Origin of the sequence: Klebsiella sp. S69 (assembly GCF_016516145.1) — a bacterium.
In the GTDB taxonomy this organism is placed as follows: domain Bacteria; phylum Pseudomonadota; class Gammaproteobacteria; order Enterobacterales; family Enterobacteriaceae; genus Klebsiella; species Klebsiella oxytoca.
Genome location: NZ_JACVUU010000005.1, coordinates 57,672 through 173,014, shown reverse-complemented (window position 1 = coordinate 173,014; position 115,343 = coordinate 57,672). Strand labels below are relative to the sequence as shown.

At 56.1% G+C, this 115,343-nt stretch carries 101 protein-coding genes and 1 pseudogene (2 of these 102 cut by a window edge); 51 read left to right on the top strand and 51 right to left on the bottom strand.

Annotation, left to right across the window (positions count from 1 at the left end):
• Positions 1-331: the start of a dGTPase gene (gene dgt / locus IAE27_RS07170; protein ID WP_070555878.1), read on the bottom strand. The gene continues 1,184 nt to the left of window position 1, outside the view; the window shows 331 of its 1,515 coding nt (coding positions 1-331); its start codon is at positions 329-331; its stop codon lies off the left edge, out of view.
• A gap of 84 nt (positions 332-415) precedes the next feature.
• On the opposite strand from dgt, the gene mtnN reads away from it, so the two are divergent.
• From mtnN to IAE27_RS07155, 3 genes are all read left to right on the top strand, one after another.
• Positions 416-1,114 carry a 5'-methylthioadenosine/S-adenosylhomocysteine nucleosidase gene (gene mtnN, locus IAE27_RS07165; RefSeq protein ID WP_004107960.1) on the top strand — a complete coding sequence of 233 codons (699 nt, stop codon included), beginning with the start codon at positions 416-418 and terminating at the stop codon, positions 1,112-1,114.
• Positions 1,107-1,907: a vitamin B12 ABC transporter substrate-binding protein BtuF gene (gene btuF, locus IAE27_RS07160; RefSeq protein ID WP_017144950.1), complete on the top strand. Its 801-nt coding sequence runs from the start codon at positions 1,107-1,109 to the stop codon at positions 1,905-1,907. Before mtnN ends, btuF begins: the two co-directional genes overlap by 8 nt.
• Before the next feature lie 180 nt (positions 1,908-2,087).
• A complete protein-coding gene (locus tag IAE27_RS07155) occupies positions 2,088-2,711 on the top strand; it encodes a TRIC cation channel family protein (protein ID WP_004107962.1) in 624 nt (207 codons plus the stop codon).
• 87 nt (positions 2,712-2,798) lie between these two features.
• Here the strand turns inward: IAE27_RS07155 and erpA are convergent, their stop codons facing one another.
• Entirely contained in the window at positions 2,799-3,143 is a 345-nt protein-coding gene (gene erpA / locus IAE27_RS07150) for an iron-sulfur cluster insertion protein ErpA (RefSeq protein WP_004098733.1), read from the bottom strand.
• Positions 3,144-3,224: 81 nt separating this feature from the next.
• A complete protein-coding gene (clcA, locus tag IAE27_RS07145; RefSeq protein ID WP_115240162.1) occupies positions 3,225-4,643 on the bottom strand; it encodes a H(+)/Cl(-) exchange transporter ClcA in 1,419 nt (472 codons plus the stop codon).
• A gap of 180 nt (positions 4,644-4,823) precedes the next feature.
• Between clcA and hemL the strand changes: the two genes are divergently transcribed.
• Together hemL and IAE27_RS07135 are read left to right on the top strand one after the other, a co-directional pair.
• Positions 4,824-6,104: a glutamate-1-semialdehyde 2,1-aminomutase gene (gene hemL / locus IAE27_RS07140; protein WP_004110705.1), complete on the top strand. Its 1,281-nt coding sequence runs from the start codon at positions 4,824-4,826 to the stop codon at positions 6,102-6,104.
• Positions 6,105-6,381: 277 nt separating this feature from the next.
• Positions 6,382-6,529 (top strand): annotated as a pseudogene (locus IAE27_RS07135) (Rpn family recombination-promoting nuclease/putative transposase); the annotation flags it as partial.
• 112 nt (positions 6,530-6,641) lie between these two features.
• Here IAE27_RS07135 and fhuB read toward each other — a convergent pair.
• The 5 genes from fhuB to mrcB all read right to left on the bottom strand — a co-directional run bounded on the left by fhuB (position 6,642) and on the right by mrcB (position 15,385).
• Positions 6,642-8,624 carry a Fe(3+)-hydroxamate ABC transporter permease FhuB gene (gene fhuB, locus IAE27_RS07130; protein WP_004107968.1) on the bottom strand — a complete coding sequence of 661 codons (1,983 nt, stop codon included), beginning with the start codon at positions 8,622-8,624 and terminating at the stop codon, positions 6,642-6,644.
• The gene (gene fhuD, locus IAE27_RS07125) at positions 8,621-9,511 is read right to left on the bottom strand and encodes a Fe(3+)-hydroxamate ABC transporter substrate-binding protein FhuD (protein ID WP_016808882.1); all 891 of its coding nucleotides are present in this window, start codon (positions 9,509-9,511) and stop codon (positions 8,621-8,623) included. Before fhuD ends, fhuB begins: the two co-directional genes overlap by 4 nt.
• Positions 9,511-10,308, bottom strand: a complete 798-nt coding sequence (gene fhuC / locus IAE27_RS07120) for a Fe3+-hydroxamate ABC transporter ATP-binding protein FhuC (RefSeq protein ID WP_004107972.1) — start codon at positions 10,306-10,308, stop codon at positions 9,511-9,513. The genes fhuD and fhuC overlap by 1 nt, the downstream gene beginning before the upstream one ends.
• Before the next feature lie 45 nt (positions 10,309-10,353).
• Entirely contained in the window at positions 10,354-12,558 is a 2,205-nt protein-coding gene (fhuA, locus tag IAE27_RS07115) for a ferrichrome porin FhuA (protein WP_049591267.1), read from the bottom strand.
• A 274-nt stretch (positions 12,559-12,832) separates the two neighbouring features.
• Positions 12,833-15,385, bottom strand: a complete 2,553-nt coding sequence (gene mrcB / locus IAE27_RS07110; RefSeq protein WP_004107974.1) for a bifunctional glycosyl transferase/transpeptidase — start codon at positions 15,383-15,385, stop codon at positions 12,833-12,835.
• A gap of 572 nt (positions 15,386-15,957) precedes the next feature.
• Between mrcB and pulS the strand changes: the two genes are divergently transcribed.
• The gene (gene pulS / locus IAE27_RS07105) at positions 15,958-16,335 is read left to right on the top strand and encodes a GspS family T2SS pilot lipoprotein variant PulS (RefSeq protein ID WP_070555877.1); all 378 of its coding nucleotides are present in this window, start codon (positions 15,958-15,960) and stop codon (positions 16,333-16,335) included.
• 29 nt (positions 16,336-16,364) lie between these two features.
• On the opposite strand, the gene gspB is transcribed toward pulS, so the two are convergent.
• A complete protein-coding gene (gene gspB, locus IAE27_RS07100) occupies positions 16,365-16,889 on the bottom strand; it encodes a type II secretion system assembly factor GspB (protein WP_070555875.1) in 525 nt (174 codons plus the stop codon).
• Between the two features lie 71 nt (positions 16,890-16,960).
• Entirely contained in the window at positions 16,961-20,233 is a 3,273-nt protein-coding gene (gene pulA / locus IAE27_RS07095; protein ID WP_200092178.1) for a pullulanase-type alpha-1,6-glucosidase, read from the bottom strand.
• Positions 20,234-20,585: 352 nt separating this feature from the next.
• Here pulA and gspC point away from each other — a divergent pair, with 352 nt between their 5' ends.
• The 13 genes from gspC to IAE27_RS07030 are packed head-to-tail and all read left to right on the top strand — an operon-like array spanning position 20,586 to position 32,204.
• Positions 20,586-21,425 (top strand): type II secretion system protein GspC, encoded by an 840-nt coding sequence (gspC, locus tag IAE27_RS07090; RefSeq protein WP_154022189.1) that lies wholly within the window; start codon positions 20,586-20,588, stop codon positions 21,423-21,425.
• The gene (gene pulD, locus IAE27_RS07085) at positions 21,426-23,408 is read left to right on the top strand and encodes a GspD family T2SS secretin variant PulD (protein WP_004107980.1); all 1,983 of its coding nucleotides are present in this window, start codon (positions 21,426-21,428) and stop codon (positions 23,406-23,408) included.
• A complete protein-coding gene (gspE, locus tag IAE27_RS07080; RefSeq protein ID WP_154022190.1) occupies positions 23,405-24,898 on the top strand; it encodes a type II secretion system ATPase GspE in 1,494 nt (497 codons plus the stop codon). The genes pulD and gspE (IAE27_RS07080) overlap by 4 nt, the downstream gene beginning before the upstream one ends.
• A 1-nt stretch (position 24,899) precedes the next feature.
• Positions 24,900-26,102: a type II secretion system inner membrane protein GspF gene (gene gspF / locus IAE27_RS07075; RefSeq protein ID WP_108704192.1), complete on the top strand. Its 1,203-nt coding sequence runs from the start codon at positions 24,900-24,902 to the stop codon at positions 26,100-26,102.
• Between the two features lie 20 nt (positions 26,103-26,122).
• On the top strand, positions 26,123-26,545 hold the full coding sequence (gene gspG, locus IAE27_RS07070; RefSeq protein WP_004098709.1) for a type II secretion system major pseudopilin GspG: 423 nt from the start codon (positions 26,123-26,125) through the stop codon (positions 26,543-26,545).
• Positions 26,545-27,057 (top strand): type II secretion system minor pseudopilin GspH, encoded by a 513-nt coding sequence (gene gspH, locus IAE27_RS07065; RefSeq protein ID WP_154022192.1) that lies wholly within the window; start codon positions 26,545-26,547, stop codon positions 27,055-27,057. The genes gspG and gspH overlap by 1 nt, the downstream gene beginning before the upstream one ends.
• Complete coding sequence (gene gspI, locus IAE27_RS07060; RefSeq protein ID WP_004110668.1) at positions 27,054-27,419, top strand: type II secretion system minor pseudopilin GspI; 366 nt, start codon at positions 27,054-27,056, stop codon at positions 27,417-27,419. Before gspH ends, gspI begins: the two co-directional genes overlap by 4 nt.
• Entirely contained in the window at positions 27,416-28,012 is a 597-nt protein-coding gene (gspJ, locus tag IAE27_RS07055) for a type II secretion system minor pseudopilin GspJ (RefSeq protein WP_070555865.1), read from the top strand. Before gspI ends, gspJ begins: the two co-directional genes overlap by 4 nt.
• Positions 28,009-28,989 (top strand): type II secretion system minor pseudopilin GspK, encoded by a 981-nt coding sequence (gspK, locus tag IAE27_RS07050; protein ID WP_004107989.1) that lies wholly within the window; start codon positions 28,009-28,011, stop codon positions 28,987-28,989. The genes gspJ and gspK overlap by 4 nt, the downstream gene beginning before the upstream one ends.
• Complete coding sequence (gene gspL, locus IAE27_RS07045; RefSeq protein ID WP_115239989.1) at positions 28,982-30,178, top strand: type II secretion system protein GspL; 1,197 nt, start codon at positions 28,982-28,984, stop codon at positions 30,176-30,178. The genes gspK and gspL overlap by 8 nt, the downstream gene beginning before the upstream one ends.
• Entirely contained in the window at positions 30,171-30,656 is a 486-nt protein-coding gene (gspM, locus tag IAE27_RS07040) for a type II secretion system protein GspM (RefSeq protein ID WP_004107993.1), read from the top strand. The genes gspL and gspM overlap by 8 nt, the downstream gene beginning before the upstream one ends.
• Positions 30,646-31,404: a type II secretion system protein N gene (locus IAE27_RS07035; RefSeq protein WP_070555861.1), complete on the top strand. Its 759-nt coding sequence runs from the start codon at positions 30,646-30,648 to the stop codon at positions 31,402-31,404. Before gspM ends, IAE27_RS07035 begins: the two co-directional genes overlap by 11 nt.
• Positions 31,405-31,406: 2 nt before the next feature.
• On the top strand, positions 31,407-32,204 hold the full coding sequence (locus IAE27_RS07030) for a prepilin peptidase (RefSeq protein WP_148407855.1): 798 nt from the start codon (positions 31,407-31,409) through the stop codon (positions 32,202-32,204).
• A gap of 97 nt (positions 32,205-32,301) precedes the next feature.
• Here IAE27_RS07030 and hrpB read toward each other — a convergent pair whose 3' ends face one another.
• Positions 32,302-34,731, bottom strand: a complete 2,430-nt coding sequence (gene hrpB, locus IAE27_RS07025) for an ATP-dependent helicase HrpB (RefSeq protein ID WP_200092176.1) — start codon at positions 34,729-34,731, stop codon at positions 32,302-32,304.
• Positions 34,732-34,803: 72 nt separating this feature from the next.
• On the opposite strand from hrpB, the gene thpR reads away from it, so the two are divergent.
• The 9 genes from thpR to panD all read left to right on the top strand — a co-directional run bounded on the left by thpR (position 34,804) and on the right by panD (position 41,794).
• Positions 34,804-35,340, top strand: a complete 537-nt coding sequence (gene thpR, locus IAE27_RS07020) for an RNA 2',3'-cyclic phosphodiesterase (protein WP_004108002.1) — start codon at positions 34,804-34,806, stop codon at positions 35,338-35,340.
• Positions 35,340-36,056 carry a DNA/RNA nuclease SfsA gene (gene sfsA, locus IAE27_RS07015; RefSeq protein ID WP_004108004.1) on the top strand — a complete coding sequence of 239 codons (717 nt, stop codon included), beginning with the start codon at positions 35,340-35,342 and terminating at the stop codon, positions 36,054-36,056. Before thpR ends, sfsA begins: the two co-directional genes overlap by 1 nt.
• A gap of 164 nt (positions 36,057-36,220) precedes the next feature.
• A complete protein-coding gene (gene dksA, locus IAE27_RS07010) occupies positions 36,221-36,676 on the top strand; it encodes an RNA polymerase-binding protein DksA (protein WP_004098689.1) in 456 nt (151 codons plus the stop codon).
• 60 nt (positions 36,677-36,736) lie between these two features.
• On the top strand, positions 36,737-37,618 hold the full coding sequence (gene gluQRS, locus IAE27_RS07005; RefSeq protein WP_004108006.1) for a tRNA glutamyl-Q(34) synthetase GluQRS: 882 nt from the start codon (positions 36,737-36,739) through the stop codon (positions 37,616-37,618).
• A 51-nt stretch (positions 37,619-37,669) separates the two neighbouring features.
• Positions 37,670-39,067 (top strand): polynucleotide adenylyltransferase PcnB, encoded by a 1,398-nt coding sequence (gene pcnB / locus IAE27_RS07000; RefSeq protein WP_071787138.1) that lies wholly within the window; start codon positions 37,670-37,672, stop codon positions 39,065-39,067.
• Positions 39,064-39,543 carry a 2-amino-4-hydroxy-6-hydroxymethyldihydropteridine diphosphokinase gene (gene folK, locus IAE27_RS06995; protein ID WP_070555858.1) on the top strand — a complete coding sequence of 160 codons (480 nt, stop codon included), beginning with the start codon at positions 39,064-39,066 and terminating at the stop codon, positions 39,541-39,543. The genes pcnB and folK overlap by 4 nt, the downstream gene beginning before the upstream one ends.
• 119 nt (positions 39,544-39,662) lie before the next feature.
• On the top strand, positions 39,663-40,454 hold the full coding sequence (panB, locus tag IAE27_RS06990; protein ID WP_004108012.1) for a 3-methyl-2-oxobutanoate hydroxymethyltransferase: 792 nt from the start codon (positions 39,663-39,665) through the stop codon (positions 40,452-40,454).
• Positions 40,455-40,465: 11 nt separating this feature from the next.
• A complete protein-coding gene (gene panC / locus IAE27_RS06985; RefSeq protein ID WP_070555855.1) occupies positions 40,466-41,320 on the top strand; it encodes a pantoate--beta-alanine ligase in 855 nt (284 codons plus the stop codon).
• A 93-nt stretch (positions 41,321-41,413) separates the two neighbouring features.
• Positions 41,414-41,794, top strand: a complete 381-nt coding sequence (gene panD / locus IAE27_RS06980) for an aspartate 1-decarboxylase (protein ID WP_004108014.1) — start codon at positions 41,414-41,416, stop codon at positions 41,792-41,794.
• Position 41,795: 1 nt separating this feature from the next.
• Here panD and IAE27_RS06975 read toward each other — a convergent pair whose 3' ends face one another.
• From IAE27_RS06975 to IAE27_RS06960, 4 genes are all read right to left on the bottom strand, one after another.
• A complete protein-coding gene (locus IAE27_RS06975) occupies positions 41,796-43,049 on the bottom strand; it encodes a polysaccharide deacetylase family protein (protein WP_004108028.1) in 1,254 nt (417 codons plus the stop codon).
• Positions 43,050-43,106: 57 nt separating this feature from the next.
• On the bottom strand, positions 43,107-43,547 hold the full coding sequence (locus IAE27_RS06970) for a PTS sugar transporter subunit IIA (RefSeq protein ID WP_115239994.1): 441 nt from the start codon (positions 43,545-43,547) through the stop codon (positions 43,107-43,109).
• Positions 43,548-43,667: 120 nt separating this feature from the next.
• Positions 43,668-44,438, bottom strand: coding sequence for an ABC transporter permease (locus tag IAE27_RS06965; RefSeq protein ID WP_004108033.1), 771 nt, complete (start codon positions 44,436-44,438; stop codon positions 43,668-43,670).
• The gene (locus tag IAE27_RS06960) at positions 44,435-45,361 is read right to left on the bottom strand and encodes an ABC transporter ATP-binding protein (RefSeq protein WP_004108035.1); all 927 of its coding nucleotides are present in this window, start codon (positions 45,359-45,361) and stop codon (positions 44,435-44,437) included. Before IAE27_RS06960 ends, IAE27_RS06965 begins: the two co-directional genes overlap by 4 nt.
• A 107-nt stretch (positions 45,362-45,468) precedes the next feature.
• On the opposite strand from IAE27_RS06960, the gene can reads away from it, so the two are divergent.
• Complete coding sequence (gene can, locus IAE27_RS06955; protein ID WP_004108036.1) at positions 45,469-46,131, top strand: carbonate dehydratase; 663 nt, start codon at positions 45,469-45,471, stop codon at positions 46,129-46,131.
• A gap of 53 nt (positions 46,132-46,184) precedes the next feature.
• On the opposite strand, the gene hpt is transcribed toward can, so the two are convergent.
• The gene (gene hpt / locus IAE27_RS06950) at positions 46,185-46,721 is read right to left on the bottom strand and encodes a hypoxanthine phosphoribosyltransferase (protein ID WP_023322073.1); all 537 of its coding nucleotides are present in this window, start codon (positions 46,719-46,721) and stop codon (positions 46,185-46,187) included.
• 203 nt (positions 46,722-46,924) lie between these two features.
• On the opposite strand from hpt, the gene IAE27_RS06945 reads away from it, so the two are divergent.
• Positions 46,925-49,315: a glucose/quinate/shikimate family membrane-bound PQQ-dependent dehydrogenase gene (locus tag IAE27_RS06945; RefSeq protein WP_004108050.1), complete on the top strand. Its 2,391-nt coding sequence runs from the start codon at positions 46,925-46,927 to the stop codon at positions 49,313-49,315.
• 92 nt (positions 49,316-49,407) lie between these two features.
• Here the strand turns inward: IAE27_RS06945 and IAE27_RS06940 are convergent, their stop codons facing one another.
• Positions 49,408-49,932, bottom strand: coding sequence for a hypothetical protein (locus IAE27_RS06940; RefSeq protein ID WP_108704197.1), 525 nt, complete (start codon positions 49,930-49,932; stop codon positions 49,408-49,410).
• A 125-nt stretch (positions 49,933-50,057) separates the two neighbouring features.
• Positions 50,058-51,662, bottom strand: coding sequence for a multicopper oxidase CueO (gene cueO, locus IAE27_RS06935; RefSeq protein WP_154022194.1), 1,605 nt, complete (start codon positions 51,660-51,662; stop codon positions 50,058-50,060).
• 146 nt (positions 51,663-51,808) lie between these two features.
• Between cueO and IAE27_RS06930 the strand changes: the two genes are divergently transcribed.
• The 5 genes from IAE27_RS06930 to speD all read left to right on the top strand — a co-directional run bounded on the left by IAE27_RS06930 (position 51,809) and on the right by speD (position 56,364).
• On the top strand, positions 51,809-52,156 hold the full coding sequence (locus IAE27_RS06930) for a YacC family pilotin-like protein (RefSeq protein WP_004872121.1): 348 nt from the start codon (positions 51,809-51,811) through the stop codon (positions 52,154-52,156).
• Positions 52,157-52,413: 257 nt separating this feature from the next.
• Positions 52,414-52,833: a permease gene (locus IAE27_RS06925; RefSeq protein ID WP_224227579.1), complete on the top strand. Its 420-nt coding sequence runs from the start codon at positions 52,414-52,416 to the stop codon at positions 52,831-52,833.
• Positions 52,830-54,527 carry an FKBP-type peptidyl-prolyl cis-trans isomerase gene (locus IAE27_RS06920; protein ID WP_200092174.1) on the top strand — a complete coding sequence of 566 codons (1,698 nt, stop codon included), beginning with the start codon at positions 52,830-52,832 and terminating at the stop codon, positions 54,525-54,527. Before IAE27_RS06925 ends, IAE27_RS06920 begins: the two co-directional genes overlap by 4 nt.
• 164 nt (positions 54,528-54,691) lie before the next feature.
• Positions 54,692-55,555, top strand: a complete 864-nt coding sequence (speE, locus tag IAE27_RS06915) for a polyamine aminopropyltransferase (RefSeq protein WP_108704200.1) — start codon at positions 54,692-54,694, stop codon at positions 55,553-55,555.
• Between the two features lie 14 nt (positions 55,556-55,569).
• Positions 55,570-56,364, top strand: a complete 795-nt coding sequence (gene speD / locus IAE27_RS06910) for an adenosylmethionine decarboxylase (protein ID WP_004108061.1) — start codon at positions 55,570-55,572, stop codon at positions 56,362-56,364.
• Between the two features lie 31 nt (positions 56,365-56,395).
• Here speD and yacL read toward each other — a convergent pair whose 3' ends face one another.
• Together yacL and acnB are read right to left on the bottom strand one after the other, a co-directional pair.
• Positions 56,396-56,758: a protein YacL gene (gene yacL / locus IAE27_RS06905; RefSeq protein WP_004108063.1), complete on the bottom strand. Its 363-nt coding sequence runs from the start codon at positions 56,756-56,758 to the stop codon at positions 56,396-56,398.
• Positions 56,759-56,933: 175 nt separating this feature from the next.
• Positions 56,934-59,531 carry a bifunctional aconitate hydratase 2/2-methylisocitrate dehydratase gene (gene acnB / locus IAE27_RS06900; RefSeq protein ID WP_004108065.1) on the bottom strand — a complete coding sequence of 866 codons (2,598 nt, stop codon included), beginning with the start codon at positions 59,529-59,531 and terminating at the stop codon, positions 56,934-56,936.
• Between the two features lie 356 nt (positions 59,532-59,887).
• Between acnB and IAE27_RS06895 the strand changes: the two genes are divergently transcribed.
• Positions 59,888-61,492: a DUF3300 domain-containing protein gene (locus tag IAE27_RS06895; protein ID WP_115239997.1), complete on the top strand. Its 1,605-nt coding sequence runs from the start codon at positions 59,888-59,890 to the stop codon at positions 61,490-61,492.
• 10 nt (positions 61,493-61,502) lie between these two features.
• Complete coding sequence (locus IAE27_RS06890; RefSeq protein WP_070555843.1) at positions 61,503-62,303, top strand: DUF2950 family protein; 801 nt, start codon at positions 61,503-61,505, stop codon at positions 62,301-62,303.
• A 48-nt stretch (positions 62,304-62,351) separates the two neighbouring features.
• On the opposite strand, the gene IAE27_RS06885 is transcribed toward IAE27_RS06890, so the two are convergent.
• The 5 genes from IAE27_RS06885 to pdhR all read right to left on the bottom strand — a co-directional run bounded on the left by IAE27_RS06885 (position 62,352) and on the right by pdhR (position 70,022).
• Positions 62,352-62,636: a hypothetical protein gene (locus tag IAE27_RS06885; RefSeq protein ID WP_004108075.1), complete on the bottom strand. Its 285-nt coding sequence runs from the start codon at positions 62,634-62,636 to the stop codon at positions 62,352-62,354.
• Positions 62,637-62,798: 162 nt separating this feature from the next.
• The gene (gene lpdA, locus IAE27_RS06880; RefSeq protein WP_004098637.1) at positions 62,799-64,223 is read right to left on the bottom strand and encodes a dihydrolipoyl dehydrogenase; all 1,425 of its coding nucleotides are present in this window, start codon (positions 64,221-64,223) and stop codon (positions 62,799-62,801) included.
• A gap of 207 nt (positions 64,224-64,430) precedes the next feature.
• A complete protein-coding gene (gene aceF, locus IAE27_RS06875) occupies positions 64,431-66,323 on the bottom strand; it encodes a pyruvate dehydrogenase complex dihydrolipoyllysine-residue acetyltransferase (protein WP_070555839.1) in 1,893 nt (630 codons plus the stop codon).
• A gap of 14 nt (positions 66,324-66,337) precedes the next feature.
• The gene (gene aceE, locus IAE27_RS06870; protein WP_004108078.1) at positions 66,338-69,001 is read right to left on the bottom strand and encodes a pyruvate dehydrogenase (acetyl-transferring), homodimeric type; all 2,664 of its coding nucleotides are present in this window, start codon (positions 68,999-69,001) and stop codon (positions 66,338-66,340) included.
• Between the two features lie 241 nt (positions 69,002-69,242).
• Positions 69,243-70,022, bottom strand: a complete 780-nt coding sequence (pdhR, locus tag IAE27_RS06865) for a pyruvate dehydrogenase complex transcriptional repressor PdhR (protein ID WP_004098632.1) — start codon at positions 70,020-70,022, stop codon at positions 69,243-69,245.
• A 653-nt stretch (positions 70,023-70,675) separates the two neighbouring features.
• Here pdhR and aroP point away from each other — a divergent pair.
• The 3 genes from aroP to IAE27_RS06850 all read left to right on the top strand — a co-directional run bounded on the left by aroP (position 70,676) and on the right by IAE27_RS06850 (position 74,579).
• The gene (gene aroP / locus IAE27_RS06860; protein ID WP_160886621.1) at positions 70,676-72,046 is read left to right on the top strand and encodes an aromatic amino acid transporter AroP; all 1,371 of its coding nucleotides are present in this window, start codon (positions 70,676-70,678) and stop codon (positions 72,044-72,046) included.
• A 176-nt stretch (positions 72,047-72,222) separates the two neighbouring features.
• Positions 72,223-73,629 carry a glycoside-pentoside-hexuronide (GPH):cation symporter gene (locus IAE27_RS06855; protein WP_070555837.1) on the top strand — a complete coding sequence of 469 codons (1,407 nt, stop codon included), beginning with the start codon at positions 72,223-72,225 and terminating at the stop codon, positions 73,627-73,629.
• Positions 73,629-74,579, top strand: coding sequence for a family 43 glycosylhydrolase (locus tag IAE27_RS06850; RefSeq protein WP_070555835.1), 951 nt, complete (start codon positions 73,629-73,631; stop codon positions 74,577-74,579). Before IAE27_RS06855 ends, IAE27_RS06850 begins: the two co-directional genes overlap by 1 nt.
• Before the next feature lie 31 nt (positions 74,580-74,610).
• On the opposite strand, the gene ampE is transcribed toward IAE27_RS06850, so the two are convergent.
• Both ampE and ampD read right to left on the bottom strand, forming a co-directional pair.
• A complete protein-coding gene (gene ampE, locus IAE27_RS06845; protein WP_004108089.1) occupies positions 74,611-75,465 on the bottom strand; it encodes a beta-lactamase regulator AmpE in 855 nt (284 codons plus the stop codon).
• A gap of 9 nt (positions 75,466-75,474) precedes the next feature.
• Complete coding sequence (gene ampD / locus IAE27_RS06840) at positions 75,475-76,026, bottom strand: 1,6-anhydro-N-acetylmuramyl-L-alanine amidase AmpD (RefSeq protein WP_064398294.1); 552 nt, start codon at positions 76,024-76,026, stop codon at positions 75,475-75,477.
• A 202-nt stretch (positions 76,027-76,228) separates the two neighbouring features.
• Here ampD and nadC point away from each other — a divergent pair, with 202 nt between their 5' ends.
• The 4 genes from nadC (at position 76,229) to hofC (ending at position 80,328) form a co-directional block, all read left to right on the top strand.
• Positions 76,229-77,122 carry a carboxylating nicotinate-nucleotide diphosphorylase gene (nadC, locus tag IAE27_RS06835; RefSeq protein ID WP_154022199.1) on the top strand — a complete coding sequence of 298 codons (894 nt, stop codon included), beginning with the start codon at positions 76,229-76,231 and terminating at the stop codon, positions 77,120-77,122.
• A 183-nt stretch (positions 77,123-77,305) separates the two neighbouring features.
• On the top strand, positions 77,306-77,737 hold the full coding sequence (ppdD, locus tag IAE27_RS06830) for a prepilin peptidase-dependent pilin (RefSeq protein WP_004108095.1): 432 nt from the start codon (positions 77,306-77,308) through the stop codon (positions 77,735-77,737).
• Between the two features lie 10 nt (positions 77,738-77,747).
• The gene (gene gspE, locus IAE27_RS06825; protein WP_070555833.1) at positions 77,748-79,133 is read left to right on the top strand and encodes a type II secretion system protein GspE; all 1,386 of its coding nucleotides are present in this window, start codon (positions 77,748-77,750) and stop codon (positions 79,131-79,133) included.
• Complete coding sequence (gene hofC, locus IAE27_RS06820; RefSeq protein ID WP_070555832.1) at positions 79,123-80,328, top strand: protein transport protein HofC; 1,206 nt, start codon at positions 79,123-79,125, stop codon at positions 80,326-80,328. The genes gspE (IAE27_RS06825) and hofC overlap by 11 nt, the downstream gene beginning before the upstream one ends.
• 29 nt (positions 80,329-80,357) lie before the next feature.
• Here the strand turns inward: hofC and IAE27_RS06815 are convergent, their stop codons facing one another.
• A complete protein-coding gene (locus tag IAE27_RS06815) occupies positions 80,358-81,401 on the bottom strand; it encodes a GMP reductase (protein WP_004108101.1) in 1,044 nt (347 codons plus the stop codon).
• Positions 81,402-81,747: 346 nt separating this feature from the next.
• Here IAE27_RS06815 and coaE point away from each other — a divergent pair, with 346 nt between their 5' ends.
• The 3 genes from coaE to yacG are packed head-to-tail and all read left to right on the top strand — an operon-like array spanning position 81,748 to position 83,315.
• The gene (coaE, locus tag IAE27_RS06810; RefSeq protein ID WP_024273729.1) at positions 81,748-82,368 is read left to right on the top strand and encodes a dephospho-CoA kinase; all 621 of its coding nucleotides are present in this window, start codon (positions 81,748-81,750) and stop codon (positions 82,366-82,368) included.
• On the top strand, positions 82,368-83,111 hold the full coding sequence (gene zapD, locus IAE27_RS06805) for a cell division protein ZapD (RefSeq protein WP_070555830.1): 744 nt from the start codon (positions 82,368-82,370) through the stop codon (positions 83,109-83,111). Before coaE ends, zapD begins: the two co-directional genes overlap by 1 nt.
• Before the next feature lie 9 nt (positions 83,112-83,120).
• Entirely contained in the window at positions 83,121-83,315 is a 195-nt protein-coding gene (gene yacG, locus IAE27_RS06800; RefSeq protein WP_004108106.1) for a DNA gyrase inhibitor YacG, read from the top strand.
• A gap of 53 nt (positions 83,316-83,368) precedes the next feature.
• Here yacG and mutT read toward each other — a convergent pair whose 3' ends face one another.
• The 23 genes from mutT to leuO all read right to left on the bottom strand — a co-directional run bounded on the left by mutT (position 83,369) and on the right by leuO (position 110,587).
• A complete protein-coding gene (mutT, locus tag IAE27_RS06795; RefSeq protein WP_004108107.1) occupies positions 83,369-83,761 on the bottom strand; it encodes an 8-oxo-dGTP diphosphatase MutT in 393 nt (130 codons plus the stop codon).
• A 60-nt stretch (positions 83,762-83,821) separates the two neighbouring features.
• On the bottom strand, positions 83,822-86,527 hold the full coding sequence (gene secA / locus IAE27_RS06790; protein WP_004108109.1) for a preprotein translocase subunit SecA: 2,706 nt from the start codon (positions 86,525-86,527) through the stop codon (positions 83,822-83,824).
• A 62-nt stretch (positions 86,528-86,589) separates the two neighbouring features.
• Positions 86,590-87,099: a secA translation cis-regulator SecM gene (gene secM, locus IAE27_RS06785; RefSeq protein ID WP_070555829.1), complete on the bottom strand. Its 510-nt coding sequence runs from the start codon at positions 87,097-87,099 to the stop codon at positions 86,590-86,592.
• Between the two features lie 246 nt (positions 87,100-87,345).
• Positions 87,346-88,263, bottom strand: a complete 918-nt coding sequence (lpxC, locus tag IAE27_RS06780) for a UDP-3-O-acyl-N-acetylglucosamine deacetylase (RefSeq protein WP_004098599.1) — start codon at positions 88,261-88,263, stop codon at positions 87,346-87,348.
• Between the two features lie 100 nt (positions 88,264-88,363).
• Positions 88,364-89,515, bottom strand: coding sequence for a cell division protein FtsZ (gene ftsZ, locus IAE27_RS06775; RefSeq protein ID WP_004108111.1), 1,152 nt, complete (start codon positions 89,513-89,515; stop codon positions 88,364-88,366).
• Positions 89,516-89,577: 62 nt separating this feature from the next.
• Positions 89,578-90,834 carry a cell division protein FtsA gene (gene ftsA / locus IAE27_RS06770; protein ID WP_004098594.1) on the bottom strand — a complete coding sequence of 419 codons (1,257 nt, stop codon included), beginning with the start codon at positions 90,832-90,834 and terminating at the stop codon, positions 89,578-89,580.
• Entirely contained in the window at positions 90,831-91,664 is an 834-nt protein-coding gene (gene ftsQ, locus IAE27_RS06765; protein ID WP_004108112.1) for a cell division protein FtsQ, read from the bottom strand. Before ftsQ ends, ftsA begins: the two co-directional genes overlap by 4 nt.
• 1 nt (position 91,665) lies before the next feature.
• The gene (locus IAE27_RS06760) at positions 91,666-92,586 is read right to left on the bottom strand and encodes a D-alanine--D-alanine ligase (RefSeq protein WP_070555827.1); all 921 of its coding nucleotides are present in this window, start codon (positions 92,584-92,586) and stop codon (positions 91,666-91,668) included.
• Positions 92,579-94,054 carry a UDP-N-acetylmuramate--L-alanine ligase gene (murC, locus tag IAE27_RS06755; protein WP_200092172.1) on the bottom strand — a complete coding sequence of 492 codons (1,476 nt, stop codon included), beginning with the start codon at positions 94,052-94,054 and terminating at the stop codon, positions 92,579-92,581. Before murC ends, IAE27_RS06760 begins: the two co-directional genes overlap by 8 nt.
• A gap of 47 nt (positions 94,055-94,101) precedes the next feature.
• Positions 94,102-95,172 (bottom strand): undecaprenyldiphospho-muramoylpentapeptide beta-N-acetylglucosaminyltransferase, encoded by a 1,071-nt coding sequence (gene murG / locus IAE27_RS06750; RefSeq protein WP_016807523.1) that lies wholly within the window; start codon positions 95,170-95,172, stop codon positions 94,102-94,104.
• Positions 95,169-96,428, bottom strand: a complete 1,260-nt coding sequence (ftsW, locus tag IAE27_RS06745; RefSeq protein ID WP_004098587.1) for a cell division protein FtsW — start codon at positions 96,426-96,428, stop codon at positions 95,169-95,171. Before ftsW ends, murG begins: the two co-directional genes overlap by 4 nt.
• Complete coding sequence (gene murD / locus IAE27_RS06740; RefSeq protein WP_004108118.1) at positions 96,428-97,744, bottom strand: UDP-N-acetylmuramoyl-L-alanine--D-glutamate ligase; 1,317 nt, start codon at positions 97,742-97,744, stop codon at positions 96,428-96,430. Before murD ends, ftsW begins: the two co-directional genes overlap by 1 nt.
• 2 nt (positions 97,745-97,746) lie before the next feature.
• The gene (gene mraY / locus IAE27_RS06735) at positions 97,747-98,829 is read right to left on the bottom strand and encodes a phospho-N-acetylmuramoyl-pentapeptide-transferase (RefSeq protein ID WP_004098585.1); all 1,083 of its coding nucleotides are present in this window, start codon (positions 98,827-98,829) and stop codon (positions 97,747-97,749) included.
• Positions 98,823-100,181 (bottom strand): UDP-N-acetylmuramoyl-tripeptide--D-alanyl-D-alanine ligase, encoded by a 1,359-nt coding sequence (gene murF, locus IAE27_RS06730; RefSeq protein ID WP_016807521.1) that lies wholly within the window; start codon positions 100,179-100,181, stop codon positions 98,823-98,825. Before murF ends, mraY begins: the two co-directional genes overlap by 7 nt.
• On the bottom strand, positions 100,178-101,665 hold the full coding sequence (gene murE, locus IAE27_RS06725) for a UDP-N-acetylmuramoyl-L-alanyl-D-glutamate--2,6-diaminopimelate ligase (RefSeq protein ID WP_200092170.1): 1,488 nt from the start codon (positions 101,663-101,665) through the stop codon (positions 100,178-100,180). Before murE ends, murF begins: the two co-directional genes overlap by 4 nt.
• On the bottom strand, positions 101,652-103,418 hold the full coding sequence (locus IAE27_RS06720) for a peptidoglycan glycosyltransferase FtsI (RefSeq protein ID WP_004098582.1): 1,767 nt from the start codon (positions 103,416-103,418) through the stop codon (positions 101,652-101,654). The genes murE and IAE27_RS06720 overlap by 14 nt, the downstream gene beginning before the upstream one ends.
• Positions 103,419-103,433: 15 nt before the next feature.
• Positions 103,434-103,799, bottom strand: coding sequence for a cell division protein FtsL (ftsL, locus tag IAE27_RS06715; RefSeq protein ID WP_002888550.1), 366 nt, complete (start codon positions 103,797-103,799; stop codon positions 103,434-103,436).
• Complete coding sequence (rsmH, locus tag IAE27_RS06710) at positions 103,796-104,737, bottom strand: 16S rRNA (cytosine(1402)-N(4))-methyltransferase RsmH (protein WP_004108121.1); 942 nt, start codon at positions 104,735-104,737, stop codon at positions 103,796-103,798. The genes ftsL and rsmH overlap by 4 nt, the downstream gene beginning before the upstream one ends.
• Before the next feature lies 1 nt (position 104,738).
• Positions 104,739-105,197 (bottom strand): division/cell wall cluster transcriptional repressor MraZ, encoded by a 459-nt coding sequence (gene mraZ, locus IAE27_RS06705; protein ID WP_004108122.1) that lies wholly within the window; start codon positions 105,195-105,197, stop codon positions 104,739-104,741.
• A 627-nt stretch (positions 105,198-105,824) separates the two neighbouring features.
• Positions 105,825-106,829, bottom strand: a complete 1,005-nt coding sequence (cra, locus tag IAE27_RS06700; RefSeq protein ID WP_004098577.1) for a catabolite repressor/activator — start codon at positions 106,827-106,829, stop codon at positions 105,825-105,827.
• A 179-nt stretch (positions 106,830-107,008) separates the two neighbouring features.
• Positions 107,009-107,500 (bottom strand): acetolactate synthase small subunit, encoded by a 492-nt coding sequence (gene ilvN / locus IAE27_RS06695; protein WP_004098573.1) that lies wholly within the window; start codon positions 107,498-107,500, stop codon positions 107,009-107,011.
• A 2-nt stretch (positions 107,501-107,502) separates the two neighbouring features.
• Positions 107,503-109,227, bottom strand: a complete 1,725-nt coding sequence (ilvI, locus tag IAE27_RS06690) for an acetolactate synthase 3 large subunit (RefSeq protein WP_004108124.1) — start codon at positions 109,225-109,227, stop codon at positions 107,503-107,505.
• A gap of 391 nt (positions 109,228-109,618) precedes the next feature.
• Positions 109,619-110,587: a transcriptional regulator LeuO gene (gene leuO / locus IAE27_RS06685; RefSeq protein WP_097365569.1), complete on the bottom strand. Its 969-nt coding sequence runs from the start codon at positions 110,585-110,587 to the stop codon at positions 109,619-109,621.
• 604 nt (positions 110,588-111,191) lie between these two features.
• On the opposite strand from leuO, the gene leuL reads away from it, so the two are divergent.
• From leuL to leuC, 4 genes are all read left to right on the top strand, one after another.
• A complete protein-coding gene (gene leuL, locus IAE27_RS29970) occupies positions 111,192-111,278 on the top strand; it encodes a leu operon leader peptide (protein WP_009654551.1) in 87 nt (28 codons plus the stop codon).
• 95 nt (positions 111,279-111,373) lie between these two features.
• Positions 111,374-112,945: a 2-isopropylmalate synthase gene (leuA, locus tag IAE27_RS06675; protein WP_070555823.1), complete on the top strand. Its 1,572-nt coding sequence runs from the start codon at positions 111,374-111,376 to the stop codon at positions 112,943-112,945.
• Positions 112,945-114,036 carry a 3-isopropylmalate dehydrogenase gene (gene leuB, locus IAE27_RS06670; protein WP_004108145.1) on the top strand — a complete coding sequence of 364 codons (1,092 nt, stop codon included), beginning with the start codon at positions 112,945-112,947 and terminating at the stop codon, positions 114,034-114,036. The genes leuA and leuB overlap by 1 nt, the downstream gene beginning before the upstream one ends.
• Positions 114,037-114,038: 2 nt before the next feature.
• On the top strand, positions 114,039-115,343 hold the 5' portion of the coding sequence (gene leuC / locus IAE27_RS06665; protein ID WP_004108147.1) for a 3-isopropylmalate dehydratase large subunit. 96 nt of this gene lie beyond the right edge of the window; the window shows 1,305 of its 1,401 coding nt (coding positions 1-1,305); the start codon lies at positions 114,039-114,041; its stop codon lies off the right edge, out of view.

The following is a 115,343-nucleotide window of genomic DNA, read 5'->3' as shown; positions in this document are numbered from 1 at the left end:
CAACAATGCTCTCAAACGGCCCGGTGAGCTCATCCAGCCCGTAGCGTTCGAGCAGCTTCTGCTCTTTCAGCCGGCTCAGCACCTCTTTAGCGATATAGCGGCCCACCTGCTGAACTTCCAGGGAGTGGGTCAACCGCGTACGCACCGCAGCGTTGCGCTCAAGCGGGAAAACCTGAGTTTTTTGCTGCAGCCGGCGGATCGCTGGCGAGTTAATGATGCGCCCGCGATCGCTTTCGAAAATTCGCAGGATTTCTCGCTCCGTCTCAACGCCCTGCGGTGAACGGTAGCGGCGACGCCAGTTAATCTTGTTGCGAAAATCGATCTTAGCCATGATCTCCCCCGAGCGAGCAATAACGTTTCCTTCTAAGCGCATGATAGACTATGCCGCTAAAACCCACACATCGCGAGTAAATCTATGAAAATCGGCATTATTGGCGCAATGGAAGAGGAAGTTACCCTTCTGCGCGACAAAATCGACAACCGCCAGACTATCACTATCGGCGGCAGCGAAATCTACACCGGCCAGCTTCAGGGTATTGACGTCGCTCTGTTGAAATCGGGTATCGGCAAAGTTGCCGCCGCAATGGGCGCGACCCTGTTGATGGAACACTGTAAGCCGGATGTGATTATCAACACCGGTTCTGCGGGCGGTCTGGCATCAACCCTGAAGGTCGGCGACATCGTCGTTTCCGACGAAACGCGCTATCACGATGCGGATGTTACCGCGTTTGGCTATGAGTATGGTCAGCTGCCGGGCTGTCCGGCCGGTTTCAAAGCCGATGAGAAGCTGATTGCCGCCGCAGAGACCTGCATCAAAGCGCTCAACCTTAACGCGGTACGCGGGCTCATCGTCAGCGGCGATGCTTTCATCAATGGTTCCATTGGTCTCGCAAAAATCCGTCACAACTTCCCGCAGGCCGTCGCGGTAGAAATGGAAGCCACGGCCATCGCGCACGTCTGCCACAACTATGGCGTACCTTTTGTAGTCGTTCGCGCCATCTCCGATGTTGCCGATCAGCAGTCGCATCTCAGCTTCGACGAGTTTCTCGCCGTTGCCGCGAAACAATCCACCCTGATGGTGGAAAACCTGGTGCAGCACCTGGCCCGTGGCTAAGTCGTTTATAACGGCGCTTGCCGCCCTGCTGCTGCTCGCCCCGGCGTGGCTTTTCGCCGCGCCGCGGGTGGTGACGCTCTCTCCCGCCAATACAGAACTGGCGTTTGCCGCCGGCATTACGCCAGTTGGCGTCAGCAGTTATTCCGATTATCCCCCTGAAGCCGCAAAGATAGAGCAGGTCTCCAGCTGGCAGGGGATGAATCTGGAACGTATCGTCGCCCTCAAACCCGACCTGGTGCTGGCCTGGCGCGGCGGTAACGCTGAGCGGCAGGTCAATCAGCTAAGCTCGCTCGGGATAAAAGTCATCTGGGTCGAAACGTCGACCATTGAAGACATTATCGCGACGCTTCGCCAGCTGGCGCAGTGGAGCCCGCAGCCGGAAAAGGCGCAGCAGGCGGCGCAGAATATGCAAAGTGAGTACCAGAAGCTGAAAGCCCGCTATGCCAACGTGCCGAAAAAACGCGTTTTTTTACAGTTCGGCGCCAACCCTCTCTTTACGACCAGCAAAGGCTCGATTCAGGATCAGGTTCTGACGCTGTGCGGGGGAGAAAACATTTTTGCCGCCAGCCGGGTTCCCTGGCCGCAGGTTAGCCGTGAACAGGTGCTGGCAAGGCAGCCGCAGGCTATCGTTATCGCCGGCGATGCCAGTAAACTTCCCGCCGTTGAGCGCTATTGGCAGAATCAGCTAAAAATTTCTTTTATTGCGCTACATGGCGACTGGTTTGAACGCGCGAGCCCACGTATTATCCTCGCCGCAAAACAACTCTGTACTGCGCTCGAACAGGTAAAATAATCACCTGATAACCCAGGTGCTCAGAACCTATCCCACCAGGCGCTATTGTTGCAGACAGTCTGGAACACAGCGAGGAACAACCGCAGCGTACACGTAGTACGTGAGGTTCGTCAGCGCTGACCAGGGTCAAACTGGCAAATGAAATAGCCTGATGGGGTAGACTATAAGTGGGAACTGACGATGCTTGTCTATTGGCTGGATATTATTGGCACCGCCGTGTTTGCCATCTCTGGCGTCCTGCTGGCTGGAAAGCTGCGCATGGACCCTTTCGGCGTGCTGGTGTTAGGCGTGGTGACCGCAGTGGGCGGCGGAACCATTCGTGATATGGCCCTTGCTAACGGCCCGGTATTTTGGGTTAAAGATCCTACCGATCTGGTAGTGGCGATGGTCACCAGCATGCTGACTATCCTGCTGGTGCGCCAGCCGCGTCGGTTACCGAAATGGGTGTTGCCGGTACTGGACGCCGTCGGCCTGGCAGTATTTGTCGGGATCGGCGTCAACAAAGCCTTCCTTGCTCATAGCGGACCGCTGGTGGCCATCTGCATGGGCGTCGTCACCGGCGTCGGTGGAGGGATTATTCGCGACGTGCTGGCGCGCGAAATCCCGATGATTCTGCGTACGGAAATCTACGCGACCGCCTGCATCGTTGGCGGTATCGTACACGCAACGGCGCACTACACCTTCCAGGTTCCGTTAGAAAACGCGGCGATGTCAGGGATGGTGGTTACGCTGGTGATTCGGCTGGCGGCAATCCGCTGGCACCTGAAGCTGCCAACGTTTGCACTTGATGAGAATGGACGGTAATAAAAGCAAAACGGTAACCTTAACGTTACCGTTTTTAATGTTTGCTCCCTCTCCCTGTGGAAGAAGGGGCTCACGATCGCACTATCTTTAGACGCTGAATGAGGAGCCGCAGCCGCAGGTGCTTTTCGCATTCGGGTTGGTCACGATAAAACGCGAACCTTCCAGTCCCTCGGTATAATCGACGGCGCCGCCGACCAGATACTGCAGGCTCATTGGGTCAACCACCAGGCCGACGCCCTGCTTCTCGATAGTCATATCGCCTTCGTTAACCTGATCGTCAAAGGTGAAGCCGTACTGGAAACCGCTGCAGCCACCGCCGGTGATGTACACGCGCAGTTTCAGGTTCGGATTGTCTTCATCCGCAATCAGGTCTTTTACTTTAATCGCTGCGGCTTCGGTAAACTCCAGCGGCAACGCTACGTCATCACTCATTTTATGCTCCCATTGATACTTCTGACCGGTTAAAGAATAACCCGACCTTTTGAGCCATTATCTAATACCCGAGTAAATCGTTCAAGTATTCTCCCCGCCGACAGGCTGCGCCCTGGCTTCCTGTTCCGCTTTTTGTTTTGCGAGAGTACGCTGCAGAATAGTCGAGTATAAAGGCTTACCGCCGAGGAATTGTGCCAATAGTGTTGCGCCGAGGCAGGTAATAATCATTGGCAAAATGAGCTGATAATTATCGGTCATCTCCAGCACCAGCACGATACCGGTCAACGGCGCGCGGACCGAGGCGGCAAGCAGCGCCCCCATACCGGCAATGGCAAAGGTTCCCGCATCCAGATGATACGCAGGAAACAGCGGCGTCGCTGCCATACCAAACGCCGTACCCAGCAGCGTCCCCAGCGCCAGCATCGGGGCAAAAATTCCGCCCGGCGCGCCGGAAGAGAAGCAGAGCAGCGTGGTAATCACCCTCGCGATAAAAATAAACAGCAGCAGGCCAACGGAAAAATTGCCCGCCGCGGCGATGGGGATCAGGTTAAAACCGCCGCCGGACGCTGCCGGCTGAATCAGTCCCAGCACGCCGCAGCTACCGCCGATCAGGCCGCCAATCAGCACCCATTTCTTGATGTTGCCGCCGTGAATCCGCTGGAACATATCCTGGGTACGCAGCACCAGCGTATTAAACAACGGACCCACGCAGCCAAAAATCATCCCAAGGATCAAATACAGCCACAGCGTGTTGACCGGCGCATTGCTGAGCTTACCGACCTCGATAACCGCTTTATCGCCATTGAAGATACGGAAAACGATGGTTGCCATAATCACGCCGGTAAACACGGCTTTAATGGAGATCAGGTTGTAGCGAAACTGCGGGCGCATCTCTTCAATAATAAACAGAATCCCGGCCAGCGGCGCGTTAAAAGCGGCGGAGAGCCCCGCGGCGGCGCCGGTCGCCAGAAGCGTATGACGCGCTTCCGGACTGCGCATGCGGAAGACGTCCACCACCATGCGCCCAAGATTTCCCCCAAGCTGCACCATCGGCCCTTCGCGCCCCAGCACCATCCCCGCGCCCAACGTGCCCATGCCGCCGATAAACTTCACCGGCAGCACGCGCCACCAGCGAACGGGACGCAATTCCTCCAGCGCGCCTTCAATTTCCGGGATCCCGGAGCCGCCTGCTTCCGGCGCAAAACGACGGACGAGGAAATAGCCCACCATCGCCAGCAAAGCGGAGAGGATAAAAGCCAGCGGCCAGACCAGAAACCCGTGGTCTGCCACCTCTACCAGCGCGCCAATGCGCACGTTTTGCACCCAGTTGACGCTTTTCTCAAACGCGACGCCAACCAGCCCCGCCAGCGTTCCGACAACGGCCGCCATCAATAACACCGCCAGCGGCGTTTTATCACGCTGAATCAACCGACGCACGGCATCGCTGCGGCGAACGCGTACGAACTGATGTGCTGAAGAAGAGGGATTTTCTGCTTTCATGCCATTATCAATGATTAGTAATACAAATAGAAAGAAGGGCATTCTAGCCAACCGGACAGGCTCCGTCGTCAAAAAAATGCGCTGCGCCCCCATTGTTTCAATTGGGCAAAACTTTCATAACCTTCCTGGAATAACTTAGAATAGTCGACAAAACATTTTTCACGAACCAGGACCCCGGTAATGAGCAAATCTGAAAATCTGTATAATGCTGCGCGTGAACTTATCCCCGGCGGCGTGAACTCTCCGGTACGCGCCTTCACCGGCGTCGGCGGCACACCGCTGTTTATTGAGCGCGCCGACGGCGCATATCTCTACGACGTCGATGGTAAAGCGTATATCGATTATGTCGGCTCCTGGGGCCCAATGGTGCTGGGCCATAACCATCCGGCAATACGTAATGCGGTTATTGAAGCTGCCGAGCGCGGCCTGAGCTTTGGCGCGCCGACGGAGATGGAAGTTAAAATGGCGGCGCTGGTCACCGAACTGGTCCCGACCATGGATATGGTCCGGATGGTGAACTCCGGTACCGAAGCCACTATGAGCGCCATCCGCCTGGCGCGCGGCTTTACCGGTCGCGACAAAATTATCAAGTTCGAAGGCTGCTACCACGGTCACGCCGACTGCCTGCTGGTGAAGGCCGGTTCAGGCGCGCTGACGCTTGGCCAGCCGAACTCGCCGGGCGTGCCGGCGGATTTCGCCAAACACACCCTGACCTGCACCTATAACGATCTGGCCTCGGTCCGCGCTGCGTTCGAACAGTATCCACAGGATATTGCCTGCATCATCGTTGAGCCGGTGGCCGGTAATATGAACTGTATTCCACCGCTGCCGGAGTTTCTGCCGGGCCTGCGCGCGCTGTGCGACGAATTCGGCGCGCTGCTGATTATTGATGAAGTCATGACCGGCTTCCGCGTGGCGCTGGCGGGCGCGCAGGATTACTACGGCGTGGTGCCGGATTTGACCTGCCTTGGCAAAATCATCGGCGGCGGTATGCCGGTTGGCGCATTCGGCGGTCGCCGCGAGGTGATGGATGCCCTTGCTCCGACCGGCCCGGTTTACCAGGCTGGTACCCTCTCCGGCAACCCCATCGCCATGGCGGCAGGTTTCGCCTGCTTAAGCGAAGTGGCGCAGCCCGGCGTACATGAGACGCTAACTGAACTCACCAACCAGCTGGCTCAGGGCCTGCTGGACGCCGCTCGCGATACCGGTATTCCGCTGGTGGTGAATAACGTCGGCGGCATGTTCGGCATTTTCTTTACCGATGCGCCAAGCGTGACCTGCTACCAGGACGTGGTGAAGTGCGATGTAGAACGGTTTAAACGCTTCTTCCACCTGATGCTGGAAGAGGGCGTCTACCTGGCGCCGTCGGCGTTTGAAGCGGGCTTTATGTCTATCGCTCATAGCGAAGAGGATATCGACAATACCGTCGCCGCAGCGCGTAACGCCTTCGCGAAGCTGTAACCCTGATTGCCGGGACTGCCCAGTCCCGGCAATATCTCTGTCATCTCGCCGCAAAGCCTCAATTTGCGTGGGTTCACGCATAACAATCTGCAAGCGCGATCGCTTCGAAAGATTGTCATCATCCCGCCTCGTAGAACCCAAAATCGTCGGCAGACAATGGGCAGGCAAAAGCAGATTCTCAGCGGAAACTCAGCCGCAAGGATTGCTCAGAATGACAACACAATCGTCCCCTACACCACATGACGCCATTTTTAAACAGCTACTGGTCCATACCAATATGCAGCACCGGCGTATTGCGATCCTGGAGCTCCTGCAGAAGCATATTCGCCAGCGGGATCTCATGTTGCTGCTCGAGCATGCTTAACGCGGGATACACTACCGCCGAGCAGCTAAAAGTGTTTTTTAGCTATATGGGGCAGCGCGGTCGTGACGGAAAACGAATTAGAGCAGTTGCAGAATTCCGCAGTTAGTCCTAACTGAATCCGGGCAAAAAAGGGATAACATCGCGATGCCCGCCGGCATCGCGATGATGAAAAGCTACCGACTCTGCTTTCTCAACAGATAGATAAAGTACGGCGCGCCGATAAACGTCGACAGCAATCCCGCCGGGATCTGATACGGAAACATCAGCATCCGGCCGCACCAGTCGGCGAACACCAGCAGCACCCCGCCAATCAGGCCGGAGATCGCCATATGCGGCATCGTACGCCGGAATCCCATCATACGCGCAATATGCGGCGCCATTAACCCCACGAAGCTGAGGGGGCCAATCGTTAGCGTTGCGGCCGCGGTCAAACATGCCGCCAGCAGCAGTAGCCCGATACGTGACGGCGTCAGCGCCATGCCGACCGCCCTCGCCGCCTCGCCGCCCAGCGGCAGAATCGTCAGCCAGCGTCGGCAAAATGGCGTCAGCGTAAGCAGAACAAGCATCACCGCGCCGCTGCGCATCACGAGTTCCGGCGTGGCGCTGTAGGTTGAGCCGGAAATCCACGTCAGGATTTGCGCCATTCGCGGATCGCCGCTGGCCTGCAGCATCATCAGCAGCATGGTAAACGCCGTGCTCAGCGCCATCCCTGCCAGCAGCATGCGATGCGGCGAGAACCCGCCGCGCCCGGCGGCAATCAGGATGATCAGCAGCGTCGCCGCCGCTCCGAGGCTACCGGCGGGCAGCAGCCAGCCAAAGGCATTCCCCGGCACAAAGAACAGCATCACCACCACGCCAAACGCCGCGCCTGAGCTGATGCCGAGCACTTCCGGACTGGCCATCGGATTACCGGTCAAACGCTGGATAATGCAGCCCGCTACCGCCAGCATTACGCCAGCGAACAGCGCCGCCAGAATGCGCGGCCAGCGCCAGGGCATTAGCTCATCCAGTAGCGTACCGCTGGCCCAGTGCCAGCCCTGCGCATCGCGGCCGAAAGCCAGCGCAGCGACGATGGCCAGCAGCAGCAGCGCCAGCCCGCCCAGCGCGAACCACAGCACATGTTGCCGTTCAGCCTGCACCCTGGCGCCACCGTTCATCACCGGCGCGCTAATGCTGCGCAGGCGCGGCAGCAGCCATAGCAGCAGCGGCGCGCCAATCAGGGCGGTTACCGAACCGGTGGAGACTTCCATCCACACCCGGGCCAGCCAGAGGATAACCTGATCGGAGAGCCACAGCAGCAGCGCGCCAATCAGCGCCGCCAGCAGCAAGCGCGATAGCAGACGACGAGCGCCCAGCATCTTCGCCAGCAGCGGCGCGAACAGGCCGATAAAGCCAATAATCCCCACCGCATTCACCAACAGGGCGCTGATGACAATCGCCAGGGTCAACGCCCCCAGCCGTGCCAGCGAGAGCGCCAGTCCGAGGTTGCGCGCCACGCCGTCGTCCAGCCCCATCAGGGTCAGCGGACGCAGCAGCAGCAGCGTTAAAATGGCTCCGCCCAGCAGCTGCGGCCACAGTCGCTGCGCCACGCTCCAGTCGGTCTGGGTCAGGGTTCCGGTGCTCCACAGGAACATACTTTGCAGCTGATCGTGATGGAAGATCGCCATCAGTTGATTAAGCGCGCCGCAGTACAGGCTGACTACCAGCCCAGCCAGAATCAACGTCACCGGCGAGAGGCGTTTGCCCCACGACACACCAAACACCAGCGCGCCGACAATGCACGCCCCGGCAAGCGCGGCGAACTGCGACGCCAGCACGCCAGGGATCGCCCACAGCGTGGTGACCGTCATGCCCAGCTGCGCCCCGGTCGCTACGCCGAGCGTCGTCGGTTCCGCCAACGGGTTACGTAGCACCTGCTGGAACAATACGCCCACCAGCCCCAGCCCGGCGCCGACGAGCAACGATATAACCAGCCGCGGCAGCAGGCTGTAGTGGAACAGCATCTGAGCGATATTATCGATATTAGGCTGCCACAGCGCCTGCCCCCATTCGCTTCGCGGCAGCACCACGTTGAGGTTGAACAGCGTCAGCGCAGCAGCGACGATAAGCAGAGTTAACAGCAGAGATGTCGCCAAAGGCGAAATACGCGATCTCACACCGGGCCCCCCTGAGCGTCGGCCAGCACGCGGGCAAAATGCATCGCCGATAGCGTCGCGCCATAGAACCACACCGCCGGGACGCGCTGAAAACGCCCTGCGCGAACAAACGGCATCGCTTGCCACAGCGGCGTCGCCGTGAGCTGCGCCATCTCCCGCGCATTGCCGTGATCGAAGCAGATAACGTCGGCATCTCTGTAGGCCGCCAGCCGGTCAATACCGACGGTGACGCTGCCCCAGAAGGTGGTCTCGCCCTGCCAGGCATTTTTGATGGCAAAGCGGTCGAGCACTTCCTGGAACAGACAGTTCTGCGCAAAGACCAGCACGTGGCGGGTATCAAGCAGGGTAATCATCAGCAGCGGGCGATCGCCGCGGCGGGCAAAGCGCGGACGCAGGCTCTCCATCAGCGCGTCAAATTCCGCCAGATGGCGCTTCGCTTCCTGCTGCCTGCCGATCAGGTCAGCCATTTCGCTAAGCGACTGCTGAGCCATCATCAGCGGACGCTTGCCGTCGCTGAAGGTGAATCCTCGTCCGGGCGCAATACGCGCCAGCTTTTCCGCCGCCGGGCCGTACCCTGCCGACCAGACCAGAAACGACGGCTTCATCTGCGTCAGCAGCTCCAGATTGGGTTCGGTGCGCAGCCCAACATCAATCACCGAATCAGGCAGCGCCGGTTCATTGACCCACAGCCTGTAGTTAGGGATATCGGCAACGCCGTAGGGCGTGACGCCCAACGCCAGCAGCAGCTCTACCGGCAGCCATTCGAGCGCGACAATACGCTGCGGATCAACTTCCGCCGCCCGCGCGCCGCGCATCTGCCACAGCAGCGGCGACAGCGCCATCGCGGTCAGCAGGCGCCGCCGCGTGATGAGTGTGAGGTTTTCCATCAATAGACAAAACTTACCGGCGCTGCGCCAGCCGGATGCGGCAGGATCCCCATCGGGATACCGTAAATTTGTTCCAGAGTTTCGCTGCGCATCAGCTCCGCGGGCGTTCCCTGAGCGATCATTTCACCGCCGCGCAGCGCAACCAGATAGTCGCAGTAGCGCGCCGCCATATTGATATCATGCAGTACGGCGATCACCGTCAGCCCGCGCTGCTGGCTCAGGCGATGAACCAGCGCCAGCACATCCACCTGGTGGGCGATATCCAGCGCCGAGGTGGGTTCATCGAGCAGCAGGCAGCGGCTATCCTGGGCCACCAGCATGGCAATCCACGCGCGCTGGCGTTCGCCGCCGGAGAGACTGTCCACCAGCCGATGGGCCAGCGGTTTTAGCCCGACCAGCGCAATCGCCTCTTCCACTTTTTCCCGGTCCGCCGCGCCAAAACGCCCCAGAGCCCCGTGCCACGGGTAGCGGCCGATAGCCACCAGTTCGCGCACCGTCATGCCTTCCGCTGGGGGCAACTGCTGCGGCAGATAAGCCACCTTGCGGGCAAAGGCTTTACTGCCCCAGCTATCGAGCGGCTGACCGTCAAGCAAAACCTCCCCGTCCGAAGGCGGCTGATGGCGGCCAAGCATTTTCAGCAGCGTCGATTTGCCGGAGCCGTTATGGCCAATCAGGCCCGTGACTTTTCCCGCCGGGAAGGTTAACGACAGAGGATGCAGCAGCGTTCGGCCGGGCACGCGGAAGGTCACGCGGTCCAGTGAAAACGTCGTATCGGAGTGCGGAATGTTTTCCTGCATAACGGAACCTGGTAAGAGGCGCGGCGAACCGCGCCCGTTAAGTGGTTAGAAACGGAAAGTCGCGGTCGCCACAACCTGACGCTCAGCGCCCCAGTAACATGCGTATTCGCTGTAGCAGCTGGAAACGTATTCACGATCGAACAGGTTATTGACGTTGACTCCGATCGACGAGCCCGGCAAACCAAAGCGCGCGAGATCGTATTTCACGGTGGCATCCATTAACGCGTAGCCCGCGACGTTGAAGGAGTCGTCTTTTTTCCCGGTCGAAGTATCGTTTTTGTAATAACTTACCGTTGAACCGACATAGCGAGCACCGGCGCCCACCGTCAGACCGCTAAGCGCGGTTTCGTGGAAAGTATAATCTGCCCACAGCGAGGCCATATTGCGCGGGACTTCTGCCGGACGCTTGCCGTTAAAGGTGGTGTCGTGCTGGTACTGAGCATCCGTATAGGTGTAAGAAGCCGTCACGTTAATATTGGCGTTAACCGCCGCTTTCGCCTCCAGCTCAATCCCGCGAGAGCGGATTTCGCCCGTCTGGATACTGAATGAGGAGTTGTTCGGATCCGCCGTCAGGTTTTTATCTTTGGTCAGCTGATATACCGCGGCGGTCAGCACCACCGGCATATCCTTCGGTACGTACTTCACGCCGGCTTCATACTGCTCGCCGTGGGAAGCATCGAAAGGTTTGCCATCCCGCGACGATCCGGAAACCGGCTCAAAAGACTGGCTGTAGCTGAAGTATGGCGAGATACCATTATCAAACAGATAGTTAATGCCGCCGCGCCAGGTGAATTGCTGATCGTGATTTTTGGCGAGGGTATTCGCAGGGCGCGTCAGGGTTGAAGCCATCGCATAGTCGTAGCGGCCCCCCAGCGTCATCACCCACTTATCCCACGCCATCTGATCCTGGGCATAGAGACCGGTCTGCTCCATACGGTTCAGCACTGAATAGGGGAAGTTAACGCTCACGTTTGCATTGCCATACTGCGGGTTCTGCATATCAATCGCGGAAGCCGTCCCGTAATCCGCGTTCACATCATTGCGCATGCGCGAATAGTCTACGCCGGTTAACAGGGTGTGCCCTACCGCGCCGGTAGCGAAATCAGACTGCAACTGGGTATCAACGGTAAACGTATTAAGGTTCTCATCGGAGCGAACATACGCACGGTTGATTTTGCCTGTCGGCGTATATCCGTTGCCATAGACTGAACGATACAGAGTATGGACGTTGGCATAACGCAGGTTCTGACGCACGGTGAAAGTGTCATCGAACTGATGCGAGAAGCTGTAGCCAACCATCTGCTGACGGCGAGACATCTTATTGTTCGCTTCGCCTTCGTTAAAGTCCGTCGGCAGCTTATGCGCCTTACCGTTGGCGTCGTAATAGGGCACCACTGTCCCTTCACGCGGCAGCCAGCCGTAATACCCGGCATACGGATCGCTCTGGAAATTACTCAGGAAAGTAAAGTCCGTTTTGTCATCCGGACGCCAGCTAAAGGAAGGAGCGACCGCATAGCGGGTTGATTTCGCCATCTGCTGCTGAGCATCCTGGCTGCGGCCTAAACCGGTCAGACGATATGACCACACGCCGTCTTCATCAATGGCATCGCTGAAATCAAAGCCCGTCTGCCACAGGTTATCGGTACCCATTTTAAACTGGATTTCTTTCAGCGGTTCAGTCGTCGGACGCTTGCTGACCATGCTGACGATGCCGCCAGGGTTGCTGTTGCCGTACAGCACCGACGTTGGCCCGCGCATCACTTCCACGCGTTCGAGGAAATAAGGGTCCATTGAGACTTCAGAATAGTTATTACCCTGCAGCTTCATCCCATCCAGATACTGGTTGGTATTCACCGTTGTTGAGGTGGTGAAACCACGAATCGTCACCACATCATAGGTGGTTGAACTGCCGCGGGTCGAGAATACGCCAGGGGTATAGGCCAGCGCTTCTTTGACCGTCGTCGGCTGCTTCATCTCCATTTCCTGGCGGGTCACCACGGAAATAGACTGCGGCGTTTTTTCGATGGGTGTATCGGTTTTTGTTGCGGTAGCCGAATGTTTCGCCGCGATGGTCGCTGCCGGTCCCCAGGCGCTCTCCTGCGGAGCCGGAGCGGCGGTTACGGTAATGGTTTCTTCTTTCGGTTCAACTGCCGCCTGTGCATAAACAGACATGCCGCTAACCGCCGTGGCTACTACAGCTGCGATTTTACGCAGCGAGTGATTTGGCTGAGCAGTTTTAAGACGCGCCATGGGTATATCTCTGATAGAAGTGAATGATAACGTAAACGAGAATTATTATTATAACGGCTGACATAATAGGCGAAACGAGCGCGGCAAGGCAAGAAATATGCCCCCTGCGGGCTATCAAAGGATGAATAAATAACCAGACGGTAATTGTGGGGTTATAAGGCTGTTAATTAATTTACAGATATAAAAAGGCCCTCTAATACTGAGGTATTAGAGGGCCACTATTCCTGCACCCACTCAACCAACAAGGCGCCGGCTTTCAGGATGCAACGACGAGTTAATTACCGCCGAACATATCTTTAATCCAGCCCGCTACGCCATCGCTCTTCTCCTGCTTCGGCGGTTGCTGCTGATTTTGCTGCTGTTGCGGCTGTTGCCCGGACTGATTGAACGGATTATTCGCCTGCTGCTGCTGGAGCTGCTGCTGTTGAATCAGTTCACCCTGGCGGCAAAGCGCGTCCGGCGAGGTCGTCCATACCGGAAGCGAACGCATGCCGCCGCTGCAGACAAAGTTACCGCTGCTATCGACGCCCATATCCACCACATCTTCCGGCGGAGTCAGGACCAGCGGAGTCGGCGTCTGGTTAGCCAGATAGCGCTGGTAAATCGACATTGCGCCGCTGGCGCCGTACAGCTTAGTCGGCTGGTTATTATCGCGTCCCACCCAGGTAATGGTCACCTGACCGCCGTCAATACCGGCAAACCAGGTATCAACGTTGTTGTTGGTGGTCCCGGTTTTACCCGCCAGATGCAGGCCCGGATACTTCGCGCCCAGCTGACGACCGGTACCGCGCTGCACCACCTGCTGCATAGTCCAGAGCGTCATATAAGCCGCCTGCGCCGGTACCGCCCGTTCCGCCTGCGGATAGCTTTGATAGAGTACGGTACCATCTTCAGCGATCACCGAACGCAGCGCTGACAGCGGCGCGCGGTTGCCACCGCTGGCAATGGTCTGGAACGCCTGCGCCACTTCAATCGGCGTCAGGTTCAGCGCCCCCAGCAGCATAGAAGGAACCGCATTCAGCTGATTCCTGGGCGCGCCCAGCTTAGTCCAGGTATCAACCACCGCCGGCAGGCCCAGCGCCATCCCGAGATTCACCGTCGGCACGTTCATTGAACGCGTCAGCGCGTCAACCAGCATCACCTTCCCGCTCTCGCTGTAGCGACGATCGTCGTTCTGCGGCGACCACGTCTGACCGTTAGACAGACGAATCGAGATAGGCGCATCGGCGATCCAGGTATTGAGACGATACTGATTCGGCTGACTTAGCGCGGTCAGATAGGTCGCCGGTTTTGCCAGCGAGCCAATCGAACGGCGCGCCTGCATTGCGCGGTTATAGCCAGCAAACTGCGGCTCCGCCCCGCCGACCATCGCCCGTACTTCGCCGGTGAAGCGGTCGACAACCACCATCGCGGTTTCCAGATCCGGTAGCTTACGCTGTTTCTTCAGCGCCGGAATACCCTCTATCGCCGCTTTTTCCGCCGCATCCTGCGCCACGGAATCGAAGGTGGTAAAGATCTTCACGCCGGAGAGATCTTTGACTTTATCGCCCAGTTTCGCCTGCAGCTCCTGACGCACCATCTGCATAAACGCCGGCTGCGGAGAGATCACCCCACCGCGCGGCTGTACGCCCAGCGGACGCGCGCTGAGCATGTCATACAGCTCCTGATCGATAACCTGCTGCTGCTGCAGAAGACGCAGCACGAGGTTGCGTCGCTCCAGCGCCAGCTTCGGGTTACGCCACGGGTTGTAAACCGACGCGCCTTTTACCATCCCCACCAGCAGCGCCTGCTGATCGAGGCTGAGCTCTTCCACCGGACGACCAAAGTAATAGAGGCTCGCCAGCGGGAAGCCGCGGATCTCGTTATCGCCGCTCTGACCGAGGTACACCTCGTTCATGTACAGCTCAAGGATACGATCCTTGCTGTAGCGGGCATCGACGATCAGCGCCATATAGGCTTCGTTAATCTTGCGCCAGTACGAACGTTCGCTGGAGAGGAACAGGTTCTTCACCAGCTGCTGGGTCAGCGTACTCGCCCCCTGCACCGTACGACCGGCGGTCAGGTTAGCCAGCACCGCACGGCCAATGGAGTAAAGGCTGATGCCGTCGTGTTCGTAGAAATGGCGGTCTTCCGTCGCCAGCAGAGTATCCACCAGCAGATCCGGGAAGCCGTTGCGCTTCACAAACAGACGCTGTTCGCCGTTAGCCGATTGCAGCATGGTGATCAGGCGCGGATCGAGACGGAAGAAACCGAACTGGCGGTTATTATCCATGTTCTCGATGGTGTCGAGACGATCGCCATTAAAGGTCAGACGCGCGCGCACCTGGCCTTCTTTACTGTCCGGGAAATCGAACGGACGGCGGATCATCTCGATACTGTTGGCCTGTACCGTATATTCCCCCGGACGCGTCATCGCGCTCACCTGGCGATACTGCGTCGCGTTAAGCAGGCGCACCATTTCGTTTTTGCTGATCTGCATATCCGGCTCAAGGTTGACCATCCGGCCATAAACCGCCGCGGGCAGATCCCAGACTTTCCCGTCAATGCGGCTGCGGATTTTCTGGTCAAGGTAGACGCCATAGGCGGCAATCAATACCGCACAGACGACCCCAATTTTAATCAGCAGCCACAGCCAGGTGCGTTTACGACGAGGGGGTTTACCGCCTTTGCCTTTTCCTTTCCTCGGCATCGGTTTTTCATCCTCATAGTCATCATCGTAATCGTCGTCGTAGTCCTCTTCCCGAACCCGACGGCGAGTTACCTTTTGTTTTGCCGGGCGCGAGGGTCTCCCCTTACGTCCGATCGGCTCGCGGTCATCTCCCGCCATGCTTTTTCTCCGCAACTTACAGGCGTAAAGGCCTGATTCTCAATGTTTCCCCGGATGGGGGAAAGAAGAAATCTCTCAAATTGCCGCCCGAAGGTGTTGTTTTTCAGGCAACCATTTATGGACTGCGCGACGCATTATCATGTCGCTCGCATGATTTTCACTTTAATAATTCACCATACAAATCACATTGTTACACGCTTCATCGACAGAATTATTCGGGACACGGAACGGATTGTCCAGGGAATACAGGATAGCACTAAACCGCGACATTCTTAACCAGCATTTTACATCCTCGCCGGGCAACCTCAGGGAAATTGTGATGTTTTTTAACAACATAAAAATGTGCGCCCGTAACGTTCTGCTGGCCGCAGAAACAAACCGAAGCAGTAAGGCCGGAAAATATTATTTCCGCCGGAAAACAGAAACGACCCAGATGAAAGAAAATGAGATTTAAAAGAGCGCAATGATAAAAACGCGAGCCACTTAACATTTATAATTTGGCAGATTTTCTGATGACTGCCGAAAAATATTTGTTAAACTGTCAGCCAATTAATTTTTCTGCTTAATAGATTATGCGCAACTTTATTATATTTCCGCTTATGGCGGTTGCCCTGATCTCAGGCTGTCAGCAAAATCGTCAGACAACCCTGAGTCCTGCGGTTAGCGGTGAGGCTCAGCTTGAGCAGCTTGCCTCCGTCGCCGCCGGGGCGCGCTATCTGAAGAATAAATGCAACCGCAGCGATCTGCCTGCCGATGACGCAATTAACCGTGCGGCAATAAACGCCGGTAAAAAACGCGGATGGGCAAATATTGATGATAATCTGCTGAGCCAGCGCAGCGCGCAGCTATATCAACAGCTCCAGCAGGATAGTACCCCGGAAGCCACAAAATGCAGCCAGTTTAATCGCCAGCTGGCGCCATTTATTGATAGCCTGCGCGGCAATAAATAGCGGTTATTTTAATTCCGCTCGCGCTATTTTTATTCTCCCTGCGGACTCTCCTCAATCGTCCCGCCCGGCCAGTCATCCAGCGCCGCGAGGGTAAACGTTTTACCGTTAAAGCTAAAGACGGTGAGATCCTGCTGGATCTGCTCGATAACCAGATTCGCCAGCGGCGAGTCGCCCTCCTTCCAGGATTGTCCGTTTAATACAATGCTGCGTTTCTCCGCCAGGGTGGCGTAGACGTGCGCGCTGTAGCGCAGAGGCGGCAGATGATCTTCATCGATCGGCGCCTCCGCAAGGGCCTGCGTTTCTGGCCCGGCTTTAACCGGCTTGACGGCAGTTTTGACCGCCGGTTGATTCAGCGGCACTAACGCCGCATGGGCTACCGGCTGCGTTATCGGCTGCGGGACGGGTTTATTCCGCCACTGCTCGCCGCCAAACCAGCCGAGCGCAATCAGCAGCGCGGCATACAGCGGTACGGTCACGCAGGGGATTTGCACCATTTTCCCGCCCCCCGCCGGGGGACTGGACGGCGGGTACGGTTCTTGCTCACGAACAAGCACGGATTTCTCCTTAATCAGGACACGCCATCCCGGCCCGCGGTTTGTACGCCGCGGGCCGGGAGGTTAAGGTCTTACTTGCTGCTGACCGGCAGCCCCGCGCCCTGAGCATCGCCCTGCGGCATTTCCAGCACCGCCACCGACCATGCCGGCAGGGTGACCGCGCCGTCTGCGGCAATCTGCACGCCGTGAGCCAGCGAATTTTCGCCCGCCGCCTGCTGGATCGCGCTCAGCTGCAGCGTCTCACCGGCAAACTCATTCAGCGTACGGCTTTCCGGCGCAGCGTTGATCGCCACCACCAGGCCGTCAAGACGGCTATCCAGACTGGCGCCCGCTTTCACCCCGTCATCCACGGTCATAATCAGCAGACCGGCCTGCTGGTCTGAACCAGTATTACGGAAATCAACGCGCTTCATCACCGCGCTGCCCTCACCTAAGGTGAACAGCGGCGAGGATTTACGCTGCTCGGTCAGCTCCTGGTAGAAGGCGGTCATCTGCTTCAGCTCCGCTTCGCCCGGAGCGGCAACCATATCTTTGACGCGCGAAATCACGTCATAGTTACTGCCGTCATCGCTGATGCGCGGCATACCAACGTTGTAGTTATTGTCCTGCAGGGAATAATCCACACGGTTAAACCAGTCGCCGGAGTCGTAGGAGTCGCGGGTAAAGGATTTCGAGCGCAGCAGTTCAGAACCCTGCTGGTCGAAAGCGATCCCCTGCCCGAGCATCACCGTCGCCAGCGAAACGGCCTGCATGCGAACGCGGGTCGCCAGGTCGGCTTCCTGGGACGCTTTATAGCTGATCATATCCCACAGCGTCTGGTTGTCGTGCTTCGAAACATAGTTGACGACTTCCGTCGGATCTGCGGCATAGCCGCCAGGCGCGCCGTTATAGTCAATTTCGCTGCCTTTCTTCACCGCGCCGTCTTTGTCGATCATCACAAAGTCAGCAAGGTTACCGGCCATCCCCAGACGGGTCAGATCGGCCAGATGACGGACCTGATCATCGTTCAGGCTGGTGAGCTCGTTTGGTAATACGCCAGCGCCGCTGCCAACGCCCTGGTTTTGACGCAGCGCATCGCCGGAATCAAACGGGCCGCCGCCGCGCACGGAGTCGCGCAGACGATCGGAGAACGTCCCGATACCGGTGCCTTTCAGATTGATCTGCGAGGCGATTTCAAAGCGGTCGCTCTGGTTTGAATCCCAGCCTTCACCAAAGAAGTAGATATCCGGATTCAGGGCTTTAATGCGCTCCCACGCCGAGAGAATTTGCGCTTTCGGGTGATAGCCCATCAGATCGAAGCGGAAACCATCGATTTTATAATCCTTGGTCCATACCGCCAGCGAGTCGGCAATCAGCCTGGCGAACATCCGATGCTCCGGCGCAGAGTCGGAACAGCAGGTGGCGGATTCAACGCTGCCGGTGGTTTCATTCAGACGCTGATAGTACCAGGGCACTATCTTATCCAGCACCGACGTGCGGTCGGTCGGACCCGCGGCATTGGTGTGGTTATATACCACGTCCATGATCACGTTCATCCCCAGATCCTGCTTGATCGCCTGAATCATGGTACGGAACTCTTTGATGCGCGTCGTGCCTTCCGGATCGGTCGCGTAGGATCCTTCCGGAACCGTGTAGTGGAACGGATCGTAGCCCCAGTTATAGGAGTCGGTCTGCGCCACCAGCGTATTCAGCGCCTGTACCTGCGGATTATCCTGGCTATCGCTCTGCCTGAGCTGGTTCAGCACCTCCTCCACGGTGGAGCCGCTGTCGCAGTATCCGGCGAACTCGCTGCTTTTCACCGCGCTGTTCACTTCGCACAGGCGGCTGAACGGCTGCTGAATATCGGCGACTTTGTCACTGAACTCGTTCACCGTCGCCAGATCGAAGACCGGCAGCAGCTCGATGTGCGTGACGCCTGAGGCGGAGAGCTTCTTCAGATGCTGTACCATATTGCTGTCGCCGGCGGTCAGCGCGAGATATTTACCGCGCAGTTCGGCCGGAACGGTCTGGTCCCAGGCGGAGAGATCGCGAATATGCGATTCATGGATCGTCATCTTCGCTAAATCCGCTTTTGTCTTCTGGGCATGCGGCATCGTCAGGCTATCCCAGCCGTCAGGCTTCAGGGCGCTGTCGTTGAGATCGACCACCTGGCTGTACTCCGAGTTGGTCGACAGGCTATGCGCATACGGGTCGGTGACTTCATACTGTTCAACCTTGCGCGACTGCGGGTGATAAACCGTCATCGCATAGCGGTAGAACGCGCCTTTCAGATCGCTGCCCCCCTGCCACGACCACGCGCCGGAAGCGCTGTCGCGGGTCATCGGATGGCTGCCAATCACTTTTTTGTCCGCGCTGTAGACCACCACATCCACCTGCTGAGCAGTCGGCGCCCAGACGCGGAAGGTGACGCCGCCGTCGGTCAACTGCGCGCCGTAGCTCAGCGCTTCCGCCGCTTCGGCATAGGTGTCATCCAGGACGCCCGCCGTCTGCACCTGGGTGGCGGAAATCAGGATCCCGTCCTCTGCGGCGGCAATGGCGACCGTTTCGCCCTGCAGCAGCTCGTCAACGTTCGCATTGTCCGGCAGCTTAAAAGCCGTATAGCTGGAAAGATGCGGGAAACGCATGCTGACCTGTTGATTGACCGTAGTCGGCGTTAGTTTCAGGTAACGGTCGGTAAATTTGCCTTCGCCATCCGCCGCCACTTTACTGCTGTGGCTGTAGTAGAGGCGCACAATGGGCTTGTCCTGTCCGCCCGGCCACAGCAGCGTATTTTTATCGACCCAGTGGGCTTCGGCCAGCGCGACGCCAAAAGCGGCGCGGAAAGCGTCAGCGCGGGAGTCATAGACCGCGCTGTTACCGGCGATCACCGATACCGTACGATCGGTGAAGTCGCCAAACGCCACCCGCAGATCGCTATCGATCAGTTTATTGGTGCCGTCGCGAACGATGACGTTGATACAACCGCTCTCTTTGTTGAGCGGAATCACCCAGTACGGGCCATATTTATCGCTGCCGCTCGGGGTGGCGCTGACGTCATTCCAGTCCGCTACCGGCGCGCTGAGCGCATCGCAGTTTTCGTTATTCCACAGATAGAGGTTTTTGCTGCTGTAGTCCGCCGCGCTGTTGCTGGTGATGCCGGCAATATCCACCAGGTGGATGACCGCCTGGTTTTCTGCCGCCGTGGCCGCTTCGCCGGGTACGGCAACGTCAGGTAAACGTACAACCACATCCTGATTACCAGGAGTGTCGGGATTTCCAGAGGAAGAAGAAGAGGATCCGTTATCGCAGCCGCTAAGTAAAACCAGCGATCCCAGAACCAGGGCATTACGGGTATATCTGAGCATTCGATAGTCCCTATATATGCTGATTAAATTATATGAAGTGATATATACGCGAAACTATTCCTGGCGCACTTAAGCACCATAAAAAAATAACGAGCATATCTTTAAAGCGTCGATAATTAGATATTCTTGCTCTCTCCGGTTCAATCATCCGTTCGCTCATTGTGTGGGGGCGTAGGCGGCCGGAGGAGAAAAAATAAAAAGGGAATGACGACCGCAATAGCCAAACTCTTTATCATTCGCAGCGACCTACGCAGATTCCCGCAATTAGCACGCTCACCATAAAAAAATCCCCACCAATATCGGTAGGGCGGTACCTTTTACTGAGGGAAATAGAATGAGCAAAGGAATAAAAATGCCTAATTCCGTGATGAGATTAACAATATCAAATAAAAAAATAATTAATTACGTGCCTCATATTGTGACGTTCATCATATTATTTTTTATCTGCCAGCAGCTCGCCCAATTAACCTGGAAAATAATTCTCCCGGTAAACTTTACGGATAACGCATTAAGCTCTGCCGATACGACGGTGCCCGCCGCGCCCTCCCCGGAAACGGCGCTGCCGCGCTTTACGCTATTTGGCGTGGCGGAGAAAACGCCCTCCTCCGCAAACGGCGACAACCTCGAGCAGGCACCCGTTTCGGCGCTCAAACTGCGCGTAACCGGCCTGCTCGCCAGTACCGTTCCCTCTCGCGCCATTGCTATCATGATGCAGGGGAATCAACAGGTTAGCCTCGGGATTGGCGATAATACGCCGGGCGGAGAGGCGAAAATTGTCGCCATTTTCCCCGACCGCCTGATTGTTAATTACCGCGGCACAAATGAGGCTATCCCGCTGTTTAACGACCCGCCCGCTGCCGGCAAAAATAGCGCCGCGCCGCCAGCCGACCAATTGGCGCAGGAGCTCCGCGCGCAGCCGCAAAATATTCTTCATTACCTCAATATTTCGCCGGTCATGGTCAACGACAAGCTCAGCGGATATCGCCTGAATGCGGGAAAAAAACCGGCGTTATTTCGCCAGGCGGGTCTCAAGGAAAACGATCTGGCGATTGCCCTGAACGGCCTGGATCTCCGCGATAAAGAACAGTCTCGCCAGGCATTAGCTCAGCTACCGGAATTAACCGAAATAACCCTTACCGTTGAACGCGACGGCCAGAAACAAGATATTTCTCTAGATCTGAGGGATGAATAATTGATCATCACCAACGTTACCCGCCCATTTTTCCTGACGCTGCTGATATTCGCCGCGCTGATATTCAAACCGGCCGCGGCGGAAGAGTTTTCCGCCAGCTTTAAGGGCACCGACATTCAGGAATTTATCAATACGGTCAGTAAAAACCTGAATAAAACGGTCATTATCGATCCCAGCGTACGCGGCACCATTACCGTACGTAGCTACGATATGCTCAACGAAGAGCAATATTATCAATTTTTCCTCAGCGTCCTCGATGTCTATGGCTTCGCGGTGATTAATATGAATAACGGCGTCCTGAAAGTCGTTCGTTCGAAGGATGCGAAAACCGCCGCGGTGCCGGTGGCGAGCGATGCCGCACCGGGTACTGGCGATGAGGTCGTCACCCGCGTCGTGCCGCTGACTAACGTCGCCGCCCGCGATCTGGCGCCGCTGCTGCGCCAGCTTAACGATAACGCCGGCGCGGGCAGCGTGGTGCACTATGAACCCTCCAACGTCCTGCTGATGACCGGCCGCGCGGCGGTGATCAAGCGTCTGTTGACCATCGTCGAACGCGTCGATAACGCCGGAGACCGCAGCGTGGTGACAGTTCCCCTCTCATGGGCCTCCGCCGCCGATGTGGTCAAGCTGGTGACTGAACTCAACAAAGATACCAGCAAATCGGCCCTGCCCGGCTCGATGGTCGCCAACGTGGTGGCCGACGAGCGCACCAACGCGGTGCTGGTCAGCGGCGAGCCCAACTCGCGCCAGCGGATCGTCGCCATGATTAAGCAGCTCGACCGCCAGCAGGCGACGCAGGGCAACACCAAAGTGATCTATCTGAAATACGCCAAAGCCGCCGATCTGGTCGAAGTGCTGACCGGCATCAGCAGCACGATGCAGAGCGAAAAGCAGGCCGCGAAGCCGGTGGCGGCGCTGGATAAAAATATTATTATCAAAGCGCACGGACAGACCAACGCCCTGATTGTCACCGCCGCCCCTGACGTGATGAACGATCTTGAACGGGTAATCGATCAGTTGGATATCCGCCGTCCACAGGTGCTGGTGGAGGCGATCATCGCCGAAGTGCAGGACGCTGACGGTCTTAACCTCGGCATCCAGTGGGCCAATAAAAACGCCGGGATGACCCAGTTCACCAACAGCGGTCTGCCAATATCTACGGCCATCGCCGGGGCCAACCAGTACAACAAAGACGGCACCGTCAGCAGCTCCCTGGCCAGCGCCCTTAGCTCCTTCAACGGCATTGCCGCCGGCTTCTACCAGGGCAACTGGGCAATGCTGCTCACCGCACTCTCAAGCAGCACCAAGAACGATATTCTCGCCACGCCGAGCATTGTCACCCTCGACAACATGGAGGCCACCTTTAACGTCGGCCAGGAAGTCCCGGTGCTGACCGGCTCGCAAACCACCTCCGGCGATAACATCTTCAATACCGTCGAGCGTAAAACCGTCGGCATCAAGCTGAAGGTAAAGCCGCAAATTAACGAAGGCGATTCGGTCCTGCTGGAGATCGAACAGGAGGTATCGAGCGTGGCGGATGCCGCCTCCAGCACCAGTTCGGATCTCGGCGCGACCTTCAATACCCGTACGGTGAATAACGCCGTACTGGTCGGCAGCGGCGAAACGGTGGTCGTCGGCGGCCTGCTGGATAAAAGCGTCTCCGACACCGCCGATAAAGTCCCTCTGCTCGGCGATATCCCGGTGATTGGCGCGCTGTTCCGCTCCACCAGCAAAAAGGTCTCCAAGCGCAACCTGATGCTGTTCATTCGTCCAACGGTGATCCGCGACCGAGACGAGTACCGTCAGGCTTCATCCGGGCAGTACACCGCGTTTAACGACGCCCAGAGCAAACAGCGCGGCAAAGAGAACAACGACGCGATGCTGAGTAACGATCTGCTGGAGATCTACCCGCGCCAGGATACCGCCGCGTTCCGCCAGGTCAGCGCCGCCATCGACGCGTTCAATCTGGGAGGCAATCTATGATGCCCGCCGCTGAACGACGTCCGCTGCTCCCCTTCAGCTACGCCCGCGCGCACAACGTGATGCTCCTGAGCAACGGCGCAAGCTGCGAGGTTTTCTGCCTTGCCGCCACCGCGCCGCAGGCGCTGCTGGAAGCTCGCCGGGTGGCCGGGATGCCGTTCAGCCTGGAACGACTGGAAGCAGAGGCGTTCGAAAAGCTGCTGGTGCTGAGCTATCAGCGCGACTCCGCCGAGGCGCGGCGCATGATGGCGGATATCGGCAACGAGCTGGATCTGTACACCCTTGCCGAAGAGCTGCCGGACACCGACGATCTTCTGGATAGCGAAGACGACGCGCCGATTATCCGCCTGATTAACGCCATGCTCACCGAGGCTATCAAAGAGAAAGCGTCGGATATTCATATCGAAACCTATGAACGCCACCTGCAAATTCGCTTTCGCGTCGACGGCGTACTGCGCGAAATCCTGCGCCCCCAGCGCCGCCTCGCCGCGCTGCTGATCTCGCGCATTAAGGTGATGGCGAGCCTTGATATCGCCGAAAAACGCATTCCTCAGGATGGGCGCATGGCGCTGCGTATTGGCGGACGCGCCGTCGATGTCCGCGTCTCCACCCTGCCGTCGAGCTACGGCGAACGCGTGGTGCTGCGTCTGCTCGATAAAAACAGCGTTAATCTCGACCTGCTGACCCTCGGGATGCCGCCCGCGCTGCTCCAGCAGGTAGATGGACTGATCGCCCGCCCGCACGGCATCGTGCTGGTGACCGGGCCGACCGGCTCGGGAAAAAGCACCACCCTCTACGCCGCGCTAAGCCGCCTCGATGCCCGCGAGCGCAACATCATGACCATTGAAGATCCTATCGAATATGAGCTGGAGGGCATCGGTCAGACTCAGGTTAACGCGAAAGTCGATATGACCTTTGCCCGCGGGCTGCGCGCCATTTTGCGCCAGGACCCTGACGTGGTGCTGGTGGGCGAAATCCGCGACGGCGAAACGGCGCAAATCGCCGTTCAGGCCTCGCTAACCGGCCATCTGGTGCTCTCAACGCTGCATACCAATAGCGCGCTGGGCGCCATCTCGCGCCTGCAGGATATGGGCGTCGAGCCTTTTCTGCTCTCCACCTCGCTGCTGGCGGTGATGTCGCAGCGGCTGGTGCGACGGCTCTGCCCGCACTGCCGCCAGCAGGAGCCGGCCAATGCCGATACCGCCCGCCAGATGGAGATCGCCCCCGGCACGGCGCTCTGGCAGCCCCGGGGCTGCGCCGAGTGCGGCTTTACCGGCTATCGCGGACGTACCGGCATTCACGAACTATTGCTGGTGGACGATCGCGTGCGCATGGCTATCCACCGCGGCGAAAACGAGGTGACGCTGATCCAACAGCTGGGAGCGGACTATATCACCCTACGCCACGCCGGGCGGGAAAAGGCGCTGGCGGGGATCACCAGCTGGCAAGAGGTCCTGCGGGTCACCGAACAGCAGATCTCGGAGGCCTCCTGACATGGCGCTTTTTCGCTATCAGGCTGTTGATGAAAAGGGTAAAACCCGGCGCGGCATCCAGCAGGCGGACTCCGCCCGCCACGCGCGCCAGCTGCTGCGGGATAAGAACTGGCTGGCCCTGGATATTGCCCCGGCTGCCGGCGGCGGGCAACCGCGCTTTATCCGCCGGACTAACGCCCGCGATCTTGCCCTCGTCACCCGCCAGCTGGCGACGCTGGTCGCCGCTGCCATCCCGCTGGAAAAAGCGCTCGACGCGGTGGCCCAGCAGTGTGAGAAACCGCAGCTGAAAACCCTGATTGCCGGCGTGCGCGGCAAAGTGCTGGAAGGCCATGCGCTGGCGGAAGCGATGCGCGGCTACCCTGGCTGCTTCGACGCGCTCTACTGCGCGATGGTCGCCGCCGGAGAAGCTTCCGGCCATCTTGATGGCGTACTGAACCGGCTGGCGGACTACACCGAACAGCGCCAGGAGCTGCGCGCCCGGCTGCTGCAGGCGATGATTTACCCCATCGTGCTAACCCTGGTGGCGGTCAGCGTGATCGTCATTCTGCTGTCGACGGTGGTGCCGAAGGTTGTCGAGCAGTTTATCCACCTTAAGCAGGCGCTGCCGTTTTCTACCCGTCTGCTGATGGCGATGAGCGATATGCTGCGCGCCGCCGGTCCGTGGCTGCTGCTCGCCGCCATGCTCATGGCTCTGCTGCTGCGCTACCTGCTGCGGCAGCCGGCAAAGCGGCTGGCCTGGCACAGACTGCTGCTGCGCCTGCCGTTGATTGGCCGGGTCGCGCGCAGCGTTAACAGCGCCCGCTACGCCCGTACTCTGAGCATTCTCAACGCCAGCGCCGTTCCGCTGCTGCTGGCGATGCGCATCAGCGCGGAAGTATTAAGCAACGCCTGGGCTAAGCGCCAGCTCGAAGCCGCCAGCGACGCGGTACGCGAAGGCGTCAGCCTGCATCGCGCGCTCGAAATGACCCAGCTTTTCCCGCCGATGATGCGCTATATGGTCGCCAGCGGCGAACAGAGCGGCGAGCTCAACGACATGCTGGCGCGCGCGGCAGATAACCAGGACCGGGATCTGAGCGCGCAAATTCAGCTGGCCCTCAGCCTGTTTGAACCTCTGCTGGTAGTGGCGATGGCCGGCATGGTGCTGTTTATCGTCCTCGCCATCCTGCAACCGATACTGCAGCTCAATACCCTGATGAGTATGTAATTGTTCTAATGGAGAAAAATATGCAACGACAGCGCGGCTTCACCTTACTGGAAATCATGGTGGTGATTGTTATCCTCGGCGTGCTCGCCAGCCTCGTGGTGCCCAACCTGATGGGCAACAAGGAAAAGGCCGACCGGCAAAAAGTGGTCAGCGATCTTGTGGCGCTCGAGGGGGCGCTGGACATGTACAAACTGGACAACAGCCGCTATCCCACCACCGAGCAGGGGCTGCAGGCGCTGGTCAGCGCGCCATCGGCCGAGCCGCACGCGCGCAACTATCCCGAAGGCGGCTATATTCGCCGTCTGCCGCAGGATCCCTGGGGCAGCGATTACCAGCTGCTGAGCCCCGGCCAGCACGGACAGGTGGATATTTTCAGCCTCGGGCCGGACGGCGTGCCGGAGAGCAATGACGATATCGGCAACTGGACGATTGGGAAAAAATAGTGCGACAGCGCGGCTTTACGTTGCTGGAAATGATGCTCATTTTGCTGCTGATGGGCGTCAGCGCAGGCATGGTGCTGCTGGCTTTTCCCGCCTCGCGCGATGATAGCGCGGCGCAGACCCTGGCGCGCTTTGAGGCGCAGCTGCGCTTTGTCCAGCAGCGAGGTCTACAAACCGGTCAGTTTTTTGGCGTCTCGGTGCATCCCGATAGATGGCAGTTTCTGGTCCTGCAAGCCCGCGAAAGCAATGACTCCCCCTCTGTCGGCAACGACTGGAACGGCTATCGTTGGCTGCCGCTAAGCGCCGGACGCGTCGCCACTTCGGGTAGCGTCATCGGGGACAAGCTACGCCTCGCTTTTCCACAGGGCGAGGCCTGGACGCCGGGCGACAACCCCGATGTGCTGATCTTTCCCGGCGGGGAGATGATCCCCTTTCGGCTGACCGTCGGCGAAGCCACGGGTATCGCGTTTAATGCGCGCGGCGAAAGCCAGCCTCAACCGCAGGAGGCGCCATGAAAAAGCAGGCCGGCATGACGCTAATAGAAGTGATGGTCGCGCTGGTGGTCTTCGCCCTTGCCGGGCTGGCGGTGGTGCAGGCCACGCTCCAGCAAACCCGCCAGCTGGGGCGAATGGAGGAGAAAATTCTGGCCGGCTGGCTGGCGGATAATCAGCTGGTGCAGCTACGGCTGGAAAATCGCTGGCCCGCGCTGAGCTGGTCGGAAACCACGGTGCAGACGGCGGGCGTCAGCTGGCACATTCGCTGGCAGGGCGTGGAAACCGACCTCCCGCAGCTGCGGGCGCTGGACGTCGAGGTCCGCCATGCCAAAAGCGAAAAGATGCCCGTCTCTTCGCTGCGCACCTACGTGACGCCGCCATGATCCAGCGAGCTCGCGGATTTACCCTCGTTGAAATGCTGCTGGCGTTGGCTATCCTCGCCGCGCTAAGCGTCGCTGCGGTCACGGTGCTGCAAAACGTGATGCGCGCCGATACGCTCACCCGCGATAAAGGCGAGCGCATCCAGACGCTGCAGCAAACGTTCAGCCAGATGGCGGCGGACTTTAGCCAAATCATTCCCCGCCGCAGCCGCGACAGCGCGAACCTGTTTTTTGCCGGACGCTTTCAGCTCGGCAGCGACGACTGGGCGATCGCTTTTAGCCGCAACGGTTGGCCCAACCCTCTGGGGCTTCTGCCGCGTTCGGAAATTCAGAACGTCAGCTACCGCCTGCGCGGCAGCCACCTGGAGCGCCTGAGCTACGACCAGCAGGACCCGCTGCCCGGTAGTCTGCCCACGGTGACCGTTATGCAGCGCAACGTGCAGGCGTTTCGCCTGCGCTTTTACGCCAGCGGCCGCTGGCAGGATGAATGGCAGCAGCCGCAGAGGTTGCCCCAGGGGCTGGAGGTCACCCTGACGCTGGAGCCATACGGCGAGATCCGAAGGCTGTTTCTGCTTACGCCGGGAGGCAGCCAATGAATACCCGCCAGCGCGGCGTCGCCCTGCTTATGGTGCTGCTGATCCTCGCTCTGATGATGGTGCTGGCGAGCGCCATGACCGAGCGCAGCGCGCGGATGTATCAGCAAACCGCGACGACCCTCGATAACCTGCAGGCCAAATGGTACGCGCTGGGGGCGGAAACCCTGGCGGCGGCGTTGCTACAACGCGACGCGCTCGACTCGCCGAACCAAACCCATCTGGCGCAGAACTGGGCCCAGCAGGGGCGACGTTTTACGCTCAATGACGGCGAGATCTACGCCACCCTAAGCGACGCGCAGGCCTGCTTCAACCTCAACGCCATTAACCAGCTCAGCGGCGACGAAAGCGTTGAAATCCCTTATCCCGCACAGGTTTTTACCCGACTGCTGGAGAATCTCGGCAGCGAGCCGCTGCGCGCCTTACAGCTGACCGCCGCCCTGCGCGACTGGGTGGACAGCGATCGCCAGCCGCTGCTGAACGGCGCGGAAGATGAAGTCTATATGGCGCAATCCCCCGGCTATCTGAGCGGCAATCAGCCGCTGCAGGATGTCAGCGAACTGCGCCTGCTGGCCGGGATGGACGCGACGCTCTATCAGCGTCTGCTGCCCTACGTCTGCGCGCCTCCGGACGATGCGCTGCAGGTGAACGTCAATACCCTGCAGCCCGCTCAGGCCGCGCTACTGTCGGCGCTCTTCCCGGCTGAACTCACCCTTGCCGAAGCCCGGCAGCTGCTGCAGGCGCGCGCGGCCACCGGCTGGAGCAGCGTCGCCGCTTTCCTGTCGCAGCCGATACTACAAAAAACCGATACCGCCGCCGCGCGTCCGTGGCTGACGGTGCGCAGCGAGCGTTTTATCGCCACCTTCAGCGTAGTGATGGGCAGCGCCCGCTATCAGCAACGTAGCCTCCTGCAAAAGCAGGGGCGAACCTTCGGCGTCGTCCAGCGGCGCTATGGAATCTATTGGGTAGCCGATGAATAACCACCATACCTCTTCCGCCACCGTGCTGATTATTCGCCTCAATCCTGATGCCGCGACGGCGATATGGCGGCTGGCCGCGCCGGGCGACGAGGCGCAGAGCGGAGAATGGCATCCTGACGCTGGCGATCCGACGCTCAGCCTGCTGGCGCAGCGTTATCCGGCCTGGGTGCTGGTGCCCGCCAGCGACTGCGCGTTTCATCGCGTTACTCTGCCCGCCGGCGTGCGCCGAAATGCGCAGCAGGCCCTGGCGTTTTTACTCGAAGAACAGCTGGCAACAGAGGTCGAGGAGAGCCATTTTGCCCTGCTCCACCGGGATAAAAGCGATTGTGCCGTGGCGGTGGTCGGGCGGGAGAAGATGCGCGCCTGGCAGGCCTGGTGCGAACAACTCGGACTCAACGTGCTGGCACTGACGCCGGATGCCCTAACCCTGCCGCACAACCCAACCGGCTGGAGCGCCGTACGCTGCGGCGAGCAGTGGCTGTTTCGCCACGATTCGGAGAGCGGTATGGCGGTGGAAACCTCATGGCTCGGCGAACTGCTGGTTCACTGGCCTGACCTCGCGCCCATCGCCAGCTACTCGCCGCCGCCGGAGATTGCCGCGCCGTGGCAGCCTCTGCCGACGCAGGATTTGCTGGAGCTGGCGGCGAGCAACCCGCAGGCGCGTAAAATCTGCTTATGCCAGGGCAATTTTGCCCCTGAACGCCGCCGGCCGCCGACGCCCCGACGCTGGCGCCCGGCTCTCGCCGCTGCGCTGGCGCTACTGCTGCTGTGGAGCGGGAATCGCCTCCACGACCATCTCGCGCTGGCGCGCCAGGCCGACGCCGCGGTACAGGCCAGCCGTGACTTTTACCGCCAGTGGTTCAAAAGCGAAAAAAACCTCGTCAATCCACGTCTGCAAATGCAGCAGCATCTGCGTCGGCTGGCAAGCGCAAGCGCCCGGCCGGTGATCATCTCGCGGCTCGGCGCTCTGCAGCAAATCATTGCTGAAACGCCGGGCATTCGCCTGCGAACCCTGAGCTATGATGCCGGGCGCAACGCGCTGCAGCTGGAGATATCCGCCGTCTCATCGCAGGCTCTGGAGCAGTTCAGCCAGCGGGCGCGGGCCGGCTTCCGCGTGCAGAGCGGGGAAATGAAACCGCACGCCGACGGTATTGAAGGGCGTCTGACGCTGGAGGATAACGATGCATAACCTGATGACCTTATGGCAACAGCGTACGCGCCGCGAACGGCATCTGCTGCTGGGCATGGGCGTGATGCTGATTATCGGCCTGGTCTATTACGCTTTATGGCAGCCCTGGCAAAGTCGCGAGACGCAGTGGCGGCAAACGCTGACCCGGGAGCAGGCCAGTCTGCAGTGGATGCGCCAGCAGACTCCCCTTCTGCAGCAGCTTCGCCAGCAGAAATCGCCTGCCGCGCCGCAAGAGCCAACAACGGTGATTATGCGCGAAGCCGCCCGCCACGGGATCGCCATCGTTCGCCTGCAGCCGCAGGGAGCTCGCCTGGGCCTTAGCGTGCAGCCCGCCGATTTTCAGGCGCTGATGGCATGGCTCGACGCGCTGGGGCAGGCGGGAATGACCACCGTTACGCTGACGGTGGCCGCCGTGGCGCAGCAGCCTGGCCGGGTCACCGTCACTACGCTGGTGCTGGAGCGCAGCGATGAAAAATAAAATCACTATCGGCCTGCTGCTGGCGGCGGTCTATCTCTTCTGGCTGCTGCTTAGCGCGCCGGCGAGACTGCTGGCCCTGGCGCTGCCGGAAGGCGCGCGGCTCGGCGAAACCACGGGCACCCTGTGGCAAGGAGAAGCCCGTCAGGCCAGCTGGCGCGGTTTTGACATCGCCCATTTACGCTGGGAGTTTGGCTTTTCGTCGTGGCTTCCCGGCTGGCATACCGCGTTTAGCGCCCCCTCCGGCCTGCGCGGCCAGGCCTGGCTGCACGGCCTGAACGAGTTTGTGGTGCGCGAAGGCCGACTCGTGATTCCGGCCCGGACGATCGGCCAGCGGCTGGCGCTCGGGATACCGCTGGAAGCCCGTGGCCAGGTGATGCTGACGCTACCGGAAGCCCGTTTTAACGCTGGCGGCTGCCGACAGATGAGCGCGGGCGCCGTGCAGTGGCAGGATGCGGCGCTCACCTCCCCCGCCGGTTCGCTCGAACTGGCCCAGGTTAGCGGCAAACTAAGCTGCACCCCGGCGGGCACGCTGGCTATCGCCCTGACCCAGGATTCCCATCAGCTTAGCCTCACCGGACAGGGCGTTCTGACGCCCGACGGGCGCTATACGTTTAACGGCATGCTGCAACCCCGTCAGGCGGCTCCGGCGCTGCTGACGCTGCTGGTTGCGCAAACCGGCCGTAAAGATAAGCAGGGGCGCACGCCGTGGCAGTGGCAGGGACAGTGGCTATCCGAGGAGAAAAAATAGCCGTGGAAAACATCGCATTGTTACCCGAGTTCGCCGCGCAATTCCCGTTAATCTGGGGCGGTTTTTTATTCTTGTCCGGACTGGCGTTCGGCAGCTTTTTTAACGTCGTTATCCATCGTTTACCGCTGATGATGGAGTACGCAGAGGGAGTGAATCTCTGCTTCCCCGCATCGTTCTGTCCGCAGTGCCGTCAGCCCATCGCCTGGCGGGACAATATCCCGCTGCTGAGCTTTTTATGGCTCAAGGGGCGTTCGCGCTGCTGCGGGCGACCGATTTCACGTCGCTATCCGCTGATGGAGCTGGCGACCGGCGCGCTGTTTATGCTGGTCGGGTACCTGATCCCTGCGGGCATGCCGCTGCTGGGCGGGTTAATTTTATTGTCGCTGCTGCTGATCCTCGCCGCCATCGACGCGCAAACGCAGCTGCTGCCTGACAGGCTGACTCTGCCGCTGCTGTGGGCCGGGCTGCTGTTCAATCTTACCGATCTCTTCGCGCCGCTGGCGGAGGCGGTCGTTGGCGCGATGGCCGGGTATCTATCGCTGTGGTCAGTGTACTGGGTGTTCCGTCTGCTGACCGGTAAAGAGGCGCTGGGCTACGGTGATTTCAAGCTGCTGGCGGCGCTCGGCGCGTGGCTCGGCTGGCAGGCGCTGCCGCATACGCTGCTGCTGGCTTCCGCCAGCGGCCTGATCTGGACGCTGCTGCAGCGCCTGGTAACCCGTCGTTCGCTCGAACAGCCCCTGGCCTTCGGCCCCTGGCTGGCGCTGGCGGGCGGCGGCATCTTTTTGTGGGGCCAGGTATAAAATATCCCCTGCTCGCGCTGCGCTTAGCAGGGCTACGGGTGCTGTTGGTCCGGTAGCCCGGGTAAGGCGTTTACGCCGCAACCCGGGAACTCTCCGGCTACGAATACTTTTTGGTGCGGCGGGTCGGGGCGGTATTGGCCGGATCGTCGGGCCAGACGTGCTTCGGATAGCGCCCTTTCATCTCTTTTTGTACCTCGCGGTAGCTCCCCTGCCAGAACGCGCCTAAATCACGGGTGATCTGCAGCGGGCGCTGCGCCGGCGAAAGCAGCTCCAGCACCAGCGGCACCCGCCCCTGGGCGATAGTCGGAGTGGTCGCCTCGCCAAACATCTCCTGCATTCGCACCGCCAGCGCCGGCGGGTTTTCATCGTGATAGCGAATCGCAATGCGGCTACCGGTCGGCACCGTATAATGCGTGGGCAGCTCGCTGTCCAGCTTCTGGCGCAGCGGCCACGGCAGCCAGTTTTGCAGCGCCTGACGCACGTCCAGCGCCTTCAGAGCCCGCAGCGAATGGACGCCCGCCATCTGCGGCAGCAGCCACTGTTCAAACGAGGCCAGCAGCGACGCCTCATCAACGGCCGGCCACGCCTCCTCCGGCAGCCACTGCGCCGCGCAGTGCAGCCGCAGACGCAGCTGCTCCGCCTCCGGCGTCCAGTTGAGCACGTTCAGTCCCTTCTCGCGGATCCCATTAAGCATCGCCTGATGCAGCTCCTCTTCCGCCGGCTTCGCCAGCGGCTGGGTCTTGATGACCAGGCGTCCGATACAGGTGCGCCGCCAGGCCTTCAGCGTGCCTGGCGCCTCATCCCACTCGACGGTATCGGAACGCCGGACCAGCGCCGGACACTGCTCAATCAGCGCGTGAATATCGACCGGCAGCGCCAGCAGGATCCGCGCATCTGGCGATGCGCTCCCCTGCAGCAGCAGCGGCGCAATCAGCCATTCGTGGCGGCTCAGGGCATCATCGGCGTCAAGCATCGCCCCCATCCCGTTAGCCAGCTGGTAGCGCCCCTCCTGACCGCGACGATGGGCGATACGGTCGGCAAAAGCGGAGGCCAGCAGCGCCGCGATGCTGTCGGCGTCGGGCTGACCGCCGCGAACCGCCAGCCTTTTCATCAGCTGCTGCGCCCGCTGCTGCCAGTTGCCCTGCTGACGGGCAAACGCCGCGCTGAGATCGCTATTGCCGCCGCGCGGCGGCTCTTCAAGGATCGCCGCCAGCTTAGCCGCCGTGGCGGCGCCATCGGCATCCTCCGCGGCCGTCAGCATTGCCGCCAGACGCGGATCGTTACCTAACGCCGCCATTTTTCGCCCGTGCGCCGACAGCCGGTCACCTTCCAGCGCAGAAAGGTCAGTGAGCAGACGCCGGGCCGCCGCCAGGTTGGTCGCAGGCGGCAGATCCAGCCAGCTGAGCTGGGCCGGGTCCTGACATCCCCACTGCAATAGCTCCAGCAGTAGCGACGACAAATCGCTTTGCAGGATTTCCGGGTCGCCCTGCGCCGCCGCGCGCTCGGCCTGCTCCTTTGCCAGCAGATGCAGGCAGATACCCGGCTCCAGACGCCCGGCTCGACCGGCGCGCTGGGTCATTGAGGCCTGGCTGATGCGCTGCGTCACCAGGCGAGTGAGCCCGGTCCGGGCGTCAAAGCGCGCGACTCGCTCCTGAGCGCTATCCACCACCAGCCGAATCCCCTCGATGGTCAGACTGGTTTCGGCGATGTTGGTTGCCAGCACCACTTTGCGCATCCCTGCTGGCGCAGGCAGTATCGCCTTACGCTGCTCGCTCAACGGCAACGCGCCGTACAGCGGGCACAGCACAACATCGCTCGCCACCCGCTCCGCCAGCCGCTCCTGCACGCGCTGAATTTCTCCTACCCCGGGCAGAAACAGCAGCATTGAGCCGTTCTCGCTACGCAGCAGCTCTGCGGCGGCTATCGCCACCGCCTCGTCAAAACGCTGATGAGTCGGCAACGGCAAAAAACGCCGTTCAACCGGAAACGCGCGCCCTTCGGAAACGATAACCGGCGCCTCCGGCAGCAGCTTCTGCAGGCGTTCATTATCCAGCGTCGCCGACATAATCAGCAGCTTAAGATCGTCGCGCAATCCCTGCTGGACGTCGAGCAGCAGCGCCAGCGCCAGATCCGCCTGCAGGCTGCGTTCGTGGAATTCATCAAGGATCGCCAGCCCCACGCCGCTCAGCTCCGGATCGCGCTGGATCATCCGCGTTAAAATACCTTCGGTCACCACTTCGAGGCGCGTGTTCGGCCCGACGCAGCTCTCCGCGCGCATGCGATAGCCCACCGTCTCGCCGGGCTTTTCTCCCAGCAGTTCCGCCAGCCGCTGCGCCACGTTACGCGCGGCCAGCCGCCGCGGCTCCAGCAGGATTATGCGTCCGTTGATTTTACCTTCGGCGAGAATTTGCAGCGGCAGCCAGGTGGATTTCCCGGCGCCGGTTGGCGCGTTAAGCAAAACCTGCGGCGCATGCTGCAGGGCAGAGAGAAGTTCAGGGAGGACGGCGGCAACCGGCAATGAGGACACGAAGCGCTCCGGGGGTTAACATGTGAGGGCAAGCATTGTAGCATCCCGATAATTCATTACCGAGTCTCTATCATGTCCGAGCCGAAAAGGCTGTTTTTCGCCATTGAACTTCCTGGAGAAGTTCAGCAGCAGATCGTTCACTGGCGCGCCGCCAGCTTTCCCGAGGATGCGGGTCGACCGGTGGCGGCGGCTAACCTCCATCTGACGCTGGCCTTTCTTGGCGAAGTGAGCGCGGACAAGCAGCGGGCGCTGTCTGCAATGGCCGGACGGATCCGCCAGCCGGGCTTTACCCTGACGCTTGACGATGCCGGGCAGTGGCTACGTTCGCGGGTGGTGTGGCTGGGTACTCGTCAGCCGCCGCGCGGGGTTTTGCAATTAGCGAATATGCTGCGCGCCCAGGCCGCCCGCAGCGGCTGCTATCAAAGCCCGCAGCCGTTTCATCCGCACATCACCCTGCTGCGCGACGCGCGCCACGCGGTGCCTATTCCGCCGCCCGGATTTAGCTGGGCGTTTGCGGTCAACGAATTTGTTCTCTACCAATCCAGCTTTAGCCGCGGACGAACGCGCTATCAGGCGCTGGAACGTTACCCTTTCGACAAGGAAAGCTGATGCTGTTCACTCCTCCCCTGCAGTCCGCCATCCTGATTAAACGTTACAAACGGTTTCTCGCCGACGTCATGACCCCGGATGGACGCGAGCTGACCCTGCACTGCCCCAATACCGGCGCCATGACCGGCTGCGCCGCGCCGGGCGACACCGTCTGGTATTCCACCTCAGATAATCCTAAACGCAAATATGCTCACACATGGGAATTAACTGAAACCGTCGAGGGCGCGACAATTTGTGTTAATACTCTACGTGCTAATACGTTGGCGAAAGAGGCGATTCTGGCAGGTAAAATTCCCGAGCTTGTAGGCTACAACACGCTGAAAAGCGAAGTGAAGTATGGTGATGAAAGCAGCCGTATTGATATTCTGTTACAAGCAGATGACCGACAAAACTGCTATATTGAAGTGAAATCGGTTACGTTGGCGGAAAAGGAATACGGTTATTTCCCCGATGCGGTCACCGAGCGCGGCCAGAAGCACCTGCGGGAGCTGATGAGCGTGGCGGCGGCGGGCGATCGGGCGGTGATATTGTTCGCGGTGCTTCATTCCGCGATCGACCGTTTCTCTCCCGCGCATCATATTGATGCCAGATACGCACAGCTATTGATTGAGGCGCAAAACAAGGGGGTGGAAATTCTCGCGTACAAGGCGGAACTTTCTACCGAGATGATGACTCTGAATAAGCCAATTACCGTGGTGTTAACCCCCGGTAAATAAACGGCTAAATAGTATTCGGGTCGCGAGCGCAAATACGCTTTTCCTCACAGGGTTGTCAAGTGTAACGTTTAGATAATTGCTATCCGGAAAAGCATCTGCTATTTATAGCGGCCTGATTTTTCCCCCAACACGGGGATCGATAGTGCGTGTTAAGGAGAAGCAACATGCAAGAAGGGCAAAACCGTAAAACATCGTCCCTGAGTATTCTCTCCATCGCTGGGGTGGAGCCGTACCAAGTGAAGCCGGGCGAAGAGTATATGAACGAAGCCCAGCTGGCGCACTTCAAGCGCATTCTTGAAGCGTGGCGTAATCAACTTAGGGATGAAGTGGATCGCACCGTAACGCATATGCAGGATGAAGCTGCTAACTTCCCGGACCCGGTAGACCGTGCCGCTCAGGAAGAAGAGTTCAGCCTGGAGCTGCGTAACCGCGACCGCGAACGTAAACTGATCAAAAAGATCGAGAAAACGCTGAAAAAAGTCGAAGACGAAGATTTCGGCTTCTGTGAATCTTGTGGCGTCGAGATTGGTATCCGTCGTCTGGAAGCGCGCCCGACCGCCGACCTGTGCATTGATTGCAAAACGCTGGCGGAAATTCGCGAAAAACAGATGGCAGGCTAATCACTTCGCTGATGCATCTCTGGCGGGAGCTTTCTCCCGCCCTGATGCTTTAGTCATATCATGAAAGATTCACACTATATCGGGCGCTTTGCCCCCTCACCTTCCGGTGAACTCCACTTCGGCTCATTAATTGCCGCGCTTGGCAGCTATCTGCAGGCTCGGGCGCAGAACGGTATCTGGCGCGTGCGCATTGAAGATATCGATCCGCCGCGTGAAGTCCCCGGCGCCGCTGAAACTATCCTTCGTCAATTAGACCACTACGGCCTGCACTGGGACGGAGAGGTACTCTGGCAGTCAAAACGTCACGAAGCCTATCGCGAGCGCCTGGCCTGGCTGCGCGAGCAGGGCCTCTGCTACTACTGCACCTGCACCCGCGCGCGTATCCACGGTATGGGCGGCATCTACGACGGTCACTGCCGGGATTTACGCCTCGGCGCGGAAAACGCCGCTCTGCGTCTGCGGCAAACTCGTCCAGTCCTTGAATTTTATGACCAGCTGCGCGGCACCATCGTTGCCGACGAGCCGCTGGCGCGCGAAGATTTTATTATCCATCGCCGCGATGGGCTGTTCGCCTATAATCTGGCGGTGGTGGTGGACGATCATTTTCAGGGCGTCAGCGAAATCGTCCGCGGCGCCGATCTTATCGAACCAACGGTACGGCAGATTTCTCTCTATCAGCATTTTGGCTGGCAGGCGCCGGATTATATCCATTTACCGCTGGCCCTCAACGCGCAGGGCAATAAACTGTCGAAGCAAAACCACGCTCCGGCACTGTCTGAAGGCGACCCGCGGCCAGAAATTGTGCGGGCGCTAACGTTTCTTAATCAGGATGTCATTCAGGAATGGCAGACGCTGAGCATTGAGGATTTACTCAAGTACGCGATAGCGAACTGGCGGCCGGAGCAAATCCAGCATTCTCAAATGCGTTCCGCTGAGCTATGATTAGCCGCTATTTTTTTGTCCTGAAGTCCGTCTGACACTACGAGGTGTACCATTTTTACCCGAGTCGCTAATTTTTGCCGTAAGGTGCTAAGCCGTGAAGAGCGCGAGGCAGAAGCCGCCGTCGAACAACTACATATGACGGTTATCCCGCGTGAGCAGCATGCAATTTCCCGCAAAGATATCAGTGAAAATGCCCTCAAGGTCATGTACAGACTCAACAAGGCGGGCTACGAATCGTGGCTGGTCGGCGGCGGCGTACGCGACCTGCTGCTGGGCAAAAAACCCAAAGATTTTGACGTCACCACCAACGCGACCCCGGAACAGGTGCGTAAGCTGTTCCGCAACTGCCGTCTGGTCGGCCGTCGCTTCCGCCTGGCGCACGTGATGTTCGGGCCGGAAATTATCGAAGTCGCGACCTTCCGCGGCCATCATGAAGGCCACACCACCGATCGCATCACCTCCCAGCGCGGCCAGAACGGCATGCTGCTGCGCGACAACATCTTCGGTTCGATTGAAGAAGACGCCCAGCGTCGTGACTTTACCATCAACAGCCTCTATTACAGCGTGGCGGATTTTACCGTCCGCGACTACGTCGGCGGCATGAAAGATCTGCAGGATGGCGTTATCCGCCTGATCGGCGATCCGGAAACCCGCTATCGTGAAGATCCGGTGCGGATGCTGCGCGCGGTACGTTTTGCGGCGAAGCTCGGCATGAGCATCAGCGAAGAGACCGCCGAGCCGATCCCACGCCTGGCGACGCTGCTGCACGATGTGCCGCCGGCGCGTCTGTTTGAAGAAGTCCTGAAGCTGCTGCAGGCCGGTGACGGATATCAAACCTATATCCTGCTGCGCGAATATAATCTGTTCCAGCCGCTGTTCCCGACCATTACCCGCTACTTCACCGAGCGCGGCGATAGTCCGATGGAGCGTATCATCAGCCAGGTGCTGAAGAATACCGATAACCGTATTCGCAACGACATGCGCGTTAATCCGGCGTTCCTGTTCGCGGTGATGTTCTGGTACCCGCTGCTGGAAACCGCGCAGAAAATCGCTCAGGAGAGCGGGCTGGCCTACTACGATGCCTTCGCGCTGGCGATGAACGACGTGCTGGACGAAGCCTGCCGTACGCTGGCGATCCCGAAACGCATCACCACTCTGGTGCGCGATATCTGGCAGCTTCAGCTGCGGATGTCCCGCCGTCAGGGCAAACGCGCGTGGAAGCTGATGGAGCATCCAAAATTCCGCGCCGCATACGATCTGCTGGAGCTGCGCGCCGGCGCCGAGAACAATGGCGAACTGCAGCGCCTGACCAAATGGTGGGGCGAGTTCCAGGTCGCTGCGCCGCCGGCTCAGAAAAATATGCTGGATGATTTGGGTGACGATCCGGCTCCACGTCGTCGCAACCGCCGTCCGCGTAAACGCGCGCCGCGTCGCGAAGGTAGCGCATGACGCTTGCTTATATCGCTATCGGCAGCAATCTGGCTTCTCCGCTGGAGCAGGTTAACGCTGCCGTCAACGCGCTGGCGGAGATTCCTGACAGCCGGGTGATAAGCGTTTCCTCTTTCTACCGTACACCGCCGCTGGGGCCGCAGGATCAGCCTGACTACCTCAACGCCGCCGTGGCGCTGGAGACCTCTCTCGCCCCAGAGGCGCTGCTCGACCACACTCAGCGCATTGAGCTGCAGCAGGGCCGTACCCGTAAAGCTGAACGCTGGGGCCCCCGCACGCTGGATCTCGATATCATGCTGTTCGGCGATGACGTGTTGAATACTCCGCGCCTGACCGTGCCGCACTACGATATGAAAAACCGCGGTTTTATGCTGTGGCCGCTGTTTGAAATTGCGCCTGAACTACGTTTCCCCGACGGTTTGGCATTGCGCGATGTTCTGGCCACCCTCGGCGCAGAAAAACCCGCTAGCTGGTAATACCCCTTCATTTTTTAGCAATTACGGCGATCGTGGTAATCGGTTGCCTAAAACCATTGCCCCCCTGAATGCGGCTGCTAGAATGCCGGTTAAAATGACTTTCATCATCAGGAAACGTTATGAAACCGACCACTATCGCCCTGCTGCAGAAATGCAAACAGGAGAAGAAACGCTTCGCCACTATCACCGCCTATGACTACAGCTTTGCAAAGCTGTTTGCCGATGAGGGTATCAACGTGATGCTGGTCGGCGATTCGCTGGGCATGACGGTACAGGGCCACGACTCCACCCTGCCGGTGACCGTAGAAGATATCGCCTACCATACCCGCGCGGTGCGCCGGGGCGCGCCAAACTGCCTGCTGCTCGCCGATCTGCCGTTTATGGCTTACGCCACGCCGGAACAAACCTTCGAGAACGCCGCCATCGTGATGCGCGCGGGGGCCAATATGGTCAAAATCGAGGGCGGCGCATGGCTGGCGGATACGGTGAAAATGCTCGCCGAGCGCGCGGTACCCGTATGCGGACACCTCGGGCTGACTCCCCAGTCGGTGAACGTCTTCGGCGGTTATAAAATTCAGGGGCGCGGCGATGCCGGGCAAGTTCTGCTGGATGATGCGCTGGCGTTAGAAGCGGCGGGCGCACAGCTGCTGGTCCTGGAGTGCGTGCCGGTCGAGCTGGCGAAACGCGTCACCGAGGCGCTCACCATCCCGGTAATCGGCATCGGCGCGGGCAACGTCACCGATGGACAGATCCTCGTGATGCATGACGCCTTTGGTATCACCGGTGGTCACATTCCCAAATTTGCCAAAAATTTCCTGAGCACAGCGGGCGACATGCGCGCCGCGGTACGGCAATATGTTGCCGAAGTGGAGTCCGGTGAATATCCGGGCGAAGAACACAGTTTCCATTAAGGAGTATTGTTGTGCTGATTATTGAAACCCTGCCGCTGCTGCGCCAGCATATTCGCCGTTTACGTCAGGAAGGCAAGCGCATTGCGCTGGTTCCCACCATGGGCAACCTGCACGATGGTCATATGAAGCTGGTCGATGCGGCAAAAGCCAGCGCGGATGTGGTGGTAGCCAGTATTTTCGTCAATCCGATGCAGTTTGACCGCCCGGACGATCTGGCGCGCTATCCGCGAACCCTGCAGGACGATTGCGAGAAGCTGAACAAACGCAAAGTCGATTTAATTTTTGCCCCTGCAGCGGCGGAAATTTATCCGCACGGCATCGAAAATCAGACTTACGTCGATGTTCCAGGACTGTCGACGATGCTCGAAGGCGCCAGCCGTCCTGGTCACTTCCGCGGCGTTTCGACCATCGTCAGCAAGCTGTTTAACCTGGTACAGCCGGATGTCGCCTGCTTCGGCGAAAAAGATTTCCAGCAGCTGGCGCTCATCCGCAAGATGGTGGCCGATATGGGCTATGACATCGAGATTATCGGCGTGCCGATTATGCGCGCTAAAGATGGGCTGGCGCTGAGCTCGCGCAACGGTTATCTCAGTGCTGAGCAGCGCAAAATTGCGCCGGGACTGCATAAGGTGATGAATAGCGTGGCGGAGAAACTGGCGGCCGGCGAACGTAATCTTGACGAGGTTATCGCGATTGCCGCTCAGGAGCTGAACGAAAAAGGCTTCCGCGCCGATGATATTCAGATCCGCGATGCCGATACGCTGCTCGACCTGACGGAAACCAGTAAGCGAGCGGTGATCCTGATGGCGGCCTGGCTCGGCGAAGCGCGTTTGATCGACAATCAGATCGTCGCACTCGCTGGCTAGACACGGGTTAAAAATCAGGCAATACTGCCAGGAATTTCCTCAAGGCGGACGTCATGTCCGCTTTGTTATCGTTAAGCTTTAAAGGTAGACGTTATGATTCGTAATATGCTGCAGGGCAAACTCCACCGCGTTAAAGTCACGCAGGCCGACCTGCACTATGAAGGCTCCTGCGCTATTGATCAGGATTTCCTCGATGCGTCCGGCATCCTTGAAAACGAGGCTATTCATATCTGGAACGTGACCAACGGTAATCGTTTCACCACCTATGCCATCGCCGCAGAGCGCGGGTCGCGAATTATCTCCGTTAACGGCGCGGCGGCACACTGCGCCAACGTCGGCGATATTTTGATTATCGCCAGTTTCGTCACCATGCCTGACGAAGAAGCCCGCACCTGGCAGCCGAAAGTCGCCTATTTCGAGGGCGAAAACGAAATGAAGCGCCAGGCAAAAGCCATTCCGGTACAGGTTGCCTGATCTACCCCTGCGGCTGGTTGCTAATCAGCCGCGACATCGTCTCCAGCGAATCCGTTCTGAGAATATATAGCCTTTTTAATAAGAACGGATTGTCGCCCGGCTTTACCTTACCTCTCACGGTAGTCACCGCCAGATGAAAACCGGCGTCGTTCGCCGCCTGAACCGCCTTAGCGTTATAGCCGCCAAACGGATAAGAAAGATAGAGCACGTGGGGATTAAACTGCGCCAGCGCCCGCCGCGAATGTTCAAAATCAAACAGAATATTGTGATAGCTGCGGCTGAGCAGAATCGGATGACGCCGGGCATCAACCCGATGCAGGAAATGGGTATGCGACTGCACGTCGAAGACATCCTGAATCTGTTTTAACTCGGAAATGCTCATAAACTGCAGCGAGTTCGGCGCCCATTTCTGCGGATGGCGCTTGATGCGCGATGAAATAATAAAAGCCGTAGCGTGAAAGCCATATTGCTTAAGAATCGGGTACGCATAGCGGTTGACCGATTTCAGACCATCGTCAAAAGTGATCACCACCGAACGCGCCGGAAGATTCACTTTATTACGCAGATAACCTTCCAGTTGATACATGCTCAGCGTGGCATAGCCCTGGTCGCGTAGCCAGGTCATCTGGTTGCTGAAGGCGCGAACGGAAGTCGTGGTCGAGGTATGACGAAACCGGGTGTTTTCTTCGTCACGCAGAATATGGTGATAAGTGAGTATGGGGATGCCGTTATCTTCCTGCGCATCCAGACTGCTCACCCACGCCAGGCGGTTACCGATGCGTATCTGAAACCAGGTTTGATTCAACCGATCCCGGAGCTTGCTGATAATCGGATAGCGCAAATTATTCGCCAGGGTGCCGAACGGCGCGCTGCCAGCGGAGGGGCCATCATAGACGGGCGTATCTTTCCAGGTAATGAGATTCTGGTTGCTCAGAGGCTTATGCAGGTCGCCGAGGCTATCCTCAACCCGCTGCTTGCCCTGCACTGGGCCAAGGTGGCCTTTATCGATAAAGCCGGTCGCAAAGCCAAAATTAAACTCGTAGTAATCGGCTGCGGTCGGCACTACCGCCAGTATTTGCCCTGCCCGTACGTTGCCGACGCTCACCACCTGGTTGCCAACCTGCGCCCAGATATCCGCATCTTCGGTCGTTTGCATATAGCGCGCGGGGGTGCCCTGCTGGCTTAACAGGCTGGCGGAAGCGCTGCACGCCGTAAGCAGAAGGAGTAAAACAAACATTCGGGCAAGCATGCGCATTGAACCGGTAGACAAAAACTGCCGTCATTGTAACAAAAGCGCGATCAATACCAATGCTTAATTCCCGTACGGCTCATGCAGCAGCCGGAAGGGTGGATTCTTTTGCTGCTGATGCCAGAGACTGCTCACCGCCGGGCCTCCGGCGCTGACAATGGCGTGTCGGAAGGCTTCGCTACTCAGGTTCTGGCGCAGCAAATACATACTTTCCAGTAATGAATAGTCGATCCCGGAAATCACTTCACAATGGGTGTGCTTATGGCTCATCAGCGCCGCCACGCGATAAGGCGCCGCGCCGGATTTATCGGTCAGGAAAATAACGCCTTCGCCGCCGTCCGTCTCATGCAGCGCATCGCACATCATACGGCTCAGCATATTGCTGCTGAGATTGCGCCAGTAGTTGACCGCCCGGCACTGCGTCAACGGCCCAAACTTTTTCTCCAGACGATCCAGCATCTCCTGCGCCAGCTCATCATGACAGGTAATCACCCAACCTAACATCGCCTACCTCCTTAGCAGGCAAACAATTTAGCAAGGCAAGTGATGAATATCGGTGATGGCAATCAAATTGTTGGCTGGCGCTTTGCCTCAGTGAGCAGCAAAGCGCCATCGGTCGTTAAATTAGCTGCGCAGCCCGCGTCCGCGCTGGATCAGATACCAGCACAAGAGATAAAACGCGACGATAAACACGACCAGCACGCCGAAGGTCGTCGCCAGAGGAACATCGTTAATTCCGAGGAAGCCGTAGCGGAAGCCGCTGATCATATAGACGATCGGATTGAGATGCGACAGCCCTTGCCAGAAGGGCGGCAGCAGGGTCAGGGAATAAAAAACCCCGCCAAGGTAGGTCAACGGCGTCAGCACGAAGGTCGGAATAAGGCTGATATCGTCAAAGGTTTTAGCAAACACCGCGTTCAGCAGGCCGGCCAGCGAGAATAGCACGGCGGTCAGTATCAGGGTCAGAGCGACAAATACCCACGAGTGGACCTGGAACGGAACAAAAAATAGCGAAATCGCCGTCACCAGAATCCCGACGCACAGACCGCGGGCAACTCCGCCGCCCACATAGCCGGCGATCACCACGTGCGTGGGGACCGGCGCGACCAGCAGTTCTTCAATATTGCGCTGGAATTTGGCGCTGAAGAAAGAGGACGCCACGTTGGCATAGGCGTTGGTGATCACCGCCATCATGATCAGACCCGGCACGATAAACTGCATATAGGTAAAACCGTGCATCTCACCGATGCGCGAACCGATCAGATTGCCAAAAATGACAAAGTAGAGGGTCATGGTTATCACCGGCGGCACCAGCGTCTGGACCCAGATACGCATAAACCGATGGATCTCTTTGGTCCAGATGCTTTTCAGCGCGACCCAATAAAGCTGCATCATGCTGATTCTCCTTTCCGGTCATGCACCAGCGTGACAAACAGCTCTTCAAGCCGGTTTGCTTTGTTACGCATACTTAATACCTGTATTCCCTGCGCGCTCAGCTGAGTGAACACGCTGTTAATCCCCTGCTCGCGCAGCACTTCTACCTCCAGAGTCGACGTATCGACCAGACGATACTGATAGCCTTCCAGCACCGGCAGCGGGCTTTTGGGAGCCAGGTCGAGAATAAAAGTTTCTGATTTCAGCTTGGCCAGCAGCGCTTTCATCGATGTGTTTTCCACCAGCTCGCCGCGCTGAATAATGCCGATATTGCGGCACAGCATTTCGGCCTCTTCCAGATAGTGGGTGGTCAGGATAATCGTCGTGCCTTTATCGTTGAGATCTTTCAAAAATCCCCACATTGAGCGACGAAGCTCAATATCCACTCCCGCCGTGGGCTCATCGAGGATCAGCAGCTTCGGTTCATGCATCAACGCGCGGGCGATCATCAGACGGCGCTTCATGCCGCCGGAGAGCATCCGCGCGCGCTCGTTGCGCTTTTCCCATAGGTCGAGCTGTTTGAGGTACTTTTCACTGCGGACAATCGCTTCTTTGCGCTCAACGCCGTAGTAGCCCGCCTGGTTGACCACAATCTGCTGCACGGTTTCAAACGGGTTGAAGTTGAACTCCTGCGGCACCAGACCGAGCTGGCGTTTGGCGTTCACCACATCCTTTTGCAGATCGTAGCCAAAAACATTCACCTCGCCGGAGGTTTTATTTACCAGCGAACTGATGATGCCGATAGTGGTCGATTTCCCCGCGCCGTTAGGCCCCAGGAGCGCGTAAAAATCGCCCGCTTCGACCTGCAGATCGATTCCGCGCAGCGCCTGAACTCCACCGGGGTAGGTTTTCTTGAGCTGTTTTAGTTCCAGAGCAATGGTCATTAAAGGTCTCTTCTCGTGTCGCGACACGCGATGGGTTGTTTTAAAAAATGTGAGGTTACCCTATATTAGCGCAACGCACTTACTTGGTTACAGGCCCGTAAACATCCATGAACGATATAGATACACTCATCAGCAACAATGCACTATGGTCAAAAATGCTGGTGGAGGAAGACCCCGGTTTCTTTGAGAAGCTGGCACAGGCGCAGAAACCGCGCTTTCTGTGGATTGGATGTTCCGATAGCCGCGTCCCCGCCGAACGTTTGACCGGCCTGGAACCCGGCGAGCTGTTTGTACACCGTAACGTTGCAAACCTGGTGATTCATACCGACCTGAACTGTCTTTCCGTGGTGCAGTACGCGGTTGATGTACTGGAAGTCGAGCACATCATCATCTGCGGCCACTACGGCTGCGGCGGCGTGCAGGCGGCAATTGAAAATACCGAGCTTGGCCTGATCGACAACTGGCTGCTGCATATCCGCGATATCTGGTTTAAGCACAGCTCATTACTGGGTGAGATGCCCGAAGAGCGTCGCCTTGATACGCTGTGTGAATTGAATGTGATGGAGCAGGTTTACAACCTGGGTCACTCAACGATTATGCAGTCGGCGTGGAAGCGCGGACAGAAAGTGACCATCCACGGGTGGGCCTACGGCATTCACGACGGCATGTTACGCGATCTTGACGTGACCGCCGTCAGCCGCGAAACGCTGGAACAGCGCTATCGCCAGGGTATTTCCAACCTTAAAAGCAAGCACGTCAATCACAAGTAATTCACGCGCTCCTCTTAATTATTATCCCGGGCCGCCGGGATAGATAATCCGCTTTATTCGTCGAGCAGGGTCACTTTGCCGATATAGGGCAGGTGACGGTAACGCTGAGCATAGTCAATGCCGTAGCCCACGACGAATTCATCCGGGATCGCAAAACCGACGAACTCTACCGGCACGTTAACTTCACGGCGGCTTGGCTTATCGAGCAGGGTACAAATCGCCAGGGATTTAGGTTCACGCAGGCTAAGAATTTCACGCACTTTTGACAGCGTGTTGCCGGAGTCAATGATGTCTTCCACGATCAGCACATCTTTACCGCGGATGTCTTCATCCAGATCTTTGAGGATTTTGACGTCGCGGGTGGTGGACATGCCGCTGCCGTAGCTGGATGCGGTCATAAAATCGACTTCATGGGGTACCTGAACTTCACGGCACAGGTCGGCCATAAACATAAATGAACCGCGCAACAGCCCCACCAGCACCATTTCGCTGCCGCTATCCTGGTAATGTTCATTAATTTGACGACCGAGCTCAGCAATACGGGCTTTGATCTCAGTTTCCGGGATCATCACTTCTACAGTATGTTTCATAAAACTAACCATTTGATTCTTAATGTAAATCATCAATGCCGCTGCGATTGCACCGACGTTGACCGGCAAGCCACGCAGTATACCAGCAAAAAGAAATATGCGATGCAGTGATTAATAAAGCCCATTTTGTGATTCCGATCACACTTGTTAAATCCTATAATTAATTGCAGGTAAAAAATTAACAATCAAACGAGTGTCTTTCTATGGCAGAAACAAAATCTCAACAATCACGGCTACTCGTGACGCTGACGGCTCTTTTTGCAGCGTTCTGTGGCCTCTATCTTTTAGCGGGCGGAGCCTGGCTGGTCGCCCTCGGCGGCTCCTGGTACTACCCTATCGCAGGTCTGGTGATGCTGGGCGTCACCGTCCTCCTGTTCCGCGGTAAGCGCTCTGCGCTTTGGCTTTACGCCGCGCTGCTGCTTGCCACGATGATTTGGGGCGTCTGGGAGGTTGGTTTTGACTTCTGGGCGCTGACCCCACGCAGCGACATTCTGGTCTTCTTCGGCATCTGGCTGATTCTTCCTTTTGTCTGGCGTCGCCTGCCGATTCCCTCCGCTGGCGCCGTTGCCGGGCTGGTCGTCGCCCTGCTGATTAGCGGCGGCATCCTCACCTGGGCCGGCTTCAACGACCCGCAGGAAGTCAACGGTACGCTGAGAGCGGATGCAACGCCAGCAGCGCCTATTTCCGACGTTGCCGATGGCGACTGGTCGGCGTATGGCCGTAATCAGGAAGGACAGCGTTACTCGCCGCTGAAGCAGATCAACGCCGATAACGTGAAGAATCTGAAAGAAGCCTGGGTCTTCCGTACGGGCGATCTCAAGCAGCCTAACGATCCGGGCGAAATTACCAACGAAGTTACGCCGATTAAAGTGGGCGACACGCTCTATCTGTGTACTGCCCACCAGCGCCTGTTCGCGCTTGATGCGGCCACCGGTAAAGAAAAATGGCATTTCGATCCGCAGCTCAACGCAGATCCCTCTTTCCAGCACGTGACCTGCCGCGGCGTTTCATATCATGAAGCCAGAGCGGACAATGCGCCGGCAGATGTGGTTGCCGACTGCCCGCGCCGTATCATTCTACCGGTCAACGATGGCCGCCTGTTCGCCATCAATGCCGAAACCGGTAAGCTGTGTGAATCCTTTGCTAATAAAGGCATTCTCAATCTACAAACCAACATGCCTGTCACTACGCCGGGTATGTACGAACCAACTTCACCGCCGATTATTACTGATAAAACGATCGTTATCGCCGGCGCCGTGACCGATAACTTCTCGACCCGCGAGCCGTCTGGCGTTATCCGCGGCTTTGATGTGAATACCGGTAAGCTGCTGTGGGCCTTTGATCCGGGTGCGAAAGATCCCAACGCGATTCCGAGTGATGAACATCATTTCACACTGAATTCACCTAACTCCTGGGCGCCAGCAGCCTATGACGCGAAGCTGGATTTGGTCTACCTGCCTATGGGCGTGACCACCCCGGATATCTGGGGCGGCAACCGTACGCCAGAACAGGAACGCTATGCCAGCTCCATCGTGGCGCTAAACGCCACCACCGGTAAACTGGCATGGAGCTACCAGACCGTGCACCACGATCTGTGGGATATGGATATGCCGTCGCAGCCGACGCTGGCGGACATCGACGTCAACGGTAAAACCGTACCGGTAATTTACGCTCCGGCAAAAACCGGTAATATTTTTGTCCTCGATCGCCGTAACGGTGAGCTGGTTGTCCCGGCACCGGAAAAACCGGTTCCGCAAGGGGCGGCGAAAGGTGACTACGTCTCAAAAACTCAGCCGTTCTCCGATCTGAGCTTCCGCCCGAAAAAAGACCTGAGCGGCGCGGATATGTGGGGCGCCACCATGTTTGACCAGCTGGTGTGCCGGGTTATCTTCCATCAGCTGCGCTATGAAGGCATCTTCACCCCGCCGTCAGAACAAGGAACTCTGGTGTTCCCGGGTAACCTGGGGATGTTCGAATGGGGCGGTATCTCCGTCGATCCGAACCGCCAGGTGGCGATTGCTAACCCAATGGCGCTGCCGTTTGTGTCAAAACTGATCCCGCGCGGCCCCGGCAACCCGATGGAGCAGCCGAAAGACGCCAAAGGTTCCGGTACTGAAGCAGGTATTCAGCCACAGTACGGCGTTCCCTACGGCGTTACGCTAAACCCGTTCCTGTCACCGTTTGGTCTGCCTTGCAAACAGCCGGCCTGGGGCTATATCTCCGCGCTGGATTTAAAAACCAACGAAGTGGTGTGGAAAAAACGTATCGGTACCCCGCAGGATAGCCTGCCGTTCCCGATGCCGATTAAACTTCCGTTCACCATGGGTATGCCGATGCTGGGCGGCCCTATTTCTACGGCAGGCAATGTGCTGTTTATCGGCGCGACCGCAGATAACTACCTGCGCGCGTACAATATGAGCAACGGTGAAAAATTATGGCAGGCCCGTCTGCCGGCGGGCGGCCAGGCGACGCCGATGACCTATGAAGTGAATGGCAAGCAGTACGTTGTCATCTCTGCGGGCGGTCACGGTTCGTTTGGCACGAAGATGGGCGACTATATCGTCGCTTACGCTCTGCCGGACGACGCGAAGTAATTCCGCTTTGCCTTCTGAGCCCCTTCCCTTGTCTTAGAGACAGGAAATAAAAAAACGCCCTTTACGGGCGTTTTTTTCAGTCGAGACCAGAGTTACTTCGCGAACTGCAGGGAAAGCAAAGAGGCTTTTGCCGCTTCCTGATACTGTTCAACTAAATCTTTGGTCATATTAAACGTCATCTGCACCGCCTTATTATTCTGCGATGTGATTAACATCATATTGAGAATTTCAGTATCCGCAGCCTGCGAATAGAAGGTGAGTAACCACCCCTTATGACCATCAACGGTAACGGCCTCGGCCTGCGGTTTTAAACTCTCCAGCATCTTAAGCATCATCTCTTTAAATGCATCGAGCTTCTCCGCTGGTAACGGATTGCGCCCTGCGGTAACCCCCAGCGATGCTTTGCCTTTCTCATCGCCATAAATGACCTGTGGACGGTTTTCGGAAGGGTATTTGAGCTTTGCCATCTCTTCAGACATTGGCGTCAGCCCCTCGGGGATTTCAACACTAAGCTTTAAATCGGGTATGTCCTTGCGTTCCATCGTCATCCCGGCATGTGCGGAAAGCGTAACAAATAGCGCCAGCGATGCGGCAATCACTTTGCGGTAAATATCCATTTCAACCTCGTTGATTATTAAGCAATCGCGACAGTATATGCGTGATTTTATTAATCAACACCCTCGGTAAGGACTTTAAGAAAAGTGCCCGCCCGCCGCGCAGGGCGAACGAGCAGGAAACGTCCTCAGGCAGTCGTAAAGGCCAACATCATTCCCGTATCTTCATGTTCCAGCAGATGGCAGTGCGCCATATAGGCAAACTCCTTCGGGGCATCATGGTCAAATTTCACCAGTACTTCACTCACTGCGCCTTCCACCCGAACGGTGTCTTTCCAGCCGCTGCGATGCGCTGCAGGCGCCTTGCCGTTTTCAGATAAAATACGGAACTGGGTACCGTGGATATGAAACGGATGCAGCATCATGTCGCCCTTACCGGAAATGACCCACCGCTCATACTGCCCTTTCGCCGCCGCAAACATGGGGACATTCATATCAAATGCTTTCCCGTTGATGCGGTTAGCGTTATGGAAATCAAAATCCTTATTACCGTGCTTCATCTGCATCATGCCGCCATGATTCATATGTTCCATGTCGCCGTGGTTCATAGTGTTCATATTCCCCATCTCGCCATGGTTCATCATCGCGCCGTGGTCCATTCCGGACATCGCCTGGTCGCCGTATTTTTGCATCAGCGCCTGCATGCCCATCATATCAAGCATCGGATCCATAGAGAGCTGCAGCGTACGCTGGGTTAGCCCTTGTAAGGAAGGTAGCGCTGGCATGGCGGCAAGGACATCCGGCAGCTTACCGGAAGCCGGAATCGTCAGCGGCTGAACGCGTAATACTGGCTGCGGTTTATCGAATGGCGTAATAGCCATACCCATCTGGCTCACCGGCAGCGTTATCAGATCAAAGGGTTTACCGTCCGTCGTATCCACCAGCACTTCAAACCGTTCCCCCATCAGCACCGGCAGCTCGTTAACTTTTACCGGCTCAGCAAGCAGACCACCATCGCTTGCCACGACGTACATGGGCCGCTTATCGCTGGTAGAGAAATTCAAAGAACGCGCGTTGCAGCCGTTAAGCAGACGCAAACGCAGCCAGCCGCGAGGTGCGGCATGCTCCGGATAAAGCGCGCCGTTGGTCAGCAGCGTATCGCCAAACCAGCCAACGGCGGCGCTCATAATATCGAGCTGGTAGTCAATCTGGCCTTCCGGGGTGAATTTCTTATCCTGCACGATCACCGGCACATCATCGATTCCCCACTGCTTTGGCAAGAGCAGCTTTTCACTTTCTGCATCAGAAATGAGCACCAGTCCGGCCAGCCCCATCGCCACCTGTCTGCCGGTTTTACCGTGTTGGTGAGGGTGGAACCAACAGGTCGCCGCCCGCTGCGTTGGCGTAAACGTCACGGTACGGGAACCTCCTGCGGGAATCACCCCCTGAGGGCCACCGTCAACGACGCCGGAAACCTCCAGACCGTGCCAGTGCACGGTAGTCTCCTCCGCCAGACGATTATGAATATCGATGGTTGCCGCCTCACCTTGCTTAAGCTGCAGGGCTGGCCCCAGCAGGCTACCGTTGTAGCCCCAGGTCGTCGCCAGGTGAGAGCCGAACTGCGTTTTTCCGGCCTGAATGGTTAAGGAGATGCGATTGCGCGCGTCAGCCATCAGCAGTTCCGGCACGGGCAAAGAGGGACGACCGGCAGCCAAAACCGCGCGGCTCCAGAGCGGCAATGCACTGGCTACGCTGACCGCAGCGGTTAATTTAAGAAATTCACGACGTTGCATTTTTCACATCCTTTTATTCTGCAGGTGAATAAATGAGCTTAAACCCTCCACCAACGGGAAGGTCAAGCGGAAGAGTAAGAATAAAGCTCAGCGTAGTGTAAAGAAGTATGCTAACTTTGTTTGTCAGTGATTCAATGGTAGAAAAAATGAAGACGCTTTTCAGAACAATAGTGCTTGGCAGCCTGCTTACTCTCTCCGCCAATAGCTATGCATTAAGCGAGTCCGAAGCGGAAGATATGGCTGATTTGACGGCGGTATTCGTCTTTCTGAAGAACGATTGCGGTTATCAAAATCTGCCTAACACGCAGATTCGTCGCGCTCTGGTGTTTTTTGCTCAGCAGAACCAGTGGGATTTAAGCAACTACGACAGCTTCAATATGAAAGCGCTGGGCGAGGATAGCTATCGGGATCTCAGCGGAATCAAAATTCCTACCACCAAAAAATGTAAAGCGCTGGCTCGCGACTCGCTTAGCCTGCTTGCCTACGTGAAATAATCACGCTTCTGATTTAACAAGTTTAATAGCCGTTTAAATACGGCTATTGTGTTATTGGTAATAGCGATTCACTTTACAGCGACGACTAATTCATATCTCAATTCAAAAACCTCACCGATAATTCATTAAGTGTTTAACTAATTAATAAAATTAATACTAATAAACCATTAAAAAAACAGCAGCCATATTATTGCAATCTCCTTTTTTGCACATTATTATCGCCCGATAACGACCCTTTTTATCAATGGAATGAAACCTTGAACATATCCTTATTTACCCGCGTAGCACCTCTGGCCGTCATTTTATTAGTAGGTTGTCAATCAACACAATCCCGACAATCCGCCAGATTAATGAAACCTTTACCTGACGCGACATTAAATCAACAGCAAACTGAACAGCAGAGAATTGCCGAGGAGCAAGCGCGCATTGAGACTTGCCGTAAAGCGCTGGAGTCACTGAAAGAGGTGAATCCAAAGCAGGCAGCTAAATTGGGGAATGAGTTCACCGCCCTGCTCAACGCCGCATCTCAATATAATTCTGTGCGCAGCAAAGTTGCAGAGCCAACTAAACAGGGTATCGACTCCATGTACCAGTTCAAATCAATCAAGCTATGCGCGGATATTGAGAAGGAACTGATCGATAGTCTGGTTAAACGCGGTGAAAATGTTCAGCCATGAACGGAAAAATAGCTATTAACTTCAATTCGATATCGCTGGCAGCAGCGCTTGTGCTGGCGCTGTCGCCATCACCCGACGCTCGCGCGGAAAAAGAGGCGCTGATACACGTTACGGCAAATTCGAATAGTGACACTTCAGGGCCGGCATTTTTAAATTACGCTAAAGAGCAGCAGACTCAGAAAGATCGCGAGCCTGCAAAGTCCGTTGAAGAAAAAAACGCTATTACGCAAACAACGAATAAAAAAAACGAGCAGAAAATCACTGAACTTTCACGCCAGGCTGCAATAATTGCTCAAAAAGATAAAATCATCCGGCAACTTCGGCAACAGCTTTCAGCAAAGCCAGCTACGGTTTATGCCGTACAGGACAATCAAAAAGATCTGACGGATAAAATTCGCCAGCTTGAGAAAGCATTAACGGTTGCCGTAGCAGAAAAACAATGCTTAATAGACAAAGAGCTCTCCGCCGCCGCTGAAATGAAACAGAAACTGGGGCAGCTCAATGCCACGGAAAATAAAATTCTGCTACAGGAAAAAAAGCTAGCTTCTGCGGAATCAGCGAAACAAAAGCTTGAATCACTGCTAACGGAAGCCGCCGCTGAAAAGCAAACGCTGTTAAAGAAGCTCGCGGCTGAGGAAAAACAACAGCAAGATATCGCCTCTAAGCTTGCTGCCGCTGCATCAGACAAGCAAGCGCTCGCTGCAAAGCTCGTCGCCGCAGAAACCGCACAGCGGGAACTCAAAACAAAACTGGATGCGGGAGAAACCGGCCGGCAAGCGCTGGCGGCGAAACTTGCTGCCGCAGTAGCGGAAAAGCAGGATTTGGCGGTAAAACTGGCGGCCACGGGGGTAGAAAACCGGGCGCTCACGGCAAAACTGGACTCCTTCACCATCAGCAGGCAGCAGCAGTCAGCGCCTCAGGAAAATGCGGTCAGCCCGCAGGCAGATGAAAACAACGCCCTGCTGCAGGCCAGCGCTGATGAGATAAGCCAGCTAAAGGCCCGGCTTGCTGATGCCGAGACGAAATCAGGTAAAAACCCGGCGGCTATCGATCTTACCAGAGAGCCTCAGCAGCAGGCTTACTCTGTCGGCGTATCGATGGGCGAGGAGGCGCTAAAAGTGTTGTCCACCCGCAGTTCACAGGGCATAAAAAGCAGTAAAGATACCGTTCTGCAGGGCATTCTGGATTCCTTTTCAGGGAAAATCGCCCTCGACGAGAAAGCGCGCAATAAGGCTCTGTTCGATGTGTCGAAAAAGGTCTTTCAGCATCTGCATAAGATAGAACAGCAGATGGTTAACGAAGGGAAAAAATACCAACAAAAATTCGCGAAACAAAAAGGTGTGGTATTTAAAGATGGGGTATACAGCCGTATCGACTATGCCGGCGAAGGTAAGATCCTCGACAGCGATACCGTCACCGTAACCATCAAGGAGACGCTAATCGATGGAACCGTTATTAACGACATGGAAGCGGAAGGCAAAGTCTGGTCTCAGACCCTAAAATCCTATCCTCCTGTCTTCCTCGGGCCAATAAAGCGCCTGGGGAACCACGGTTCTATTACGGTGGTTATCCCTCCTGAACTCGCCTATGGTAGCGAAGGCCGGCCACCCAAAATCCCGCCCGGAGCGACCATGGTGTATTCAGTCAGAATCGTAGACGCCACGGCGGCACAACCCCAGGCTAAAAACCCCTGATCCTCACGCCTCCTGACAGGGAGGCGTGTTTCCCTTTTCTTGAAAGGTTATGCCCCACGCTTCATTTGCTGAAATATCCACCGTGCATCATCTTCTATAGTTGGCTATGATGTTGCGCTCATTTTTAATGGGTGTAACAGGTGTTAACAAAGGAGGATCTGCCCGTGGCCGATAGCAATCTGTGGCATGAAACGCTGCACGACCATTTTGGTCAGTATTTCAGCGTTGATAACGTACTGTATCATGAGAAAACCGATCATCAGGATTTAATCATATTCGAAAACGCTGCCTTTGGCCGCGTGATGGCGCTGGATGGCGTAGTGCAAACCACCGAACGTGATGAGTTTATCTATCATGAAATGTTGACCCATGTTCCTTTGATGGCCCACGGCCAGGCGAAACATGTATTAATCATCGGCGGCGGCGATGGCGCAATGCTGCGCGAAGTCTCCCGTCATCGCAACATCGAAACCATCACCATGGTTGAAATTGACGCGGGCGTAGTTTCATTCTGCCGCCAGTATCTCCCTAATCATAATGCTGGCGCGTACGATGACCCGCGCTTTACGCTGGTTATTGACGATGGCGTCAATTTTGTTAATCAAACCGCGCAAACGTTTGACGTCATTATCTCCGACTGCACCGATCCTATCGGTCCCGGCGAGAGCCTGTTCACTTCCGCCTTTTACGAAGGCTGCAAACGCTGCCTCAATCCAGGAGGAATCTTCGTTGCTCAGAACGGCGTTAGTTTCCTGCAGCAGGATGAAGCCGTCGATAGCCATCGTAAGCTCAGCCATTACTTTGGTGATGTAAGCTTCTATCAGGCGGCGATCCCAACCTATTACGGCGGCATCATGACCTTCGCGTGGGCCACGGACAATGAAGCCCTGCGCCATCTTTCCAGTGAAATCATCCAGGCCCGTTTTCACAAGTCAAACCTGAAGTGTCGCTATTACAACCCGGCAATTCACGCGGCGGCATTTGCTTTACCGCAATATTTACTGGATGCGCTATCCACCGTTAAGTAAGGGGGTGATCTAAATTGAAAAAATTGAAGCTGCACGGCTTTAACAATCTGACCAAAAGCCTGAGTTTTTGCATTTATGATATCTGCTACGCAAAAACGGCAGAGGAGCGCGATGGCTACATCGCCTATATTGATGAACTCTATAACGCCAACCGCCTGACAGAAATTTTGTCGGAGACCTGTTCGATTATCGGCGCCAATATTCTTAACATTGCCCGTCAGGATTATGAACCTCAGGGCGCCAGCGTGACTATTCTGGTCAGCGAAGAGCCGATCGACCCGCAGCTCATCGATCAGACGGAACACCCGGGCCCGCTACCGGAAACCGTCGTGGCGCATCTCGATAAAAGCCATATTTGCGTTCACACCTACCCGGAAAGCCATCCTGAAGGCGGGCTGTGCACCTTCCGCGCCGATATTGAAGTCTCAACCTGCGGGGTCATTTCGCCGCTGAAAGCCCTGAACTATCTGATTCACCAGCTTGAATCCGATATCGTCACCATCGATTACCGCGTTCGCGGCTTCACCCGTGATGTGAACGGTATGAAGCACTTCATCGATCATGAAATCAACTCCATTCAAAACTTCATGTCCGAGGATATTAAATCTTTGTATGACATGGTGGACGTGAACGTTTATCAGGAAAATATTTTCCATACCAAGATGTTGCTGAAGGAGTTCGACCTTAAGCACTACATGTTTCACACCAGGCCGGAAGATTTAACGGAAGAAGAGCGCAGGGTCATCACCGATCGGCTCTGGAAAGAGATGCGCGAAATTTACTACGCAAGAAATATTCCGGCGGTGTAACGCCCGGCGGAGCACGGAGGCTCCGCCAGACTTAGCGCTGCTGCATAAACTCCCGGTAGGCAGCAACGACCTGCAAAAAATCTTCAACGCCGCAGAGCGAGAGGCTTTCTTCGTCATAGTAGCTCATCCCCTCTTCTATCTCATCGCCGGAAAAATCCAGCTGATTAGCGCGGATCATCACTTCTTCACCATCCAGCCATAGCGTGTATTCATGGCCAGCACGTTGCCAGGAACGTTCGCTGCCTTTAATGGTACGCGCAGCCTGCTCTACTTCATCCAGCAGGGCAAGGTTGCCTTTAACCTCCTCGTTGAACCAGTGGCCGAGCGCCTCATGGTCCATCGACATTCGCACCTTTACCACTCCGGTAATATCGCGCAGAAATTCGTAATCCATAGTCTTTTCCTCTGCAAGGGCAGTGCGTCACCGCTGCACTGTACCCATAACGTCATTATCGCAGCAGTCAGAGAGAAAAAAAGCGTCGCTGACGGAGGGATTGGAAATAAAAATGCCCGGTGATGCAATGTTCACCGGGCATTGAAGGGATTATGTACAACGCTGACTTATTGCGTTATACCGCGGTCTGGAAAATCACCCCATCAGCCTTCTCAGTATACTGACCCAGCTGATCGAAGTTCAGGTAGCGGTAGGTATCCGCCGCGGTTTTATCCACCTGAGCAACGTAGGTCTGATACTCTTCCGGTGTCGGTAGCTTACCAATCAGCGCCGCAACGGCCGCCAGCTCCGCAGAAGCCAGGAAGACGTTAGCGCCGGTACCTAAACGGTTCGGGAAGTTACGGGTTGAGGTTGAAACCACCGTCGCACCGTCGGCAACGCGCGCCTGGTTACCCATACACAGGGAGCAGCCAGGAATTTCAATACGCGCACCGCTCTTACCGAACACGCTGTAGTAGCCTTCTTCAGTCAGCTGCGCAGCATCCATACGGGTTGGCGGCGCCACCCACAGGCGAGTCGGCAGTTGGCCTTTGTGGCTGTCCAGCAGCTTACCGGCCGCGCGGAAGTGGCCAATGTTGGTCATGCAGGAACCGATAAAGACTTCATCGATCTTCTCACCCTGCACGTCGGACAGCAGACGCGCATCGTCCGGATCGTTCGGCGCGCAGAGGATAGGCTCTTTGATATCGGCCAGATCGATCTCGATCACCGCCGCATATTCTGCATCCGCATCGCCTTCCAGCAGCTGCGGATCGGCCAGCCATTTTTCCATGCCCTGAACGCGACGCTCCAGCGTACGACGATCGCCGTAACCTTCGGCGATCATCCACTTCAGCAGGACGATATTGGAGGTCAGATATTCAACAATCGGCTCTTTGTTCAGCTTGATGGTACAGCCGGCGGCAGAACGCTCGGCGGAGGCATCGGTCAGCTCAAACGCCTGCTCGACCTTCAGATCCGGCAGACCTTCAATTTCCAGAATGCGGCCAGAGAAGATGTTTTTCTTCCCTTTCTTCTCAACGGTCAGCAGACCTTGTTTGATTGCGTACAGCGGGATCGCATGCACCAGATCGCGCAGAGTGATACCCGGCTGCATTTTGCCTTTAAAGCGAACCAGTACTGATTCCGGCATATCCAGCGGCATAACGCCGGTTGCTGCGGCAAACGCCACCAGACCGGAGCCTGCCGGGAAAGAGATACCAATCGGGAAACGGGTATGCGAGTCACCGCCGGTGCCCACGGTATCCGGCAGCAGCATACGGTTCAGCCAGGAGTGGATAACGCCATCGCCCGGACGCAGCGATACGCCGCCGCGGTTCATAATGAAGTCCGGCAGCGTATGGTGCGTTGTCACGTCAACCGGCTTCGGATACGCAGCGGTGTGGCAGAAGGACTGCATCACCAGGTCGGCAGAGAAGCCCAGACAGGCCAGGTCTTTCAGCTCATCACGGGTCATTGGGCCAGTGGTGTCCTGAGAGCCTACGGAGGTCATCTTCGGTTCGCAATAAGCGCCCGGACGGACGCCGGCAACGCCGCAGGCGCGGCCAACCATTTTCTGCGCCAGCGAGTATCCGCGGCTACTTTCCGCTACATCTTTCGCCTGACGGAAAACATCGCTGTGCGGCAGACCCAGCGCTTCACGCGCTTTGGTGGTCAGGCCGCGACCGATAATCAGTGGAATACGGCCACCGGCGCGGACTTCGTCGATCAGCACGTCGGTTTTCAGTTCGAAGTTCGCCAGCAGCTCGCCGGTTTCGTGGTTACGCACTTCGCCTTTGAACGGATAAACGTCGATGACGTCGCCCATATTCAGGCGGTTTACGTCAACTTCAATCGGCAGCGCGCCAGCATCTTCCATGGTGTTGAAGAAGATAGGCGCAATTTTGCCGCCGAGAACCAGACCGCCGCCGCGTTTGTTCGGCACGTTCGGAATATCGTCGCCCATAAACCACAGCACCGAGTTGGTGGCGGATTTACGCGATGAACCGGTACCAACGACATCACCAACGTAGGCCAGCGGGAAGCCTTTTTGCTGCAGGGCTTCAATTTGCTTAATCGGGCCAACGACGCCAGGCTGATCCGGGTCGATACCTTCACGGGCGTTTTTCAGCATCGCCAGCGCGTGCAGCGGGATATCCGGACGAGACCAGGCATCAGGAGCCGGGGACAGGTCATCAGTATTGGTTTCACCGGTCACTTTAAAAACGGTCACGGTGATTTTATCGGCCAGCTGAGGACGGCTCAGGAACCACTCAGCGTCTGCCCAGGATTGCATCACCTGTTTGGCATATGCGTTGCCCGCTTTGGCTTTCTCTTCTACGTCGTAGAAATTATCAAACATCAGCAGGGTGTGGGACAGCGCTTTGGCGGCAATCGGCGCCAGCTTTGCGTCGTCGAGCGCGTCAATCAGGGGATGAATATTGTAACCGCCCTGCATGGTGCCCAGCAGTTCGATAGCTTTTTCAGGGGTAACCAGTGGGGAGGTCGCTTCGCCTTTAGCGATCGCGGCAAGGAATCCGGCTTTAACATAGGCGGCTTCGTCGACGCCTGGCGGTACGCGGTTAATTAACAGGTCTAACAGGAATTCTTCTTCACCCGCAGGCGGGTTTTTCAGCAGTTCTACCAGCGCGGCCATTTGGGTTGCATCTAAGGGTTTGGCAACAATCCCCTCGGCGGCACGCTCAGCTACGTGCTTACGGTATTCTTCTAGCACGACGGTTCTCCTCGCTCTCATTGTAAAATGCGGTAGGCGATTCTCTTCACGCTCCTGTGAGACAGCAGTTTGTAGGGTAAATGCCCGATACCGCGTCGGCAGCATAGCAGGATTTTGGCGGGGTGTTAATCTGTTTACAAAAAAGCAACATTAAAAATTAGCTGAATCGTTAAGGGCAGAATATTGCAGGTTTTATGTCAGTTTAGCGGAAGATAAAATTAATTCTGTTACACATAACTGACCACAATCCCAACAAAAATCAAAAACGCAAATGCGCCCTCCTTAATACTCAGGCACTTCTCCGTCGTTCGACAATAGTCAGTCGAAACGGGCCAACTTTTGTGTCGGGAGTACTCATGACGCTGCCTTTCAAACCCCACGTGCTCGCCCTGCTTTGCAGCGCCGGGCTACTCGCCGCCGCGGGTACGCTGTATGTAAAAAGCCGGGAACCGCAAACCGCTGCCGAGCCCCCTGCCGTTACGCAGACGGCTCAGGCAACCGCCGCCGCTCAGCCGGTGACTACCGCCTTGACTCCCGCACAGATAGATCAGTGGGTCGCGCCGATTGCGCTCTATCCCGATAATCTACTGTCACAGGTGCTAATGGCTTCGACTTATCCGGGCAACGTCGTGCAGGCGGTGCAGTGGTCGCAGGATCATCCGACGATGAAAGGCGATTCGGCGGTACAGGCGGTGGCAAATCAGCCCTGGGATCCCAGCGTAAAATCGCTGGTCGCCTTCCCCGCTCTGCTGACGTTAATGGGGGAAAACCCGCCATGGGTGGAAAACCTGGGGAACGCATTTCTTGCCCAACCTCAGGACGTAATGGACTCGGTGCAGCGCTTACGCGCCATTGCCCGGCAAACCGGAACGTTAAAATCCACGCCGCAGCAGAAAATCATTACCGCCACCAGCTCCGCGGCTCCGGCAACGTCAACGTCAACGTCAACGACCACCGCTTCCCGCAGTAGCAGCGCCGTCACCTCCTCCGCCCCGGCGCCAGTGATTATTAAGATCGAATCCACCGATCCGAATGTCGTGTATGTGCCGGCCTATAATCCCTCGGTGGTTTATGGCGCCTGGCCTGACGCGGCCTATCCACCAGTCTACCTGCCGCCGCCTCCCGGCGAGCAGTTCACCAATAGCTTTGTAAAAGGTTTTGGTTTTAGCCTCGGCGTCGCCACCACCTACGCCTTATTCAGCAATATCGACTGGGATGACAATGACCATCATCATGATGACGATCATCACCATCACGATGATGATCATCACGGCGACTACTCGCACAACGGCGATAATATCAATATCAACGTGAATAATTTCAACCATATCACCGGACAAAACCTGCCGGGGAATCATGCCAGCTGGCAGCATAATCCCACCTGGCGCGGTAATATTCCGTACCCAAACGACAACATTGCGCAGCAATTCCATCAGACCACTGTTCCCGGTGGGCTGAGCGCGACCCGACATCAGCTAGTCGATCGCAACGCACAGCGTCAGGCTGCAATGACTCAGCTGCAGCAGCGTACCGGCCCGGCGTCAGCAGCAGGTCACTCGAACGCACATGCGCCTTACCGCGATGCCCAGCGTCAGGCCGCATCGCAGCAGCTGCATCAGCTGACCCAGCGCAATAACTATCGCGGCTATGACCAGGCGCAGGCGGTTAATCATAGCGCCGTACAACCGCAACATCGGGAAGCGCTAAAAACGCAAATCCAGACTTCCACAGGGCAGCAGCAGCGCCGCGAACAGTTGCGGACCGCAACGCCCGAGCAACACCAGCAGAAGCTAAATGACCTCCACGTCAATGCCCTCAGCGGTAACGACATCCGCTCTCCCGACTGGCAGTTGCAGCGGGAACGCGGCCTGCAGAGCCGTCATATCTCAGGTTTAAACAGCGAGCAGCGCAGCGCGGTCAGAGAGCACTTATCCGCCCATCGTGAACTGCGCCATCGCTGAGGATACGCAAATGAAAAAATTATTAAAAATGACGCTGTTGGCCCTGGTCCTGGCGCCCGCCATGGCGCTAGCTCAGCAGCAGTTTTCCTCCCCTGATGAGGCCGCAAGCGCGCTGGCTGAGGCAATCGGCAGGCATGATGAATCTGCTTTCAACGAGCTGCTCGGCGATAGCTGGCAGCAATTTTTACCGCCGGATGGCATCGACCCTGACGCCGTCGCTCGCTTTCAGCGTGACTGGAAGGTTGGCCACCGTATCGTTCTGCAGGAAAATACCGCCTGGCTGGAGGTAGGCCGGACAGAGTGGCGTCTGCCGATACCCATCATCAAAGATAACGATGGCTGGCATTTTGATATGGCCGCGGCTGAAGATGAGATTCTCACGCGCGCAATTGGTCGTAATGAACTGTCAGCCATTCAGGCTATGCACGCTTACGTTGACGCTCAGCAGGATTTTTATCAATTAAACCACGCCTGGGCGCAGAAGATTATCAGCAGCGACGGCAAGAAAGATGGGCTCTACTGGCCCGTCGCGCCGGGAGAGGCATCCAGCCCGTTAGGGCCAGCCTTTAGCCCCGTTGAACCCGGTGAGGGCTATCATGGCTATCGTTTCCGTATTATCAAAGATGGGGGCAATCATGGCGTCGCCCTGCTGGCATGGCCCGCGACATGGGGGAAAACCGGCATCATGAGCTTTATGGTCAACCAGGATGATCGCGTTTATCAGGCTAATTTAGGTGAAGAAACGCCGAACAAGGCGCAGGCCATTTCTCAGTTTTCACCTGATAATGGCTGGCAGGCCATCGATCAGTAAAAAAGCCCGGCGCGCGATAACGCTGCCGGGCCATATCGCCATGATGAGTTAGCCCTGATGGGGCATCAGAGACGGGTCGCCCGCAAAAGCCGGTTTAGTGCTGCTCAGCGCCGCTTCGTCAGCGCTGATGCTACCGGAATTCGCCGCCCACACGCCTTCGCGAGTCTTCGTGATCTGCTGATGCTGCATATTTAAATCCTGGCCCATAGCCGCAATATGCGTACTTTCAGTACCGCCGCTGTTATCAGCCCAGGGGATAACGGCATCAGCTGCGCAGGCCATGCCCGAAACTAAGGTTGCTGCCAACAGCGTCGTCGTTAAAAATCTTTTCATCACACACCTCACATATAGTTAATTAGCTATAAGTTTACATAGTTACTATTTTTCAAGCATTAATAAGGTGTGCAATTTTATTAACAGCGACACAGTTCTAAACATCAGGCATAAAAAAAGCGGCTCACTGAGCCGCTTCTTCATTTTGCCTGAAAGAAAAACTTACTTTTTCTTCGCTTTCGCGTTCGGCAGGTCGGTGATGCTACCTTCGAAGACTTCCGCAGCCAGGCCAACGGACTCGTGCAGAGTCGGGTGAGCATGGATAGTCAGCGCGATGTCTTCAGCGTCACAGCCCATTTCAATCGCCAGACCGATTTCACCCAGCAGCTCGCCGCCGTTGGTGCCGACAATCGCCCCGCCGATAACGCGATGAGATTCTTTGTCGAAAATCAGTTTAGTCATACCGTCAGCGCAGTCAGAAGCGATAGCGCGGCCAGAAGCCGCCCACGGGAAGGTGGCGGTTTCATAGCTGATGCCTTTCTCTTTCGCTTCTTTCTCTGTCAGACCAACCCATGCAACTTCTGGTTCGGTATAAGCGATAGACGGGATAACTTTCGGGTCGAAGTAGTGCTTCATACCGGCGATAACTTCTGCGGCAACGTGGCCTTCGTGAACGCCTTTGTGCGCCAGCATCGGCTGACCAACGATATCGCCGATCGCGAAGATATGCGGCACGTTAGTGCGCAGCTGTTTGTCGACGCGGATAAAGCCACGCTCGTCAACTTCAACGCCTGCTTTACCGGCATCGAGGTTTTTACCGTTCGGCACGCGGCCGATAGCGACCAGAACGGCATCGTAGCGCTGCGCTTCAGCCGGGGCTTTTTTGCCTTCCATGGAAACGTAGATACCGTCTTCTTTCGCTTCAACGGCGGTCACTTTAGTTTCCAGCATCAGGTTGAATTTCTTGCTGATGCGCTTGGTGAAGACTTTCACCACGTCTTTATCGGCAGCCGGGATAACCTGGTCGAACATTTCAACCACGTCAATCTCTGAACCCAGCGCGTGATATACGGTGCCCATTTCCAGACCGATGATACCGCCGCCCATAACCAGCAGACGTTTTGGTACGGTTTTCAGCTCCAGCGCATCGGTGGAGTCCCATACGCGCGGATCTTCATGCGGAATGAACGGCAGTTCAATCGGACGGGAACCCGCCGCGATGATAGCGTTGTCGAAGTTGATCACGGTTTTGCCGTTTTCGCCTTCCACTTCCAGGGTGTTAGCGCCGGTAAATTTACCCAGACCGTTAACCACCTTCACTTTACGACCTTTGGCCATGCCAGCCAGACCACCGGTCAGCTGAGTGATGACTTTTTCTTTCCAGGTGCGAATCTTGTCAATGTCGGTTTTCGGCTCACCGAAAACGATGCCGTGTTCGGCCAGCGCTTTCGCTTCTTCGATAACTTTTGCAACGTGCAGCAGTGCTTTAGAAGGGATACAGCCGACGTTCAGGCAAACACCGCCGAGGGTGCTGTAACGTTCTACGATGACGGTTTCCAGACCTAAATCAGCGCAACGGAAGGCAGCAGAATAACCTGCGGGACCTGCCCCAAGTACCACGACCTGAGTTTTGATTTCAGTACTCATCATGACCTCTGTAATTTGTATCCGGCGGGTCTGACGCTATAGTTTTTACGCCCATGTCCACCGGGACGTTCTATCCGCAAGCATTTTACAAAATTGTTAACAATTTTGAAACAACAAACGGCAAACGATTTTGTCCTTTATTGCTGGTAACTTCAAAACGCAGAAGAGATTACCAGAAAAAAGCCGGCCGTCAGGCCGGCTTTTCGCTTACATCACCAGGCGGCGAATGTCGCTCAGCATATTGTTGATGATGGTGATAAAGCGCGCACCATCAGCACCGTCGATCACGCGGTGGTCGAAGGACAGAGAGATCGGCATCATCAGACGCGGAACAAACTCTTTACCATTCCACACCGGCTCCATCGCGGACTTGGACACGCCGAGGATAGCCACTTCCGGCGCGTTAACGATCGGCGCGAAGTGGGTGGTACCCAGGCCGCCGATGCTGGAGATAGTGAAGCAACCGCCCTGCATTTCGCCAGCGGTCAGCTTACCATCACGCGCTTTCTTAGAAATCACGGTCAGTTCACGAGACAGCTCGGTTACGCTCTTCTTGTTCACATCTTTAAAGACCGGAACCACCAGGCCATTCGGGGTATCAACCGCCACACCGATGTTGATGTATTTCTTCAGCGTCAGACGCTGGCCATCTTCAGAGAGCGAGCTGTTGAAGCGCGGCATTTGCTCAAGCGCAGCGGCAACGGCTTTCATGATGAAGACAACCGGAGTGAATTTCACGTCCAGTTTACGCTTCTCAGCTTCGGCATTCTGCTGTTTACGGAACGCTTCCAGATCGGTGATATCGGTTTTGTCGAAGTGAGTAACGTGCGGGATCATCACCCAGTTACGGCTCAGGTTAGCACCAGAGATTTTCTGAATGCGGCCCAGTTCAACTTCTTCCACTTCACCAAACTTGCTGAAGTCCACTTTCGGCCACGGCAGCATGCCCGGGATACCGCCACCGGTTGCCGCAGGCGCAGCTTCAGCGCGTTTAACCGCTTCTTTCACGTAAGCCTGAACGTCTTCGCGCAGGATACGGCCTTTGCGACCCGTACCTTTCACTTTCGCCAGGTTGACGCCGAACTCGCGCGCCAGGCGACGAATCAGCGGCGTTGCATGAACGTACGCGTCGTTTTCAGCGAACTCAGATTTGCCTTCCGCTTTAGCAGCAGGAGCAGCAGCAGGTTTCGCCGCCTGAGCCGGAGCTGCCGCAGGTGCAGCGGCTTCTTGCTTAGCCGGAGCCGCTGCAGGCGCTGCGCCTTCCACTTCGAAGACCATAATCAGGGAGCCGGTTGAGACTTTGTCGCCGGTGCTGATTTTGATCTCTTTCACGGTGCCCGCAAACGGCGCCGGAACTTCCATAGAGGCTTTATCGCCTTCTACGGTGATCAGCGACTGTTCAGCGGCAATCTTATCGCCCACTTTAACCATCACTTCAGTGACTTCAACTTCATCACCGCCGATATCCGGAACGTGAACTTCTTTAGAACCCGAAGCTGCCGGTGCAGCAGCAGCCGGAGCTGCTTCCGCTTTTGCCGGAGCTGCGGCAGGCGCTGCGCCCGCTACTTCGAAGATCATGATCAGAGAGCCGGTTGAGACTTTATCGCCGGTGTTAATCTTGATCTCTTTCACGGTACCCGCGAACGGCGCCGGAACTTCCATAGAGGCTTTGTCGCCCTCTACGGTAATAAGCGACTGCTCAGCGGCGATGGTGTCGCCCACTTTAACCATGATTTCAGTGACTTCAACTTCATCACCGCCGATATCAGGTACGTGAACTTCTTTAGCGCTCGCGGCGGCAGGCGTTGCGGCAGCCGGAGCGGCTTCTTTCTTCTCTTCCTGCGCAGGTGCAGCGGCTGCTGCACCATCGGCGGAATCGAAAATCATGATCAGTTTACCGGTCTCGGTTTTGTCGCCGACGGAGACTTTGATCTCTTTAACGACGCCAGCCTGCGGAGACGGAACTTCCATAGAGGCTTTGTCGCCTTCTACGGTGATCAGCGACTGTTCAGCTTCAACTTTGTCGCCCACTTTGACCAGGATCTCGGTGATTTCAACTTCATCAGCCCCGATGTCCGGTACTTTGATTTCGATAGCCATTATTCTTTTACCTCTTACGCCAGACGCGGGTTAACTTTATCTGCATCGATGTTGAATTTAGTGATGGCTTCCGCAACCACTTTCTTATCGATTTCGCCACGTTTAGCCAGTTCGCCCAGCGCTGCTACCACCACGTAGGAAGCATCAACTTCGAAGTGGTGACGCAGGTTTTCACGGCTGTCAGAGCGACCGAAGCCGTCGGTACCCAGTACGCGGTAATCATCAGCCGGTACGTAAGTACGAACCTGCTCAGCGAACAGTTTCATATAGTCAGTAGACGCAACTGCCGGAGCGTCGTTCATCACCTGAGCAATGTACGGAACGCGCGGAGTTTCCAGCGGATGCAGCATGTTCCAGCGTTCACAGTCCTGGCCATCGCGCGCCAGTTCGGTGAAGGAGGTAACGCTGTACACGTCAGAGCCTACGCCGTAGTCGTTGGCCAGGATCTGCGCTGCTTCACGCACGTGACGCAGGATAGAACCGGAGCCCAGCAGCTGAACTTTACCTTTGCTACCTGCAACGGTTTCGAGTTTATAGATACCTTTACGGATACCTTCCTCGGCACCTTCCGGCATCGCCGGCATATGGTAGTTTTCGTTCAGCGTGGTGATGTAGTAGTAAACGTTCTCTTGCGCTTCACCGTACATACGTTCCAGACCATCCTGCATGATGACCGCAACTTCGTACGCGTAAGACGGATCGTAAGAGATACAGTTCGGGATAGTCAGAGACTGAATGTGGCTGTGGCCATCTTCGTGCTGCAGACCTTCGCCGTTCAGCGTGGTACGACCGGAAGTCCCGCCGATCAGGAAGCCGCGAGCCTGCTGGTCGCCAGCCTGCCAGCACAGATCGCCGATACGCTGGAACCCGAACATGGAGTAGTAGATGTAGAACGGGATCATCGGCAGGTTGTTGGTGCTGTAAGAAGTCGCAGCAGCCAGCCAGGAGGCGCCGGCACCCAGTTCGTTGATACCTTCCTGCAGAATCTGGCCTTTTTCGTCTTCTTTGTAGTAAGCAACCTGCTCACGGTCCTGCGGAGTGTACTGCTGGCCGTTCGGGCTGTAGATACCAATCTGACGGAACAGACCTTCCATACCAAAGGTACGCGCTTCATCGGCGATGATCGGCACGAGGCGGTCTTTGATGGATTTGTTCTTCAGCATCACGTTCAGGGCACGTACGAACGCGATAGTGGTCGAGATCTCTTTGTTCTGCTCTTCCAGCAGCGGACGGAAATCTTCCAGGGTCGGCAGCTCCAGCTTCTCAGTGAAGTGGGTCTGACGGCTCGGCAGATAGCCGTGCAGTTTCTGACGCTGGGCGTGCAGATAAGTGTGCTCTTCGGAACCTTCCGGGAAGGTTACATACGGCAGTTTTTCGATATCAGCATCGGCAACCGGCACATTGAAACGATCGCGGACGTAGCGTACGCCGTCCATGTTCATTTTCTTAACCTGGTGAGCGATGTTTTTACCTTCGGCGGTGTCACCCATGCCGTAACCTTTGATGGTATGGGCAAGGATTACGGTAGCTTTGCCTTTGGTTTCCTGCGCTTTTTTCAGTGCAGCATAGACTTTCTTCGGATCGTGACCGCCGCGGTTCAGGGCCCAGATCTGCTCGTCAGTCCAGTCGGCAACCAGCGCTGCGGTCTCCGGATATTTACCGAAGAAGTGCTCACGCACGTAAGCGCCGTCTTTGGATTTGAAGGTCTGGTAATCGCCGTCAACGGTTTCTTCCATCAGTTGGATCAGTTTACCGCTGGTATCTTTACGCAGCAGCTCATCCCAGCGACCGCCCCAGATAACCTTGATAACGTTCCAGCCGGCACCGCCAAAGATGCCTTCCAGTTCGTTAATGATCTTGCCATTACCGGTAACCGGACCGTCAAGGCGCTGCAGGTTACAGTTGATTACGAAGACCAGGTTGTCCAGCTTCTCACGGGTTGCGATGGTGATCGCGCCTTTAGATTCCGGCTCGTCCATCTCACCGTCGCCGAGGAAAGCGTAAACGGTCTGTTTAGAGGTGTCTTTCAGGCCGCGATGTTCCAGATATTTCAGGAACTTAGCCTGATAAATCGCACCGATTGGGCCCAGACCCATAGAGACGGTCGGGAACTGCCAGAATTCCGGCATCAGTTTCGGGTGCGGATAAGAGGACAGACCTTTACCGTGAACTTCCTGACGGAAGTTGTTCATCTGCTCTTCAGTCAGACGACCTTCCAGGAAAGCACGCGCATAGACGCCCGGAGAGATGTGGCCCTGGAAGTAAACCAGGTCGCCGCCGTCCTGCTCGTTGCGTGCGCGGAAGAAGTGGTTAAAGCACACTTCGTAGAAGGTTGCGGAAGACTGGAAAGAAGCCATGTGGCCGCCCAGTTCGAGATCTTTTTTCGATGCGCGCAGAACGGTCATGATGGCGTTCCAGCGGATCGCAGAACGGATACGACGTTCCAGATCCAGATTACCCGGGTATTCCGGCTCATCTTCAACGGCAATAGTGTTCACGTAGCCGCCGGTCGATGCGCCAGCAGCCACTTTCACCCCGCCTTTGCGGGCTTCAGAAAGGAGTTGGTCAATAAGATACTGAGCGCGCTCAACACCTTCTTCACGGATGACCGATTCGATCGCCTGTAGCCAGTCGCGAGTTTCGATCGGATCCACGTCATTTGGTAAACGTTCTGACATGGGGGGTATTCCTTATCTATCTAATCGTTGATTAATCTGGAACCTGTCCCATTGCGCTCTTTGTTCTTCATGCTTCTGGCTGTCTCTTTGTTGGCTTCGCTACCTCACTCCAGTCGCATAGTTCACTATGCTCCCGGGGATTCGCGCGCTTGCCGCCGCGATACACCCAAAATTATTTTGAACAACTAAAAGTGCAATAAGACAGGTTCTGCGTTTAGTTGCCGCGCTCTAAAAATGGCGCTTAAGAACCGGAGTTCTCATCCTTTCGTTGCTGTAAACGACGCAGTGAGCGTTCACGACGGCTCTGCTCACGGCTACGATCCAGCAAAATTTCCTCTATGAACGCCAGGTGACGATGCGAGGCTTCACGCGCCTGCTCCGGCTCCCCGGCGATTATCGCCTCAAAAATTCGAGTGCGATGATTGCTGACCTGCGGGAGCATTTCCCGGCGGGCGTACAACAATTCAAAATTCTGGCGAACGTTCTGAGCCAGCATTGGCTCCATACAGCGTAGTAGATGGAGCAGCACAACATTGTGCGCCGCTTCGGTGACGGCTATTTGATACTGGACGACGGCATCGGATTCAGCATCAAGATCGCCCGACTGCTGAGCCCGCTCGATAGCCTGATGCAGCTCGCGAATGCGTTCACGATCTTCATCATTGCTGCGCAGCGCTGCGTAATATGCGGCAATGCCTTCAAGCGCGTGACGGGTTTCCAGCAGATCAAATTGGGATTCAGGGTGGTCGGACAGTAGCTCTACCAGCGGGTCGCTGAAGCTCTGCCACAGGCGGCTTTGTACAAACGTTCCGCCCCCCTGGCGACGAAGCAACAACCCCTTAGCTTCGAGGCGTTGAATAGCCTCACGTAGCGAGGGTCGGGAAACGTCGAACTGTTTTGCCAGTTCACGTTCAGGCGGGAGCTTTTCACCGGGGCGCAACGTCCCCTCAAGGATTAAAAACTCCAGCTGCTGCTCTATCACATCGGATAGTTTTGGTTGGCGGATCTTGCTGTAGGCCATATTCCCTGTCTCTGCCATTAGCCCGGAGTCAATTGGTCTTACCAATTCATAGTTCGTATCGCTAAAGTAACAAAGTATTCACCTTCTGTCCATACAGGTTTTGATTGAAATCATTAAACCCGGCACGTTTTAACAACCTTACAGAAATAACATTTCATAAATGTAACTTTGCACAAATGTTGTGTTTACTCACAAGGAGGTAGCATTAACTAAATGGAAACGAAAAATTACGCTATCTGAACCGATTCAACGCCTTTTTTAATGAATATAAATTCACTTAACATGAATAACAGAGAAGAAAGGAGTAGATGCGGAGTATGCTGGCATAATTTACAAATGGTTTCTTTTTGCTCGCTTCGTCATCATCCCTTCATAAAGCAGGTGCATTCAGCGGCGCTTATCACTATTCTCCATGTTACGAAAGGCCTTTTCATGAATTACCCTCTCTGCCTTGCGTAAACAAATAAGTACACATACGGAATTTGATAATTACACACATACAATAATATGTGCGCTACATCACTCGGGGAAAAACGGGGCGCAGGCTCAGTGAAACTTCGCTGACTATGCTATCAGGCAGGGATGGACAGCGAAGAAGTCACCTGATGGATGACGCATACAAACATAATAACCATAACCACACACGAGGTTTCATGATGGAAGGTCAACAGCATGGCGATCGGCTAAAGCGCGGCCTTAAAAACCGCCACATTCAGCTTATTGCGCTGGGAGGCGCTATCGGTACCGGTTTGTTTCTGGGTAGTGCATCCGTCATCCAAAATGCAGGTCCCGGTATTATTCTGGGCTACGCAATTGCCGGTTTCATTGCCTTCCTGATCATGCGTCAGCTGGGCGAGATGGTGGTAGAAGAGCCGGTAGCCGGTTCATTTAGTCATTTCGCCTATAAATACTGGGGCGGCTTTGCGGGCTTTGCTTCCGGATGGAACTACTGGGTTCTCTACGTTCTGGTGGCCATGGCCGAGCTGACCGCGGTCGGGAAATACGTTCAGTTCTGGTGGCCGGAAATTCCCACCTGGGTTTCTGCGGCTATTTTCTTTATCGCCATCAATGCTATCAACCTGACTAACGTCAAGGTGTTTGGCGAAATGGAGTTCTGGTTCGCGATCATTAAAGTTGTCGCCGTTGTGGCGATGATCCTGTTCGGCGGCTGGCTGTTATTCAGCGGCAACGGCGGTCCGCAGGCTACCGTACGCAACCTGTGGGAGCAAGGCGGGTTCCTGCCGCACGGCTTCACCGGGCTGGTGATGATGATGGCGATTATTATGTTCTCCTTCGGCGGCCTTGAGCTGGTGGGTATTACCGCCGCAGAAGCAGATAACCCGGAGCAAAGTATCCCGAAAGCGACCAACCAGGTTATCTACCGCATTCTGATTTTCTATGTAGGATCGCTGGCCGTTCTGCTCTCTCTGCTGCCGTGGAGCCGCGTGACCGCCGATACCAGTCCGTTCGTCCTTATCTTCCACGAACTGGGCGATACCTTCGTCGCTAATGCCCTGAATATTGTGGTATTAACCGCAGCGCTTTCCGTTTACAACAGCTGCGTATACTGCAACAGCCGTATGCTGTTCGGTCTAGCCCAGCAGGGGAACGCGCCAAAAGCGCTGATGAGCGTCGATAAACGCGGCGTGCCGGTTAATACGATCCTCGTTTCCGCGCTGGTCACCGCGCTGTGCGTACTGATTAACTACTTCGCGCCGGAATCCGCGTTTGGTCTGCTGATGGCGCTGGTGGTTTCTGCGCTGGTGATCAACTGGGCGATGATTAGCCTGGCGCACATTAAATTCCGCCGCGCTAAGCAGCAACAGGGCGTGGTCACCCGCTTCCCGGCGCTGTTTTATCCGTTAGGCAACTGGATCTGCCTGCTATTTATGGTCGGGGTGCTGGTTATTATGCTGATGACTCCGGGTATGGCGATTTCCGTCTATCTGATCCCGGTGTGGATTGCCGTTCTCGGCGTCGGTTATCTGTTCAAGCAGAAAACCGCCAGCGCCGTTAAAGCATAATCATACATCACCTGAATCTGTGCCCGCCCGCCGCTGGCGGGCACAGCGCATTGTTATCTGCTTCACACTTTCCTCGTCATAACCCATTTATCCATATCGTCGACCCTATCCTGCAACGCAATCATCTCTTACCCGACTAATAATCCTCTCCATACCGCAACGGGGAGATCGTCGCTATGAATGGCAATAAGCTTTCAGTTAAAGAGAAAATAGGCTACGGAATGGGCGATGCCGGATGTAATATTATCTTCGGCGCCATCATGTTGTTTGTTAATTATTTTTATACGGATATTTTTGGTCTCGCACCGGCGCTGGTCGGGGTGCTTCTGCTTTCCGTACGCGTTATTGATGCCGTGACCGACCCGATTATGGGGGCAATGGCAGACCGTACCCGCAGCAAATATGGCCGTTTTCGCCCGTGGCTCCTGTGGATCGCCTTCCCGTACGCGCTGTTCAGCGTCCTGATGTTTACCACCCCGGAATGGACGTACAATAGCAAGGTTATCTATGCTTTCGTCACCTACTTCCTGCTCTCTCTGACCTACACCGCGATCAACATCCCCTACTGCTCATTGGGTAGCGTGATTACGAACGACCCGCAGGAACGCGTGGCCTGCCAGTCATATCGTTTCGTATTGGTCGGCATCGCTACCCTGTTGCTCTCCCTGACGCTGCTGCCGATGGCGGACTGGTTCGGCGGCGAGGATAAAGCCAAAGGCTACCAGATGGCGATGACCGTGCTGGCGATTATCGGTATGTGCATGTTCTTGTTCTGCTTCGCCACCGTCCGTGAACGCGTAAAACCCGCAGTCCAGACCAACGACGAGCTGAAAAAAGATCTAAAAGACGTCTGGAAAAACGACCAGTGGGTTCGCATCCTGCTGTTAACGCTGTGCAACGTCTGTCCGGGCTTTATCCGTATGGCTGCGACTATGTACTACGTCACCTGGGTTATGCAACAAAGCACCCACTTCGCCACGCTGTTTATCAGCTTCGGGGTTGTCGGAATGATGATCGGCAGTATGCTGGCTAAAGTCCTGACCGACCGCTGGTGCAAACTGCAGGTGTTTTTCTGGACCAATATCGTCCTGGCGATTTTCTCCTGCGCGTTCTATTTCTTCGACCCGCACGCCACCATGATGATTATGGTGCTCTACTTCCTGCTGAACATTCTGCACCAGATCCCGTCGCCGCTGCACTGGTCGCTGATGGCCGACGTTGATGACTACGGCGAATGGAAGACCGGTAAGCGCATCACCGGCATCAGCTTCTCCGGCAATCTGTTCTTCCTGAAAGTCGGCCTGGCCATCGCCGGCGCGATGGTTGGCTTCCTGCTCTCCTGGTACGGTTACGATGCCGGCGCGAAGCAGCAAAGCGCTTCCGCGATTAACGGTATCGTATTGCTGTTCAGCGTTATCCCCGGCGTCGGCTATCTGATTACCGCCGGCGTGGTGCGTATGCTGAAGGTAAACCGCGAATTTATGCGGCAAATTCAGTCCGACCTCGAAAAACGTCGGATTAACTACAGCGAGCTCAACGACTATCAGGAACTGAAAACCGGCGAACATGTAAGGAAAGCATAATGAAAAACTGGCCGAACCCATTTATTGAACAACGCGCGGACCCTTATATTCTGCGCCATCAGGATAGCTACTACTTTATCGCCTCGGTACCGGAGTATGACCGTCTGGAAATCCGACGCTCAGCCACCCTTGAAGGCTTGCGCGACGCGCAGCCGGTGGTCGTCTGGCGTAAGCCGGACAACGGCCCAATGAGCCAGCTCATATGGGCCCCGGAGCTGCATAAAATTAACGGCAAATGGTATATCTACTTTGCCGCCAGCCACACGCACGATCTGGATGCGCTGGGTATGTTCCAGCACCGCATGTTCGCGCTGGAATGCGCGGACAGCGACCCGTTAACCGGTAAATGGCAGGAAAAAGGCCAGATTAAAACGCCGCTTGATACCTTTGCGCTGGATGCCACGACTTTCCGCCATCAGGGTAAGCAGTGGTATCTGTGGGCGCAAAAAGATCCTGAAATTAAAGGCAATACCAACCTCTATCTGGCTGAACTGGAAAATCCGTGGACGCTAAAAGGTCAGCCGGTCATGCTGAGTCAACCCGAGTTCGACTGGGAGTGCCGAGGTTTTCTGGTGAACGAAGGCCCGGCGGTACTGTTCCATGGCAACAAGCTGTTCGTCAGCTATTCCGCCAGCGCCACCGACGAAAACTACTGCATGGGCCTACTGTGGATAGACGTCAGCGCCGACCCTCTCCGCCCGGAAAACTGGCATAAAGCGCCGCAGCCGGTATTTCGTACCAGCTATGAGAATCGTCAGTATGGGCCCGGCCACAATAGCTTTACGCAAACGCCGGAGGGAGAAGATGTGCTGGTGTACCATGCGCGCAACTACACCGAAATCGAAGGCGACCCGCTGTACGATCCGAATCGCCATACGCGCCTGAAGCTGATTCGCTGGCAAGAAAACGGGATGCCTGATTTTGGCATCCCGTCAGCAGAGACGAATTAAAAGCGGAACCTGCCCGCCAGCGGGCAGGTGCTTAAATCAGCGTACCGTAAATCGTCAGCAGCGCCATAATCACGACCACCACCAGCGATGTTTTTTTCGCCATTGAGACCGCCGCCTTCGGCGTTGCCACTTTATCCACATGCGGCTCGCGCGCCAGCGAATACTGCGCCAGGCGCGTCAGCACCTGATACTGAGAAGAGTGGCGGTCGCCCAGCGAAGCAAACCACGCAGGCAAAGCCTTTTCCCCGTGTCCAATCAGCGCGTAGACCACGCCGACCAGACGTACCGGAACCCAGTCGACTACGTGCAAAATGCCGTCAATCCCCGACTGTAAGCGATGACGCGGCGTCTGATAACGCGCCAGCCAGGTCTGCCAGGCCCGCAGCGTACAATAGGCCACCAGAGTTAGCGGCCCCCACGGTCCGCCGACAACGAACCAGAACAGCGGAGCGAGATAGTAGCGGTAGTTAATCCACAGCAGCGCGTTTTGCAGCTCGCTCAGATATTCACGCTGGTCGCAGCCGGGCGGCACGCCGTGGATCAGGGTGAGCTCGCTGGCCATCGCATCGCAGGCGCGGCTATCGTCGCGCGCCGCGGCTTTCAGATAGGCGTGATAGTGCAAACGCACTTTACCTGCGCCAATACACAGCAAACCAAGCAGGATCCAGAACACCAGCAAAGGAACGTTAAACAGCTGCCCTTGCAGCAGGCGCTGAATAACATACACGACCGCCGCCGCCGCTGCCGTCATCAGTACGGTGGTCAGCAGGGAATAATGCTTAACCCGGCGAAACAGCACTTCCAGCCGGTGATCGAGCTGCCAGTGCTCGCCAAGCTTAAACAAACGCTCGGCTATAAGTACTAACAGCGTAGTGAACAACGTCATGGCATCTCCTTATTCTGACGACGGGGTTAACAGACTGCGAAATTTAGCCCAGTCAAAGGCCGGACCGGGATCCGTTTTACGCACGGGCGCAATATCGCAATGGCCGGTGATATGGTCAGCTATCGCCGGATAAAGCAAGATAAGCTGACGGGTAACCGCAACCAGTTGCTGATACTGCGCGTCGGTATAGGCCAGCGTATCGGTCCCTTCCAGCTCAATGCCGATGGAAAAGTCGTTGCAACGTTCTCGGCCGCGGTAGCTGGAAACGCCCGCGTGCCAGGCACGCTTATCAAAAGGGACATACTGCACGATTTCACCATCGCGGCGAATCAGACAGTGTGCCGAAACGCGAAGTTGAGCTATTTCAGCAAAAAAAGGGTGCGCATTCGGATCGAGCGTCCCGCTGAACAGGGCATCAATCCATGGCCCGCCAAACTCACCTGGCGGCAGGCTAATATTATGCACCACCAGCAACGAAGGGGTTTCATTATCCGGGCGGCTATCGTAGTGCGGCGAAGGAACCCGACGCGCTTCTACCAGCCATCCCCCGTTCAACTGCATGTTGATCTCCTTATTACTAGCTTATGCATTCGCGGCACCGTGGCCATCGCATCCCCGGCATCATTTGCGCTCTTCTTCAGTTGGCTAACACCAAAAACTCCACGCTGAAAACCACCGGCGAAATGAAGCGGATGTGGTACGGAAACGTCGTTCAGGTTAGCATGTTTCCCACTTCTGAATCTTATCTATCTGGAGCTTTCTCATGACGCCTCGTCGCTACAATCCCGACCGCCGCCGTGACGCGCTGCTGGAGCGTATTAATCTTGATATTACCGATGCCGTGGCCCAATCCCTGCGGGAAGATTTAGGCGGCGAAGTGGATGCCAATAATGACATTAGCGCCCAATTATTGCCGCAGGACGCACGCTCGCACGCGGTAGTGATCACCCGTGAAGACGGCGTATTTTGTGGTAAACGCTGGGTGGAAGAGGTCTTTATTCAGCTTGCGGGCGATGATGTTAACTTCACCTGGCATGTTGCCGATGGCGATGCGGTAAAAGCCAATCAGCCGCTGTTCGAGCTGGAAGGTCCTTCGAGTATTTTGCTTACCGGCGAACGTACCGCGCTTAATTTCGTGCAGACACTCTCCGGGGTGGCAAGCGAAGTTCGTCGCTATGTCGACCTGCTGGCCGGCACTAAAACTCAGTTGCTCGATACGCGCAAAACGCTGCCTGGACTGCGCACGGCGCTAAAATATGCCGTTCTTTGCGGCGGCGGCGCCAACCATCGTCTGGGTCTCTCCGATGCCTTTCTGATTAAAGAGAACCATATTATCGCCTCCGGCTCGGTACGGCAGGCGGTAGAAAAAGCGTTCTGGCTGCACCCGGATGTTCCGGTAGAAGTCGAAGTTGAAAACCTTGAAGAGCTGGATGAGGCGCTGAAAGCCGGTGCCGACATTATTATGCTCGATAACTTCACTACCGATATGATGCGCGAGGCAGTCAAACTCACCAATGGCCAGGCAGCGCTGGAAGTCTCCGGCAACGTCACATTCGACACCATTCGTGAATTCGCTGAAACCGGCGTCGATTACATTTCCGTAGGCGCATTGACCAAGCACGTCCGCGCTCTTGATCTCTCTATGCGTTTCCGCTAATTCCCTCGCCCCGGTTTGCACTTCATGCCGGGGCGCACTTTTGCGAACCGACTCGCACGCCAGTAATCTCTCACTGCAACCCGCAAAAAAAGCCTGGAAGCCTGCTTCCTTAGGCGCGATCCGCTGCTCGTATCGCAGAATAAACCCCGGCAAAGTGCTCCCGAGGATAACAAGGAGCAACTTATGGACAAACAACGTGGTTTTACTTTAATCGAACTGATGGTGGTCATCGGAATCATCGCGATACTCAGCGCAATCGGCATTCCGGCTTATCAGAACTACCTACGAAAAGCAGCGCTTACCGATATGCTGCAAACCTTCGTCCCTTTCCGCACCGCCATTGAGCTTTGCGCGCTTGAGCACGGCGGCATAACCACCTGCGATGGCGGCAGCAACGGTATCCCTTCGCCCGCGACTACTCGCTATGTCTCGGCCATGACCGTGGCGGCAGGCGTTGTCACGCTCACCGGACAGGAAAGTCTCAATGGCTTAAGCGTCACGATGACGCCGAACTGGGATAACGCTAACGGCATTACCGGCTGGCAGCGCGTGTGCAATATTACCGGTGATAGCGCACTCAAGCAGGCCTGTGAAGACGTGTTCCGTTTTAACTGAGGCCGCAGCAATGAAAACTGAACAATTAATACCTCTCTGCCAGCGCTATCACGCCTTGCTGCTTGATAGCAATGAACACACTATCGCTATCGCCGTGGTTGATTCCCCTTCCCCGGAGCTGCTGGAGGCGCTACGTTTTGCGACTCAGAAAAGGATTGATATCGAATGCTGGAGCCAGGATCGGATGGACAAGCGGCTGCAGGCACCGGGAATAGCAACGCTTGCCACGCCTGTCGAAGCTTCAGCCAGCATCGTTGAACAGGTCAATAATCTTCTGGAACAAGCTCTACGCCAGCGCGCATCGGATATTCATATCGAGCCAGGCGAACTGCAACTGAGAATTCGCCTGCGGGTAGATGGCGTACTACATTCTCTGACACCGCTGGCCCCGGAACTTGCCGCACCTATTACCGCCCGGCTTAAGGTGCTCGGCAATCTGGATATTGCCGAACATCGAACGCCGCAGGACGGCCAGTTCACCCTTACGCTCTCAGATCGTCCGATCTCGTTTCGGATCGCTACGCTTCCCTGCCGTGGAGGAGAAAAAATCGTTCTTCGCCTGTTACACCAGGTCGAGCAGACGCTGGACCTAGAAGCGCTGGGGCTCTCTTCGCAACAGCTTGCCGCCTTTCGCTCGGCGCTTAACCAACCTCAGGGACTGATACTGGTCACCGGTCCGACGGGAAGCGGAAAAACCGTCACTCTTTATAGCGCGCTGCAGGCGCGAAATCGTGATGAGGTCAACATCTGTAGCGTGGAAGATCCGCTGGAGATCCCCATCGTGGGAATGAATCAAACGCAGATTAACCCACGCGCGGGGCTCACCTTTCACAGCGTGCTGCGCGCCCTGCTACGTCAGGATCCCGATATCGTTATGGTGGGAGAGATACGCGATGCTGAAACCGCGGAAATTGCGATAAAAGCAGCGCAAACCGGGCATCTGGTACTCTCAACGTTGCACACCAATTCAACGTGTGAAACGCTGGTTCGCCTGCAGCAGATGGGCGTTGCGCGCTGGATGGTCTCATCCGCGCTCTCGCTGGTTGTCGCTCAACGCCTGGTACGGAAACTGTGCCCGCACTGCCGCCGTGAAACCGGCAGTTCGACCAACGTCCCGCATAGCCTGTGGCCGCGATCGCTTCCTCAGTGGCAGGCTCCGGGCTGCCAGCACTGCTATCACGGCTACTACGGTCGCCTGGCACTCTTCGAACTGCTGCCGGTTAATACCGCACTGCGGCAGGCGATTACCCAGGGCCTTAGCGCTGAGGAAATCGAAACGGTGGCGCGGGAATCCGGCATGATGACGCTGTTTGAGAGCGGCTGTCTGGCTGTAGAGCGTGGGATGACAAGTCTGGAAGAAGTGGTACGCGTTTTAGGGATCCCGCATGGCGACTAAACGACTCTGGCGCTGGCACGGTATCGATGGTCAGGGGATGCCCTGTCAGGGAACGCTCTGGCAGGATAATCGCCCTGAGGCATTGCAAAGCCTGGAGCGAGAGCGAATCATCCCGCTTACGCTGCGCAGCTGTAGTGTGCAAAAGTCCCTCTGGCATCCACGCTACAGCGGTGAGGTTATTCGCCAGCTGGCCGCCCTTCTCCAGGCCGGTCTTCCCCTTGCTGAGGGGCTTGGACTGCTGGCGCAGCAGCAGCCTAACGCGCAGTGGCAGGCATTGCTGCAAACCCTGGCTGAGGATCTGGCGCAAGGCATTTCGCTTTCAGGCTCCCTTGAAAAATGGCCCGAAGCTTTTCCTCCGCTTTATCTGGCGATGATCCGCACCGGAGAACTTACCGGTAAACTGGAGCTATGCTGCGCGCAGTTAGCTCATCAGCAGCGAGAACAGCTACTGCTTAGTGAAAAAGTCAAAAAGGCCCTGCGCTATCCACTGATTATTTTGTCCCTGGCGCTACTGGTGGTGATGGGAATGCTGTGCTTTGTTTTGCCAGAGTTTGCTGCCATTTATCAAACCTTCAATACCCCGCTACCGCTGCTGACCCGCGCGGTCATGGGCATTGGCGAAGGGTTAACTCACTATTGGCCATTGCTCGCTGCGCTGCTCGTTTTACCTGCGATACTCAACCGGCTGATTTGCCAGAGGCCCAACTGGCTGCTGTATCGTCAGAAACTTCTCCATAAGCTGCCGGTGTTTGGCAAACTGCTGTGCGGTCAGCGGCTTAGCCAGATATTTACCGTACTCGCATTGACGCAAAGCGCCGGTATCAGCTTTCTGCAGGGCCTGCAAAGCGTGGAAGAAACCCTGAGCTGTCCGCTATGGCGACAAAGGCTGCAGCAGGTTTCCCGGCAAATCACTCACGGCGCGCCCATCTGGCAGGCGCTCACTGACAGCGGAGGATTCACGCCGCTCTGTTTGCAACTGATACGTACCGGTGAAGCTTCGGGTTCGCTGGATACCATGCTGGAAAATCTGGCTCGCCATCACAGTGAGCAGACGCAACAGCAGGCGGATAACCTGGCCACCTTACTGGAACCGATGATGCTGGTCGTTACCGGAACGATTGTCGGCGTGCTGGTAGTCGCGATGTATTTACCCATTTTTCATCTGGGCGACGCCATTAGCGGGATGGGGGGATAGCGCTGGCGCAGTCGCGCCAGCGAGTTGCGTTACAGGCTGTTGAACACGCGGTTCTCTTGTTCCTGTACGCGAATAAAAGTCGTGCGTTTAGTCAATTCTTTCAAGCGTGAAGCACCAACGTAGGTACATGCGGAACGCAGGCCGCCAAGGATATCGCGCGCGGTATTTTCAACCGGGCCGCGCAGAGGCAGCTTAACGGTTTTGCCTTCAGCCGCACGATACTGCGCTACGCCGCCAACGTGACGGGTCATCGCCGACTCGGAGCTCATACCGTAGAACAGCATAAATTTTTCGCCGTTCTCTTCAACTACGGTACCGCCGCTTTCTTCGTGACCGGCCAGCATACCGCCAAGCATCACGAAATCCGCGCCGCCGCCGAATGCTTTAGCCACATCGCCCGGCATAGTACAACCGCCGTCGCTGATAATCTGCCCGCCCAGGCCGTGCGCCGCGTCGGCGCATTCAATTACGGCGGAAAGCTGCGGGTATCCGACGCCAGTTTTTACGCGAGTCGTACATACGGACCCCGGACCAATGCCAACCTTCACAATATCGGCGCCAGAAAGAACCAGCTCTTCACACATTTCACCGGTCACAACGTTACCCGCAATAATAGTTTTCTGCGGCCAGGCTTCGCGAGCTTTGGCCACAAACTGCACGAAGTGCTCGGAGTAACCATTCGCCACATCAATGCACACAAAGCTTAGCTGCGGGTTCTGCAGCAGTATCTGCTTCGTTTTTTCGAAATCCGCATCGGAAGTGCCGGTTGAGACCATGACATGCTGCAGGACATCCGCAGAAACGCCCTGAACAAACGCCTGCCACTGTTCAACGCTGTAATGCTTATGAACTGCAGTCAGAACGCCAAAAGAAGCCAGCGCTTTGGCCATAGCAAACGTGCCCACCGTATCCATGTTGGCGGCAATGATCGGCACACCAGACCAGGTCTGGCCAGAATGTTTGAAAGTGAATTCACGTTCCAGCTGTACGTCAGAACGGCTTTTGAGGGTAGAGCGTTTCGGGCGGATAAGAACGTCTTTAAAACCAAGCTTCAGATCTTCTTCAATACGCATGTGCGAATTCCTGGGGTTAATTGCATTATTGTGAGAGCACAACTCCAGTGACGTTATCATACGCACGAATCATGGCCGCGCAAGACTGCGATTTTCACTTTTTTTACGCTACAATCGTATAAATTTACCTGGTGAATAGACAAAAGCGAACCCGCGATATTTAATCGCCAGCGTATCATTTTTAACCACTTGATTTACATGTGTAAAAAGAATCAGAATGCGTGGTGACAGCAGATTATCGGTTCGATATTACGTCGATAAAACAGCTGCGGCGTAGCTGTCATGTCGTAAACAACGGCGCTGTTTGTTGAAAATATGCATGTAGTCAGTTTCAGGATCGAGGTGTATGACGTACACGGTGGCGTTAACAGGCGGCATTGGCAGTGGTAAAAGTACCGTAGCCGATGCGTTCGCACAGCTCGGCGTTAACGTTATTGATGCTGACATTATCGCGCGCCAGGTGGTGGAGCCCGGTACACCGGGGCTAAGCGCTATTGCTCAACGCTTTGGTGCGCAGATGCTCAACGAAGATGGTACCCTGAACCGTCGTGCTCTGCGCGAGCATATTTTTGCTCATGACGAGGATAAGCGCTGGCTAAACGCGCTGCTGCACCCGCAAATTCAGCAGGAAACGCGTCGGCAGATACAGCTTGCCACCTCGCCTTATATTCTCTGGGTTGTACCTCTACTGGTCGAAAATGGTTTGTCCGCCAAAGCCGACCGCGTACTGGTTGTCGATGTGCCAAAAGAGACGCAAATTGAGCGTACGATGCTTCGCGATCGGGTCAGTCGGCAACATGCGGAACATATTCTTGCCGCTCAGGCGACGCGCGAGCAGCGCCTTGCCGTAGCGGATGATGTAATTGAAAATATGGGTTCACCTGATGTCATAGCATCAGCTGTCGCCCGCCTGCATGCAAAGTATCAACGTCTGGCATCGCAGGCCGCCTCACAGGAAAAACCGTAATGCATACCCCTGTTCTTTTTGAACATCCGCTTAATGAAAAGATGCGCACCTGGCTACGCATTGAGTTTTTACTTCAGCAGTTATCCGTTCATCCGGCGATTACCACTCATGCGGATGCGCTGCATTTCTTCCGCAATATCGGCGATCTTTTAGATGTTTTAGAACGCGGTGAAGTCCGTACCGATCTGATGAAAGAGCTGGATCGCCAACAGAGGAAACTGCAATCCTGGGCAGAAGTACCGGGGGTCGATCAGGATCGCATCAATGAATTACGCCAGCAGCTAAAACAATCCGGCAGCACATTAATGTCCGCCCCGCGGATCGGCCAGTATCTGCGAGAAGACCGTCTGATCGCCCTGGTGCGCCAGCGCTTAAGCATCCCAGGTGGCTGCTGTAGCTTTGACCTCCCGACGCTGCATATCTGGCTGCATATGCCGCAGGCATACCGCGATGAGCAGGTCGGTAAGTGGCTGACCAGCCTTGAACCTTTAACGCAATCCTTGCTGCTTGTTCTCGATCTCATCCGCAACTCGGCACCTTTCCGTAAGCAGACCAGCCTGAACGGTTTTTATCAGGACAACGGCGAGGACGCCGACCTGCTGCGTCTGCGCCTGGATCTTGCCAGCCAGCTCTACCCGCAAATTTCAGGTCATAAGAGCCGTTTTGCCATCCGCTTTATGCCGCTGGACAGCGAGCAAGGTATTGTGCCGGAACGTTTTGATTTTGAACTGGCCTGCTGTTAAGGAGCGAAAATGTCAGAAGAGATAACCGTTAATTGCCCAACCTGCGGCAAAATTGTGATCTGGAATGAGCAGAGTCCACATCGTCCGTTCTGCTCCAAACGCTGTCAGCTCATTGATTTAGGCGAATGGGCGGCGGAAGAGAAACGCATCCCGAGCAGCAGCGATCTGTCAGATAGCGATGGCTGGAGTGAGGATAAAGAGTAAAACCGGGCTAGCCCAAAGATACCTTGCCGGATCGCGGTCTCGCCCGGTCCGGCTTACCTCCCGCCCGCTAGTTTTGCTATCACGGGTTCATTTGCCGGAGGAAAATCTTCGGCGACGAGCGCGCTTTGCGCTATCCAGCGCCCTGGCTGCCCCTCTTTCCCCCACGGCTCGCCATCCCAGCTTTCCACCAGCCAGAACCACAGCGTTATATGACGGTCGGGAAACTGATACTCCAGCTTATCGAACAGGCTGGAAGCTCTCACTGTAATACCCACTTCTTCCTGTAGTTCACGCACTAAGGCCTGCTCTGACGACTCGCCCTCTTCAATTTTCCCACCAGGAAATTCAAGCTTATTCGCCATATGCGCGTCGGCAGCTCGCTGGGTGATGAAAATTTCGCCTCGCGCATTGCGGATAATACCGACGGAAATCTGTAGTGTTTTCATTGTGCTTCTTCCATAAAAAAGGCGCAGATATCTGCGCCCTTGTATTCAACGTTGTTGAGCTTAGCTCAGACGACCGTGGCACTGCTTATATTTTTTACCAGAGCCGCACGGACAAGGATCGTTACGGCCCACTTTACGCTCGCCGGTTTGTTCAGCCAGCGCGGCCGCAGCTGCGCTCTCATCGTCCTGATGGCTCAGCTGTTGCATCTGCGCCAGACGCTCAGCGTCTTCACGACGCTGCTGCTCCATCGCTTCCACCTCTTCCGGCATCCGCACCTGAACTTTGCTCAGCGTGCTGATCACTTCGTATTTTAGTGATTCCAGCATTGCAGCAAACATAGAGAAGGATTCACGCTTATATTCCTGCTTCGGATCTTTCTGCGCATAGCCGCGCAGATGGATACCCTGACGCAGGTAGTCCATCGCCGCCAGGTGCTCTTTCCACAGTGAGTCCAGCGTTTGCAGCATGACGCCTTTTTCGAAGTGACGCATCATCTCAGCGCCAACCACTTCTTCCTTACGCTGATAGGTTTCAATGGCGCTCTGCAGAATGCGCTCGCGCAGCGTTTCTTCATGCAGCTCCGGTTCTTTATCCAGCCACTCTTTGAGCGGCAGATCGAGGTCGAAGTCATTTTTCAGACGTTCCTGCAGTCCTTCCACATCCCACATTTCTTCCAGCGACTGCGGAGGAATATGGGCATCGATAGTGGCTTTAAATACGTCTTCACGAATGCTGTTAATCGTTTCGCTCACGTCGGTCACGTCGAGCAGTTCATTACGCTGGGTGTAAATAGCGCGACGCTGATCGTTGGCCACGTCATCATATTCCAGCAGCTGCTTACGGATATCGAAGTTGCGGCTCTCGACTTTACGCTGGGCATTGGCAATCGCCTTGGTCACCCAAGGATGCTCGATAGCCTCACCCGGCTTCATACCCAGTTTACGCATCATGCCGGACACGCGGTCAGACGCGAAGATGCGCATCAGTGCATCTTCCATCGACAGATAGAAACGGGAAGAACCCGCATCCCCCTGACGACCTGAACGACCGCGCAGCTGGTTATCGATACGGCGAGATTCATGGCGCTCGGTCCCGATGATATGCAGGCCGCCGGCGGCCAACACCGCATCGTGGCGAACCTGCCAGTCGGCTTTGATCTGAGCAATCTGTTCCGGCGTCGGGTCTTCCAGCTGGGCGACTTCCGCCTGCCAGCTGCCGCCGAGCATGATATCAGTACCACGGCCCGCCATGTTGGTCGCAATGGTCACTGCTGATGGGTAGCCCGCCTGAGCAACAATGTCCGCTTCGCTGGCGTGGAATTTCGCATTCAGCACGTTGTGCTTGATGCCCGCTTTCGTCAATTCTTTGGAGACCACTTCTGATTTTTCGATTGAAATGGTACCCACCAGCACCGGCTGACCCGCAGCGGTACGCTCTTTAATATCTTCGATAATGGCCTGAATTTTTTCCGCTTCGGTCATATAAACCAGGTCCGCCATATCTTTACGAATCATCGGGCGGTTGGTCGGAACCACAACGGTATCCAGCTTGTAGATCGAGCTAAATTCAAACGCTTCGGTATCGGCGGTACCGGTCATCCCTGCCAGCTTCTCGTACAGGCGGAAATAGTTCTGGAAGGTAATTGAAGCCAGCGTCTGGTTCTCGTTTTGAATCTCAACGCCTTCTTTCGCTTCAACCGCCTGGTGCAGGCCATCAGACCAGCGACGTCCCTGCATTGTACGGCCGGTATGCTCGTCGACGATGATAACTTCGCCATCTTTAACGATATAGTCAACATCACGGGTAAACAGCACGTGCGCGCGCAGCGCGGCGGTCACGTGGTGCATCAGCATGATATTGGTCGGAGAGTACAGCGACTCGCCTTCATCCATAATGCCTTCATTGACCAGCAGCTCTTCAATCAGCACCAGGCCGCGTTCGGTCAGGTTGACCTGGCGCGCTTTCTCATCAACGGAGAAATGCCCTTCGCCGGTAAAGGTCTCGGAGTCTTCTTTTTCCTGGCGGATCAGATGCGGGATGATTTTGTTCACTTTCTTATACATTTCCGAACTGTCTTCAGCCGGGCCGGAAATGATAAGCGGAGTACGTGCTTCATCGATGAGGATGGAGTCGACTTCATCCACCAGCGCATAGTGCAGTTTGCGCTGTACGCGTTCTTCAGGGCTGAACGCCATGTTGTCGCGCAGATAGTCAAAGCCATATTCGTTGTTGGTGCCGTAAGTAATATCGGCGGCGTAGGCTTCGCGCTTGGCTGGCGCAGGCAGGCCAGACATGTTAATCCCAACGCTCATACCGAGGAACTCAAACAGCGGACGGTTGTTCTCCGCATCACGCTGCGCCAGATAGTCGTTGACGGTGACCACGTGAACACCTTTGCCGGTCAGCGCATTAAGATATGCTGGTAAGGTGGCGGTCAGGGTTTTACCTTCACCAGTGCGCATTTCCGCAATGCAGCGCTCGTTGAGGACCATGCCGCCCAGCAGCTGAACGTCAAAGTGACGCATGCCGAAGACGCGCTTACTGGCCTCACGTACAACGGCAAAGGCTTCCGGGATCAGGCTCTCAAGGCTTTCACCTTTTTCCAGACGCGCGCGGAACTCAGCGGTTTTCGCTTTCAGTTCGTCATCGGAAAGTTTTTCCATGGCCGGTTCCATGGCGTTGATAACGTTGACGGCTTTGCGCATACGACGCAGCGTACGGTCGTTACGGCTACCGAATACTTTAGTTAATAATTTGATTAGCATAATAAAATCTCAAACGCCCCGCTGTGCGGAGTCACAAAAAAATGGAATGGTCCGTATTTGTTTCAGCTGAGACGTTGAGGCCCGGCGCGTATGCCCGTAACCTGGCTTATCCAGGTACAGACGCGAAACGCACATTGGGAGAAGGTGGGATTGTATGCCACCAGGTGAACGATGACCGGAGGTTTACTCTCCTGCGTCAACAGCGCGCTAAGCGTATCGAGGAGCGCGAGATGCTGCGCCTGGAGCGGTGCAGACTCCTCAGCTACCGGCAGCGCCTGCGGCGCCATCGCAAAAGAGAGATGGCGGATGACCGTACGAATGGCATGCTGATGCCAGTAATCAACGGTAAAATTTGGCCGACGACTGGAAGACTCCAGTAGCGCGAGCTGAGAAAAATTGACTTTAGCAGGGTTGTGGTTGCTGGAAGTTGTTTTTGCCGGCGACGCGGTCTCATGCTCATGGCCGTTGCTAAGCGCAGGCAGGCCAAGGCTAGCCGCGACCATCCCCAACAGGAGATGCGGCCAGAAATACCTTCTGCCAAACTGTCGCCAGCGCGTCAGCAATCCACTCACTTAACTTACCTTTTGTTGGTAACAACCCTGAGAAATATTTTGCGTCCAAATACTAACATTAATACGCCATCACGGCAGCAGGAATGAGGGCTCGGGCGGGGTAAAAACGTCTAAAAAAGGAACGAACGCGCAGTAAAGACGGGTAAAACTGGAAGCTGGGTGCAGCGGAAACGCAAAAAGAAAACGACTGGTTCCCTGGCCGGAGAGAGTACCAGGTTACCAGTCGAATTTACTACAGGATCCGGCTTATGCCAGAACCAGTGTCGGCGCGCGGAACGCCAGCGGCATCTCTGCGTCGTCCTCGAAGGTCACATACTCCCAGGCTTCCTGTTTTGCCAGAACAGCCTGCAGCAGTTTGTTATTCAACGCATGACCGGACTTGTACGCCGTAAATGCACCGATAATATTGTGACCGCACATAAACAGGTCGCCAATCGCATCCAGCATTTTATGACGGACAAATTCGTCTTCAAAGCGCAAACCGTCTTCGTTCAGTACGCGATAATCGTCAACAACGATGGCACAATCGAAGCTGCCGCCCAGGCACAGGCCGCGGGACTGCAGATATTCGATATCGCGCATGAAACCAAAGGTACGCGCACGGCTAATCTGGCGCATAAACGCATCGGCCGAGAAGTTCATTGCGTAGCGCTGGCTGCTGGAGTCAATCGCCGGATGGTTAAAATCAATGGTGAAGTCCAGTGAAAAACCATTATACGGTTTGAATTCAGCCCATTTATCGCCATCTTCGACGCGAACGGTCTCTTTGATACGCACAAATTTCTTAGCGCAGTTCAGTTCATCGATGCCGGCATCCAGCAACAGATAAACGAACGGAGCCGCACTACCGTCCATAATCGGGACTTCCGGGGCATCGACTTCAATAATAATGTTGTCGATACCTAAGCCAGCCAGGGCAGCATTAAGGTGCTCAACCGTCGATATCCGCACGTCATGCTCGTTGACCAGGCAAGTACAGAGCATGGTATCACGCACAGATTTGGCATCAGCCGGAAAATCAACCGGTGGATTCAAGTCGGTGCGACGATAGATGACCCCGGTATTTGCCGGCGCAGGGCGTAACGTCAGGGTGACTTTCTTGCCGGTATGCAAACCGACGCCAGTCGCCTGAACGATACGTTTAAGAGTCCTTTGTTTGATCATCGTATAATCTCGCCAAGTTACCTATCCAACCGAAGTGTACTATACATTCGGCAGGCCAGTTTAGCACAAAGAGCGCAGATGCCCAACTTCCAGCCAATTCTTAATCGGCTTGCTTACGCAGGAAGGCTGGAATATCCAGATAATCCGGCTCTTTTGCGGTTTGCGGCGTATTGTCGTTTACCACTTTCGAAACCGGTTTCTGCTCTTGATTCAGTGGGGACATGCCGTGCTGCTGGTAACGATCCATCACCGGCTGCTGAACCTGCTTGTTGGTGACCAGGGTAATTTCCGGACGTTTGTCCATACCGATACCGGTGGCAACCACGGTTACGCGCAGTTCGTCGTTCATATCCGGGTCCAGAGAGGTACCGATAACCACGGTCGCGTTATCCGAAGCAAATGCACGGATCGTGTTACCCACGGTTTCGAACTCATCGAGACGCAGATCGAAGCCAGCGGTGATGTTAACCAGGACGCCGCGGGCGCCGGACAGATCGATATCTTCCAGCAGCGGGGAAGAGATAGCCATTTCAGCCGCTTCTTCCGCACGGTCTTCACCGCTCGCTACGCCGGAGCCCATCATCGCATAGCCCATTTCAGACATCACGGTACGTACGTCCGCAAAGTCGACGTTCATCAGGCCTGGGCGCGTAATCAGTTCAGCGATACCCTGCACCGCGCCTTTCAGCACGTCGTTAGCCGCACCGAAGGCGTCAAGCAGCGAAATACCGCGACCCAGAACTTTCAGCAGCTTATCGTTCGGGATGGTGATCAGAGAATCCACGTGCTTGGACAGCTCGGTGATACCCTGCTCGGCGAATGCCATACGCTTCTTGCCTTCAAAATTGAACGGCTTAGTCACGACGGCAACGGTCAGGATGCCTAAATCTTTGGCGACTTCAGCAACCACGGGCGCAGCACCGGTTCCGGTCCCGCCGCCCATACCTGCTGCGATAAACACCATGTCGGCGCCATCAAGAGCGGCACGCAGCGCTTCACGGTCTTCATCCGCTGCGTTACGACCCACTTCCGGGTTTGCGCCTGCGCCCAGCCCCTTGGTAATACCGCTGCCGATCTGGATAGTCTGGCCAACAGCCGTTTTGCGCAGTGCCTGCGCGTCGGTGTTCACCGCGAAAAATTCAACACCCTCAATGCGCTCGCGCACCATGTGCTCAACGGCGTTACCGCCGCCGCCACCGACGCCGATGACTTTAATCACCGCGTCGTTGGTCAGTTCCATAGGTTCAAACATAATTTCTCTCTCCGTTGTGCCTGTCGCCTGAGAACGCTAATTTTCTGCGTTCTCTTAAAAAATTAAAACTCTTTTCGCAACCAACTGTTGAGTCGTTTGATCCACGACCCGACCGTTACGCGTTTTTCCACTTCTGCTTCACCACTGAGATGAGATTCCTTCCCGTAGTGCAGCAGCCCAACCGCCGTCGAGTAATACGGTTCCTGGGCATAATCCGTTAATCCGGTAATGTTCAGCGGCGCGCCAATTCGCACCTGCGTGTGAAACACGCGCTGCGCACAGGCGGCAAGCCCTTCAATTTGCGCCGCACCGCCGGTTAATACAATCCCTGCCGCCAGATGATGCTTGACGCCCTGCTGACGAAGCTGTTCCTGCAGTTGCAGAATCTCTTCATTCACGAGGTTGAGCAATTCGGTATAACGCGGCTCAATAACCTCTGCCAGAGTCTGACGCTGCAGACTGCGGGGTGGACGCCCACCCACGCTCGGCACTTCGACGTTTTCATCTTTACCAACGATGGAGCCCAGCGCGCAGCCGTGGCGCACTTTAATGGCTTCGGCATCGCTCGGCGGCGTACCGAAAGCGTAAGCAATATCGCTGGTCACAACGTTCCCCGCATAAGGGATCACTTTGGTATGACGCAGCGCGCCGCCGGTATACACCGCGATATCCATTGTACCACCGCCGATATCCACCACGCAGACACCCAGTTCACGTTCATCTTCCGTTAAAACGGAATAGCTGGCGGCTAAACCGGCGAAGATGAGCTGGTCGACTTTCAGACCGCAGCGCTCCACCGCTTTGACAATATTTTTCGCCATATCGTTATGGCAGGTAATCAAATGCACTTTTGCCTGCATACGTACGCCAGACAGGCCGACGGGGTTTTTTATCCCCTCCTGGTAGTCAATAGCGTACTCTTGCGGAATAACGTGCAGAACGCGGTGTTCATCGCGCACGCGAACCGATTTGGCGGTATGCACCACGTTCTCGACGTCATCCTGAGTGACTTCTTCTTCAGAAATCGGCACCATACCAATTTCATTTTGACAGCTGATATGCTTGCCTGAAAGCGCCAGATAGACTGACGAGATCTGGCAATCCGCCATCAGTTCGGCCTGGTCAATGGCGCGCTGTACGCATTTCACCACGGATTCCAGGTCGTTCACTCCGCCTTTATCCATACCACGCGATGGGCAACTGCCCACGCCAATGATATTAATCATACCGTCGGGCAGAACTTCCCCTACTAAAGCGGCAACCTTAGCGGTGCCAATCTCCAGTCCAACTACCAGTTTTCTGTCCGTCGCCTTGATCATTGTTGTTCTGCCTGTGCCTGATTCTGTTGTTGATTAGTTTCCTCTGCGGGAACCGGTACCCAACCGACTGCCGCTCCCGAGTCATAACGCAAATCAACGTAGCTTATCCGTTTGCCGTCGGTCTGCGCCTGCTGCTGAAGAACCGGGTAGAGTTCCATAAAGCGCTGAAGCCGTTTCATGGTGTCGCCTCGGCCAAGATTGAGCTTAATATCGTTATTAAGCGTCAATTGCCAGGAGCGACGCGCGGTCATTGCCGCCACTTTCAACGTGAATTTATCCTTTGCCAGCACCTGCCCCATGTCACGGTACCCCTGAAGAACTTCGTTCTCACTACCTTCCGGGCCGTATAACATCGGTAAATTCTGTTTACTGGTGCGATCTGACGGCACGCTGAAAGAATTGCCTTCGACGTCTACCATATGCTGATCATTCCAGCGCGCAATCGGCACATATTCAACCAGATGAATCTTCAATTCGTCCGGCCATTGCTTTCTGACGCTCGCCTGCTTAATCCACGGCAGGCGTTCAATCTGGCTTTGAATAATATTGACGTCCTGAGTCATAAAGGTGCCCGGCGACCCCAATGCCAGTATCGCCTGACGGATATCATCGTTGCGCGTGTAGTGACGCTCTCCGGTGACGACCATCTTCGACAGCGGTAACCGCTGTGCATCTTCCATCCAGCCCAGAACCATCCAGCCGCTGACCAGCACAGTACAGAGCACCGCCAGCAGGAAGAAAATACCTGCCAGACGAGAGCCATTACTTCGACGCGAAGAAGATTCTTCTTCCTCTTCGTGGTTCCGCGTATTCAGCGCAGCCTGCGACATATCACCCCGCCAGGTCCAGAATTCGTACAACAAGCTGCGAGAAGCTCATCCCTGCCTGACGCGCCGCCATCGGCACCAGGCTGTGGCTGGTCATGCCAGGAGAGGTGTTAGCTTCCAGCAGATAAAACTGGCCATCGCTGTCCAGCATCACGTCAATTCTTCCCCATCCCTTGCAACCAAGGCTATCCCAAGCTTTTTGCACCAGAGCCTGGATTTCTGACTCACGCGCGGGATCTTCGAAGCCTGGGCAGAAATATTGCGTCTCATCAGAGAGATACTTTGCTTCATAATCATAGAAGGTTCCAGCCGCCTGGATACGTATTGACGGCAAAATTTCTTCTCCAACCATAGCGACGGTAAATTCCGGGCCACTGAGCCATTTTTCAATCAGAACTTCATCATCATGCTGAAAAGCCAGCGCCAATGCATTTTGTAATGCGCAACTTTCGCTGACTTTTGACATACCGACGCTGGAGCCTTCCCGGCTCGGCTTAACAATCAGCGGCAGTCCGAGGGTCAGGAGTTGCTGTTCAACGTCAGCAGAAAGCCCTGCCTCGAACTGTTTACGGGTTAGCGCAACCCACGGCGCAACCGGCAGTCCGGCGCCCTGCCACAGTAATTTGCTGCGCAGCTTATCCATTGAGATCGCTGAAGCCATCACCCCGCTGCCGGTGTAGGGAAGCTGAATCAGCTCCAGCAGCCCCTGCAACGTACCATCTTCACCGCCGCGACCATGCAAGGCAATAAACGCTTTCTTAAAGCCCATATTTTTCAATTGGGTAATATCAACGTCGCGCGGGTCGACCGGGTGCGCATCAACGCCGGCTTCACGCAGGCCGGCGAGCACCGCAGAACCTGAATTGAGAGAGACTTCACGTTCAGCGGAGGTTCCGCCAAAGAGGACCGCGATTTTATCAGCCATGGCGCTCCTCCTGCGTTTTTTGCGGTTGCAATTTGATTTCCGCCAGGTGACGGGCGATTTTACCGATATTTCCCGCCCCCTGCACCAGCACCAGATCGTTGCCGGTCAATACTGATGCCAGCATCTCTGCCGCTTGCGCCGGATCGGAAACCAGAATCGGGTCGACTTTTCCGCGGCCGCGAATCGTACGGCACAGCGAGCGGCTATCAGCGCCAGGAATGGCGGCTTCGCCAGCAGAATAAACGTCCAGCATCAGCAGAGCGTCAACCTGGGTCAGTACGTTGGCAAAATCGTCGTACAGGTCGCGCGTACGGGTAAAACGGTGCGGCTGAAACAACATCACCAGATTTTTATCCGGCCAGCCCGCTCGCGCCGCTTTGATAGTGGCATCCACTTCCGTAGGATGGTGGCCATAATCATCGATCAGCATCGCGGTTCCCGTTTTACCATTAACCTCAGCTAACGGATATTCGCCGAGGAAATCAAAACGACGCCCGGTACCCTGGAAGCTTTCCAGCGCGCGCAGGATCGCTTCATCATCAATGCCCTCTTCCGTCGCAACGGCCACCGCTGCCGCTGCGTTAAGCGCGTTGTGGCGACCCGGTGCGTTCAGCGTCACCTGAATGACGTCTTTATCCTGACGGACCAGGCGGAAATGCCCCTGAGCGCCGACCTGACGATACTCTTCCACGCGAACGTCAGCATCATCGCTAAAACCGTAGGTGGTGAGCTGGCGACCAACGCGCGGCAGCAGCTCGCGAATCACCGGATCGTCCACGCACATCACCGCGCGTCCATAGAACGGCAGGTTATGCAGGAAGTTGATAAACGTCTGCTTCAGGTTTTCGAAGTCGCCGTGGTAGGTATCCATATGATCGGCTTCGATATTGGTCACGATAGCAACCATCGGCTGTAAATGCAGGAACGAGGCGTCGCTTTCATCCGCTTCGGCAATCAGGTAACGGCTGTGTCCAAGGCGCGCATGCACGCCAGCGGCTTTCACCAGACCACCGTTCACGAAGGTCGGATCAAGTCCAGCCTCTGCATAAATACTTGAGACCATCGCCGTAGTTGTGGTTTTGCCGTGCGTGCCGGCAATGGCAATGCCGTGGCGAAAACGCATCAGTTCCGCCAGCATTTCAGCGCGACGAATAACTGGAATACGCGCTTCGTGAGCGGCGACGATTTCCGGGTTATCCGCAGAAATCGCGCTGGAAACCACGACAACGCTCGCATCGCTCACGTTTTCAGGGCGATGATTGAAATAAATCGTGGCGCCAAGCTGAGTCAACTGTTGGGTCACCGGATTCGGCGCCAGGTCGGAGCCGCTAATCTGATAACCTTCATTGGCCAGAACTTCGGCAATACCGCCCATGCCGGCACCGCCAATGCCAACAAAGTGAATGTGCCGGACGCGACGCATCTCGGGCACTATGGAACGCAGTTTTGCCAGATCTTGTGTATTCATTCTTTACGCCATCAACTTCTTTATTCGGACGGTGATCATCACCGCGATTAGCGCGCCAGTGCTGCGGCGCTCACTTCTTCCGCTACCCGTTCGGTAGCATCCGGAATCGAGGCTCTACGCGCTCGCTCCGCCATATCCAGCAGCGTTTCGCGATCCCAGCCCGCCAGGGTTTGCGCGACGGCATCCACGGTAAACTGCGGCTGCTCGAGGATCTTCGCTGCTCCTGCCTTCTCTAACGGCAGGGCATTCCAGTACTGCTGACGATCTTTGTGCTGGAAAGGCACAAACAGCGCCGGTAAACCCGCGGCGGCAATTTCGCTCACCGTCAGCGCCCCGGAACGACACACGACAACATCGGCCCAGGCGTAAGCCGCCGCCATGTCGTCAATAAATTCGGTCACTTTGTGCTGCGGCTGCCCGGCATCGGAATAGGCCCGCTGTACGGTTCCCTGCCCACCTTTACCGCTCTGGTGCCAGATGGTGACAGTAGAGCCCAGCTTCGCCGCCACCTGCGGCATCGTCTGATTGAGCACGCGAGCGCCCTGCGAACCGCCGACGACCAATACGCGAATTGGCCCCTGACGCCCGACTAAGCGCTGTTCCGGCAGCGGGAGCGCCAGCACATCGGTGCGAACCGGGTTGCCCACGACATCGGCATGCGGGAAAGCGCCGGGGAATGCCTGCATCACTTTTTTGGCAATTTTCGCCAGCCACTTATTCGTCAGACCGGCAATTCCGTTCTGTTCATGCAGGACCACCGGGATCCCCAGCGACCATGCCGCCAGTCCGCCGGGGCCGGACACATAGCCGCCCATTCCCAGCACCACGTCCGGTTGAAAACGCTGCATAATCGCCCGCGCCTGGCGCCAGGCGTTGAATATCCTAACCGGCGCCAGCAGCTGCGCCTTCAGGCCTTTGCCGCGCAGGCCGGAAATCTGAATGAAGTCAATTTCAATGCCGTTCTTCGGCACTAAATCCGCTTCCATACGATCCGCGGTACCCAGCCAGCGAACCTGCCAGCCCTGGTCCATTAAATGGTGCGCAACCGCCAGCCCCGGGAACACGTGTCCTCCGGTACCGCCCGCCATCACCATTAACCGCTTTTCCTGACCGCTCATCGAACACCCCGTGTAAACGCCTGGGCTTTTTCCAGACGCGTTTCATAATCAATTCGTAACAGCAACATGATGGCCGTCGACATAATCAGCAGGCTCGAGCCACCGTAGCTGATCAGCGGCAGCGTCAGGCCTTTAGTTGGCAGCATTCCCGCTGCCGCGCCGACGTTAACCAGCGCCTGAAAGCTGAACCAGATCCCAATGGCGCAGGCCAGAAAACCGGAGAAACGGTGGTCAATCTCCAGCGCTTTGCGGCCAATGGACATGGCGCGAAAAGCGACGAAGAATACCATTAAAAGTGCGAGTACCACACCGATATAACCGAGTTCTTCACCGATAATGGCGAAGATGAAATCGGTGTGCGCCTCGGGCAAATATTCGAGCTTCTGGACCGAGTTACCCAGGCCCTGCCCCCACATTTCGCCGCGGCCAAAGGCCATCAGCGACTGGGTGAGCTGGTAGCCGCTGCCGAATGGATCTTCCCACGGGTTCCAGAAAGAGGTCACGCGGCGAATACGGTACGGTTCAGCCAGAATCAGCAGTACGACTGCCGAAAGCCCCATCCCGATAATCGCGATAAACTGCCACAGCTTGGCCCCCGCAAGGAACAGCATGGCCAGAGTCGTGACAAACAGCACCACAACGGTACCGAGGTCAGGCTGCGCCAGCAGTAAAATCGCCAGCACGAAAATCACGCCCATCGGCTTTAAGAAGCCGCGCAGGTTGTTACGCACTTCGTCGCCTTTACGCACAAGGTAGTTGGCGATATAGCAGAACAGCGACAGCTTGGTGAACTCCGCAGGCTGGATACGCAGCGGCCCCAGCGCAATCCAGCGCGAGGCCCCGTTAACCGAGCTGCCGACCACCAGAACAATCAGCAGCATGACGATAGAAGCAATCAGCATTGCAGTACTGTGGCGCTGCCAGAACTCCATTGGCAGGCGCAGCGTCACCATCGCCAGCCCTAGCGCCAGCAGAATGTATAAGCCATCGCGCTTGGCAAACAGAAACGGATCGTTCGCCAGACGCTGGCCTACCGGCATCGACGCCGAGGTCACCATGATGAAGCCGATTGCGGCCAGGCCAAAAGTCAGCCACAGCAGCATCCGGTCATACATCACCAGGCTATCGGTATCTTTTTGCCGTGAGCCCATCACCCAGCCTTTCAGCGCGGCGAACAGCCATGCGAAAATAAACATTCCCGGCAGACGCGGCAGTCTTAGCCGTGGCATTTTCAGGCGCGGGAGTGATAAACGCATCAACCTAACTCCTTCGCGAGGCGAGCAAAGATGTCGCCGCGTTGTTCAAAGTTTTTAAACTGATCGAGGCTGGCGCACGCGGGAGACAGCAGCACCATATCGCCCGGGACAACCTGCGGCGCAATCTGGCGCATCGCCTGCTCCATCGTTTCCGTTTGCACAGCGACATCCGGGCGCAGCGCCGCCAGCTGCGCGCCGTCGCGTCCGAAGCAGTACAGGCGAATGTTGTCGCCGGTCAGGTAACGGCTTAACGGCGTGAAATCAGCGGATTTCCCGTCTCCGCCCAGCAGCAGATAGAGCGTTCCATCAAGATGCAGTCCATTGAGCGCCGCTTCGGTACTGCCGACGTTGGTGGCTTTAGAATCGTTGATCCAGCGCACGCCGTTGTGCTCCAGCACCAGTTGGAAACGATGCGCCAGCCCGGTGAATGTGGTTAGCGCTTTCAGGCTGCTGGCGCGCGGCAAACCCGCGGCGTCAGCCAGGGCCAGGGCCGCAAGAGCGTTACTGTAGTTGTGCTGGCCGCTAATCTTCATCTCTTTGACGTTAAGCACTTTTTCGCCTTTGACGCGCAGCCAGGTTTCGCCCTGCTGGCGGTTCAGGTGATAGTCGCCAACGTCAACGCCGAAGCTGATGCAGCGCTCGTCCGCGCCGCGTACCGGCATGGTTAACGCATCGTCGGCATTGACGATACAGGCCCGCGCATTCTCGTAAATTCGCAGTTTGGCGGCGCGGTACTGCTGAAGCCCCAGCGGATAGCGGTCCATATGATCTTCGGTGACGTTCAGGATCGTCGCCGCTACCGCCCGCAGGCTGGAGGTAGTTTCCAGCTGGAAGCTTGAAAGCTCCAGAACATAGAGTTCGCGTTCAGGATCCAGCAGCATCAGCGCCGGCAGGCCAATATTACCCCCAACGCCAACGTTCATACCCGCTGCTTTCGCCATTTCTCCCACGAGGGAAGTCACGGTGCTTTTACCGTTAGAGCCGGTGATCGCAACGACAGGCGCCTGCGCCTCGCGGCAAAACAGTTCGATATCGCCGACAATTTCCACCCCAGCATCCGCCGCGGCGCTCAGGGAAGGATGCGCCAGAGCGATACCCGGACTGGCGACAATCAGGTCTGCCGTCAACAGCCAGTCTTCATTAAGACCGCCAACATAGCGCTCAACAGCTTCCGGCAGTTTATCCAGCCCCGCCGGCGCAACGCGGGTATCCATCACCCGCGGCGTCACGCCGCGAGCCATGAAAAAGTCCACGCATGACAGGCCGGTCATACCCAGCCCAATAATGACGACTTTTTTACCCTGATAATCTGCCATGATTAACGTACCTTCAGCGTCGCCAGGCCAATCAGCACCAGCATCAGCGAAATAATCCAGAAACGCACGATAACGCGCGGTTCCGGCCAGCCTTTCAGTTCATAGTGATGGTGAATCGGCGCCATGCGGAAAATGCGCTGACCGCGCAGCTTGAAGGAGCCGACCTGCAGAATCACCGAGAGCGTTTCCACCACAAATACGCCACCCATAATCACCAGCAGGAATTCCTGGCGCAGCAGCACGGCGATAATACCCAGCGCGCCGCCGAGTGCCAGCGAACCCACATCGCCCATAAAGACCTGTGCCGGATAGGTGTTAAACCACAGGAAGCCCAGACCCGCGCCAACAATCGCCGTACAGACGATTACCAGTTCACCGGCGTGACGCAAATAAGGGATATGCAGGTAGTTGGCGAAGTTCATGTTACCGGTCGCCCAGGCCACCAGCGCGAAGCCGGCGGCAACGAATACGGTTGGCATAATCGCCAGCCCATCGAGACCGTCGGTCAGGTTGACCGCATTACCGGTCCCAACGATAACAAAATAGGCCAGCAGGACGTAGAACAGGCCCAGCTGCGGCATCACGTCTTTAAAGAACGGCACTACCAGCTGAGTCGCCGGCGTATCTTTACCCGCCATATACAGCGCAAAGGCAACGCCCAGCGCAATCACCGACATCCAGAAGTACTTCCAGCGAGCAATCAGGCCTTTAGTATCTTTACGCACAACTTTGCGATAGTCATCGACAAAGCCGATGATGCCGTAGCCGACGAGAACCGTCAGTACGCACCAGACGTAGGGGTTGGATGGGTAAGCCCACAGCAGAACGGAGACAACAATGGCGGTCAGGATCATGATCCCGCCCATGGTTGGCGTACCGCGCTTACTAAAGTGAGATTCCGGGCCATCGTTACGTACAACCTGGCCAAAGGAGAGTTTTTGCAGACGGGCGATCATGCGCGGGCCCATCCACAGCGAGATGAACAGCGCGGTCAGCAGGCTGACAATGGCGCGAAACGTCAGGTAGGAAAAGACGTTAAAGCCTGAATAATATTTGACCAAATGTTCGGCCAGCCATACTAACATGTTCCGTTCTCCTGTAATGCGCGTACTACCACTTCCATGGCGGCACTACGTGAACCTTTCACTAAAATGGTCATAATTTTATGTTCTGCGGTAAGCTCGCGCAGGCGAGTCACCAGCGCGGCCTTCTCGCTAAAATGTTCGCCAACTCCGCTGGCGCCGCTGATTTCTGCGCTCAGCGTACCGACGCTCAGTACGCGATCGAGCCCGGCCGCTTTTGCCGCTTCGCCCACCTGACGATGGCACGCCTGGCTTTCCGCGCCGAGTTCAGCCATATCGCCGACGACCAGTACCCGATAGCCCGGCATCTCAGACAGCACCTGTACCGCGGCGGTTAGCGAGCCAACGTTGGCGTTATAGGAATCATCCAGCAGGAGCTGGCTGTCGGTCAGTTGGATCGGGAATAAACGCCCTGGTACTGCTTGCAGATCTTTCAGACCCGCTTTGATCGCCTCATGCGTCGCACCAACCGCCATTGACAGCGCCGCTGCGGCCAGCGCATTAGCGATGTTATGGCGCCCCGGGAGCGGTAGCAGGACATCAACGCTGCCCGATGGGGTTTGCAGGGTAAATTCAGTCCCATGCGACGTCACGTGAACGTTGGTTGCCGTGAAATCGCTGTTGGCGGCATTCGGCGAAAAACGCCAGGTTTTACGCTCGCCAATTACGCTTTGCCAGTTCAGCCAGTCATTATTGTCGGCGTTCATAATCGCGATGCCGTTGAGCGGCAGGCCGGTGTAAATTTCGCCTTTAGCTTTCGCCACGCCTTCCAGAGAGCCAAAACCTTCCAGGTGGGCAGCGGCCAGGTTATTCACTAACGCGGCTTCGGGGCGGGTCAGGCTAACGGTCCAGGCAATTTCGCCCTGATGATTAGCGCCTAACTCGATGACCGCGTAGTCATGTTCCTGGGTGAGGCGCAGCAGCGTCATCGGCACGCCGATATCATTGTTCAGGTTACCTGCGGTATAGAGCGTATTCCCGCACTGGCTCAGAATCGCCGCGGTCATCTCTTTGACCGAGGTTTTTCCGGAAGATCCGGTCAGCGCGACTACGCGCGCCGGAACCTGCTGACGCACCCATGCGGCCAGTTCGCCGAACGCGAGGCGCGTATCCTTCACCACTACCTGCGGTAAATCGCAGGCCAGCTGACGACTGACCAGCAGCGCGCCCGCACCGGCAGCTTTCGCCTGTTCGGCAAAATCGTGAGCATCAAAACGCTCGCCTTTTAGCGCCACGAACAGGCAGCCCGCCGTGACTTTACGGGTATCGGAGGTGACGTCATCAATCGCCACATCGCGGCCGTGCAGCTCGCCGCGCGTGATGTCGGCGAGCTGGCTGAGAGTCAAGCGAATCATGCTACCGTCCCCAGCAAACGCGCCACGGTGACGCGGTCAGAATAATCGAGCCGGCGATTGCCGACGATTTGATAGTCCTCGTGGCCTTTGCCCGCCACCAGAACGACGTCGTTTTCTTTCGCCTGCATCACTGCATTCGTCACCGCTTCCGCACGCCCCTCCACCGCTCTGGCATGGCCCGCGTCCAGCATGCCGGCCAGAATATCGTTAATAATCGCCCGCGGCTCTTCAGTGCGCGGGTTGTCGTCGGTGACAACCACAATATCGGCAAACTCTTCGGCGATAGCGCCCATTAGCGGACGCTTGCCTTTGTCGCGATCCCCGCCGCAGCCGAATACGCACCACAGCTTACCGCTGCAGTGCAAACGCGCCGCCTGCAGCGCCTTTTCCAGCGCATCGGGCGTGTGGGCATAATCAACGACCACGGTCGGTTTACCCGGCGCGGCGAACACTTCCATACGCCCGCATACCGGCTGCAGGCGCGCGGCGGTTTTCAGCAGATCGGCAAGCTGATAACCCAGCGCCAGCAGGGTGGCTAACGCCAGCAGCAGATTGCTGACATTAAAGGCGCCCATCAAGCGGCTTTCTATCTCGCCGTTACCCCAGCTGGAAGCAAACTGAACGGTTGCGCCGCTGTCGTGATAGTTCACTGCAGTGGCTTTGAGCCAGCGGCCACGGCAGTTCGGGTTAATGTGATCTTCCATCGATACGGCAACCGCATCCGGCAGTTTCGCCAGCCAGCGGCGACCGACTTCATCGTCCGCATTAACAATCGCCTGACCGCAATGGTGAGTTGAGTAGAGCAGCCATTTTGCCGCTTCGTAATGCTCCATATCACCGTGGTAATCAAGGTGATCGCGGCTCAGGTTGGCGAAGACCGACGCGGCAAACTGCAGCGCGGCGACGCGGTGCTGCACCAGGCCGTGAGAGGAAACTTCCATCGCGGCGAACGTCGCACCCTGCCCTGCCAGGCCAGAAAGGACGTGCTGAACGTCAACAGCCGAACCGGTGGTGTTTTCCGTTGGGATAACTTTCCCCAGCAGGCCATTGCCTACGGTTCCCATTACCGCACTGGTTTCGCCAAGCAGCTGCGCCCATTGCGCCAGCAGTTGCGTCGTGGTGGTCTTACCGTTAGTTCCGGTGACGCCCACCAGGCGCAGTTGTTCTGAAGGCTGATGGTAAAAACGCCCGGCCAGCGCGGATAAGCGCTCGTTGAGTTGGCTGAGATAGATAACCGGCACCCCGTGCATTTCACGGATCTCGCCGTCATGGGCCTCATCTTTGGCCTCAGCAATAATGGCAGCAACACCTTGCGCTATCGCCTGCGGGATATAACGACGCCCGTCCGCCTGATGACCTAAAACCGCGACAAAAAGATCGCCAGAAGCAGCCACCCGGCTGTCCAGCGTCATTTCTCGCAGAATTCGCTCCGGCGCATTTGGCACCCACGGAGCGAGAAGGTCGCGCAAATTACGATCTGCCACCTGTTCCCTCGCCTTGATTAATCACTAATTCACTTTTTTCAGCCGTTGCCAGCGCATCCGGTTCAATGTTCATGGTACGCAGCACGCCGCCCATGATGGCACCGAAGACCGGCGCTGAAACGGCGCCGCCGTAGTATTTGCCCGCCTGCGGATCGTTGATCACCACCACCAGCGCAAAGCGCGGATGGCTGGCGGGCGCAACGCCTGCGGTGTAAGCAATATATTTGTTGATGTAGCGGCCATCCGGCCCTACTTTTTTCGCCGTACCGGTTTTAATGGCGATGCGATAGCCTTTGATCGCCGCCTTCACGCCGCCGCCGCCGGGCAACGCCACGCTTTCCATCATGTGAACAACGGTACGAACGAGTGATTCCGGGAAGACGCGCTCGCCCGGAACCGGTGGATCAACTTTGGTAATCGACAGCGGGCGATAGATGCCGTAGCTGCCGATCGTTGCGTAGACTCGCGCTAACTGTAACGGCGTTACCATTAGCCCATAGCCGAAAGAAAAGGTGGCCCTCTCTATGTCAGACCACCGTTGTTTTTGAGGGTATAAGCCACTGCGTTCTCCGACCAACCCCAAATTGGTCGCTTTTCCAAGCCCAAAACGTGAGTAAGTATCTACTAACGCTGAGGACGGCATCGCTAACGCCAGCTTAGAAACACCGACGTTACTCGACTTCTGTAGCACCCCGGTCAGGGTCAATTCGCTGTAGCGCGCCACGTCTTTGATTTCGTGGCCGTTAATTCGGTAAGGAATGGTATTCAGCACGGTATTTTCGTTAACAATGCCGCGCTGAAGGGCCGTCATCACCACCATCGGCTTCACCGTTGAACCCGGCTCAAACACGTCGGTAATGGCGCGGTTACGCATGGTATCTTTAGAGGTGCCGGCGAAATTATTCGGGTTGTACGAAGGGCTGTTAGCCATTGCCAGCACTTCGCCGGTGTTGACGTCGACCAGAACCGCTGTGCCTGACTCCGCCTTGTTGAACGCCACTGCATTGTTCAGTTCGCGATAAACCAGCGCCTGGAGGCGTTCATCGATGCTCAGCGCCAGGTTATGCGCGGCCTGGCTATCGGTGGACGAAATATCTTCTATTACCCGGCCATAGCGGTCTTTACGTACGATACGCTCGCCGGGCTGGCCGGTGAGCCACTTATCGAAGCTCTTCTCAACGCCCTCAATCCCCTGGCTATCAACGTTAGTGAAGCCAATGAGGTGAGCGGTTACTTCGCCCGACGGATAGTAGCGGCGGGACTCTTCCCGCAGGTGAATCCCCGGCAGCTTCAATTTACGGATGTAGTCGGCCATATCAGGGTTCACCTGACGCGCCAGGTAGATGAAACGCATCCGTGGGTTGGTATTGATGCGCGATGCCAGCTGATCCAGCGGCATATTCAGCGCATCGGCCAGCGCCTTCCAGCGGTTGTCCAGGGTGACGCCGCCCGCTTCATGCAGCTCTTTCGGGTCAGCCCAGATCGCTTTTACCGGTACGCTCACCGCCAGCGGACGGCCGGAACGATCGGTTATCATTCCGCGCGCGGTAGAAACCTCCTGCACGCGCAGAGAACGCATATCGCCCTGGCGTACCAGCATGTCCGGGCTAATCACCTGTAGCCAGGCCACGCGGCCCAGCAGGAAGCCCAGCGCCAGCAGAATACAGCCACACAGCAACGCAAAACGCCAACTGATAAAGTTGGCCTGTTCTTCCTGACGTTTTGCTTTTGGCGTTTTCGGCGCTGCTTTCATGCGTCGCAATAATCCTTATTTCTGTACAACGATATTTTCTTGTGATGGATCGACGTGCTGCATCTGCAGCTTCTCGGTCGCGATCCGCTCAACCCGACTGTGATCGCCGAGAGCATTTTCTTCGAGGATCAGGTTGCGCCATTCAATATCCAGCGCGTCGCGTTCCAGAACCAGTTGTTCGCGCTGCGCCGTTAAGAGGCGAGTATGGTGCGCCGTTGTCACCACCGTAATCGCCGTAATAATGATGCAAATGAACAGGCAGAGTGGCAGCTTCCCGAACCGCAGAAGGTCGTCTCCGATCACGCCAGGCAAAGCATGGCGCTCGTTGCTTCCTATCGACCCTTTAACCTTGCTTAGGGCTTCTGTCACTCTGCCGATCATGCGTTCGTCCTCTCTGCAATACGCAGAACTGAACTACGGGCACGAGGATTTTCAGCTACCTCTTTTTCACCCGGCATCAACTTGCCTAATGCTCTTAGCTCACGGCCGCCCAGTTTTTTAAGCTGCTCTTCGGTCATCGGTAACCCAGCCGGAACCTGCGGACCGCGGCTTTGCTCACGCATAAAACGCTTCACAATACGGTCTTCCAGCGAGTGGAAACTAATAATTGAGAGCCGCCCGCCCGGGGCAAGCACGCTGAGCGAGCTTTTTAGCGCCTGCTCTATCTCCTCCAGTTCACTATTTACCCAAATGCGCACCGCCTGGAAGGTACGGGTCGCGGGATGTTTGAATTTGTCTTTCACCGGCGTTGCCGCCGCAACGACCTCCGCCAGCTCTTTGGTGCGCGTCATCGGTTCGATGCGGTTACGTTCGACGATGGCGCGGGCAATACGTTTACCAAAACGCTCTTCACCAAAAGTTTTGATGACCCAGGCGATATCGGCTTCGTCGGCGGTTTGTAGCCATTCAGCGGCAGATTGGCCGCGCGTCGGATCCATACGCATATCCAGCGGGCCATCACGCATAAAAGAAAAGCCGCGTTCAGCGTCATCCAGCTGCGGCGAGGAGACGCCAAGATCGAGCAAAATACCGTCGATCTTGCCGGTCAGGTTGCGCTCGCCTACATAGTCGGCCAGCTGAGAAAATGGACCATGAACGATGGAAAAGCGGGGATCATCGATAGTTTTCGCGACGGCGATAGCCTGTGGGTCACGATCTATCGCCAGCAGGCGTCCCTCCGCTCCCAGTTGGGAGAGGATCAGACGCGAGTGACCGCCGCGGCCGAAGGTACCGTCAATGTAGATACCGTCAGGACGAATATTCAGGCCGTTAACGGCTTCATCCAGAAGTACCGTAGTGTGTTTATAATTTTCCATCATTTTACAAAGACAAATCCTGCAGGCGCTCCGACAGTTCCCCGGAAGCGGACTGCTCAGCGTCGATATCTTCCTTGACCCGTTGATACCAGGTCGTTTCATCCCACAGCTCAAACTTATTGAACTGCCCGACCAGCATCACTTCTTTTGTCAGCCCGGCATGTTGCCGCAGCACCGGGGCTATTAATAGCCTCCCGGCGCTATCCATCTGACATTCGCTGGCATGTCCCAAAAGCAAACGCTGTACGCGCCGCTCGGTGGGGTTCATGCTCGATAAACGCGATAATTTTTGCTCGATGATTTCCCACTCAGGCAAAGGGTAAAGCAGCAGGCATGGGTGATGGATGTCAATGGTGCACACCAATTGACCGGAAGCGTCCTCGATCAGCCCGTCGCGGTAGCGCGTCGGCACGGCCAAACGGCCTTTACTGTCGAGATTGACTAACGTTGCCCCACGGAACATGCCAGCCTCACCCCTTTTCGCCACTTTACCCCACAAATTCCCACAAGAAGGAGTTTACGGAGCGGAGGAAAAGCTTGTCAAGCCAGCACGAATCCCAACAGAGCTCAAAAACCCATTATTTACAGCCGATATTCGCCCTGAGGAAAAATCAACCAACAAACGAGGCAAATTAACGTTATGAATATCGGTAAGAAAACAACCAACAAACTTGTAACAGTTAAAAGCAGCAAAATATCTTCTGAGGGAAAATATAAAGTGTCAGTTTGCGACGCGAGCGGCATTTTAGGCCATTCTGATGACCGTTAACAGCACCAGTTTTCATTGGGGAGGCTCTCTTACTGCGGGGTACAGCGCTTTTGGCGAGCATAAGCGTGAGGAAATGAGTGTTAATTCAGCAACTCATCCGCCGAATGTAACAAAATAATACAAATAAATACGCTAATCCTTTTATCGGTTAATTAAACCGCTAAATAAATGGCGCTAAGAATAGAATTAAAAGAGATGTCAGGAAGATTAAGGATTTGTCTGAAAGATCCTTAACCCTGCAATTTTTACGTCATTTATCCAGATTATCGCCAGACGCGTCTCCGTCTGGCGAATTTTCTACGAATAATCCTGGTATTGTGCTCAGCGACGGTTCAGGCTGCCGCGACGATAAAGGTTGCGCCGTATGCGGCTTAAACCCGGTTTGGGCTTCCGCGGTTCATCAAGGCTGGCGAGCACGATCTCCAGCACGCGTTCCGCGACATCGCGGTGGCGCTGAGCCACGGCCAAAACGGGGCACTGGAGGAAATCCAGCAGCTCGTTATCGCCAAAAGTGGCAATGGCCAGTTCAGAAGGCAGCTTCCCTTCCCGGCGCAGCGTGACGTCCATCACCCCCTGCAGTAACGGAAATGAAGTTGTAAATAGCGCCTGAGGCATCGGATGAGTTTCCAGCCACTTTTCGAAAAGCTGGGCCGCGGCTTCTCGCTCATAGCTATTTGCATAGAGGAAATGTACCTCTCGGGGATCGTCCTTCCACGCCGTACGGAATCCCTGCTCGCGCAGGAAGCTCACGGAAAGCTCCGGCAAAGCGCCGAGATACAGCACCGTTTCAGCGGGAAACTTACGCAGCTCCGCACCAAGCATTTCGGCATCATCCTGATCGGCACCAACTACGCTGGTGAAGTGTTCTCGATCGAGAGCGCGGTCGAGGGCGACAATCGGGAAAGGATCGTTAGCCCAGCGCTGATAGAACGGATGTTCAGGCGGTAATGAGGTGGAAACGATAATCGCGTCGACCTGTCGCTGCAGCAGATGCTCAATACAGCGCATTTCGTTATCCGGCTGATCCTCGGAGCAAGCGATCAATAGCTGATAGCCGCGCTGGCGCGCCTGACGCTCCAGGTAATTAGCGATGCGCGTATAGCTGGTGTTTTCCAGGTCCGGGATAACCAAACCGATAGAACGCGTACGTCCTGCACGCAAGCCTGCAGCAACCGCGTTGGGGTGATAGTTGTGCTCACGAACGACCGCCATCACCTTCTCAACAGTTTTATCGCTAACGCGATACTGCTTCGCTTTACCATTAATCACATAGCTAGCGGTCGTTCGCGAGACGCCGGCCAGCCGGGCGATTTCATCCAGTTTCACAATTGCCCCTTGGGTAATAAGTACAGAACATAACCATTCTTCAGGTACGAGCTCGTTTTTATAACATCTAAGCGCAGAAAAGTAAGCGCAGCAACCGCTTTAGTCCACAGTTCCCACCGAATTCGCAAAAAAATAGCCCGGCACGCTGTGTCGGGCTATTTTTACGTCAGTTTCAGGGCTCAACGCATGATTTTGTCACCGCGAGATAAACCAACCACGCCCGAGCGGGCGACTTCAACAATTCGCGCCACGTCGCGCAGAGAAGCCAAAAACGCATCCAGCTTGTCGCTGGTTCCCGCCAGTTGAACAGTATAGATAGACGGCGTGACATCGATAATTTGCCCGCGGAAGATTTCCGTATTGCGTTTCACCTCATCGCGTCCATAGCCGCTCGCCTGCACTTTCACCAGCATAATTTCACGCTCTACGTGCGCGCCTTGCCCAAGCTCGTTAACGCGCAGAACGTCGACCAGCTTATGCAGCTGCTTTTCGATCTGCTCAATGGCTTTCTCATCACCAACGGTTTGAATCGTCATGCGGGAGAGCGTCGGATCGTCCGTCGGCGCTACCGTCAGACTTTCAATATTATAACCACGCTGGGAAAAGAGGCCGATCACGCGGGATAAAGCACCCGATTCGTTCTCCAGTAATACTGATAATATCCGGCGCATAATCAGGTCCTCTCCGTTTTGCTCAGCCACATCTCGTCCATACCGCCGCCGCGGATCTGCATAGGGTATACATGCTCACTGCCATCAACCGTCACATCGACAAAAACCAGTCGATTGTTACGCACCTGCGCCAGCGCCTCAGCGAGTTTCGCTTCCAGTTCCTGCGGGTCGCTAATACGAATGCCCACATGGCCATAGGCTTCCGCTACGCGGGCAAAATCAGGCAGTGACTCCATATAGGATTGCGAATGGCGGCCCGAATAGAGCATATCCTGCCACTGCTTCACCATCCCGAGGTAGCGGTTATTCAGGTTCAGCACCAGCACCGGCAGCTCGTACTGCAGCGCGGTGGAGAGCTCCTGGATATTCATCTGGATACTGCCATCGCCGGTGACGCAAATGACCGTCTCTTCCGGCAGCGCCATCTTCACGCCAAGCGCAGCAGGAAGGCCGAACCCCATGGTTCCCAGACCACCCGAGTTGATCCAGCGCCGCGGTTTATCGAAAGGATAATAGAGAGCGGCGAACATCTGATGCTGACCGACGTCGGACGTTACGTACGCATCGCCGTTAGTCAGCCGCCAGATCGTTTCAATAACCGCCTGCGGTTTAATCTTGCCGCTTTGCGTGTCGTATTGCAGGCAGTGACGCGCGCGCCACTGTTCAATTTGCTGCCACCAGTCGCGAATTTCATCGAGTGGCTGCTGTGTCTCCTCGTGTTCGAGCAGCTCCAGCATCTGTTCCAGCACCAGGCGAGCGTCACCCACAATAGGCACGTCGGCAGGAACGGTTTTGGATATCGAAGTCGGATCGATATCAATATGCAGCACCGTAGCGTTCGGACAGTAGCGGGCCAGGTTATTCGTCGTACGATCGTCAAAGCGCACGCCAACGGCGAAAATCACGTCGGAATTGTGCATGGTCATATTGGCTTCATAGGTCCCATGCATGCCCAGCATCCCTAATGCCTGCTGGTGCGACGCAGGGAAAGCGCCCAGCCCCATCAGCGATGAAGCTACCGGTAACTTCAGTTTCTCAACCAGCGCGTATAGCTGCGGTTCACATTGCGCATTGATCGCCCCGCCCCCTACATAAACGACCGGTTTTTTTGCCGCTATCAGCGTCTGCAGCGCTCGCTTAATCTGCCCTTTATGACCGGACGTCGTCGGATTATAAGAACGCATGCTAACCGTATCCGGCCAGCTGTAGGGCAGTTTTTTAGCCGGGTTGAGAATATCTTTCGGTAAATCCACGACGACCGGACCAGGGCGCCCGCTGGCGGCCAGCCAAAACGCTTTTTTCAGTACGCCGGGGATATCTTCGGTTTGCTTAACCAGAAAGCTGTGCTTTACCACCGGTCGGGAGATGCCAACCATGTCGCACTCCTGGAAAGCATCGTAACCGATTAAGGAGGTCGCGACCTGGCCGGAAAGAATCACCAGCGGGATGGAATCCATATAAGCCGTCGCAATGCCGGTGATGGCGTTGGTCGCCCCCGGGCCCGAGGTCACCAGTACCACTCCGACTTCGCCCGTTGCGCGAGCAAGACCATCCGCCATATGAACGGCCGCTTGCTCATGACGGACCAGAACGTGATCGATTCCGCCAAGGGTGTGTAACGCATCATAGATATCGAGGACCGCGCCCCCGGGATAACCGAACACCTGCTTGACGCCCTGATCGACCAGCGACTGGACGACCATTTCGGCTCCTGACAACATCTCCATGGTTTGCCTCCCGGCTTATTGTTTTTAACGACAGCGGAATCCGATTTCCGCGCGCTCGCACAAGACGAAGCGCAATAGCTTCGCATTGAGATGAATAGACTGCATGCCGTTACCATAACTGCTCGCTTACGGGCAGGCAATTGGCGAGCGTCGGCGCTTGACCGGCATTAAAAGAATAAAAGAAAGATTCGCAGGTAAAACACGGTGAAAAACTTCGGCGATAAGAAAATATGATAGTCAATGCTCGGGGAAAATAACCAACAGCAGCAAATCATCCATTTTTTATCTGACCGCGTTGGTTACCGAACAATGCAAACAGAATAAAATTCTGCATTTAGTGATTTTTGTCACACAAAGCAGGAGCCGAAGCCCCCGTTTGTATTGCGACAGTTTAGCGCTGGCAGATACTCACCAGCAATTCTTCCATCCACTGATGGCCTTTATCGCGGCCTGCCGCTTCATGCCAGGAGAGATAGCAGGTACGGCTATTGACCTTCAACGGTAGAGGTAATATTTGCAAATCCAACTTATCGGCGAACTCGCTGGCCAGCCAGCGCGGCGCGATAGCGACCATATTGGTTTGGGAAACAACGTTTAATACGCTAACCATTGCGTTGCCTTGATAGGCAATACGAGACTGTTTATCCGCAGTGTCATACCATGGCTGACTAAATGATGCGTAACGATCAAGAGCGACAACGGCGTGCTCCTCCTGATAAATATCATTTTCCATCAGCGGCCCGGAAATACGCGGATGCTTGCGACTTGCCACCAGTACCATTTCATCTTTAAATAAAGGTACGCAGGCAAACTCAGGACGACGAAACTCTTCATAACCAATAACGAATTCAATTTCCTGATAGCGTAATTGATGTTCCGTGTTTTGATTCAATGCCGATTTAAAGACCAAATGAATGTTGGGCGCAATCTCGCCAACTTTGTTGAAAATAACCGAAGTTAAAGCGTTATCCAGCGGGCTGCACACGCATAAATTAAAGACCCGCTCGCTGCTGAGCGGCTCAAAGCCCGAGCCCGGTAATTCGTTTTGCACCAGCTGCAGAGCCTGCCGTACGGAACCAAATAGCTGGAAAGCCCGCGCCGTAGGCTGGATGCCGCGCCCATAACGAACAAACAGCTCATCATTAAACATCACTTTCAGGCGCGAGACCGCATTGCTGACCGCCGGCTGGGACATTCCCAAAGAGTGCGCCGCACGGGTGATATTTTGCTCCTGCATTACCGCATCAAATACGGTTAACAGATTGAGGTCGACCATCCGCAGCTGGGGTTTTGTGTTTTCTACCTCAGAGGTCGACTTATATTCAGTACCTTCATTTAACATATTTAACTCCACTGTCACGCTAAATTCCCTTTGCCAAAGTGCAGTAATTAATTCTCAGAATATCATTTATCATGCATATGACATTTACAAAAGGGCAAAGATGAATTTTAGGAATATATCAAGGTTATGAGTGGCGACGAAAAGTCTGCATTTGAAAGTACCCGCGACCACTTAAACCATATTGTTTACTTGATAAAATCAAGTGTACCCATAAATATCAAAAATAAACAATAACAGCAGTGGTTAACTTTAACTTAAGCATTATTAAAATATCAGCTTAAGCCATCCTTAAACTTCACATTTTATTATCATTGATAATGAACCATCATATTCACAAACACATTCACAAAACAAATAAGTTTATAATTTTCATCAGGATATCATCCTGCGCGACAGCGATATCCATGAAGATTCAATTGAAAATAAAAATTATCAAATGGTGAAAATAACTCAACATGAAGTGATGTCCAAAAAAGGATCATCGGCCAAAAAGCGCGATCGTCAGCACAATTAGCTAATGCGCCTGTTAGGTAAAAAGACGTTTTCTACGCCCGGGGGTTGACATCAAAACCCATATCCAGTAACTCTAAAAGCATAACGATTTCATCTGGAGCATGACGCAATGATTCGCAGCATTCGCTTTCTCAGCCTACTACTACTAAACGCATCCATTTTGCGCGGTAGGCTGTTGGGCGACGTTCATCGTTAAGTCATCTTCCAGCAAGACTATAAAACCCGCGCCAATGCGCGGGTTTTTTTATGCTCGCTAGCAAGGCGCCAGGACACAGACCAAGGATCTAAACCATGAGCCAGCAAGTCATTATTTTCGATACGACCTTACGCGACGGTGAACAAGCGTTACAAGCCAGCCTGAGTGTGAAAGAGAAACTGCAGATTGCTATGGCCCTGGAGCGGATGGGCGTTGACGTGATGGAAGTCGGTTTTCCGGTTTCATCCCCGGGCGATTTTGAATCCGTGCAAACCATCGCACGCACCATCAAAAACAGCCGCGTTTGCGCGCTGGCCCGCTGCGTTGAAAAAGATATCGACGTTGCGGCGGAATCGCTGAAGGTCGCGGAAGCCTTCCGTATTCATACCTTTATCGCCACCTCACCGATGCACATCGCGACCAAGCTGCGCAGTAATCTGGATGAAGTGATTGAACGCGCCATCTATATGGTTAAGCGCGCCCGCAACTACACTGACGACGTTGAGTTTTCCTGTGAAGATGCTGGCCGTACGCCGATTGCGGATCTGGCCCGCGTCGTCGAAGCCGCGATAAATGCCGGCGCAACGACCATCAATATCCCTGATACCGTTGGCTACACCATGCCGTTCGAATTCGCCAATATCATAACCGGCCTGTACGAACACGTTCCCAATATCGATAAAGCCATTATCTCCGTCCATACCCATGACGATTTGGGTATCGCGGTGGGTAACGCCCTCGCCGCGGTCCATGCCGGCGCTCGCCAGGTTGAAGGCGCAATGAACGGCATCGGCGAGCGCGCGGGTAACTGCTCGCTGGAAGAAGTGATTATGGCGATTAAAGTGCGCAAAGACATTATGAATGTGCACACCCGCATTAATCACCAGGAAATCTGGCGTACCAGCCAGACCGTCAGCCAGATCTGTAATATGCCGATTCCTGCCAATAAAGCGATCGTCGGTACCGGCGCCTTCGCCCACTCTTCCGGTATTCACCAGGATGGCGTGCTGAAGAATCGCGAAAACTACGAAATCATGACGCCAGAATCTATCGGTCTGAACCAGGTACAGCTGAACCTGACTTCCCGCTCCGGCCGCGCGGCGGTGAAACACCGTATGGAAGAGATGGGCTATAAGGACAGCGACTACAACATGGATCACCTGTATGAAGCGTTCCTGAAGCTGGCGGATAAAAAGGGCCAGGTATTTGACTATGACCTGGAAGCGTTAGCCTTTATTAACAAACAACAGGAAGAACCGGAGCATTTCCGTCTGGATTACTTCAGCGTGCAGTCCGGTTCCAGCGACATCGCAACCGCCTCCGTGAAGCTGGTCTGCGGCGAAGACACCAAAGCTGAGGCCGCCAACGGCAACGGGCCGGTTGACGCCATCTACCAGGCGATTAACCGCATCACCGGCTATGAGGTTGAGCTGGTCAAATATGACCTGAACGCCAAGGGTCAGGGCAAGGATGCGCTGGGCCAGGTGGACATCGTGGCAAACTACAACGGCCGCCGCTTCCACGGCGTTGGCCTGGCGACGGACATCGTGGAATCCTCCGCGAAAGCGATGGTTCACGTCCTGAACAATATCTGGCGCGCCGCTGAAGTCGAAAAAGAATTGCAACGCAAAGCTCAGAATAAAGAGAACAATAAGGAAACCGTGTAATGTCGAAGAATTACCATATTGCTGTTTTACCAGGTGATGGTATTGGCCCGGAAGTCATGAACCAGGCAATGAAAGTACTGGAAGCCGTTCGCAACCGTTTTGATATGCGCATTACCACCAGCCAGCATGACGTTGGCGGTATCGCCATCGATCGTCAGGGCACTCCGCTGCCTCAGTCTACCGTTGAAGGCTGCGAGCAGGCTGACGCAATTCTGTTCGGCTCCGTTGGCGGACCGAAATGGGAGCATCTGCCGCCCGCTGAGCAGCCGGAGCGCGGTGCGCTGCTGCCCCTGCGGAAACACTTTAAATTATTCAGCAACCTGCGTCCGGCTAAGCTGTATCAGGGGCTGGAAGAGTTTTGCCCGCTGCGCGCCGATATCGCCGCCAACGGCTTCGACATTTTATGCGTGCGTGAACTGACCGGCGGCATTTACTTTGGCCAGCCGAAGGGTCGCGAAGGTAGCGGTCAGCATGAAAAAGCATTTGATACCGAGGTATACCACCGCTTCGAGATTGAGCGTATCGCGCACATTGCCTTCGAATCCGCCCGTAAACGTCGTCACAAAGTGACTTCTATTGATAAGGCTAACGTCCTGCAGTCCTCTATTTTATGGCGTGAAATCGTTAGTGAAATCAGTAAGCAGTATCCTGACGTTGAGCTGTCGCATATGTACATCGACAACGCCACCATGCAGCTGATTAAAGATCCTTCTCAGTTCGACGTTCTGCTGTGTTCCAACCTTTTCGGCGACATCCTGTCTGACGAATGCGCCATGATTACCGGTTCGATGGGCATGCTGCCGTCAGCCAGCCTCAACGAGCAAGGCTTTGGTTTATATGAACCAGCAGGTGGCTCCGCGCCGGATATCGCCGGCAAAAACATCGCTAACCCTATCGCACAGATCCTCTCGCTGGCGCTGCTGCTGCGCTACAGCCTGGATGCCGACAACGCGGCCACTGCGATTGAGAACGCGATCAACCGCGCATTAGAAGAAGGCGTACGTACCGGCGATTTAGCGCGCGGTGCGGCGGCGGTCAGTACCGATGAAATGGGCGATATCATTGCCCGCTATGTCGCTGAAGGGGTGTAATCATGGCGAAGACGTTATACGAAAAATTGTTTGATGCTCACGTCGTTTATGAAGCGCAAAACGAAACCCCGCTGCTGTACATTGACCGTCATCTGGTTCATGAGGTGACCTCGCCGCAGGCGTTTGACGGCCTGCGCGCCCATAAACGTCCGGTACGCCAGCCGGGTAAAACCTTCGCCACGATGGATCACAACGTATCGACGCAAACTAAAGACATTAATGCGTCCGGCGAAATGGCGCGTATCCAGATGCAGGAGTTGATTAAAAACTGCAAAGAGTTCGGCGTTGAACTGTATGACCTGAATCACCCTTACCAGGGCATCGTGCACGTGATGGGGCCGGAACAGGGTGTGACCCTGCCGGGCATGACCATCGTCTGCGGCGACTCCCATACGGCAACCCATGGCGCATTCGGCGCGCTGGCATTCGGTATCGGCACCTCCGAAGTCGAGCACGTTCTGGCAACGCAGACGCTGAAGCAGGGCCGCGCCAAAACCATGAAGATTGAGGTCAAGGGTAAAGCAGCCCCGGGCATCACCGCCAAAGATATCGTTCTGGCGATTATCGGTAAAACCGGCAGCGCCGGCGGCACCGGTCATGTTGTCGAATTTTGCGGCGAAGCCATCCGTGATTTAAGCATGGAAGGCCGTATGACTCTGTGCAATATGGCGATCGAAATGGGCGCGAAAGCGGGCCTGGTGGCGCCTGACCAAACCACCTTCGATTACGTGAAAGGCCGTCTGCACGCGCCGAAGGGCCAGGATTTTGACGAAGCCGTCGCCTGGTGGAAGACCCTGACTACCGATGATGGCGCGACGTTTGACAGCGTTGTCACGCTGCAGGCGGAAGATATTGCTCCGCAGGTCACCTGGGGCACCAACCCAGGGCAAGTGATATCCGTCACCGACATCATCCCGGATCCGGCATCGTTCAACGACCCGGTAGAGCGCGCAAGCGCGGAAAAAGCGCTGGCCTATATGGGGCTGAAATCTGGCGTACCGTTAACCGAAGTAGCGATTGATAAAGTCTTTATCGGTTCCTGCACCAACTCGCGCATCGAAGACTTACGCGCGGCCGCCGAGATCGCTAAAGGCCGTAAAGTGGCGCCGGGCGTTCAGGCGCTGGTCGTCCCAGGTTCCGGCCCGGTGAAAGCGCAGGCCGAAGCGGAAGGTCTGGATAAAATCTTTATTGAAGCCGGTTTTGAGTGGCGTTTACCTGGCTGCTCTATGTGCCTGGCGATGAACAACGACCGCCTGAATCCGGGCGAGCGCTGCGCTTCCACCAGCAACCGTAACTTTGAAGGCCGT

Coding starts and splice junctions, on each gene's coding strand:
- IAE27_RS06965 (WP_004108033.1), bottom strand. CDS start 44,438: ATGATGCAGCTTTATTGGGTCGCGCTGAAAAGCATCTGGACCAAAGAG.
- IAE27_RS06855 (WP_070555837.1), top strand. CDS start 72,223: ATGAATGGCAATAAGCTTTCAGTTAAAGAGAAAATAGGCTACGGAATG.
- aceF (WP_070555839.1), bottom strand. CDS start 66,323: ATGGCTATCGAAATCAAAGTACCGGACATCGGGGCTGATGAAGTTGAA.
- yacG (WP_004108106.1), top strand. CDS start 83,121: ATGTCAGAAGAGATAACCGTTAATTGCCCAACCTGCGGCAAAATTGTG.
- fhuC (WP_004107972.1), bottom strand. CDS start 10,308: ATGCAGGAAAACATTCCGCACTCCGATACGACGTTTTCACTGGACCGC.
- gspE (WP_070555833.1), top strand. CDS start 77,748: ATGAAAACTGAACAATTAATACCTCTCTGCCAGCGCTATCACGCCTTG.
- leuL (WP_009654551.1), top strand. CDS start 111,192: ATGATTCGCAGCATTCGCTTTCTCAGCCTACTACTACTAAACGCATCC.
- IAE27_RS06975 (WP_004108028.1), bottom strand. CDS start 43,049: ATGCGCATGCTTGCCCGAATGTTTGTTTTACTCCTTCTGCTTACGGCG.
- ftsQ (WP_004108112.1), bottom strand. CDS start 91,664: ATGTCGCAGGCTGCGCTGAATACGCGGAACCACGAAGAGGAAGAAGAA.
- IAE27_RS06945 (WP_004108050.1), top strand. CDS start 46,925: ATGGCAGAAACAAAATCTCAACAATCACGGCTACTCGTGACGCTGACG.
- erpA (WP_004098733.1), bottom strand. CDS start 3,143: ATGAGTGATGACGTAGCGTTGCCGCTGGAGTTTACCGAAGCCGCAGCG.
- aceE (WP_004108078.1), bottom strand. CDS start 69,001: ATGTCAGAACGTTTACCAAATGACGTGGATCCGATCGAAACTCGCGAC.
- IAE27_RS06890 (WP_070555843.1), top strand. CDS start 61,503: ATGAAAAAATTATTAAAAATGACGCTGTTGGCCCTGGTCCTGGCGCCC.
- mutT (WP_004108107.1), bottom strand. CDS start 83,761: ATGAAAACACTACAGATTTCCGTCGGTATTATCCGCAATGCGCGAGGC.
- IAE27_RS06885 (WP_004108075.1), bottom strand. CDS start 62,636: ATGAAAAGATTTTTAACGACGACGCTGTTGGCAGCAACCTTAGTTTCG.
- mrcB (WP_004107974.1), bottom strand. CDS start 15,385: ATGGCGGGAGATGACCGCGAGCCGATCGGACGTAAGGGGAGACCCTCG.
- IAE27_RS06930 (WP_004872121.1), top strand. CDS start 51,809: ATGAAGACGCTTTTCAGAACAATAGTGCTTGGCAGCCTGCTTACTCTC.
- mtnN (WP_004107960.1), top strand. CDS start 416: ATGAAAATCGGCATTATTGGCGCAATGGAAGAGGAAGTTACCCTTCTG.
- ampD (WP_064398294.1), bottom strand. CDS start 76,026: ATGCAGTTGAACGGGGGATGGCTGGTAGAAGCGCGTCGGGTTCCTTCG.
- IAE27_RS06815 (WP_004108101.1), bottom strand. CDS start 81,401: ATGCGTATTGAAGAAGATCTGAAGCTTGGTTTTAAAGACGTTCTTATC.
- hpt (WP_023322073.1), bottom strand. CDS start 46,721: ATGAAACATACTGTAGAAGTGATGATCCCGGAAACTGAGATCAAAGCC.
- folK (WP_070555858.1), top strand. CDS start 39,064: ATGACGCTTGCTTATATCGCTATCGGCAGCAATCTGGCTTCTCCGCTG.
- fhuD (WP_016808882.1), bottom strand. CDS start 9,511: ATGGAAAACCTCACACTCATCACGCGGCGGCGCCTGCTGACCGCGATG.
- gspI (WP_004110668.1), top strand. CDS start 27,054: ATGAAAAAGCAGGCCGGCATGACGCTAATAGAAGTGATGGTCGCGCTG.
- gspF (WP_108704192.1), top strand. CDS start 24,900: ATGGCGCTTTTTCGCTATCAGGCTGTTGATGAAAAGGGTAAAACCCGG.
- gspJ (WP_070555865.1), top strand. CDS start 27,416: ATGATCCAGCGAGCTCGCGGATTTACCCTCGTTGAAATGCTGCTGGCG.
- coaE (WP_024273729.1), top strand. CDS start 81,748: ATGACGTACACGGTGGCGTTAACAGGCGGCATTGGCAGTGGTAAAAGT.
- IAE27_RS06920 (WP_200092174.1), top strand. CDS start 52,830: ATGAACGGAAAAATAGCTATTAACTTCAATTCGATATCGCTGGCAGCA.
- gspG (WP_004098709.1), top strand. CDS start 26,123: ATGCAACGACAGCGCGGCTTCACCTTACTGGAAATCATGGTGGTGATT.
- IAE27_RS07035 (WP_070555861.1), top strand. CDS start 30,646: ATGAAAAATAAAATCACTATCGGCCTGCTGCTGGCGGCGGTCTATCTC.
- gspE (WP_154022190.1), top strand. CDS start 23,405: ATGATGCCCGCCGCTGAACGACGTCCGCTGCTCCCCTTCAGCTACGCC.
- fhuA (WP_049591267.1), bottom strand. CDS start 12,558: ATGGCGCGTCTTAAAACTGCTCAGCCAAATCACTCGCTGCGTAAAATC.
- aroP (WP_160886621.1), top strand. CDS start 70,676: ATGATGGAAGGTCAACAGCATGGCGATCGGCTAAAGCGCGGCCTTAAA.
- IAE27_RS06940 (WP_108704197.1), bottom strand. CDS start 49,932: ATGGATATTTACCGCAAAGTGATTGCCGCATCGCTGGCGCTATTTGTT.
- rsmH (WP_004108121.1), bottom strand. CDS start 104,737: ATGATGGAAAATTATAAACACACTACGGTACTTCTGGATGAAGCCGTT.
- gluQRS (WP_004108006.1), top strand. CDS start 36,737: ATGAAAGATTCACACTATATCGGGCGCTTTGCCCCCTCACCTTCCGGT.
- IAE27_RS06760 (WP_070555827.1), bottom strand. CDS start 92,586: ATGGCTGATAAAATCGCGGTCCTCTTTGGCGGAACCTCCGCTGAACGT.
- IAE27_RS06960 (WP_004108035.1), bottom strand. CDS start 45,361: ATGACCATTGCTCTGGAACTAAAACAGCTCAAGAAAACCTACCCCGGT.
- ppdD (WP_004108095.1), top strand. CDS start 77,306: ATGGACAAACAACGTGGTTTTACTTTAATCGAACTGATGGTGGTCATC.
- IAE27_RS06895 (WP_115239997.1), top strand. CDS start 59,888: ATGACGCTGCCTTTCAAACCCCACGTGCTCGCCCTGCTTTGCAGCGCC.
- pulS (WP_070555877.1), top strand. CDS start 15,958: ATGCGCAACTTTATTATATTTCCGCTTATGGCGGTTGCCCTGATCTCA.
- nadC (WP_154022199.1), top strand. CDS start 76,229: ATGACGCCTCGTCGCTACAATCCCGACCGCCGCCGTGACGCGCTGCTG.
- ftsW (WP_004098587.1), bottom strand. CDS start 96,428: ATGCGTTTATCACTCCCGCGCCTGAAAATGCCACGGCTAAGACTGCCG.
- yacL (WP_004108063.1), bottom strand. CDS start 56,758: ATGGATTACGAATTTCTGCGCGATATTACCGGAGTGGTAAAGGTGCGA.
- secA (WP_004108109.1), bottom strand. CDS start 86,527: ATGCTAATCAAATTATTAACTAAAGTATTCGGTAGCCGTAACGACCGT.
- dksA (WP_004098689.1), top strand. CDS start 36,221: ATGCAAGAAGGGCAAAACCGTAAAACATCGTCCCTGAGTATTCTCTCC.
- can (WP_004108036.1), top strand. CDS start 45,469: ATGAACGATATAGATACACTCATCAGCAACAATGCACTATGGTCAAAA.
- thpR (WP_004108002.1), top strand. CDS start 34,804: ATGTCCGAGCCGAAAAGGCTGTTTTTCGCCATTGAACTTCCTGGAGAA.
- murD (WP_004108118.1), bottom strand. CDS start 97,744: ATGGCAGATTATCAGGGTAAAAAAGTCGTCATTATTGGGCTGGGTATG.
- gspK (WP_004107989.1), top strand. CDS start 28,009: ATGAATACCCGCCAGCGCGGCGTCGCCCTGCTTATGGTGCTGCTGATC.
- ftsA (WP_004098594.1), bottom strand. CDS start 90,834: ATGATCAAGGCGACGGACAGAAAACTGGTAGTTGGACTGGAGATTGGC.
- sfsA (WP_004108004.1), top strand. CDS start 35,340: ATGCTGTTCACTCCTCCCCTGCAGTCCGCCATCCTGATTAAACGTTAC.
- leuA (WP_070555823.1), top strand. CDS start 111,374: ATGAGCCAGCAAGTCATTATTTTCGATACGACCTTACGCGACGGTGAA.
- murG (WP_016807523.1), bottom strand. CDS start 95,172: ATGAGCGGTCAGGAAAAGCGGTTAATGGTGATGGCGGGCGGTACCGGA.
- ilvI (WP_004108124.1), bottom strand. CDS start 109,227: ATGGAGATGTTGTCAGGAGCCGAAATGGTCGTCCAGTCGCTGGTCGAT.
- ftsL (WP_002888550.1), bottom strand. CDS start 103,799: ATGATCGGCAGAGTGACAGAAGCCCTAAGCAAGGTTAAAGGGTCGATA.
- ftsZ (WP_004108111.1), bottom strand. CDS start 89,515: ATGTTTGAACCTATGGAACTGACCAACGACGCGGTGATTAAAGTCATC.
- panB (WP_004108012.1), top strand. CDS start 39,663: ATGAAACCGACCACTATCGCCCTGCTGCAGAAATGCAAACAGGAGAAG.
- lpxC (WP_004098599.1), bottom strand. CDS start 88,263: ATGATCAAACAAAGGACTCTTAAACGTATCGTTCAGGCGACTGGCGTC.
- panD (WP_004108014.1), top strand. CDS start 41,414: ATGATTCGTAATATGCTGCAGGGCAAACTCCACCGCGTTAAAGTCACG.
- lpdA (WP_004098637.1), bottom strand. CDS start 64,223: ATGAGTACTGAAATCAAAACTCAGGTCGTGGTACTTGGGGCAGGTCCC.
- gspC (WP_154022189.1), top strand. CDS start 20,586: ATGCCTAATTCCGTGATGAGATTAACAATATCAAATAAAAAAATAATT.
- pulA (WP_200092178.1), bottom strand. CDS start 20,233: ATGCTCAGATATACCCGTAATGCCCTGGTTCTGGGATCGCTGGTTTTA.
- hemL (WP_004110705.1), top strand. CDS start 4,824: ATGAGCAAATCTGAAAATCTGTATAATGCTGCGCGTGAACTTATCCCC.
- IAE27_RS06720 (WP_004098582.1), bottom strand. CDS start 103,418: ATGAAAGCAGCGCCGAAAACGCCAAAAGCAAAACGTCAGGAAGAACAG.
- cueO (WP_154022194.1), bottom strand. CDS start 51,662: ATGCAACGTCGTGAATTTCTTAAATTAACCGCTGCGGTCAGCGTAGCC.
- ampE (WP_004108089.1), bottom strand. CDS start 75,465: ATGACGTTGTTCACTACGCTGTTAGTACTTATAGCCGAGCGTTTGTTT.
- murC (WP_200092172.1), bottom strand. CDS start 94,054: ATGAATACACAAGATCTGGCAAAACTGCGTTCCATAGTGCCCGAGATG.
- hofC (WP_070555832.1), top strand. CDS start 79,123: ATGGCGACTAAACGACTCTGGCGCTGGCACGGTATCGATGGTCAGGGG.
- IAE27_RS07155 (WP_004107962.1), top strand. CDS start 2,088: ATGCTTGTCTATTGGCTGGATATTATTGGCACCGCCGTGTTTGCCATC.
- leuB (WP_004108145.1), top strand. CDS start 112,945: ATGTCGAAGAATTACCATATTGCTGTTTTACCAGGTGATGGTATTGGC.
- murF (WP_016807521.1), bottom strand. CDS start 100,181: ATGATTCGCTTGACTCTCAGCCAGCTCGCCGACATCACGCGCGGCGAG.
- zapD (WP_070555830.1), top strand. CDS start 82,368: ATGCATACCCCTGTTCTTTTTGAACATCCGCTTAATGAAAAGATGCGC.
- clcA (WP_115240162.1), bottom strand. CDS start 4,643: ATGAAAGCAGAAAATCCCTCTTCTTCAGCACATCAGTTCGTACGCGTT.
- gspL (WP_115239989.1), top strand. CDS start 28,982: ATGAATAACCACCATACCTCTTCCGCCACCGTGCTGATTATTCGCCTC.
- gspM (WP_004107993.1), top strand. CDS start 30,171: ATGCATAACCTGATGACCTTATGGCAACAGCGTACGCGCCGCGAACGG.
- pdhR (WP_004098632.1), bottom strand. CDS start 70,022: ATGGCCTACAGCAAGATCCGCCAACCAAAACTATCCGATGTGATAGAG.
- IAE27_RS06970 (WP_115239994.1), bottom strand. CDS start 43,547: ATGTTAGGTTGGGTGATTACCTGTCATGATGAGCTGGCGCAGGAGATG.
- mraY (WP_004098585.1), bottom strand. CDS start 98,829: ATGTTAGTATGGCTGGCCGAACATTTGGTCAAATATTATTCAGGCTTT.
- IAE27_RS06850 (WP_070555835.1), top strand. CDS start 73,629: ATGAAAAACTGGCCGAACCCATTTATTGAACAACGCGCGGACCCTTAT.
- mraZ (WP_004108122.1), bottom strand. CDS start 105,197: ATGTTCCGTGGGGCAACGTTAGTCAATCTCGACAGTAAAGGCCGTTTG.
- ilvN (WP_004098573.1), bottom strand. CDS start 107,500: ATGCGCCGGATATTATCAGTATTACTGGAGAACGAATCGGGTGCTTTA.